Source organism: Photobacterium angustum, assembly GCF_002954615.1.
Taxonomy (GTDB): domain Bacteria; phylum Pseudomonadota; class Gammaproteobacteria; order Enterobacterales; family Vibrionaceae; genus Photobacterium; species Photobacterium angustum_A.
In genome coordinates this window covers 807,402-922,744 of record NZ_MSCJ01000003.1, presented here as the reverse complement: position 1 = coordinate 922,744, position 115,343 = coordinate 807,402, and the positions used below count along the sequence as shown (strand labels likewise).

Genomic DNA, 115,343 nt, shown 5'->3' with positions numbered 1-115,343 from the left:
TGACCAAGCTATTATTTTCAAAGATGGTAAATACTACGATCCAACACTTCAGGCAAACAGCGAAAGCTTCGAACCTTACCAATTTGCCGTATTAGCTGAATTCAAAGTATTTGATATGATGAAGCACGCTAAAACGAACAAAGATTTCCCGCCTGATGTTGATTTCTTATTTACAAAGAAAAAGCATTTTAAAAACGTAATTAAAGCGTAATTTTCATTAAAGAGCCGACTTCGCCGTCGGCTTTTTATTGTCTATTCATTCCAACTTGATCACATTGAGTTAACATTCATTCGCAGTACAATATATATAGAACTTTTCAGCGCGAAGGATTTGCACATGTATCTTGATCTATCCACACAGTCTCCCACTGATATCTACCATTTAATGACACAAGCCATTATCCCTCGTCCTATCGCATGGGTACTGACAGATTCTGGTGAGCACAACTACAATCTTGCCCCTTTTTCTTATTTCACCCCAGTTGCTAGTAACCCACCATTATTGATGTTTTCTGTGGGTAAAAAGCCGAGCGGTGAAATCAAAGACACCACACGTAACGTTATTACCAATAAAAAGATGGTGGTACATATTGCTAATATTGCGTTAGCAGAACAAGTTACTCAAACAGCCGCCACCTTAGAGCATGGCGAATCTGAGGTTGAACACACTCAATTAGAACTCACCTCTTTTGATGGCTTTGAACTACCAAGGTTAAAAGATTGCCCTATTGCTTTTGGTTGTAACTTATATGAAGTGAAAGAGATTGGGGAAACACCACAAAGCTTGATCTTCGCTGAAATTGAGCAGATCTATATTGATGACGAAATTATCGATAGTGAGCAAAAGCGCTTAGTAATTGAAGCATTAAAGGTAAATCCGTTATCACGCTTAGGCGGCAGTGAATACGCAGTATTGGAAAAGACATTTTCAGTCGCAAGACCGAAATAACATTACTTCCAGCTTTGAATCGATTTCTCTGATTTCAAAAAAAAGCCTAGTTCGAAAACTAGGCTTTCAGTAATACACTAATTATTACGTATTACTTGTAGAATGCTTCTACCGTACCTTTTAGTGTGATCAAGATTGGCTGACCACGGCGATCTAGTGCCTTAGGTGAAGGAATTTTTACCCAACCTTCGCTGATGCAGTACTCATCAACATCAAAACGCTCTTTGCCGTTAAGACGAATGCCGATGTCATAGTTGAAACACTCTGCCACGTGGTGAGGGCTACGAGGGTTACCTGAAAGACGATCTGGTAATGCTGGTTGTGATGTAGTATCTGTCATGATAATGATTCTATCGTTAATAAAAAACGTCGGTATTGTAGAGAATATAACGTTCACGCTCAATAGATAAAGAATCTATTTCTTTTTGAAGCCTTACCTATAACCCATAATGCCTAAATTTCATTAACACCTTAGAAATATTAACTATTTATTACACTCTTATATAAGGGAATATTCACACTCCCCCTATGTAATAAAAGCATACTCATTCATTAATTCTGAATTTCATCGCAACAATCCTCCACCAAATGCAATGCATTACTTATAATAATGAAAAATCCTTATTGGCATATAGAATAATTATATAAATGGAAAATGATGTAACAAAGGAATGATTTCTATATGAAAATAGCTAAAAAGATCACGATATACTTATCGATCTTATGCGCATGCTCCGTCATTATATCTGGTGTGTATATTGCGTGGAAAAGTGCAGAGATCAGCGAAGATGCCATTTATGATCGCGCTATCGAGCAGTTAATCTCTATCCGAGAAATCAAGAAATCTGAAATTAAAAATCATTTCAATACCACGGCAACATTACTTTCAACTTTAGCTTATGATCCAAGTATCCAAAATGCGATAAGAGATTTTGAGCAAGCTTATGCTTCTTATCCAGCCGATAAAATTAGCCTACAAAACAAACAACAATTGCAGCAATTTTATCAAACTCAATTTGAACCCAAATATAAAGACAAAAATAAAATCGCAAGCGTGGCAGAACTCTACCCACAACTCTCACCTACTGCTGCAGGGTTACAAGCGAGATATATTGCTAACAATCATTATCCGATGGGAGAAAAACACTTATTAGATAGCGACACGCTTAATAATAATTATGACAAAGCCCACGCTAGCTACCACCCTGTTCTACGCCATTATCTCGAATCATTTGGTTTTTACGATATATTCTTGATTGATAACAAGGGTGACATTGTTTATAGCGTGTTTAAAGAAGTCGATTTTGCCACTAATTTAGAACAAGGCCCATTTAAAACAAGTGGTATAGCTTCTGCTTATAACACAGCAAAAACGTTGAACGCAGGTGAGGTAACCTTAACAGACTTTAGCCCTTATACACCTTCATTTGAACAACCGGCATCATTTTTAGCTACCCCTATTTTCTCAGGTGACGAACAATTGGGGGTATTAGTTATTCAATTGCCTATCGACGCTATCAATAACATTATGACCTTTGATGGAAGATGGGATACTGCAGGTCTAGGTAATAGCGGTGAAACCTACTTAGTGGGAATGGATCTAACCTTACGTAGCCAATCACGTTTCTTTTTAGAAAATAAAGACGAATACATCAAAACCTTAGAAAGTAACGTAATACCCTCTTATATTATTGATAATATTGAGAAGAAAGACACAGCTATTGGTTATCAACTTATCAATACATCAAGTGTAACTTTAGCCAAAGAAGGGAAAACTGGTAGTCATGCTATTACTGATTATCGGAACGTTGAAGTACTATCTGCGTATACACCTATCACTTTGCTTAATCAACATTGGATCATTATTAGCGAAATAGACAAAGCAGAAGCCTTAACTGATGTTGCGCTACTTAAAACACATCTATACAAAACCGTTGCTTTTTGTACTCTAATCTTATTATTGCTAACCGCTATTATTTCCTACTTTATTGGTGAATCCATTGCCAAACCAATTAAAATTTTATCAAAAAATATTGTTTCAATAAGCAATAATAAAAACCTTTCAGCACGATTGAGTATTCGTAATAGCGGTAAAGAAGTGAGTGAATTATCAGCATCTTTCAATGCTTTTATCGCCACATTAGAGGCATCTTTTTCTCAATTTTCAGATTCAAGCAATGCCTTAAAGATTCAATCTAATACCATAGCGAATAATGCTATCACCATGAGTAAATCTGCTGAAAAACAAAACATAAACTGTGAAAGTATTTCCACTGCTGTTACTGAAATGACAGCATCAGTAAATGAAATTGCGCGCTTTTCTGATAACACTTCTCGTCATGTATTAGAAGCCAATGAAAAAAGTACCGAGTCTATTCAAAGTGCAGTTCAGCTAAAACATAATGTTGATAGCCTTGTTAGCCAAATGAATGAAGCGTTAGCCATTATTGACAGTCTAAAACATGAAAGTCGCGATATTTCAGATGTCCTTAATGTGATTAATGAAGTGGCAGAAAAAACTAATTTACTGGCATTAAATGCTGCAATAGAGGCAGCCCGAGCTGGTGAACATGGGCGTGGATTTGCCGTAGTAGCAGATGAAGTTCGCGTTCTTGCTTCGATGACGAAAGATTCAACAGAGAATATCAAACTGAAAATAGACCGCTTACAAAATGAATCAAACCAAATTGCCGCTAGTGTTCAGCAAGCACACCAACTCCTCGATCAGGGAGTGGTAAGTTGTGACGAGAACAATGCTCATCTCCACGACATTCATAACATGCTCAGTGAATTACAGAAAATGAGTCAAGAAATTGCTCAAGCGACGAATGAGCAAGCCAGTGTAACCAATGATATTAGTGAATCTATGGCAATTATTGCTGAGTCTTCACTATCTACAGCGGAAAAATCATCAGAAATAAAACAGATATCAACGGATCTTAAAGAGCAATCCGAACTAATGGATACCGTGATAAAACAATATTCATAAATATATTAAGCTCTTTAAAAGTCAGAGAGTTAGCTTTATTGCTGACTCTTTTTTATTGCACTTAAGCATTACCATTATTACGCATTCACGTTAATCCCCAATCTAGTGAACATAACTTTTTAACAAACCACTCAAATGCTTTCCCTTCCTGATCTTTATGCCATGCGATAAACAAATCTTGATCTTGTCTTGGAAGCTCATACTGTTTTTCAATAAGCTCACCACTTGCTATAAATGGTTTAGCTATATGACGAGGTAAATAGCCCACTCCTAATCCTTGTGCTTGAGCTGCTAATTTAGATTCTATTGAGTTAACACGTATCACCCTTTTACTATTGAATAAACCACTGTCTCTTACAGGCAAAATTTGAGAGGTATCCGCCGCAACTATCGCGGGGTATTCACTGAGTGTTTTAGCATCGAGCACACCATCATGATCAGCAAGTGGATGATCTGGCGAAACAACAAATACAAAAGAGAGACTTCCTATCTTATAGGTTTGAAACATACCTTTCGGTAATTCGCCCGTCACACCTATGGCAATATCAGCTCGGCGGCTATGTAAAGCATCCCATCCACCACCCAATACTTCTACACCTAAGCTAACATCGACTTTATTATCTAATTGATTGAAATCATGCAGGACATCAAAGAGGATTTGAGCGTCAATGACAGTATCTCTTGCAATTCTAATTTCATTTTCCCAACCACTTTCTAATTGCTGTACTGAATCCACTAAACGATTGGTCGCAAATAAAATTTCACGGCCATGTTCTAAAACAAGCTTACCTGCTGGTGTAAGTATCGCTCGCTGACGGGTGCGATCAAATAATGCCACTCCCATATCTTCTTCTAATTTTTTGATTGTATAGGTAAGTGCAGAAGGTACTTTGTACAAAGATTCTGCTGCTGCTGCAAAACTTCCCTTCTTATCGATAGCATCTAGTGCTCTTAACGCATCGATAGTAATGGCATTATTCACACTTTCTCCTTATTCAAAAAATTTGAATTAAAACTTCAAAAGCTTCCGATATTCTTCTCAAACTAACATACCTAAACTTATTTACAACGCTTAAAGCACGCATGTAAGCACGAGTAAAACAAGAGATAACATTGGCACTATTTGAGGGATAAATAATGAAGAACCTAATAAATACACTTTTTCATTCCGAAACTGGCTACGGCGCACTGGCCTTACGCATCCCTATCGGCATTATTTTTATGGCTTATGGCGGACAAAAACTGTTTGGTTGGTTCGGCGGTTACGGCCTTCAGACAACGGGTCAATGGATGGATTCAATCGGCCTAGCTCCTGGGTTTTTAATGGCACTTTTCGCTGGCAGTGCTGAATTTATAGGTGGTTTGTTCATTTTATTAGGCTTGTTCACTCGACCTGCTTCATTGGCATTAGCCTTCACCATGTTAGTTGCAATCTTCGTGGTGCACTTTGAACACGGTTTATTCATTGCCAACAATGGCTACGCATTCGGATTATCTTTATTGGCTGCCAGTGTGTCTCTATTTATATCAGGCGCAGGAAAAGCGTCACTTGACCAATTTATTTTACGAAAGTTAGCTTAATCACTTCTTAAGGCAATAACAGTATGATCACGGTAAGACACTCTGAGCAACGTGGGCTTGCAAACTTTGGTTGGTTAAATAGCAAGCATACTTTTTCGTTCGGTCATTATTATGACCCACAACATATGGGCTTCTCCGCACTACGAGTCATTAATGACGACATTGTCGCAGTTGGTGGCGGTTTTGACACTCACGGCCATAAAGACATGGAAATTATTAGCTATGTACTTGAAGGAGCAATAGAGCACAAAGACAGTGAAGGTAATGTGCACATTCTCTCTGCTGGTGAATTCCAGCTAATGTCAGCAGGATCTGGGATATATCACAGCGAATATAATGCGTCACCAACAGAACATTTAAAATTCTTACAAATCTGGGTTCAACCAAATAGCTTAGGCAATAAACCCAGTTACGCACAGAAAGACTTTGGTAAACCACAAGGGCTAACCACCATAGCTACACCAACGGGTGAAGACGGTACTTTACTTATCAAGCAAGACACCAAGCTACATCAATTAGTACTAAAACCAGATAGCAAATTAAGTATCGATATCGCAACAGGTCGTAAGATTTATCTGCATCAAATTAATGGCACACTTTCTGTTAATGATATTGAACTTAATGCTGGTGACGGGGCAAAAATCGACAATACACATACGATCAACTTCGCTAATAGAGGACAAGAAGAAGTGACTGCACTGTTGTTTGATTTGCCTTGAAATCTATTTACTGAAATCAACCTTCTAAAGATATCTATCCGTTAATAAAGGAAATGTCATGTCTACACTACTTGTACTTAAATCGAGCATTCTTGGTGAACACTCTCAATCTAACCAACTTATTGATGCCGCTATTAAAGATATAGAAAACATTATTGTCCGTGATCTGACAACTTCGCCCTTACCTATTCTTGATGGCGAAACAATAAAAGCGATTAATAGTGATGATGACTTAACAGGTGTTCAAAAAGAGATTCAGGCTCTATCTAACACGCTTGTTGAAGAACTAAAGCAAGCAGATACCCTACTCATTGGCGCACCTATGTATAACTTTATGGTGCCGACACAATTAAAAAACTGGTTTGATCTTCTGGCGCGATCAGGTGTGACCTTCTCATATACTGCACAAGGTCCTAAAGGGATGCTTGAAGATAAAAAAGTGATTATTGTTACCACCCGCGGCGGTATTCATAAAGATGGTGAAACAGATCACGTAACAGGTTACTTAACAACTTTACTTGGTTTCTTTGGCATCACGAGTGTTAAGTTTGTTTATGCGGAAGGATTAAACCTCGGTGATGATTTAGCAGCAAAGAGCCTTGAATTAGCCCGTTCTGAACTAACTGCGAGAATGTAAATCGCTCGATAACAAACTCGCAAACATCCCTTTATTTATGCCAGGAAAATACACGGTAAAATAAGCAGTTATGAGCAAATTATCACTCACCTTTTAAACCAGAACCATTATTAGTAACGACTAGTCATTCCCATTCGGTTCGACATGTCGTCATCCATACGACCACCTTTCCATCCACCTTTACCGAGTAAATTAAGAACATCACGAGCGTTATATTCATCGGCTAAAAAGAAATCGTAAGATATATCCATGCGAATTTGGTTTAATTCAGTATTATTTGTTAAATCAAGTGCATTAGGATCAGCAAACAAAGCAAATGCTATCTGTTGTTGACGTTTACAAAGTGACTTTATATTGGCTTCTACTTGTCCAATCGTAAAATAATCACGGCTTCCGTAACCTTTTAATAAGATAGGTGAAAGGATCTTAATAACTTTTTTTATTCTACGGCGTTGGATATATCGAAACATGATCCCTCAACTTACAATCTTATTTATGGATAATTCGCTATATCCAGATACATTAAAAGCATAATTAAAACCAAGTCAAACCCTGTGTTGGCTAGTTAGTCATTAATAACTAAAACTTACAATTTGTAACACCGCACCATATCGTAAGGACAATGCTAGGTGCTAAACAGTAAGAATATCGATGTTAGTAATATAAAAAAGCCCCCAAGTAAACTTGAGGGCTTTTTTTGTAGCAACACCAATTAATGTGCCACTTCAGGAACAGGGAAAATCTTATCGTAAATCAGGTTATAAACATAAGCATAGATTAAGTAGAAAAGAACCATACCGATATCCAGTATAAATGCTTCCCAGATCGACACCTTTAATACCCAAGCTAAAATAGGAATAGTGACAAATAATAATCCAGCTTCAAAACCTATACTATGTACTACTCGCTGTAACGATGTTTTCTTCAGGGTTTTATAGCGGCGTACCATCAGCTTATCAAACCAGTTATTGTAAACGTAGTTCCAGCCTGTAGCTAAAAATGAAAACGCAATGCCAACAGCTCCAACATGATCAGAATCATAGCCAAATTGACTCAACACACCAACTAACAGCACTAATCCAATAATTTCAAAACAAACAGCATGACGAATACGATCAAAACGTGTTCTCATCATAAACAACCTCAGTACAACTTTTCTTATATTTTATAGATACCTAAAAGGAATATATGAATTATAAGCATTATACTACGGCTAACAAACTAGATACTATCCGAAAAACGGATAGTTATGCGGTTATTTAATAAGTTCAGCAGCTTTACATTGCGCTTTTCCCATTAAATCTAGTCTATTAGAGACATGGTGTTTAGTCGCTTTTTGTAAGGCATTCTTCTCTGCTTGTAACTGTTCAACTTGTGCCCGTAGCTTATCAATAAGTTCTTGAGAGCCTTGCTGTTTTGATTCATTTTGCTCTAATAATTTAAACAACTCTGCGACTTCTTGGGCGTTTTCATCACTTTTGTGTGTAATTTCATCAATTGATTTTTGGTGTTGTTCTAGTTCACTGACAAGTTGTTTTACAAAAGAGCCCATCTCATCAGCCGATCCTGCTAAACGATTAAACATCAATAAAAATTCGCATACCTGTTCATTATGAGAAAAATTAGGGTACCGAATTTTATGATCTATTTCAGTCCAACCTTCTTCAAAAATCGTTCTAACTTGAACTTCAGTAAAAACAGTATGATTTAAAGGCTGCGAACCGAAAACATAATGTAATGAACGATATCCCGCAGGGTGGATCTTCACTTCAACATCACTGGGTAATTCAGTAAAGACCTTATCGTCACCATTACGAACATAATAAATTGGTGGCTCTGCATTTTTCCATTCTTGGCAGAGATAATCATGAACAGGTAAACAATCTTCCTTAAATAAATGCAGCGCACGTACACCAATTAAATCAGTCACAATACTGTCGTAATTGGTTTGGTTAATACCGACATATTTTTGTTTAAATGTGGGTGTATTCGCTTGGGTTTTACGAACAATTTTTTCCATTAAATGCTGCGGATCTTTTACCCGCCAGCGAACAGAATGCACATACTGACAACGTTGAATAATACGGGCGTACATTTCAGCCGTTTCTTTTAATTGTTCTATATTGGCTTCATGATGAAGACCAATTTGATGCAATGTCGGCCAATCAACTGAACTGGCTTGCCATTCTTTTTGGCTTATACGGTTCGCACTTAAAAAAGATGCTTCATTTAAATCTGCTACGCTCATTATTGCCTACTCTATTTTCGATAAATAAGCGTAATTCTACTCATTATGATTACGCTCAATTACCATAAAAATATGCCTGTGGCGTTTATTAAGCAATCTGTATTTTATTCGAAAAATGAAATCTTAAGAAACAAGCAATAAACCGAACATGTGCATACAGGCATTAAACAATAACTTGGCTATAAACAGATTTAATATGGCTATTGAAATGCTCTTCTACCGATTCTGCAGATGCAAAATGAAAAAAAGCATATTTGGAAACTTCAGAAAAGACGCAATAAGGTTGACGCTGTCCCATATCAACATAAAGCTCATTTTTTGTTTCGTTATAACCCACTTTACGAATTGAGTTAGACTCAACGGTGATCCAATTAATCATTCTAGTGACTCCATTCACTTACGACTTTATTACTGGCTTCAGTTTGCAGAAAGACTCGGCTTTTCGCTAGTAGTCGACAAACTAAATAAAGTAATTATTTTAAAATTCAGTGATGGATCACCCTGCACTATTGATGAATTTTATGATTAGAAAAACAAAAAGCCGACAAATGCCGACTTTTTGATAATTATTTAATTTACTATTAGCTTAAGGATATAAGTGCCGCTCACTCATCAACCCTTTCCATAAACTTACACAGGTAATTACCAGAATAAAGCTAAACGGTAACGCGGTTATCACAACCCCAGACTGCAATGCTTCTAACGCTTGAGAACCACCGACCCATAATAAAATGGCAGCAATAACACCTTCGATTGTTGCCCAGAAAATACGTTGTGGTACTGGCGCATCTAATTTACCACCAGCGGTAATACTGTCGATAACTAACGATGCGGAATCCGATGATGTCACGAAGAAAACTAAAATAAGTACAATCGAAATCACAGACAACAACAGGCTCATTGGCATCGCATCATATACATAGAATAAAGTTAGGGATAGATCTTGCAGACCATGTAATCCCAACTCTCCTACCTTTGTCGCTACCTGCTCTACTGCAATACCACCGAAGACAGAAAACCAAGTCATTGTTACTAATGTTGGAATAAAGAGAACGGCAAAAATAAACTGTCTTACTGTTCGTCCTTTTGATACTCGAGCGATAAAGATACCCACAAATGGCGCATATGAAATCCACCATGCCCAATAGAAGATAGTCCAACCATGTCGCCACGTATCATCAGTTCGACCAATAGGATTACTTAGTGCAAAAAAGTTCTTCGCATATGCCATAAATGTATCAGGTAGTGAATGTTTAACAACATCAAAACCCAAAATGGCAACTAAAACTAACAGTCCAAACGCAATAACAATATTGATATTACTTAAAAGTTTAACCCCGCCATCAATGCCTCGTATTACAGAAAAAATCGCGATTGATGTAACAAAGGCAATAATACCGAACTGTAACCCTAAGCCGCCGTGAGTACCAAATACATAATTAATACCACTTGCCGCTTGTTGTGCACCTAAACCTAAAGACGTCACCAAACCAAATAACGTTGAAACAACGGCTAGAATATCAACGGCATGGCCTAACCATCCCCATGCGCGATCACCAAAAATAGGGAACAACAAAGATCGAATTGATAACGGCAAGTTCTTATTATAAGCAAAAAAGGCTAACGCTAACGCTGATACTGCGTAAATAGACCATGCACTGATCCCCCAATGGAATACACTACCCGCCATCGCTAATTGCTTAGCTTCAGGTGTTAAAGCAACAACATTAAAAGGAGTTCCAAACCAGTCAGTGAAATAAGCTGTTGGCTCTGCAACACCAAAAAACATGATACCGCTGGCAATACCCGCAGCAAATAACATTGAACTCCATGACAATGTTGAATGTTCAGGTTTTGCCTCTTTACCACCGATACGAATTTTACCTAGTGGTGAAAGCATTAAGAATATACAAAAAACTGCGAAAGTATTAACAGCCCACATAAAGTAGCTATCAAACTGCTCCATAATGCCGTTTCGAGTATTATTTAATGCTGTTTTTGCTGTCGCAGGATCAACAACCAACATCACAGCAATAAATAGCAAAATTAATATCGCACTAATACCAAATACCGGTTTGTGAATATCAAAACCCCAGCGCTGAATATTATCTTGTCCAACTTGATAATCAGTCGTTTCTATACTGTATTTACTACTTACTTTATCCGTCGAAGTATTCAAAAAATCCTACCTTGTTATGTAAACTCAATAATATTATTTAGACCACTAAACAATATTTCGCCGCAACCATAACAACTGAGAGGATAAACAACAAACAATAACAGCAAAAATGGGTTATAAATTACATAAAACTGACAAATAGCAGTGCCTTATTGTTTTTTACACGAAGTATTTATTGAGCAAATAGATTATGGTGATTACTGTTTACAAGCACACTATTAATCGCATTCCATTCATTGTTAAATAAGCAATGGTTTACTGTGCTGTATATAAGGCTAATTGGATATACACCTATTAACGCCCAGAAATTAATACTGCTTTTCTACTCTGCATTAACTTGAAATAGCACAAACCAATACCCACTCCCCATATAGCCGAACTGATCCCTAACAAATGAATACCTGATAAAGTTATTAATAAAGTAAGTATCGCCGACTCTCGGTATTCATCGGTAGAAAATGCATTAAACAAGCAGCTAATTAAGGTGGTTAATAAAGCAAAACTAGCAAGAATATCAGCTAATCCATCAGGCAAAGATACGAAAATAGCGACAACAATCGATGCCCAAATACCCACTAACATATAAAACCCACCAGCACAGATAGCAGCTTTGTAGCGATCACTATGCTTACCATCAATATCGTCATTCATACAAATAGCGGCACTTATTGCAGCAAGGTTCAACGTGAAGATCCCACAAGGTGCAGCAATCATATTCACTAAACCAGTTCCTAAAAATACTGGCCGAACTGGCACTTTAAATTGAAAGTTTTGAAGCACTGCAAAACCTGCAATATTTTGCGACAACATAGTAATTAAATATAAAGGAATAGCGATATTAATGATCGGTTGAAAATGAAAGCTCGGAGTTAGCCAATAAAATGTTGGCATTGCCATATGGATTGAAGCGGTATTTAAAGTATTGGAATACAGCGCAATACCAACAGAAGCGAGTAACGTCAGCAACATCGAATATCGAGCCATAAACCGTTTCGTGATTATATACACGCTAAACAACACCAAAAACATGAATGGATGCGTTTCTATTTGCGTGAATCCACTTAGACAAATAGGCAATATGACGCCACACAATAAAGCTGAAGTTATTGGCGATGGGATACGTTGCAACGCCAAAGCAAGTGGACGAATTAACCCAGAAATAAAGGTCAATAAACCACAAACAATAAATGCGCCAATGACATCTGTCGTGCTGTACCCCTGCACCGCTGTGATCAGAAAAGCAGCGCCGGGAGTAGACCATGCAGTTAATACTGGTACTTTAAAATAAAAAGAATAAGCGATGGTGGTTATGCCCATAATTAGTCCCAGAGCAAACAACCAACTATTAACCTGCCACTGAGCTAACCCCATTTCTGTTAGGGCATGAATAACTAAAATAACAGACGAGGTGTAGCCGACTAAAACAGCAATTGTTCCAGCTGAAATATGACTTAAATTAAATCTCAGATCGTTCATTTTCTACTCCTTAGAATAATGCTATCATGTGCGCTATAGCGCACGATACAGGTGGATTTATTTGTACGTTATAGCGCACAGACGGAACCTTATCATTGTGCGTTATAGCGCACAACAGGAAAATTGATGAACGAAGAAATTTTTAAAGCCAGAATATCGAAACATTTAAAAGCATTGCGTGAGAAACAAAAACTTAGCCTAGATGCAACATCAAAATTAACAGGTGTATCCAAAGCCATGCTAGGACAAATAGAACGTAAAGAATCGAGCCCAACCGTGGCAACCTTGTGGAAGATATCTAGTGGTTTGAATTCATCATTCACTGCTTTTTTTAGTGATCAAAATGATACTGACGGACGGATCTTTCCAGCCGATATCGATATGCATGTGAAAACGTTAATCGCTTATGATCCTACAGTTAAATTTGAGATGTTCGAAATCACACTAACCCACTTTCATACGCAACATTCGTCACCACACAAGGTTGGAACGATTGAGCATTCTGTTGTTACTGAGGGAGAGTTAGGGGTGTATGTCGATGATAAATGGCACTATTTATCCAAAGGTGAAAGTATTCGATTTGAGGCAGATAAACCTCATGACTATCGCGCAGTGACAGAAACCGTTGTATTTCATAACATCGTTTCTTACTCAACAGTAATGCATGAAGACTAGGTTTATATTCATATAAAAAGAGAGTGAACAGTTGTTCACTCTCTTAAATACTTCATTACCCATTAATTGTCTTAACTAGCAACTTGTGAGTATTTATCACGTACGAGATCATGCATTTGTTTCACAGCCATTAAAGATAACCAAACCAACTCATAGGCTGCTTGCTCATTAGTGGGCTTACCTGAAGTCATTGGTATATTTGTTTCATCAAAATAGGGAAGTTCAATGACTTTTTCACCTTGAATGCTTGAAATCAAAGCGTCCATTGCTCGATTAATCGTCCCTTCCCAGTCCGTTAGACTATGTATTGTGGTTCCATTTCTTGCAAGAGGAATAAGTAAACACAAATAGTAAGACAGCAAACGATAATGGCTGAGCATCTCTTCATAGTATTGAGGATCACGGCGTGTGAAACGAGGCTCATTCTGCATCTCATTATAAATCAGCTCTAGCCCTCGTTCTTTCGATAACATATCCAAACGCTTTTTACCAAATTGAGTGGGCTCAATCTTATTACTTTCAGATTGAAGTTCCTCATAACACATCAAGAATAAGGTTTTAGATGCTTGAAGTGCTTTAATCGATTGAGCGTGGATCTCCTTTCCTCTCCATTGTGGCCAAAGTACGCTATAGCCCACTAACACTAAAGAGCACCCGATAAGATTATCTATCATTCGAGGAACAACAATATCAATGCCATTGTTAGCTACAACTTGGGGTACCAACACCATCATCGCAGTAGTACAACCTATTGTAACTGCATAATTTTTAATCATATTTAATATGGCAACTACTAATAGTATGGTTAGCAGTATATAAATTTGGAGAGCAGAGGGTCCACAGGAAATAAGCACAGTCGCAAATAATAACCCTGAACCTGTGCCTAGCCATCGTTGCCATATTTTACTTCTAGTCGATGAAAAGCTCGGTTGGATAACCACTATAATAGAAATAAATACCCACTCTGGATGCGCTAAACGAAATGAGTCCGCTATAACTGCACCCAAAGTGAAGATCAACGAGAAGCGTGCCACATGTCGCCATATTGGATTATTTTTCTTTGGCAAATGCCAGGCTAATTCAAAGGGTTGAATTTCTATCTTTCTTTCAAACGATGGTTGTTCAAGTTCAATTCGACGAGAGAGATATTTAATACTTGCCGCCCAGTAATGAAATCCCGTCTGATGATTTAACTCAGCTTGAACGGCCTCTATCAATTCATCTGCAATAGCAATACACGATTCTGTAGGAAGTGTAACTTGTGAATTTTGGAGTACTTTCGCTTTACACAATAACCTCTGTTGACAATTTTCACTCCATTTCATTAACAGATGACGCTTTTTTTCATCATGTTGAAACTGACTGATCAGATCTTTATTTCTAGTGTGGCAACTTATCAAGCCTTCAAAAATATCAGAAGCAAGAAATAACTCTTTTTTTAAGGAGTTTATATCGTTTTTTGATAATAAAAATGACTCTGATTGAACGGCTTGTTCAAACAATTCAATCAATTGATATTTGGTTTCTATTGCTTTTTTCTCGATACCTTCACCCAATAAAAACTGGGTTCTGTGCTTAAAAAAAACATTAAGCTGATCGTAAATAGCAATTAAACCCACTTTTAGCGCATAGTGTTTCCATAATGCAAACCAAGCCCAACTGAATAAAGCAAAACCTAATGAACCTAAAACCAGCATTAAATAGGAATATATGTCAGCTTTTGAATTATACAATGACAAGGCCATAGCAGTAGTCAATAAGCTAGAGACTCCTAACCGTCCCCAAAACGGACCATTAAGAGCACAACCTGCGGCTAATATCGATAACACCCCATAAGTAATCCACAATGGAATAGCATAAGATAGCATGAGGTAAGACACTAACAACGCACCTGTCCATACAACTGATGAGATCAAAAAACGCGTCCAACGTCTTGGCCCTGCAATATCTAACCCACTAATTAAAGTTGATGGTACACCCATCAATGCCATCACTGCATAATTAACTTCTCCAGAAATTAAAGCTATTAAAATAATTAATAATAATGCACTGAATACACGAAGGCTGAAGTTAATAGAAGGAGTAGACCAAGTTTTACGGACAAAGGAAGATAGCATTTTTACACCAATACATATCACTTACATGAATCGTTAACCTATCATGATTATCTCATTAAAACGATATCGCATATTTATACTTGTTTGCTTCTTTTAAAGAATAAGAAACTATATACCCAAGCAACCTCAAGATGCAGTGTTCAGCGAGACGACCTTAGTTCTAAGGCGCGGCAACGATTCGAAGATATAGTGGTTCTACATTGAGAATCGTTAACAAAATCTGAGAGCTAAGGGCGCTCGCCCTTTGGGAGCGTGTCACTGAGCCGACTTCTTGCGTCAGACAACTTGGAAAGAGCTCGCTATTCCGCTTCGTTGTCTTCCTTGAATCCAACTCAGTGACTTCGCTCTGAATCAGGCATCTTGAAGTCGCTTGGGTATACATATATTTTAAATAGCCCTACCTTTATTATGTTTTTATAAAGTATAGGGCTCTAGGTTTAACCACTCTATGTAGTTATTTTAATCGGGGATAATAACTTACAGTTAAGGTTATAACTTTCGACCCAAGCGTTTTTCGACTTGCTTTTTTTCCCACTCAGGACCGAAAATATTAAGGACTTCAAACGCACTAAGCGCATGGCTCACAATACCAATCCCCCAGCCCAATGCAGGCCATACTGCCCACCAATAACCAGGACTCGTAAAATAGTTAATCACGAACAGTGCACTTATGACTAATACGTACGTAGTTAGATTCGAATAAAATCCTTTAATACCTTTAACATAGTTAATCGCTTGTTTTTCGTCTTCTGTAATATTTATTTCTTTATTCATTGGCGGCTCCATTTGAAGATCTGATACTTGTATTTCAAACACAGCAGCTAAAGATTTGAGTGATTCTAGCCCCGCTTTTTGTCCTTGCTCAATACGTTGAATCGTACGAATACTTAATCCACTTAATTGAGAAAGTTGCTCCTGAGACCAACCACGTTGTAGTCGTAATTTTCGAATAATCATTACAAATCCTTTTTGCTACTTTCCGCCAAAGCCTAACGGTATCTTATCAAAAACATCACGTCACAAGCCTGACATAAACACGACAGCCTTTATTTATCAACAAGTTAAAATAATCACTAAAATAACATTTTCCATCTATGCCGCGAATTTGACGTTTTTGACACGCAACTAACCGTTATCAATAATACCTATTTTAAAGTCTTCATTAACAAGTTCACTCTCAAATACTCTGCTTTCATCACTCTTTCCAACTTTCGTGAAATAGCTCGTATTATTATGTAAAAGTGGAACACTCAAGTATTCACTTATATACGATGCCTAATAACACAAGAAAGTAGAAAACTTAAAAAGGAATCGTTATGAGATTGGCATGTATCCTCATGTTCACACTATTAATTTCAGGGTGTATTAACAGAGATGAAATTTACGCTAACCCACCTGCTAAATTAACAGAAAGCATTAATGCTATTCTTCCCGCAGCGACAGAATATGTAAAACAACAAGAGAAAATCGCGCAAGAAAAAGGTCAACCACTGAATAAGCAAGCATTAGCTATTGCCAAACGTATCGGTATTAAACACCCAGAAAAAGTGCATGTTTATTACAGCAACACACTTCCATTTCCTACAGATCCAACATTAGCACAATTAGCCAAAAAATCTGGTTATGCGGGGCCTAATATGGCGGGATACACCTATGGATATGGTATTTGGATCAAAAATAAAGAACGAGATAATCGTGAACTCTTAGCCCATGAACTTATTCATGTTCGTCAATTTGAACAACGCGGTGTACAAGAACAAATTCGGCAATACTTGATGCAAATTTATATCTACGGTTACAACAGCACGCCTTTGGAGATAGAGGCATACAGTGAAGCAAAAAATTATATTTAGTTTCAACTCCCACGTTCAAAGACAATATCAGGAAGCCAACCATTAGGCTTCCTATTCATCTTTATACAAATTAATGACTCAACACATCCACATTTTTGCTTTTTTCAGCGAGATACCGTTACTCTGTAACATACGGTAGAATAAACAAATTACAGAATGTAGACGTATAGAGATCAGCACAACATGAAACGTATTCCAACTAACATTATTACTGGCTTTTTAGGTGCTGGTAAAACAACTGCTATTCTTTCTCTTCTTGCTCGTAAACCTGAAAATGAAAAATGGGCAATTCTTATCAATGAGTTTGGCAATGTTGGCGTCGATGGCGCAATTCTCGAACAACAAGGCGCAATTATCAAAGAAGTTCCTGGTGGCTGCATGTGCTGCGTCGCTGGATTACCCATGTCTGTCGGTATTAATGCCCTACTGGCGCAAAAACCTGATCGCTTACTGTTAGAGCCAACAGGATTAGGTCACCCAAAAGAAGTGATTAAAAAATTAACGTCAGGTGTGTACGAAGATTACGTCGATTTACGTGCCACCATCACCCTTGTTGACCCTCGTCACTTTGCTGATAGTTTCTATACTGATAATGAAAACTTCCAAGATCAGCTTGCTCTTGCCGACGTTGTCGTTGCTAACAAGATCGACCAATGTGATGACTTCGATCTTTTCACTTTCCAATCAGCAATTGAACAAGCCGAACCTAAAAAAGCTTTAATCGGTGAAGTAGAACTCGGTAAGCTAGAACTTGAGTGGCTTGATATACCACGTATTGATCGTGCTGCACAACATAGCCATCACCATCATCACGATGATCACCACCATGATATCGCCCCAGAGCCAGAGATTGAGCTATTACCAGGGCAGCAATTCATTCGTAAAGAAAACCACGGTCAAGGATTCCACAGTTGTGGTTGGTTCTTTGCCGCCGATCAACATTTTGAATTTTCAAAGCTTTTCAGTCTATTTTCAAGCTTAAATGCGAACCGTGTAAAAGCTGTCGTGAATACTGAAAATGGTTGTTTTGCCTTTAATGTTGTAAATCAAGTGGTTTCCGTTAACGAACTATCACTCGAAGGTTTTGAATCCCGCATTGAAGTGATTGATAGTGAAATTTTACCGTGGGATGAGCTTGAACAAATTCTTCGCTCTATTATTTTGCCTTCAAATGAGAACAACTAACGTATTACAGTTAATCACTGATAACTCAGTATTTAATCGTTTCTTCCTATTTCACCAATAGAGGAAGAAATAACAAAAAACTGCTAGTTTATTAAATAGAGCTCATAAAAACACAAGGGAGCACACATGCTAAACCCTAGCACTGCTAAAGCAGTCATCGATCATGCGCTATTTTTAGGTGCCGATTTTGCCGAACTCTTTGTTGAACATCACCAATCTAACTCTGTACAGTTAATCTCAGGTGAGATCGATAAAATCAACTCAGGGATCGATTTTGGTATCGGTATTCGTCTATTTTTCGGTTTTAAAGTTCTGTACGGCTACACCAACAGTACAGACGAAGAAGAATTGAAACGCGTTACTAGCCTACTGGCAGCAAAAGATAAACGTGAACAAATTTTATCTGCTGGTAGTTTGAATTTAAACCGTTTTACCAATAAACACAGTTGCCAATTACCATTAAGCCAAGACACTAACATGACAGCAAAAATTGCGTTTTTACGCCAAGCAGATGAAGCTGCTCGTGCTGAAAATGAAAAGATCAGTCAATTCATCGGTAATATTGGTCAACGTGAACAACAGATTGAAATCTTCAACTCTGAAGGTTTACACATTGGTGATACTCGCCACTACACCCGTATTTCTGCTAATGCCGTCGCGCAAAATGGTAGCGAACAATCCACTGGCTATGAAGCACCGGGCGCATTCACAGGTTGGGAATTTAATAGCAAGGTCAATCCTGAGCAGTTAGGTCAAGATGTGGCTAAACAAGCGATGGTTAAACTGTTTGCTGATGCTTGTCCATCAGGCGAAATGCCAGTGATCATCGGTAATGGTTTCGGTGGAGTAATCTTCCACGAAGCATGTGGTCACTTGCTTGAAACCACCTCTGTTGCGAAAAAAGCCTCTGTTTTCTACGATAAAATGGGCGAAACCATTGCCAATTCAGTCGTGAACGCAGTGGATGATGGCACTATGGTAAACGAATGGGGCTCTATCAATATTGATGATGAAGGCATGGAAACCCAACGCACTCAGCTTATTAAAGACGGTAAACTTACTAGCTTTATGGTTGATCGCATGGGCGGCATGAAAACAGGCTTTGCTCGTACAGGCTCTGGTCGTCGTCAATCATATAAATTTGCGCCAACTTCACGTATGCGTAATACCTTTATCGAACCCGGCGATAGCAGTCTTGACGATATGCTAGCGGGTGTTGAGCGCGGTATTTACGCTAAGAAAATGGGTGGGGGTTCAGTTCAACCCGGTACAGGCGAGTTTAACTTTGCAGTGCAGGAAGCCTATCTTGTTGAAAACGGAAAAATCACTAAACCTTTAAAATCTGCAACTTTAATTAGTACGGGGCCTAAAGTATTAAAAGAAATCAGCATGGTTGGTAATGATTTTGCCCTTGCGGCAGGTATGTGTGGTTCTGTCAGTGGTTCAGTACCGACAACTGTGGGTCAAGCTGCATTGAAAGTTGATAATATTCTTGTGGGAGGTGGTAACTAATGGCTGATCAAAATAAATTACAGCAAGCCATCGACCATGTGCTTGAGCGTGTAACTCAAAAAGGCGCGAGTGCCGATGTGATTGCTAATCGCAGCAATAACTTCTCGCTTAAAGCCAATAATGGCGATCTCGATGAATACAAGGTAACGTCAGGACAAGTGATTGGCGTCCGCGTGGTAAAAGATCAGCGTATTGCCACCAGCTATTCTGAGTCATTAGATCCAACGAGCCTTGATCTAATGGTTGATAACGCGCTATTGAACGCCGAATATTCACAGCAAGATTCACATCAAACTATTAGCTGTATTGATAGCAAAATCAGCACAGATTTAAACGAGATTTACCAAAATGATGATGGCGATGTAGACCAAAAGATCGCTCTCGCCCTATCACTAGAGCAAGGTGTAGTAAGCAAGCCTGACGCTAAAAGTGCCCCATACAATGGCTTTGCTGAGTCAGATGCCCATGTGATTTTAGCGAATACTCAAGGTACACTTTGCCATCACAGTGAGCGTTCGACCTACTGTTACGCTTACAGCTTAATTGAAAAAGACGGCAAGCAAGCGATGCATGGCGGTATGTCATCAGGTCGTAAGTTCAGTGAGTTAGATGCTCACTTCTGTATTAACTATGGCTATGACATGGCAAAAGCCCTACTCGATGGTTCACCTATCGCTACCAAACAATACCCTGTCATTTTCACCCTAAGCTCACTTAGTAGCTTATTCGGTGCATTTGGAATGTGTACTTCTGGTCAAGCTGCAATGAAAGGCATTAACCCTTGGCGTGATGCGATTGGTAGCCAAGTGGCGAGTCCACTTATTACCATCACTGACAAAGCTTATATTGAAGGCGGTTTTTCTATTAAAGCCTTTGATAGCGAAGGTTTTGCCACTCGCGATACTGTTCTAGTAGGTGAAGGTCAACTAAATAGCTTACTGCACAATAGCCACACTGCGAGTTACTTCGGGATCGAAAACACCGCAAATGCATCACGCTCCGCAAAAGGTGGATTAGGTGTTGGCTCTCGTCACACAGTTATTTCAGTTGGCGCAAGTAGCGTTGATGATACAACAAGTGGTGAATATGTAGAGCTTGTTGAATTGCAAGGCGTTCATTCTGGCGCAGATGCTATCAGTGGTGATTTCTCATTTGGTGCAAGTGGTTTCTTATGCCGTGATGGTCAACGTATTCAAGCAGTACGTGGTATTACGGTAGCAGGTAACTTCTACCAAATGCTCAAAGAAATAGACGCGGTAAGTAATGTATTAGAATACGATTACAATCGAAGCTTCTATGCGCCAAAAATCCGTTTTGCTCGCCTAAATATTGCTGGTAAGTAAATAAACCGATAAAGCCTTGCGACTGTTTACTTGTCAAATAAGTTATTCAGACGCAAGGTTTTATTTTATCTAACAATAAATATTAGCCTTACCCCTAACCTATCAGCTTTGTAGTGCTTACTTATAGCGTAACTCTTAATGCTATTGACACTGATTACTTACTTAAGATCTTTTGGACTTCAAACATGTTAGATAGGTGTCCGCTACTTTAAGCCTTGGTTGCTAACAAAACCCCACAGGCAGCTAAAAAACCACCAGAGAACTTGTTAAGTAACTTCTTCACTTTCTTTCCCTCAAATACAAAACTTACCCTTGACGTAATACAAGCATAGATACTTAGTGCCCCACCGACAGATATCGTCGAAATCATAAAAATAATAATAACGTCTGACAGTGAAGTTGACTGTAGATCTATAAACGCGGGAAAGAACCCCATATAAAACAATATCGCTTTGGGGTTTGATAAAGTCATTAACATACCAACAGCCACACTTGAAGTTTTTATCCCTTTATCAGGAACTTGTGTTGATGTTATAGAAACATCAGAAGTCCATGTGACATAAGCCAACCAAAAGAGATAGGTAATTCCTACATATTTTATGACTATCGCAAACTCACCCATAACGTTTGCAACCACAGATAGACCCGACAAAGCTAGAAAGATAAAGATGTAATCAGCCAGTACCACTCCGAGCACAACTAATAAGCCTTGTTTCCAACCATAAGTAAGAGATCTCGATATAACAGCGAGCACACTTGGTCCCGGAATAGCGGCAGATAGAAGCATAGCAAGAAATAGTGCAATACCCGTTGCTATAGACATAAACCATCCTTTGATTTAACGCCTTACTAAATGGCGAGTAATAGTGGAAGTAACAATATCACTCAGCGTATTTTATGAACAACAACTTACCTATCTCGTATTGTATGGTAAACACCCTGCAACGATTGATGTTTATAGTCGTGCGTTGCCTCGCATTATGTATCCACTTGATAAATCGCCCTATACATTAACCAAAAAGATTTTAAACAACATTTTCGGGAACTGTGTGGTTTACGCGCCACGTATCCTTATCTTGATATAAGCACTGAACTGTGTTCAAAAAGTGAATCAGTATTCTCTATCTTGCTTCTTCATTGCGATGACAGTACTTTGAACATCATTAGTTACTTTATGAATATTTGACTAACTGAATGCACAAGAAATAGGATATACAGGTAGATTAAAATCATGTTCAATTTTAATAAATTTTCCTTAATGAGTAAGAGCAATCAAAATGTCTAATGTCGTTCAGTTCTCTGCATTCAGCGGTAATAAGAAAAATAGCGCGACTTCACCCACTACATCACCTAGCCCTAAAGCATTAAGGGAAGAAGCCGCACTAAAACAAGACAATTGCTGTTACTTTTGTGGCACTTGTAAAGATCCCAAAGAACTAAACTGGCTGAATAAGGTAGGCTTTAAACAAAAAACGCATGTTGTTTGCGGTACGTGTAGCTCTGAAGCTAAATCAAGATCAATGGATGAGCTACGAATCATTCTTGCGCTTAAAGCAATGGATTTTAGAACAATTAAACTCAAACAGTTTCTGGAATTAAGAGAGAAAGGCGTTCAAATCGACGGAGTTCGCGACTACAAATTCTACTTTGAAACCATTGATTGATGGTTCTCTAATGATGAAGCACAAATAAAACCTTGTCCTTACTATTTTATTTAAAATAAGTCTGTAATTAACAAGGTTTTTATTTTAGCTAATGTTTAGGCAATTAATTAGACACGTAATGCATCGCTTTTTACAACATCGATTAATTGGTTTCCGTGCTTATTAAACATTGCTTTTAGCATATATACCCCAATGCTTAAGGTCGGTAGCATAACCTTTTGATCAGCATTACTGAGTAACCTATTCACGATAATAAATAAGCTGATCTTTTCTTTGTTAACTATTTTTATTTATTCCATTTTTTGTTTTTTAGATATTGTAAATATCACGTTCATAATCAATTCAATTGATCTATGTTATTTGCACTTGTCAAAATGAGATAATAAAAATGAAGGATTATTTTAATACCCATTACCCTGATGTTGAGTACCTTCGCCGTAAAGCGAAATTCAACTTACCTAAGTTTGCCTTTGAATATGTCGATGGTGGCTGCAACATTGAAATGGGACTCAAACGTAATACTCATGATATTCGCCAAATTGAGCTAATCCCCTATTATCTTCGTGATTACAATTCGATTTCTTTAAAAACAACTCTGTTTGGCGAAACGTATGATGCGCCATTTGGTATCAGCCCTGTGGGTTTACAAGGTTTGATTTGGCCAAATGCGCCTGAAATATTGGCACAAGCCGCTTTTGAGCAAAATGTACCTTTTATTCTTAGTACTGTTTCAACCTCTCCGATTGAGAAGATTGCCGATATCACAGAAGGTAAAGCATGGTTCCAGCTCTATCACCCTGTTGATGACAAGATTACAGATGACTTACTTAAACGCTGTGAAGACGCTGGAATCAAAACATTAGTATTACTTTCTGATGTTCCTACTTTTGCTTATCGCCCTAAAGAAATTCGTAATGGTTTAGCTATGCCGCCTAAAATGACATGGCAAAACATTATCGAAATAATGTTGTCACCAAAGTGGGCATTAGCCACGTTGAAAAAAGGACAGCCTCAGTTCGAAACTTTATCTAAATATATGTCAGGCTCGATGGACATGCACCATCTCGCTTTATTCATGGATAAAACCTTTAATGGTCGCTTAAGTGAAGATAAAGTCGCACGTTTACGTGATAAGTGGAAAGGTAATCTGGTATTAAAAGGCTTATCAACGGTTGAAGATAGTCAAAAAGCCATTGCGCTTGGTTTAGATGGCATCATTATCTCAAACCATGGTGGCCGACAATTAGATTCAGGACCTTCTACTATCAGTAAGTCCATTGAAATAATGGATAAATGCAAAGGTCAAATTACGATTATGATGGACAGTGGTATTCGTGACGGGGCTGATATTGCTCGTACACTCTCAACAGGAATTGAGTTTGCCTTTCTTGGTCGTAGTTTTATGTATGGTGTAGGTGCCTTGGGTCATAACGGTGGTCACCACACTATTAATATGTTGAAAAAACAACTACAGCAAGTGATGGAACAATGTTGCTGTGAATCAGTCAGTAACCTTACTGATCATATTGCAAAACGTAATCCTTTTACGTTGGATTAGTACTCTGTCTGTACTCACTCATTGTGGGTACAGACAGTTTAAAAAACCAACAACGTTATAGCTAATCTTTGATTATTCAATAACTTCACTGTACATAAAACAGTAATATCATAATAAATACAAAAGGTTACTTATATATTTAAATTATACCTACAGGGTAAACTGCGTTAAGATAGAAAAAAATATAAGATCAAATTACCGTTATGAACCTTACAGCCATCTCTACTCTTCTTATTGAAAATAAGATTTTCGCCAATCCTCGTCGTATTGCTCTACTCAATGCCATCCACCAAACAGGTTCGATAAGCAAAGGAGCAAAACTTGCAGGTATTAGTTATAAAGCCGCTTTTGATGCCGTTAAGGATATGAATATTCTTGCTGGCTCTGCACTTGTAACAAGTGAAAAAGGGGGAAAAGGTGGCGGTGGTGCGGAGCTCACGCGATTTGGTTTACGTTTAGTGCAAATGTATGAACTGCTAAATCAAATTCAAGATATGGGCTTAAAAGCCTTAAATGATGAAAGCGCGCCATTAGATAGCTTGTTGGGTGTCATGTCTCGTTTTTCATTACAGACAAGTGCGAGAAATCAATTCTTTGGACACATTAGTTCTATCGAACATCATAGCCTGCATGATCGCGTTACAATTACGATTACCGATATGCATAATATCTATGCCACGATCACCCATGGCAGTACGGTAAAACTTCAATTGGAAAAAAACAAAGATGTCGTCGCTCTGATTAAAGGCCCAGCGATTACAGTTTGTAGTGAAGAAAATATGATCCACGGAAAGCGTGATCGCTTTGATAACCAATTATTAGGCACGATAACGTCGATTCAACAAGATATGAAATCAACCGAGGTTACCATCGCATTAAATAATGATATTACAGTCTGTGCATTAGTGGACAATCAAGATCTGATAGAAGAAAACCTCCGTGTCGGTATGTCTATCTATGCCCTCTTTAAGTCAAACCAAGTCACGATCGCAACAATGTGCTAACACGCTTATGGAATATCAACAAAGCCACTGTGATCATGCTTTATATTTAATTGTTCAGAAAATGACTGATACTCTTGGTATTGTTTATTCATCAAAGCAACCCCACCGCAAACCATTAATATAAGCGCTAAACGGCTTAACCAAATGTTTTCTTTTTGCATTGAATAAAACAATAAAATAACAGCGAGAAGCAATAGAACTACACTCTCAACACCTATATTGTGTATAAAAAAGGTGACCACTAAATCAATCCTAAAGGCATAAGTGGACGCAGTTTAATGCTTTTCAAGTGGAAAGCATTGAAAATATTAGCAAAACTCTAATTTTTTGCACAATCCTGACAATTCAGTGTAAAAATATAACCATTTCAACAATATTGATGTTTATTTGATCGTGATAATTGTTCAAAATTGAATCAGCTTTGTTTAAAGTCTATTTAGCAACTAACATACTGAGCGTAACTCGTTCCAAAAACATCTTGCAACAAGACAAAAGCCTCCCTCATCTAAATGAGACAGGGAGGCAAATTATGTATTGACTCTATATCACTAGCCCACCATCGACTTTCAATGTTTGACCAGTAATAAAGCTTGAATTATCACTCGCTAAAAATAGCACACCATTTGCAATATCTTGCGCCTGCCCCATACGTTTTAGCGGCGTTTTAGAAACCATATAATCGATAACTTTTTCAGGTAAATCGACTGTCATTGGCGTTTCAATAAAACCAGGCGCAACGCAATTAGCACGCACTTTAGCACCTTTACGTGCAAACTCTTTTGACCATGATTTTGTCATTGCAATCACGCCAGCTTTTGTCGCTGCATAGTTGGTTTGACCAATATTACCGTCGGTACCAACCACTGATGACATTGTGATAATAGAGCCCGAGCCTGAAGCCATCATTAACGGAGCAATGGCTTGTGTCATGTTAAACACGCCTTTCAAATTGACATCAATGACAAGATCCCAATCATTCTCCGACATATTTTCAATTAAGTTATCCCGTGTAATACCTGCGTTGTTCACTAATACATCAATGGTTCCATACTGTTGTGCGATTTTTGTGATCGCCTCTGATACATTAGCTCTATCGCATACATTTAATTCGAGTGCAGTTACATTAGGAAATTGTTGCTCTAAATCGGCCATGGCGCCAAAATTCATATCACATACAAATACATGCTTTGCGCCTTGGTTAGCAAAGGTTTCAACAATACAGCGACCAATACCTTGAGCACCACCAGTTACAAGGCAAACCTTATCCGTTAGCATTTTTACTACCCCTCTTAAAAAGACATTTTTACTCTATATACTTATTATTACGTCCAATACATAAGCTCTAATCTTTACGGCTTAATATAATAATAGGTAACCTGTCCTCAGCGTGCAGTTGCATTAAAGCAATTCACTCTTGCATATAATCAAATAACGTTCCACAAATAAGAAAAAGACAAAATTACCGTGAAGATTGCTTTAAATCATAAACTATAACGTTACTATTTACATTTGATACTCGTGAACGTTATTAACAATGCAAGGAATGCGAATGTTAGACAAAATTGTTTTTTTTCTTCATGTCGTACGTTGCAATTCAGTGACTGATGCTGCAAAGCAATATGGCATATCACCGTCTGCTGGTAGTCGCTGGCTCACAGAGCTAGAAGAAAGTATGGGAGTTAGCCTTGTTAAACGTACAACGCGAAAAATCACCCCGACACAAGCTGGTAGCTTACTGTTTAAACAATTTAGCCACATCAATAATCAAATAACCGATGCCATTAATGAAATACAAAATTTAGGCAATGATGATATTGGCACAATAAAAATTGCTAGTACCCCTCTGTTTGCTAAACATTTTTTAAGTAAAATTATTGGCGAATATATCAGTGACAATCCTACTATCAATTTTGTTGTGATAGAAACAGCGTTTGAAGTTGATAATGTACACGATGTCGATTTTGCCATTAGGGCAAATGCAACTTACCGCGGTTTTCAAAACAAAGACAGCTTGCTGGTTAAACGTTCTCTTTTCAGTGAACCTTTAAAAGCCTGTTGTTCGCCAAGTTATATCCAACGCTATGGAGAGCCAATAACCCCTCATGATCTAAAGAAGCATTTGTGCCTATTTGCAACAACATTAGTTGGTGGAAATAAATGGATCTTTGAACAAAATGGGGAATATAACTCCGTTCAAATACCTAGATCGGTAGAAGTAGACGACAGTGAGATTTTAAAAAATATCGCCCTAGCCGGTGGGGGGATTGCTTACCTGCCTTACAGTTTAATTAAAGAAGATCTTCAAAAAGGTCAGTTAGTAACGGTATTAAATAACTATATTAGCAGCGAATTTGAGCTTAGCTTGTATTATAAACCACGAAAATATATGCCAGTACGATGTGCTAATTTTAAAGACTACCTATTACAACGTGTTGAAGAAATTAACCTAGATCGTCAAAGCACTCAAACAGGTCGTAAAAAAAGCTAGAAGCCTTACAGCGTATGCTACATATTGATTTATCATCAAATGTATACACTCAGTAAGGCTTCAAGAAAATCAATTATTTATAACTGATTATCAATTCGTTAACACCTAAAGTATTTCAATTGTTCGCTTTGCTTTTCAGCAAGATCGGATAACTCTTCACTTGCAACCGTACACTGGCTTAAACCTGATGCATTTTGTCGAATGATATGATGGATATTCTCAATACTATTACTGATATCCATTGTGACTTGTAACTGCTCTTCAGAAGCCGTTGAAACATGGGTATTCATATCACTATTCATTGAAATAGCAGCGGTGATCCCTTCTAGCGCTTCATTTGCTTGAGAAGCAACTAACTTATTTCTTTCTAATGTATCAATAGCAGATTGCATACGCTCATTTGCAGAAGTAGATTGCTCTTGCAGACGCTCTATAATCTGCTGTGTCTCTTTTGTTGATGCTTGCGTTCTTGCTGCTAACTGACGCACTTCATCAGCTACCACAGCAAAACCACGACCACTTTCTCCTGCGCGTGCGGCTTCTATTGCAGCATTAAGTGCCAATAGATTTGTCTGTTCAGAGATGCCTTGTATCGAGTCGATAACTTGGCTAATTTGCGCCGATTGTACTTTTAACTGCGCAACAACATCGGCAGCTTCTACTAATGATTCAGCCATTTCTTCATTTGCTTGCTGGTTGTTTGAAAACAAATCAAGGCTCTTATTCGCTAACTCACTGGCACTTTTTGAATTTTCATCAGATTTTTGTGCCGCTTGAGTGACTTCTTGTGCCGTTGTTGTTAATTGATCGATTGCTGTCACAACTTGTTCAATCTCAATCACTTGGCTATTTGCGTGAGTCTCTGAATCTTTCATCACAATTGATAACTCAGTCGATGAGGCTGCGACATTACGACCAACATCATTTAATACCGCAACTGTTGAGCGCAATTTAACAATCATGCGATTTAGATTACGTGCTAATTCGCCCACTTCATTGGTGCCGTCCACTGCAATTTCATCTTGCAAGTTACCTTCCGCTATTTTCTGCATTGCTCGTTGCAAAATAGTAATTGGCTTAACAATCAGTGAGCCAATAACCAAGCAAATAACAATGGCAATTATCAATGTAATGATAAATTCATATCCAATCGCATTTATTGTTTGTCCATGTTCTTTCTTTTGCTGAGCAATATAAGCATCTGCGGTTAAATTTACACGCTTATCCAAAGCATCAATTGCTGAAATCATGTCATCACCTAATTGGCGATATTTAACAATATATTTTTGATATTCAGAGTCGCTAATTTGGCCCGAATGCCTAAGATCAAGCACCTCTAACATCGTGTCACGGCTAAAGCTAATATAGCTGATCATTAATGTTCGAAATGCTTCTAATTCTTGGTTGATTTCAGGTATTTTTTGCAGGTTTGCAATCGCTTTTTTATTACTTAACTCGCTACTATCAAGAGACTTTGATAGACGTGATAATAAATCTTTATCATAAAGTGCATAAATTGCACTTACTCTCATTGCATAACTATTACTAATTAAACTCGCCGTACTATCTTTAGCTTCAACGACCAATTGTGTTGTTGAATTCATTTTATCAACACTTTCTACAAGGTTATTACGCCCTAATATCAGTGCAATAAATAATAAAACAGCCATAAATATTACAGGAATAATTAGCTGCAGCTTTATTGATAGATCCTTTAGTAAAAACATTAACAACTATCTCCATGTTGTTTGTATTCGTTTTTTATTGAGCGCATCATAAACAGCATTAAATAAATATATCAATAACTTTATCAATATAATTATAAAAAATGATAAGTCATTTAAAATCAATGAAATTAATATGGTTAATTTTTATTTCTTAGTTATTCAATCTTATGCACGTTTATCTAGTCATTAATTTAATAAATATAAAAATAATGCTTTAAATAATTATATATTTTATTAAACAATGTGATACTTGATAATTATCAGCTATTAAATCTTCATTCACATTAAATACAGTATATTAGTCTAATCAAATCCAATTTTTTACTTCATGGTTAGAATATTAAATCATAATTAAAGAATAATTAACCAACATTAAATACCTAATAAAAATAAAACATACCAATAAAGCCTTCACTCTTTTTAAAAAGAGATTATGATTAACGAAGCAAATCGCACATATGACGATATTTAATACACTATGAACTTATATAACATACTCCTCCGTTACCCTACTTTACGGACTTTACTCAATTTTAGAACCAACATCGCTGCATTTAGCTTCATTACCTGCTCAGTACCTTTTTTCCTGATGGGCCATGTCACCATGGGGATTGCATTTTCACTGGGTAGTATTAGCTGTGGCTTTGCTGATACCTCCAGTGTGACAAAATATCGCATTCTTGATTTTTGTATCGCTATTCCTGTTTTCTTTCTTATTAGTTTAGGTACTGAAGCCGTTTTCCCGCATTCAGTGCTATTCGTTCTTAGCTTAACTATTGTCAGTTTTAGCTTGTTTATGTTGGCCGTTTTAAGCCCAAGGCTAGGTGCTATTGGTTTTGCCTCCATATTACTCGCTATATACGCTATGTTACTGCATTTAGATGGTCGACCTATTTGGCTTGTTCCTTTGTGGTTAACATGTGGCGCTTTGTGGTACATTTTTTGGCAAGCGTTAGCCATCTACTTTCTTCCGAATCAAGAATCCAAAGACATCTTGTCTGATCTATATCAAGCTATTGCTAAAAAGCTTATCACTCACGATCACGGCTTTATTTTTTCTTCCGACAAAAATGAGTTGTTTATTAAATCGGCGCAATTACGATCCCAAATTGCGGGCTTATCTCACACCTTAGAAGGTCGAATTCACCAGCAATTTACTGCTGGTGAAGATAGCGCAAAACTGCAAGATATTTATCGTTTTTTAAAAGTTGCTGAGCGTATTAACGAACAAACACGTTTACTTTATTTCATTCCTACTTCAAATCTACAACAAACATGTCCTGAATGGTTAGATAAGATTCACCAAGCAACGTTAAAAATAAGTCAATATTTAGAGCAAGTTACTGTCGATAATGTTCATCGTATAAACATTCCAAGTATCGACTTTGAAGAGTTACGCCAATATACAATACAAGAAAATATAAAAGAGGAAGCACTAGCTGCGCTTTCATATATTAATAAACTGGATATTATCTACTTAACACTTCAGCAGTTGAGCCAACAAACAAGCCAAACATTAAGCTCTAGCATTATTAAGCCTATTGTTGTGTCATGGAAATGGCGAGAGTTAGCCTCGAAGTTAACCAGTCAAATGACGTTAAAATCGAGTTATTTTCGACATGCACTTCGCGGAACATTAAGTTTAGCCACGGGGTTAATTATTGTTCGAACATTAAACTTAGACTTTGGCTTTTGGACTCTTATGACCAGTTTGTTGGTATTACGTCCGAACTTATCAATGACGTGGACACGATTACTTCAACGATTAACCGGTACAATTTGTGGTTTATTAGTTGTTGTTGGATTACTGCACTTCCAAGTATCGTCAAGCATCTTGCCGTTCATATTTTGTATCGCTGTAATACTTTTTTTCCATACCTCTGCACGTCATTACGGCTTTGCGGTATTCTGCGTGACTTTGTTTGTATTTGCAGGCTTCTCTCTTAACGGACAAGGCGATAATATTCTTTTACCTCGCCTAGACAGCACTGTTCTAGGTGTGTTCTTACCTTTATTTTTTGTATTTATCTTATCACCTGGTTGGAATAAGAAATTATTCCCTACTCAGTTAACGGCAACAACAACAGGCTATATTGATTATCTGGTCTCTTTAAAAATGTACGTAACAGATGAATCAGATAGCACGGCCACTCAGTTACAACGTCACTACCAAGGTTGCGTGGTTAACGATACCAACCTATTTGATCATTGGATGGGGTATTTAGGTGAACCGCATAGAAAGTCACAAACGGGTGAACACATTTTATTATGCAGTCGCAGCTCTAATATTATCTTGCGTATATTGACCCAACTGAATGAAAACAAACAGTCATTATCATTGGATTCTACCATCAATAGTGACCTAGATAGTGTGATTGCATCTCTAACAGAGCTAGATAAAACACTTAAGAAATCGCAAAACCACACAGAACTATTTAAACACATATCAAAACAAGAGAAATTGATTTATCAATCTTTCATCTATATTGAAAATGAAATATATAAACTTGATAACCATACTTTACTGCAGTTATTAGCAAAAGAAGTGGACTTATTTACATCCGCAATCAAAGTTAATAATATTTAACTCTAAAAAGCCCGATAAATATTATCGGGCTTTTTACTTCTTTCTCAAATTAGAGAAATCAGCTTATTTCTAATAATATTAAAAAAAATAATTACAAATTTTAACTTATTGTATATTAAAGAATTAATAATAGGTTTCAAGATAAAGTAAAATTGAAATAGTTAGAAACTATAACTACATTTAAATTACTCACTCATTTATATGTGTATTAATTTATGAAAAAAATTATACGTGCCGTTACTTTTGTAACTTTTGCTTCATTACCTTTACTCTCACACGCTGAAGATCAAAATATTCAAGCAACTATTGAAGTTATTGCCCCGTTAACGCTAGTACAAACGAGTGCATTGGACTTTGGTACTATTTTTTCTGATAGTACGACAAATGTCGTTGTCGCAACTACTGATGCAGGTGCCGCAGCATTCAACATTACTGGGCATGATGGTGATTCAGTTAATATTACTCATGATAATACTGCCACTATGACGCACAGTACAACCAGTGATACTATTTCTGTCACAGGTATTACGACAGATCTTACAACTGCACTATTAAGTACATCACCAACAGAAGTAAAAGTTGGCGGCACTGCAGATATAGTGAATGCGTCAAGTCCACTTGTTGTTGGTACCTACACAGGCACATTTAATGTATCGGTTGTTTACCAATAAAGTTTTTTTTTCCTTATTATTTTTCTGTTTTGATGTAACTGCTATTGAAATCATTGATAGAGAATTGGCTTTTATAACCGTTGTAAAGGCAAACTATCCTCAATTAATTAATCTAGGTGGTCATGATCTTAATAGCAGTAATTTCAAGTTTAAATTAAAAGGTAAAGAAAATGCTTACATTAGAGTAAATGCACGTGCTGAAAGTAAAAAGTATATTACTTTACAGAAAATAAATTACCGTCAAGGCTTTATAAGAAACAATATCACAAAAACAAATAGTAAAGGCCTAACAAAGACGCTTACTCTTGATGCTATCTTTCTCATTCACCCTAAAATTAGCGCTGATAAATTTGATATAAATGTGTTAATTGATACTGAGTATATTGATAATTAAGGGATTAAATGAAAGTTATATTTGTTTTTTTTCTCGTCATGTTTACCTTACCCTGTCTTGCCAATATGAAAGTGGCGCCATTAAGGGTGGTTACTTCTGAACCAAACATTACCCAAAAGTTTTTAGTGTCAAATACGGGCGATCAACCTATACGTATTCGTGTATCAGCAGACTACCTTTCAACACCAAATAACAGCTATTTAACCAGACACAAAGAGATTACCAAAGAAGCGGAAGATCTTACCCCTTATCTTCGTATATCCCCTCCGGTTCTTAGCCGTTTAATGCCTAACGAAAGACGCGTAGTTAGACTTCGTGTTAACGATGTCCCTAATGACTTTCCATCTGGTGAATATCGAACTCATCTGCACTTTAAACAAGAACTGATCAACCCTATCAAAGCTAACAATATGAACAATAATGATGGCTTAGCACTTAATTTAACCATGCTAGTCAATTCATCCGTTCCAATTTACTATCAAAAAAAGGGCTTAAACAAACCTACCGTTCCCGTTGTTCAGTGTAATGACGGTAAACTTAAAATCACTAACAACTCAAAATACCAGCTTAAAGTTGAACTTAAAAACACCAAAACATACAAAAAATATATTTTACTTCGTCAATCTGATCTTGCGCTTAATTATGATGGAAAAACAAACGTAACAATCAATGATGAACAAATTAAAACATGCTCATAAGTATCTGGTTTTCGTTTTATTCAGTTTTTCTATTTATGCTAGTGAACTTACTGAAGCATATATAGAACTACGTTCAAACAGCCACTACGACTCTTTTTTCAGGGTATTATTTGACGATGATACACCCTACATAAACATGAACTCTGTTATCCCTTTCCTATCTGGTTTACAGCAAACATGTGATACCTTTGTATGTAAATATCAAAGCCCCTCAACTTCTCAAGCAGCAATCGTGACAATTGATTTTCAACATCAATATTGTAAAGCGACTAACAACAACGAAAAAAAAGATATTCAAAGTAAGGTGATTGATAACGAATTGTGGCTATCGTGGCAAGCGATAGAAACATGTTTTAATGCCAGCGTATATTGGCATCCTAATCGCTATATTTTAAAAATTACCACTCATCATCGCTCTGCTGATGATCTTCAAAAAAATATTGAAGAAAGTCGTCTTGCTGCAATACAGCATGCAAAAGAAGTTAAAAACATCCAATCCCAACCTATTACAATACCTACAAAAACAACGGGAGTGCAGGGAAAACTTGGATTAAATATGTATTACAGTAAACATGCGCATCGCATAGAAGCAGATAGTGATTTTTTTTTCGTCACCATGATCAATTTATAGATTTATCACTAGATACAAGCGTTCATGACCCACTCACCTATTACAAATATCAATACAATCATATTTTTGGCAATTCCGACCTCACTTTAGGTGATATTACAATTTCAGAATCTACAACTAATTCACTCAATCATTTTCAACATGGATTTAGCCTCACCAATTATGAAGACAATGGTGACGGCGCTTTTTATGATGAAAGATACACCACGCCTGATGCTTATGTTGATGTTTATCTTAATGGTATTTATGTAAAAACAGTACAAGCAAACAATGCAGGTAGATACGTTGTAAATGGATTTAACGTATCTCCTAATGATATTATTTCACTCAAAGAGTTAATCGATGTTGGTCAAATAAACACAGAGTATATTCATATTGCGAGTATTTCTGAATCGATCATAAAACAAGGCGATTTTTCATATGCCACTCAAGGTGATGTCTTTAATGAACATAAATCAAGAGCACGTTTTAGTTATGGCTTAAAAGATAAAATGACCCTTGGTCTCAGCCTTTTTAATTCTGATACTCAAATGAATATAGTGACAGGATTTAGAGCTATTTTACGTCCTAACCTTGCTGTTAATATTGCATGGTTAACACAACAACGTAAGTTATCAGCAGAAGTTGATTTCAACCTGTCAGCTAATCACTATTTAAAACTTAATTATAATCAGCATGACTTATTATCAAATCGACCAAATAAAACGTTCAATCAGTTAGAATATCGCTATTTCAATCGCTACTTATCATTAAATTTACAATCCAAACAGACGAAGAAAAAGCTACATACCGATGTACAACTAAGAACTCAAATCACATCTTCTCTCTCTACTTATTTTAATGTTTCAGATAAACGTAAAAAAGACGAAAACTCTCAAGAGTATGAATTTAAGACAATCTATAATAGAAGTTTTTATGAAGCATTGACGGTAATGCTAAGGCAAAAACACAATACTACGCATCTCGATTATTACGCAAGCTATCGTTATTTCTGCGATAACTGTTTTTTCCCTTCTTTTTTAATAACAGAACAAACACAATACAAATTTAAAGTTCGGTATGATAAGAAATTATCAGCAGCAGCGTTAATGTCTGTTGAGTTAAACCCCAATATTAAACTTACAGCTGAAGTGAGCGATAATTCATTCTCGTTATCAAGTAAAATTCAATACAGCTTCAAAGCATACAAAGAGCAACGCTGGTATGCTAAATCTATCTCACCCAATGACTATGGCTATGCCGCTATCAAAGGTGTTGTGATTGATAGTAATGGGAAACCAATTCCTGATATAGGGCTCAGTGTATACCGTCATAAGACACAATCTGATGAAAATGGGCACTTTACCATTGAGGGTGTTAGCGTTAATGACAACATTCCTCTACATATCGATCCCACAACGCTTGATGTGAGTTATCAGCCGCAATTTAATCCATTATTAATGAATACAGAAGAAGGCGGGATAACGTTTGTAACTGTGCATCTAGATCAAATTGTCGGTATCGATGGCTATATTGTGAACTTTAATGGTGACCCAAATGCGAGCATTACTTTTTTAAACAATCGAAATCAAGTTGCTCGTAGTTATAAAATAGAAGGTGATGGTTTTTTCATTATAGAAGATCTAACTCCTGCTGAATATACCGTTACATATAAAACAAACACACAGCAAATATCAACGCCATGGATTATAGAAAATAATCAAACGTGGATAAGCAATATCGAAATTGACGTTGGATGTATTGACAAAAAAGAATTATGTGAGCTTGATATTAACTAAATAAAATAATTAACATTTAAATCAAACAATAACATCACTATGAAAATAACAATATAAAAGCCACATAATTGCAGCTTTTTATTTAATGAATTATATCTATAATCTTATAGTTCTATAAGAATAATAAATATTAATCTAGCGCTAATACTTTTCCATCAGAAGGAACTAAATTTAACATTATCTCTAAATTTTGAACTGCAGCTCCTGATGCGCCTTTACCTAAATTATCATATATTGCAGCTAATACCACATGATCAGTACCTTCAGGACTAAATACAGCCAAAGTTATATTATTTGTATTATTATGTATCTCTGGATCTAACCCTTCAATATTTAATGTTTCTGACTTGTTTAATACTTTGATAAAAGCTGAATCAGCATAATAACTTAATAATGTTTGACGTAATATATCGTCCGTTAGGCCTGTTTTATGAGCATTTAAATGTATCGGTATCTGTAAAACGATTCCTTGCCTATAACTACCATAAGCTGGCTGAAATATTGGTTTTTGGCCTAATCCAGAATACTCCTGCATTTCTTTAATATGCTTGTGTTCATGATGGAGTGCATAACGTCTTGAAGTACTCGAAATATAATCACTTCGTGTACTATCCTCAAAACGATTAATGGCATCGCGCCCACCGCCAGTATAGCCAGATACAGCATTAACTGAGTAGGGATAGTTACCATCTAATAGGCCGGTGCTAATGAGAGGATTCAACAACAGCACAGCTCCAGTTGGATAACAACCAGGATTAGAAACTCGCTGAGCACTAGAAATGTTTAAAGTCTGGTTCTTTGAAAGTTCGGGCAAACCATAAGTCCAACCTTCACTAACTCTATGAGCAGAACTCGCATCAAGAACTCTAACATTATGAGAATCAATCAACGATACAGATTCTTTCGCGGCCTCATCAGGTAAACACAAAATAACCACATCAGAACTATTTATTACTTCCTTACGAACTGATGCATCTTTTCTATATTTGTTATCAATCTCTATTATTTCTATATCAGTGCGATATTTTAATCTAGAATGTATTTGTAATCCTGTAGTACCAACTTGACCATCAATAAAAATTTTGTTCACATTAATTACCTTCCATGTAAATTATATATTTAAATAAGATAATGGTTATTTTTCATTTTTTAAATAATTAGAAAAAACACCTTTAATAGGATTTAAAATGTTCTTTTCGACACCTAACTCATTAAAATTTAAGTAAAAAGGTATTTTTACACTCTCACCAACAATATTCAACCCTTTATGCTTATTAATACATTCAAGAGCAAAATCTTTATCCATAATAGCATAATAACCTTTATCAGCAGCATACCTCAGTATATTATCGTAACAATCGTTATATCGAACTTTATCTGCTGAGCCAAGACTAAAGAAGTTCATCAAATTAGGTATATTAGGTCCTGCAATAGATAAATTTCCTCGTCCAATTTTAGTTTTATTAAAGCTTACGCATACAAATGTATTAGTACCAAGATATATTGATTTTATATTTTCATTATCAAACGAAAAAAATCCAATACACATATTTACATGACCAGATTTCAAAGCCATTAATATAGAATCATCTCCCATCCTTCTAATATTAATAGCATAATTTTCAATTTCACTTGATAATGTAAGTTTACATATATTTTCCGGGTTAAAACCATTGCTAACAACTAAGGTTTCTCTTTTATTTTCAATTGAAACTTTTGAAACAGAAGCTAATAAATTCTTTACCTCCTCTGAAATATTTAAAGCATGATCGTAAATAACCTCTCCTTGAGGTGATAACTCCATACCTTTATTACTACGCACAAAGACTTGAGCTCCTAAGCGTGATTCGAACTGCTTAATACGCTGACTTAAAGCAGCTGGTGTTGCATGCACAAGCTCAGCAGCTCTAGCTAATGAGCCTGATTTAGCGATAGCTATAAATGCATTAATTTGGTTCATTTGCATATTTCATTTACCACTTGAATTTTTTCCATAAAATAAAAGCTAATTCAATTATTATATATAAAAAAATTTATAATAAATAACAGTAATATATGTAGTTAGTTCACTATAATTAAAAATAACTGATAAATATCATTCTATATTTTATAAATATAAGATAAATGAAGATAATATTACCCTATTTCTTCCTAAATAATACTTCCTCAAATTTAAAAGAACGTAAATCTAATTGGTAGCAGTAAGGAACTGCCTTAAAACTTTGTGAGCCAAGTAATTGTAAAAGACTTGCACTTCCTGTTAATGAACTAGCCAGTAAACAAGAACTACTAATTGAAGATACTTTTTTTGTATTAAAATTTAAACAAGCGGAGGGTTGATAATCTAGATAGAGTTCAGAAGGTGTCAGGCCAATACCAAATTTTAGTAATTTCTCATCAGTAGTATCTGATGCTTTTAAATCAAAAAACTCTTCGAATGACATACCATCAGGTGAAAACACATGCAAAGAAGCCCCAAACCCTACAGGACCAGAAACAATTACAGGAATTCCTTTTTCTCGAGCTCGTTTATACATGAGTATTCTAGGTTCAATAACAAAATAATCCATAGCATCACAGACTAGATCAACGCCATCTAAAAAATCGTCAATATTTTCATAAGATATACCCTCAAAAGTTTGGGTCTTTATATTAGGATTTATATCGTTTAAACGTTCATTAAGAATAGATACTTTTTCTTGACCAATTGTACTTATCGTACAACCAAATTGCCGATTCATGTTTTCTGGCCCAAACGTATCAAAATCAGCAATATTAATAGCTCCAACTCCCATTCTTACAAGTGTCTCAGCATGAGTAAATCCAACACCACCTGCACCTGGAACAGCTATTTTTTTATTTTCTAAAACTTTAAGTTCATCTTCATTAATAATGCCAAGCATTCGGCTAAATAACAAAGAATGCTCATAGTTATTTGTATTATTCATTTGTCCCTCTCATATTAATAATTAAAATTGGTAGTTTTAACTGATTGTTTGTACTGGCTTCTCGTGATACCCATTAAATATGAGTCATAATAAATACCATTACGAATAACTTGTTCTTCTCTTTTACCCTCATGAACCATTCCGCTTTTTTTATAAATAGATATTGCTGAAATATTATCTTGATAAACTACTAACTCGATTCTTTCAAAATCAAGATAATCGAATCCAACTTGTAAAGCCCTTTGAAGTAAACCATAACCAATACCTTGAGATACGAATTCATCAGATACCCCCATGGCTAATGAAGAAACTCTACGCCAACGCCCATTAGGCCAATTTAGATAAATAAAGCCGATCGCCTTCCCTTCATTCTCTGCAATAATCCAATGTTTATTTGTAATATCATCAATCATACTTTTCACAATACTTTCACTCGTATACGGAATCGATGAAAGTCCATGTGTAACTCCTGGCATAGACATTATATCAGCTATAGTTTCAGCATCACGATTTCTGATCCCTCGATAAATGATCGTCTTATCTTTTTTATCTCCGTACATTAATTAAAACCTATTTAATAAAACTCAACGACGAGTAAATCACGTTTACCTACAATATTAGGTTTGACTTGTTCAATTGAAGAAGCAAAATGATATGTTTGATCATCAGAAAAAATAATACATTCGCCTTCTTTTTTAAGAGTATGAGAAAAAATAGGCTCACGATCTAAGTTAAATATAGTATTTCTACCTCCATTTATATTTTCTCTATCTATAAGTAATAATATGCTATATTTGACGCCATCTTTATGTATTCCTTCAGGAGAAGGTTTTCCTTCTTTACCTTGTTCAGCAATAATTCTATTTTGATAAAAATTCACATCCCAAGTTTTTTGATCTGTTAATAATGATAGTTCTTTACCCATTTTTTTAATAAGTTTATTAACCACTTTATTATAGAAAACTTCACTGGTTACAGGAGTAAACCACCTCTTTATTCCGCCATTTAAAGTATTTACATTTTCTGGTTGAAAATAATAATCATGTTCTTTTATCCATAATGAATTATCATCAAAATGATATCTAAATTTACAAAAGTTTCTTCTACGATATTGACCGCCATCGTTCATAAAATTATCAAGACCAAGTTTATTCCAAGAGTTCTTAAATAAATCCCAGTCAGATGTATTTAAAACATCCATATCCAATACTTTTTCTATGTCAGATACAACACAGAAATTTCTTTCAACCTCTTTCAATAAATTCAACTTATTATTCCTATTTATATAGCTGTAGACAATGATACTTTTCCAGTTGATAAGGCTTTACACATACATGCTAATCGATAATTTTTTTGAGACTTCCCTATAATGTCTAAAGTCATTTTTTCATATTCACATTTATTACTTAATATATTACTATCATCATTAATAAGTACTACGCATTGGCCACATACTCCCCTTTTACATCCGAATTGTACATCAGTGTCATCAACTTCATGTATGTACTGCTCTTCTGATAAAAAAATATCTGAGTAACTCATATAAACCTCCATTTGAGCTTTTATCATAAAAAAAAATAAACATTTATCAATCAACTTTTTCTTAATATGCATACAAAAAAATTTACGTTAAAAATAAATTAATCAATATTAAATTATTTCAAATTTACTTCTTGCTATTCAAAAATAAGATAGTAAAAAAACAAGGAGATATTATGAACACTATTGAAGCAATTGACTTAAAGAACATTTCCGGTGCATGCAATGTATCATTTACAATAAAAATATTAATTTATATCAGTATGATAGGATCTGGTGTATGGCTGTTTTTCCAAGGCGGTTGGCTATATTTTTTAGGTATTATCGTACTTGGCTTAGCATTTTCACATGGTGTTGAATTACAACACCAGGTACTACATGGCGGAGCTTTTACTAATGAGAAAATTAACCGTATTACCGGGTTCTTATTAGGTGCTCCGATGCTCGTATCTTACTCTAACTATCAAGCTAGTCATCTTATACATCATGAAAAAGTAGGTACAGAAGATGATATAGAGTTCTTTGAATTTAATACCTTGGATAAAGATAAAGGATTAATTCCTAAAATTTTATGTTTCTTTTTAATTTCTCATTATATTGATTTTTTTAATCGAACAATTAAATCAATTAAAAGAATGGACATAAACCCTCTATTTAATAAAAATACAAATAGAAAAATCAATAATGAGTATATTTATATGTTTCTCACTATAATAGCAGCATGTGCTATTCTAGCATATACAAATAATATTGAATATATATCAATATGGTTACTTCCACTTCTATTTATTGCCGCACCTATACATACGCTAGTTGAATTTCCAGAGCATTTTGGTTGTAATAATGAAAGTGAAAATATACTTGAAAACACACGTTCAATTAAAGCGAGTAGTTTTATGGTGTGGTATACAAATGGGAACAATTACCATGTTGAACATCATATGTTTCCATTAGTTCGTCCTGAAAAACTATCTATATTACATCGAAAAATGAAGAGTGAAATTAAACATACGAATCATTCATACTCAGAATTTTTCCTTGAGTCAATTTAAGGTAAAATTATGAATAATTTTTATAATGAAGGCCAAAAAAAACTACAGAATGAAAATGGCAGTGAATTAATAGCAAATCAACTTAGAGATACTCGTCTTCTCACTAACTTTAATGATGATACCAGTCAGATTATAAATAATTCACTTTTCTTTTTTATTGCAACAACAAGCATTGATGGAAAATTGGATTGTTCATATAAAGGAGGATGTTCAGGCTTTGTTAAAGTCATATCAGACAATCAATTAGCATTTGCAAATTATGATGGTAATGGTATGTATCGTACATTAGGAAATATTAATGAAAAAAATCAAGTTGCTTTACTATTTATTCAGTTTGAAGGTGATAAAAGACGTATTCGCATTAATGGAACTGCAAGAATATCAAAAAACATTGAAACACTGTCATATTTCCCTAATGCGGAAAGTGTCATCATTGTCGATGCTGAATTTATTTTTCCTAATTGCCCGCGGTATATACATACGATGCATTTTAAAGAAATCTCTATTTACAGCCCAATAAAAGATCAGATTGCTCCAGAACCATATTGGAAATCAAAACCTGATCTATCACCATATATAATAAGAAAGGAATCACCCGTGATAAAAGAAAATAGTATCGAAGATAAATTTAATGAACATAATATTCAAAAAGAACTGTATAACTATTACTGTGCTCAAATAGATGACCCAATGAATTTTAATAATATTATAGATGATATAGACACCCTATCTAATATAAGGAGAATTGAAAACAATTGGATGAATTGGGAAGAAGAAAATATAAGTTTAGAAATATTACCTTCTAACCCTATAGAGTTTAAAGACTGGTATACAATACAACTTATTAAATTAAATAGTAATATATCAGAATTTTTAGATTATCTAAAAAATGAAGCTTCACCTGAAGCTATTGCATATTATGTTTGCATGGAAGAGCTTGTTGATGGGAGCTTTGATGATGTTATGGCTCTTGCACAGATAGGCGTAGAAAATAATTCAAAACTTACAATAGCAGAAAATTATTGGGATGAAATGGGAAATGGAAATTTTTCAGAAATACATACTGAAATGTTTACCAACTCATCAAAATATTGTCGTAAACTCCTTGATAATTTTTCAATTTCTCTTCCTACTAAAATTCCAACAGCTTGCCTAATGAATGGTAATCTTGTTTCTTTTTGGTCACTAAGACGTAAATACGTCTTGCGTCTTTTTGGTGCCATTGGACTTATTGAAGGTTCAGCGCCATTAAGGTTTAGAGCAATCACACAAGGTATGGAACGTTGCGGTTACCCAGAATCAGCGATTGCTTATCACAGAGAACATATACATATAGACTCAATTCATGGTACAGAATGGCTTGAACATGTATTGCTGCCTTATACATCAAAAAGCGAGCGTATTTGCCAAGAAATCGCCAAAGGTGTTTTGATCCGTTTTAGAATCGCTGAAGAATATTATAAATGCCTTGAAGAAACTGTAAAAAAACACTTTTCTTCTAATACTGTAAATATTGAATAAGACTAATTTTATCTAGATGTCATTTAAAATAAAGCTGCTAATTTGCAGCTTTTCTTTACATTTAGCTATGAATAGATCTAATATCATGAAATGAGTGCTCTATTTTTTTGTATATTAAGCTTTTTTAAGAAAACTATTACCTTCTTCGTTATTTACTATGCCTCAATTATTTATTAATAAACTAATTTATCGTGCAAACATTTAAACCAACAAATTTGGTTAAGTAGTAACGAGGCATCCTAGCCTACTTATGGTAAACTTGTCATAATGTTTTAATGTAAGTGAGTAAAGTATTCATGTACTTAATCGTACCTCACTCTCTTGCAACAGATTTTAGTACCCCTGGTTGTACCCCAAGGGACACCTAGAAAAATAAAGAGTACATAAATAATGAGTAATAGCATTCAGTGGTTTCCAGGGCACATGCACAAAGCCCGCAAAGAAATTGAAGAGGCGATGCCGAAAGTTGATGTGATCATCGAAGTTTTAGATGCTCGTATCCCATTTAGTAGTGAAAACCCACTGATCAAATCGTTCCGTAATACCAATGACGGTAAGCCTGTTGTTAAAGTTTTGAACAAGCGTGATTTGGCCGATCCTGAGATGACACAACTTTGGATCGATCACCTTGAAAAAGAACAAGGTGTTAAAGCCATTGCAGTCACCACTGAAAACTTAAACGAAGTTAATCAGATCATGGAATTATGCCGTAAGCTTGCACCTCACCGTGAAGAAGCAGGTAAAAAAATTCGTACCATGATCATGGGTATTCCTAACGTTGGTAAGTCGACCATTATCAATGCACTAGCAGGCCGAACTGTTGCAATCACAGGAAACCAACCTGCTGTAACACGTCAACAGCAACGTATTAACCTAGATAACGGCGTACTGCTTTCTGATACACCGGGAATTCTATGGCCAAAAGTGGAAAATCCACACAGTGGTTTCCGCCTTGCTGCAACAGGTGCAATTAAAGATACCGCGATGGATTATATCGATGTTGGTTTCTTTACCATTGAATACCTGATCAAAGCATACCCAGATATGATTAAGGCACGTTATAACCTTGATGATGATCTGCCTGAATCTGAAATTGAGCTAATGGAAGAGATTGGGCGTAAACGTGGTTGTTTAAAAGGAGGTGGTCGTGTTGATCTGCACAAAGCCTCAGTTATTCTTATCAATGAATTGCGTAACGGTACACTGGGTCACATTACTTTAGAGCATCCAGATATGATCACTGAAGAGCTGATCAATGTGGCAGTAGAAGCTGAACGCAAAGCAGAACAAAAGATCAAAAAGAAAGAAGAACGACGTAAACGCTATCTAAAAAATAAACGTTAATCGACTTCAAAATATAACTAGCCACCTCACTCATAGTGCCATATCGCTATAGGAAGGTGGCTTTTTAGTATATGTAATCCAAACTCTTCATTAGAAACCAATTTTTTTTATATTATTTTGATGAAAATTAGCTACCGTTTACTATTTTTTTGGATACAGCAACAATTACAACACTAATGATTATTTGAATTACCCCCTACTCTACATCAGTAAACTCAGCTCTAATTCTTTAAAAACAAATATATTAATCAGATAAAGTGTGATTTTGTGCTCATTTTAATTATCACTACTCTAACGATTATTTTTTGGCATTATTCAATGTAATGAAACAACCCATTTCGCATTAGTTTTTCTCATTTTACTAATGTTAGGTTAGCGTCAATAATCGCCGCGTTTTCGAATAAAACACTTTTTTAAACAGCTCTGTCTTGTTATTTCCAGTGATCATTCCTTGGTTTCTGGTTTTTCGTTTTCTAAACGTATTACCTTAAATAAAGACAGATTAATTCAAACATTTCACTTGGAGACCAAGGTAGTGCAAGACATCACTACTTGTCGCAAAAGCGGCGGCATTTTTGTGCCTGTTGCTGGACTAACTGTATTCGCAATCGCATCAGGCTACCTTATGAGCTTGGTCCCGTTATCATTAACAAATTTTAAAATTGATAGCAGTTATGCGAGTTGGTTAGCAAGCATCTATTATATTGGTCTTCTTATCGGCTCGATGATGATCGAACCAATTATTGCGAAGATTGGTCACCGTGTGGCTTTTATTACTTTTTTAGGTTTGCTAGCAGCAACTGTTGCGGTTTTACCCATGTTTCCAAATAAGGAAGTATGGCTATTTGCACGCCTAATTGCCGGTATGGCTGTTGCGGGTATTTTTGTTGTTGTTGAATCATGGCTACTTATTGGTGATAACGCGAAAGAGCGAGCAAAACGTCTTGGTTTTTACATGACCTCGCTCTACGGTGGTACTACTGTTGGTCAATTAGCCGTAGGTATGTTTGGCGTTAAAGGCTTTATTCCTTTTATCGTTATTCTAGTACTGTTGTTAATTGCTATTTTACCGCCTTTGTTTGTAAAACAAGGCCAACCTAGCAGTGATTCACACCAAGTGTTATCAATAAAGCAAATTGCACGTTTGAGTAAGCCTGCGATTATTGGTTGTATGACTTCAGGTGTTGTAATGGGCAGCATCTACGGTTTAATGCCTTTAGCACTAAAGCAAAGCGCTCTAACAACAGATCAAGTAGGCGTGTTGATGGCTGCAACCATTCTTGGTGGTATGGTTATTCAACCTATCATTAGCAAACTTTCAATTAAAATGAGCAAAACGCTATTGCTTGCTTTAATGTCTTTGCTTGGTGTTTTTGCTATGGGTATTACTTACCTATCATCAGACTATGTTGTTCTGATCACTGCATTGGCGTTGTTAGGCATGTCTGCTTTTGCGCTTTACCCAATTGCAATTACATTAGCGTGTGACAACTTGGATTCTTCATATATTGTTGCTGCAACACAAGTTATGCTGTTTAGTTACAGCATTGGTTCAGCACTGGGTCCGATTGGTGCTAACAGCTTTATGGCAGAACAAAATGGAATAATGGATTTCTTCTTCATTGTTCTACTTGCAACGGCAATTTACATGCTAGTAGCAAGTTTACATCGTAAACCTCAAGTTCTGGCGAGTTAAAATAAAAGCGCGATACTATTAATGAGTATCGCGCTTTTAACTTTTAGGACAACTCTTGTTTAGCTAATGTTTTTCACTAAAGCCGCAGCGCCATAAACACCAGCGCTATCACCTAGCTCTGGTTTTACAATCAGGGTATTAAGCTCTGTATTAAACAAGTGCGGTAAAATTTGTGTTTCTATATCTTGATATAACGCATCAATATTACCGACACCGCCACCAATCACTATAACCTCAGGATCAATTACGTTAATAATTCGTGCTACCGCTAAACCAAAATACTCACGTAAACGCGTTATTGTTTTCACTGCTTCATGATTATTCTGTTTCGCTTGCTCGACGATCTCAGGCAAAGATAACGCTTGAGATGATAGCTCGTAATAATAACGTTCTAACCCTTTACCAGAAATAACCGTTTCTACACAACCTTGCTTACCGCAATAGCAATCTGCACCCTTTGGTTCAAGTACATTATGTCCCCACTCACCAGCAATACCATGGCAACCGTATAAACATTTGCCGTCCACCACTATGCCTGAGCCCACTCCCGTTCCCATAATGATACCAAACACAATTTGAGCTTCAGGCTTAATACGTTTTACGACCCCAAAATGAGTTTCGGCTAAAGCAAAGCAATTAGCATCGTTAGCAATAACTGCATGGACGCCGAGAGTTTCATTAAGATCTTTATCAAGAGGATGGCCGTTTAAGGCCGTGGTATTGCAGTTTTTCATTACGCCATGAACAGGATCAAGCGTGCCTGGTGTTCCAAACCCAACCGCATTAGGATAATGTCCGACTATGTTTGCGCACCGCTCAATCAGTATCTTTATTTGACCAAGTATATGTTGATAGCCTTTAATACTTTCTGTCTCGATACGTTCACGAACAATCGACTGATCAGTGTTACGATCTATCACAATACATTCGATTTTCGTACCACCTAAATCAACACCCCAGTAGTAACGATCCATCTGATTCTCCGACTAAAATTACAGAGAAAGTATAACTATATTTATCTTTGCTTCTCTGTACTTTGTCACTATTTAACAAATATTCTTGTTATACAGTTTGCGCTACTTCAATCATCTTTTTATGCTCTTAGTGTTAGAAAATCACTCATAATATTTCCTTTTAAGCTCAAGCCACATTTTGTTTCACTTTTTATCTTGCGGCAAATAATAACTCCCCTAAAGTGACAAACATTACTAACGTCTACGCAAATTTGCGTGAATCAGTGAATTACACGATGAGTAAATTCCGTCCTTATATCGATATACCACTATTGATATCGATTTTAATTCTTATCACGTTCAGCTCTTTGAGTGTATGGAGTGCAAGTAGCTTTAGTGAGCCAATCATAGAGCGTCACCTCATTCGTGCCGGAATTGCGATTGTCGCATTATTAGTGATGTCATCAATTTCACCTGCCGCTTATGAACGAAGTGCTCCATATTTGTTTTTTATTACTGTGCTTTTACTTGTTGGTGTATTTGTTCTTGGTGATAGTACCAATGGCTCACAACGCTGGTTAGCATTAGGACCAATACGTTTTCAACCGTCAGAGCTTGTAAAAATAGCAGTCCCAATTATGATGGCTTGGATCCTTGTCAGTGATGCGGGTCGACCAAGTATTAAAAAGATCATGATTTGTTTGATAGTAACCGCAATTCCAGCTGGATTGATTTTTATTCAGCCAGATCTAGATGGTGCTATCTTTACAGTAATGTACGCTCTATTTGTTCTGTATTTTGCGGGAATGTCATGGAAGTTAATTTCATCTGTGATAGCCATTATTGGTGTCAGTCTTCCATTAGCGTGGTATTTTGTGATGGAGACTTACCAGAAAAAACGTATTCTTCAATTTTTAAATCCTGAATCAGATCCATTAGGCTCTGGTTATCAGATCATACAATCCAAAATTGCAATTGGATCTGGCGGTATATCTGGCAAAGGTTGGATGGATGCAACACAAGGTCATCTTGGTTTCATTCCAGAAAGTCATACCGATTTTATATTCTCAACATTTGCAGAAGAATGGGGATACATTGGTAGCTTCACTATTTTAGCAATTTATACGTTTATGACTTTTAGAGTGCTATGGCTGGCGAATCAATCAGAATCAACGTTTGCACGATTAGTCAGTGGCTCGTTTGCTTTAAGTTTCTTTCTATATAGTTTTATTAACATAGGTATGGTAAGCGGTGTATTACCTGTAATGGGAAGTCCATTACCTTTCTTTAGCTATGGTGGTTCAGCGATTATTACTCAAGGTGCTATTTTCGGTATTATTATGGCACTTTGTTTAAGAAAGAAATCTATTTGCGCACCTAATCCGAATAGATAGAGTCAAAAAAAAGCGCCTTTCGGCGCTTTTTTATTTATAGGTTATTTTCCATTGCGCAGCAATCTGGACGCTCAGCAGCATCTTCTGTCGCAATCTTTAATGCTGGAGAGTAAATCTCTACACGACGATTTTCTGCTCGACCTTTAGCGGTATCGTTAGTAGCGATTGGATTTGCTTCACCCATCCCTTTCGCTGTAATTTGGCTAGCGTCAGCAACATACTGAGAAAGTAAATCAGCTACATTTTTCGCACGCTTTTCAGATAATTTCTGGTTATAAGCAGCACTACCTGTATTTGATGTATAACCAGTTACTTCAGCAGTTGCACTCGGGTAACGTGTTAAACGTTGAATCATTGGTTGAAGACGTTGCTTATCTTCTTCCGTTAAATGCTTACCATTAACACCATAAGCAATCGTAACCGTTGAAGGCTCTACTGTGACTGTTGCAGCTTGAACTGGCGGCGCAGTATCAACAACTGGTGCAACAACGGCAGGCGCTGCTCCCCAGCTATATACAAGGCTCAAGCCATAGAACTGTGTATCAAAGTTATAAGCTAAATTCGTGTCACGAGGCTTAGACTGAATATCGTGGTAAAGTTGGTATTCTAAACGGGTAGATAGATGGTTAGTCAATTTATACTCAACACCGACACCAGCAGTACCAAGTAAATGATCATCAAGATCTTTAATACCATAGCCATGGAAATCAGCCAGCATATAACTGCCACCTAACTTACCAAACACACCCCATTGATCATTCAGATTCCATGTCATTTTAGCTGCAAGATCAATAGCATGTTGCTTAATCTTATTGTTTTCAAACTTAGCTTCACCTAACCATGTATAACCCGTTTCAACCGCAAACCAAGGTGTAAAGTTGTAACCTGCAAATACACCAGCCGCGACATCATCTTTATTAAGATTAATGCCTGTTATATCTTGATAGTTCTGTTGAAAATTTGAATAGTGAGCACCACCTAGTCGTGCACCAACATAAAAAGGATTAACAGTAGCAGCAGATACAGCGGTTGATACAACTAATGCAAGCGGTAGTAATGCAATATATTTTTTAGACATGTGAAATTCTTATTATTGTTCAATTATTACTCAAACATACCCTTTAGGGATAAATGTTTTCCATCGAGAATAATATTCCATATTTATAATTTCAACTAGGTTATTCATAGATAAATTAGTTCATAAAGATAATTTTAATATTCTTTATTCAATACAAAGCAAATAAGGTTAATAAATAGTAATCGCAATACCTATTTCATTAGCAAGTTGTTGCAATTGTTCATCCGAATCTAACTTTATAGACCAATTAATACCGCTACCAACAGCACTAACAACATTAGCGCCAGAAATAAGTGTTAGCTCATCAACTTGTGCTTGGAGATTGATTCTGCAATCACCATCAATTCTTACAACAACTTCTCGTTGAGTCGCGATAATTCGACCTTGTTCAAAATGTATTATCATCGGATATTTATTTCTTCTTATTATTAATGACGGCCATTGTTAATCGGCTAGTACAAATTAGTCGCTGTCTTTCATCTTTTATTTTAATTTGCCAAACTTGTGTTGTTGCGCCTAAATGAAGAGCACTAGCACGACCCGTTACTATCCCCTCTCTTATTGCGCGAATATGATTTGCGTTAATATCTAAGCCTACGCAATACTTATCATGATCAACACACAAATTAGCGGCTAATGATCCTAATGTTTCAGCTAAAACAACTGAGGCTCCACCATGTAACATACCTAGTGGTTGGTGTGTTCTATGATCAACGGGCATAGTTGCCGAGAGTGATTCTTCGTCAAAAGCTGAATAGGTAATACCTAAATGTTTAATTAATGTATTTTCTGAGGTTTTATTAAGACTAGCTAAGCTAAACTCTCTTTTCCAAATAGCCATTTGACTCTCATATCAATAAACTACGATTAAAGTAGTAGTTTAACATTGATTCTAAATTTTATTACAGACATAAAAAAAGCGCCTTTCGGCGCTTTTTTATAACTCAAAAGAGTTAATTACTGAGCTACAGCTTCTGCAGCTTCAGCTTGGATTTCAAAACCAGGAGTAGTTACATCTACACGACGGTTCTGAGCACGACCTTCAGCAGTGTCGTTTGAAGCTACTGGATCTAGCTCACCACGGCCTTCGCCTTTAACGCGGCTTGCATCGATGTTGAAGTGCTTCATTAGGTATACTGCTACAGTCTTAGCACGCTCTTCAGATAGCTTCTGGTTGTAAGCTTCTGAACCACGGCTATCAGTGTGACCGATAACAACTAGTTCTGCGTTAGGGAAGTTAACTAGACGCTGAGCGATAGGCTCAAGACGTGCTTGGTCTTCAGCTGTTAGGCTGTCGCTGTCAAATGCGAAAGGCATTGTTACAGAGATTGGCTCAACTTGAACAGTTGCAGCTTCAACAACTTCTTCAACTACAGGTGCAACAACTGGTGCTGGAGCGCCCCAACCGTAAACTAAGCTAACACCGTAGTAGTTAGCATCCCAGTTGATCTTAGTATCTGTACCAGTCGGCTTAGATTCCATGTTGTGGTAGTACTGGTATTCAGCACGTGCAGATAGGTTATCAGTGAAGTGGTACTCAGCACCAAGACCTGCAGTTGCAATTAGGCTGTCATCACGATCAGTCTCGCCAAAACCTTTAGCACGAGTGAACTGCCATGCACCACCAACTTTAGTGTATAGATCTACTTTATCAGTAGCTTGGTAAGTGAACTTACCTACTAGATCAATAGCTTGTTGCTCAATTTTACCAAGATCGTGGTGCTCGTCGTACTTAGCAGTAACTTCACCTAACCAAGTGTAACCACCTTCAATTGCAAACCATGGAGTTACGTTGTAACCCATGAAAATACCTGCAGCGAAATCATCGCGATCAATACCGTCAGAACCGTTACCGTAAGTACCGTTTGTGTAATCTTTAGTATCAAAGTCAGCGTAATGAACGCCACCAGCACGAACGCCAGCGTAGAATGGGTTAACAGTTGCTGCGTTTACTGCACCAGAGATTAGAAGTGCAAGAGGTAAAATCGCAAAACGTGCTTTAGACATGTTTTTTATCCTTTATTTTATGAATGTTGCCACTACAGGTGCTTTTTTAGATGCTTAAACTCACAAATACAAACCTAGTTTTTGTTTTTGCGAATCACCTCAAAAAAACAGGGTTTAATTTACCAAACAAAAAAATAAAAAGCTATACTAAAATATTTTTTGTAACATTTTAAATTTTTAAATGTTTGTATTTAAAAGATTCATAAATATTACACATAAACAAACCGCTTGTATAAAAGTAAATCAATGTCACATTTTTATAACAAGAATATTCACATTCATAATTGTGTAATTTTATTTTTCAGATATTGACCAAGCTTATATATCTACTTTTTATTCATATTTATGCTTAATCAAACAAAACGCCTATTTTGTGAGCCAAAAAATACAAGTACTCCTATTCTAACTTTTGATCTAACTTTATATTTCTCTCGTAACTGTAACCTTGTAAAATACATTTGGCTTAACATGCTTAATTAAAGCCATACAAATATTAACGTTATAACTACTATTGAATTTCACATTTAAGCCTAATCATTATGAATATTTCAGAACACCGCTCATCAGAAGGCATTCGCCATTCAACTGTTGGTATTATTGGTGGAGGAGTCGCAGGTGCTACAATTGCACTTCGTCTTGCTGAACTTGGAATTTCAATAAATCTATTCGAAGAAGGGATAAGTCTCGTTAACGGTCCGCCTATCTGCCATCTTCATGCGGGCGGCAATTTATATCGTGAGATTTCCAATCAACAGTGTCTCAACCTATTAGAGCAATCGATTGATACGCTTAGAGTGTTCAAACATACTGCAAACATTCGCCCTACTGTTATCGCTGTGCCAATTGACGATAAGGGCTCGGCATTAGATTTAATACCTCGCCTAGATTTACTAAAAACCACTTATGAACAATTGGTAAAACGAGATAGTAAAAATAAAGTCCTAGGTGAACCTAGTGATTACTTCACTCTCTATTCGCAGCAAGATATAGAAAAGTTAAGGCAATTAGATAATCCAGCACACCCGATCACACCTGATGATTGGATGATCCCTGTTGCCAAATCTCTTCAATTAGATCAATTCAAATACCCGATCGTTATGGTACAAGAGTATGGTTTAAGTGTTTTTCGAATTGCAGCAACCGCATCCCTAGCACTGAAGCAGATGGATAACTGTCATGTATTACTTTCGAGTAAGGTGTGTGAGGTTAAATATGACCAAGTAACTCAGCGATGGTTAATCACTTATGAAACTCAGGATAATGATAAGCAGCAGTGTACTGTTGATTACTTAATCAATGCTTGTGGCTATCGCTCTGGCACAATCGATGATCTAGCACATATTCCACGACAGCGTATGGTTGAATTTAAAGCCGCTTATGTAACACGCTGGGAGAAATGTGAGGGGCACTGGCCAGAAGTGATTATTCATGGTGAGCGCGGTACGCCAAAAGGCATGGCTCAACTGACGCCTTACCCTAACGGTTACTTCCAATTACATGGAATGACAAAAGATATTACTCTATTTGAAAATGGGTTAGTAACTTCTGATCATTCCTCTGCTCAACCAAAACTTAATGACGCTTTTAAAGAAAAATTAAAACGTCAGTGGTCTGAAGAAGAAGTAATTGAGCGTACAGAAAAAGCGATCAAACATGTCGCACAATATGTTGATACATTTAAAAGTGCTGTTGTAGGCGGAAAACCATTATTTGGCGCTCAGCAAATCCCAGGGGCTGATGCAACGCTTCGTGCTGCAGATATATCGTTCTCTGGTGACAACTATGCTCGTTCTGAAATTGTAAAAGCATCATCAGCACTATCGGCAGCAGATGCTATTGTGAGTGAACTCACTAAAAAAGGAATCATCAATTCGCATAATGATGATGTAAGCACAAGAGAACAGCTTTTTTCCACAACCTTGCAGTTAGATAAACAAGATATCATTACGAATGCAGAACAAATTGCCGTTCAACGCGGTTTTCCTGCTTCACTAGCTCAACCTATAGGTTAATAGGTTAATAGGTTAATAGCTAAATTATAAAAAGCCGCAATGCCTCATTTTATAGTGTTACTTCACTGTAAAAGATCAACATTGCGGCTTTTTTGAGGCTATTCCTAGCACTAAGAAAGAACCTTGATAAAGGTTAACTCATTTACGCATTAATTTTCTTATTAAGCGCAGCTAAAGACTGTTTTAACTGACTTTCTTGTGTTTTTAACGTATTAAGCTTCTGCTGAAGTGCCTCATAATTATCACAGTCTTTTTGTGATACCCAATTCCAACTATTACCCGATTTAAACTCAGCACACGCTTTTTTTGCTTTTTTGATCTCAGGGCTAAGTGTCGCTATTTGTTTTTGAACTACAGCTAAATCATGCTGTGTCTTTGATTTTTGTTCAAACAACACATTTGAATTATCGATCACTTCTTTTTGTTGCTTAGTTTTAGTCTTTAGCGCTACCACTTCTTTATTGAGTTTCTTTTTTGTAACAACTAGTTTTTGAGTTGTCTCTTGCTGCTTTTTAATATCAACCAATTGCTGTGTTAATTGCTCAAGCTGAATCTTTTGTTGATCCAACTGCAAATTCAGTGCTTCTAGCTTTTGATTAGAACTCTCAACAAGTAACACTTTCTCATCTGTTAACTGTTTAACAGATAATTTTTCTTTATCTAATTGCTCAACTACTGACTGGTAGTCACTTTTTAACGTACTATATGCCTTCGTCACAGGCACATTATTGTAATGCTGTATACCTGCGCCTAATGCACAGCCAGTTAATAACCCAAGAAGTAACGACAATTTCCAGTTAAGTTTTGTAGTTTTTCCTGTAGTACTACTCGACATATTTTTCTCCTAAACGTACAAGCAACAGCACATTTTTAATTTTTGTTATTATCTAAATGCGTAATTTAACACTTAACATGTAATCAATTGTCATATTTATAGCAATGTTTTGAACAACTTCACTTCGTGAGGTTTAATTAAAGGCCTTATTTTTAAATCTAGATTGCTGTCTCAAAAATAATAATGTGTATCACAAATAATAGATCTTGATGTTAGCTACATTTTGATTGCCATAAGCACTAGTGTTTAAAGTAGGAAGCAAAATGTTTTACTCGATTTACACTGATGTATGTCTATATGGTGCGCACTATGATTACACCACTACTTTTTCTCACAGTCTCTGCCTTTTCAACGCCTCTGCTTGAAAATTCAGTTTATATCCAAAACAACTCTGCTTGTACGTTACGTATAAAAGAAGAACGGTATCAAGATAAGATTGTTTTGGCGTTATCCTCTAATTATCATAGTAATTTTGACATTAAAATATATCATTTCAATGATTTATCCGCACCATCTAGAGGTAAATTAACTCAAGAGCCCATCTTTAACAAAACTAAAGCAGATATAAAGTACTTAGTCGATCATAACCTCTTTAAACGTATTGATAGCAATAATGTCATCTACAGCACGACTATCGCTAATGATAATGTCAGTCCAAGATTATTTATCGATACTTTTCGCTCTCACGGCAACCGTTCACGTATTTATATAGAAGGACTTGAGCACCCCCTCTCTTTTGTAGCCGATCATAAACAAGCACAAGCTTTCTATAATTGTACGGATAGCTATACAAAAAAAGTTGATATGTTGGCTAACAAAACGACGTCATCTTCAGTATTTAACAACAACTAAATATACGTAATACACATTAAATTGTTAACACTTGTATCATCTCGAAGAAAGTTTAGAGTGACAGCACAATATTACAATATGAAACCATATTGATATTTTCCATTATCATAAGTGTCTAATACCTTATTATAACTGATTATAATTTGGAGGTTAGGCGATGATAAACATATTTACTGATGCTGAAATTTCCTCAAAAAAACATCTTAATTATATAAATAAACCTCTCTCACCTATCGCAGCATTGATCATTCTCACACTTTCCTTTTCTGCGCAATCAACGCCTGAATTAATGAAAGCTAAGACATTAGATTTACAGCACCTTAATGAAAATAACAGTGTTGCTGATAATGTAGAATTCCCTGTCAGTGAATACCTTGTTAGTGAGAAGCTTGATGGAATTAGAGCTTATTGGAATGGTATTCAACTTACGACAAAATCAGGAAAACAAATCCACGCTCCACATTGGTTTATAAAAAACCTACCCGCAATAGCGCTTGATGGAGAATTATGGCTACAACGTGGGAAATTCCAAGATCTAACTCAAATCGTCATGGATCGCGTCCCTAGTGAAGAGGCATGGCGTAGCGTCAAGTATATGGTATTTGATTTACCTGCATCAGATTTACCTTTTGAACAACGCTATAACACCTTAGTCAAACTTATCGAGACTCACAGTACAGTTCCAAACAATGTTCTTTATCTGGTTGAACATAAACGTATCAACGAAATCAGTATTCTTACGCAATGGCTTGATATAATCGTTAATAACCATGGTGAAGGTTTAATGCTTCAGCATATTGATAACTACTATGTCGCAGGAAGAACAAATAAGTTATTAAAACTCAAACAACACCAAGATGCAGAAGCGATTATCATTGCTTACGAAAAGGGAAATGGCAAATATCAGGGATTAATGGGATCTGTTTGGGTAAAAACAGCCAATGATAAAACCTTTAAGATAGGAACTGGCTTTACCGAACAACAACGCAAAAATCCTCCCCCAGTTGGCACCACAATTCAGTTTCGTTATAACGGCTACACCGATAGAGGTATTCCACGGTTTGCGCGTTTTAGCCGAGTAAGATTATCGCCAGACACGTAGCAACATAAAATCTCACAATAACCATGTCAAGTTAGCATGATTGACCGTCATAGCTAGATTGAAACTCTCTTTTCAAACAATTTCGCTGTATTGTTTTGTTTACTGTTATATCAACGATAAAGCTCAAGCAAGTTGCTGTCTATTCGTTACACTTAAATTATCCAGTTCAAGCCGTTATAACGAATCATCTCTTAGCAAAAGATAATAAAGAGGTGAGAAAACACAAGGAGCTTGGGATGAATATACAGACACAACCCATGCATCGTTATATTGATCACCGTGGTAATTTAATCGCCCCTCTTCCTGAATGGGCTAATGATACGTTACTACAGCAATTTTACCGGGATATGGTTTTAGTTCGTCACTATGATAAAAAAGCGATTGCCTTACAAAGAACAGGAAAGTTAGGTACTTACCCCTCCCACCTTGGCGCAGAAGCAATTGGTATCGCGATTGGCTCTGCTATGCAATCAACCGATGTGCTCGCACCTTATTACCGTGATATGCCCGCATTATGGGCGCGTGGTATAAGTATGTTGCAAAATTTGCAATACTGGGGCGGCGATGAATTAGGTAGTAGTTTCCCCTCAATATCCCCCGATATTCCACATAATGACGATATGCCATTTTGCGTGCCAATTTCAACACAATGCACTCATGCTGTTGGGATTGCTGCAGCAATGAAAATCAAAGGGTTACATAGGGTAACTGTTGCTACTTGTGGGGACGGCGCAACCTCAAAAGGTGATTTCTTAGAATCACTCAATTGCGCAGGTGTATGGAATATCCCCTTAGTATTTGTCATTAACAATAATCAGTGGGCGATCTCTGTACCACTTCATTTGCAATGTCATGCCGAACACTTAGTCGATAAAGCCAAAGGCGCAGGAATCAAAGGTATCATGGTTGATGGCAATGATATTGTTGCTATGTACGATGCCCTTCTACAAAGTTTAGATCAGGCACGAAAAGGTAAAGGTGCGACATTAATAGAAGCAGTAAGTTATCGACTTTGTGATCATACCACTGCTGACGACGCCTCTCGTTATCGTGAAGATGAAGAAGTCAAACAAGCATGGCAATTCGATCCTATTGTTCGATTAAAGACCTATTTAATCAATCAAAATTTATGGTCAGAAGATGAAGAGTCCCAATGGTTAGACATTTGCCATCAGCGTATTAATCAAGCCGTTGAACAATACCTTGCTCTCACTGTACAAGCGCCAGAATCAGCATTCGATTATCTTTACGAGAAAGCCGATCCCGATCTGCACTATCAACGCGACGCGCTTATCAATAAAGCGATGCGAATGGAGAAGCAAAATTCAGGAGGGAATAATGGCTGATATTACATTAATAGAAGCAGTTAACCTCGCCCTTCACTATGAAATGCAACACGATCCTAATGTCGTTATTTTGGGTGAAGACATTGGTGAAAACGGTGGCGTTTTTCGCGCAACACTCGGTTTAAAACAAACTTTTGGTTGTAAACGTGTTATTGATACACCACTCGCAGAATCGTTAATCGCCGGTGTCACTGTTGGTATGGCATCACAGGGGCTCCGCCCTATTGCTGAATTTCAATTTCAAGGCTTTATTTTTCCAGCAATGGAGCATCTAGTATGCCATGCAGCAAGACTAAGAAATCGTACTCGCGGCCGCTTAACCTGCCCTGCTGTTTTTAGAGCCCCTTTTGGTGGTGGTATACATGCGCCGGAGCATCATTCTGAAAGTATCGAAGCAATGTTTGCCCATATTCCGGGCTTAAAAGTTGTGATCCCCTCTTCACCACAACGTGCTTATGGATTATTGCTCGCCGCGATTCGTAGTAACGATCCGATCTTATTCTTTGAACCCAAACGGATTTACCGAACCGTTAAATCACATGTCGAAAATAACGGTCTCGCTTTACCGCTTGAGCAATGTTTTACGTTGAGAAAAGGAACAGATATTACTCTAGTTACTTGGGGCGCTTGTGTGGTCGAATCACTCCAAGCAGCAGAGACCTTATCTCATCATGGCATAGAACTTGAAGTTATTGACTTAGCCAGTATCAAACCTATCGATATGGCAACCATTACGGCATCACTCGAAAAAACAGGCCGCTTATTAGTGGTGCATGAGGCAGCAAAAACTTGCGGTGTTGGTGCAGAGATCATTACAAGAGTAGCTGAAAGCGCGATGTGCTTACTGAAAGCGCCGCCTAAACGTCTAACGGGCTTTGATACCATCATGCCTTATTATCGTAATGAAGATTATTTTATGATCCAACACGATGACATTGTAAATGCCGCTCGTGAACTCATGGAGGGTTGGCAATGAAAGCATTCACATTACCCGATCTTGGTGAAGGTCTGGCTGAATCAGAAATTGTGCAATGGCATATCAATATTGGCGATACCGTGAAAACCGATCAAGTGGTCGTCACTGTAGAGACAGCAAAAGCAACGGTTGATGTTCCTGCGCCTTATAGTGGAAAAATTGTGCATCGTTATGGAAACGAAGGCGATGTTATTAATATTGGTCAATGCTTGCTAGAAATCGATGAATTACTCGCGAATACTTCAAGCATACAGCCAGAGAAAATCAGTACAAGCTCTGCAAATCACACATCCCCTTCGACCACTGTTGTTGGAAACATCTCCCAGCTTGATAAACATGTTGATGTTGATCCTATCTGTGATGATGCAAATCAAACCGTTAATTTACATTCCATTGCTAATCAACATCATCCATTAATTGCGACCCCTTCAGCGCGGTTATTAGCACAGAAATTAGGTGTCAATATTAAAGAAATCACAGGCTCTGGAGCTAATCACTTAATTCTTGATAATGATGTCTATCTTGCTTACCAACAACAAATACCAGGGACTGAATTATTAAAAGGATCGCGCCGTAATATGGCAAAAAATATGACGCGAGCGCACCATGATGTCGCGTCAGTTACTCTTACTGAAGAAGCACATTTATATCATTGGCAAAAAAATGACGACATAACGGTCAATCTAGTTAAAGCTATTAATAACGCCTGTCATATAGAACCCGCGCTTAATGCATGGTTTGATGCGGAAACAATGACAAGGTGTTTACATAAAACCGTTAATATTGGTATTGCTGTGGATAGCAGCCATGGCCTATATGTTCCTGTGTTACATCATGCAGAACAATATCATCAGGAAGGAATCCGACGCTGGATTGATCGCACCGCTGCCAGTATTCGCAGCCGAAAAATAGATCGCCACCAGCTACAAAAAGCAACCATCACACTTTCTAACTACGGTGCTATTGCTGGCATTTATGCCACTCCCGTTGTGACACCGCCACAAGTTGCCATTATTGGTGCAGGACGGATCATGGATAAAGTGGTTATGGAAGGTGAACGAGTAAAAACCATAAAAGTACTGCCTCTTTCTATTACCTTTGATCATAGAGCATGTACGGGGGGAGAAGCCGCGCGATTTATTAAGGCACTAGTCAATAGCTTAGAAAGTCCCCCTTGTGACAACATTGAATCTTCATAACGTGATAACACTTGTTTGGAATACAGCCACTAACATATTGTTACATCAAACAGTAACAATATATTGCATAGCATAAACAACAGCTTATGATAGAGGTTATCCCTCATTTTGCGGTTATACATACACTATGCGCTATCCATTTTTTACAGCAAGTATTATCACACTTCTCTTTTCAAGTTCACTTATGGCAATGCCTGATGGTGATGCCACCAAAGGTGAAATAAAAACGCCAAGCTGCCGTTTTTGTCACGGCAGCAATGGCATTGCACCACGCCCAGATTACCCGAATCTAAAAGGCCAAAATGCAGAGTATTTATATAACTCAATGCAAGCATATTTAGATGACAGCCGTACTGGGGGGATGTCGTCAATGATGAAAGCCCAGCTTAAAAACTTATCAGATCAAGACATAGCCGATATCTCTGAATACTATTCACAGATGAAATAATCGCGCTCAAAATCAGTCGTCCTTCAATCTTAGTAGAACGACTGATTATTTATTAATCATACAAATCAAATGCCGTATTTTATAGCGGAAAAAACATCATAGACAGACTATCTTTGTGGTAAGTTGAGATAACAGCCTATAATGAGAAACTAAAAATGAAAATCTTCAGTAACTTTGAAAGTGGAAGTATTAACGTAGTTAAAGCTGATAGCAAAGACGACATTCAGTTAAGTATTCCTAACGATAATAACTCTGAACTTCATCAATGGTTCCACTTCCGTTTAGAAACAGAAGCTCAACAACCGCATAACTTTACAATCCTTGATCTGGCAAATTCAGCCTACCCTGAAGGCTGGAAAGGCTATGATGTTGTAGCTTCTTACGATCGTGAAGAATGGTTCCGCGTTCCAGCAGAGTTTGACGGTGACAAATTAACCTTCAGCGTGATCCCTGAAAATGAATCAATGTATTTTGCTTACTTTGCACCATACAGCTACGACCGCCACCAAGATCTTCTTCACCTAGCACAAAGTCACTACAACTGCCGTTTAGAAACATTAGGCCACACACTTGATAACCGAGATATGAGTCTATTGGTTATTGGTGATGAATCAACTGCCGAAAATAAAAAGAAAGTATGGGTGATTGCACGTCAGCACCCAGGTGAGACAATGGCAGAGTGGTTTGCTGAAGGTCTTGTTCAACGCTTACTGGATGAAACCGATACCGTTGGCCGTGCTTTACTTGAAAAAGCCGTTTTCTACATTGTGCCTAATATGAACCCAGATGGTAGTGCGCGTGGTCACCTTCGCCTAAATGCGATTGGTGTAAACCTTAACCGTGAATGGCAAACACCATCACTAGAAAACAGCCCAGAAGTTTTCTACGTGCGTGAAAAAATGTTTGAAACAGGTGTGGATCTCTTCCTTGATATTCATGGTGATGAAGCGATTCCTTATAACTTCGTTGCAGGTTCAGAAGGGATTCCATCTTATGATGCTCGCTTCGAAAATCTTGAAAATATGTTCAAGCAGGCACTGCTAACAATTACACCAGAGTTCCAAGTTGAGCATGGTTACGATAAAGATAAGCCAGGTGAAGCGAACCTAACTGTAGGCTCTAACTGGGTAGCAGAAGAATTTAAATGTCTTTCTTACACTATTGAAATGCCATTTAAAGATCACAATAACCAACCAGACAGCTTATACGGTTGGTCACCAGAGCGAAGTGTGGCATTTGGTAGCGACACACTTGCAGCGGTGTTAGTGGTAATGGATCACTTACGCTAATATCCCGTAAGTAGTAAATATATAAAGCGGTCATCATGGTGACCGCTTTATTACTTATTTTGCTAACATCGGATAAGTAAAGAAAATCAAATGCGTCAAATTAAACATAAAGTGTACTAATACAGCTACCCATAAACGCCCTGTCAGATAGAAAGCTAAGCCGTAACATAAACCGGCAAGACCTGCGAACACAACTAGCAACATGCCACCAGCAATATGTGCAAATCCAAAAAGTAAGCTAGCAACAACAAGCCCGATTACCCAACCGAAACGCTTCGATAAACCTTGTTGGATAAAACCGCGAAAAAGTGCTTCTTCTGCTACACAGGTAAACAACAAGTTGTTTAGTACAAATAACCACAACCAATGTGGTGTCGAAAAAGAAAACTTTAACGCTCCTAACCCCGCAGCAATAGGTAATAGCGATAAACATCCCATCACAACTAAAGCGAGCACTTTAAAATTGCAAGTTTTGTTACACCCTAACAATGCTGGATAAGCCAATAACAAACCAAAGAAAACCAACGGTTTATCTAAATTTAAATACATAGTAAACGGTGTGCTATCAAGGCTAGCGTACACCTTATCTAATACTTGTAGATTATCAAAACCGGGAATTGCGTGAGCAAAAAGCGCTAAAGACCAAATAAACATGAAGCTTAATCCAGCATAACGCCACTTCCCTTCTTGCTTAGCGGTGCAATACGCCACCAGAAAACCAATAGCAACACCACCGATAGCAATGATTGATAACCGTTCTTGAAATACCGCAGCAAGTAAAGCTAAAGTAACTAATACAGCAGTCAATAAAGTTTTACGATAAAATCCACTAATTACTGCACAAGCCAGTAAGCCCCATATCCAAACTGTTGGTTCCATTTATTTACTATTTCCATTCATAATAAGAGTTATTAACATCTAAATTATCAGAAAACATATCATACCCTGAAGAAATATTTGCTAACATCTTAATTCGAAAAGAAAATTAATGTTTTTTGATTTATTATTCGGTTATCTCATCCGTACCGTTCATCAAACGAGATCCACATTCAATGGCAAAAAATAAACCTATTGTACACCTACACTCATACGGCATTTTCACCACTTGGGATGCAGACTCAAAAAAGCTACCGAAGATCAAAGAGTTTACCTTAGACATTCCTGCTGAAATTGATATTGAATTTGGTTTTACCGTTAATATCAAGAAAGCCAAAGGCGAAAAGGTTCATTACTGCATTTACCATCCCAACATCACTAATGACGACGGTGAAGTCTTAGAACCATTCGATGGTTATGTTTATGTTCGTAATAATGATTGGGATTTTTACCTTGGTGATACAATTTGGGCTCCTGTCAGTAATAAAGTTGGCCCATGGCGTATGACATTAGAAATGAATAACAGCATAATTGCGGATAAAACCTTCAATGTTTTCAATCATGATGAAGGACAATTCTGGAAACGTCGCGGCTGCTAACCATTTTTGAAAGTATTACGTTTCATTATTGGAATCTAACCTTACTTCCTAATAATCTTTTTTGAAACAAACTTGTCACATAGTCACTTTAACTTAGTCAGCAAATAACTAAGCCCCTAAAGGATACACATGACTAAGTCACTTCTTGCACTTTCATTAATTTTAAGTTCTGCGGCAGTATCTACATCGGCTATGGCTGCAGAACACATCGCCGTATCAGGTTCAACTTCTGTTACAGAGGTAATGGAAGTTTTAGGTGAAACCTACCATAAGAGCCACCCTGACGTATTTATTGACATCAACGGTACTGGTTCAACTGCAGGCATCAAATCTTCAATCGAAGGTGTAAATGATCTAGGTATGGCTTCACGTAACCTATCAGCAGAAGAGAAAAAAGCAGGATTGGTTGAAACTGAAATAGCTCGTGACGGTATTGCTGTTGTTGTTAACCCAAAAAACCCGGTTAACAACCTAACAAAATCGCAAATCGAGCAATTATTTAAAGGTGATGTTACCCAATGGTCTCAAGTTGGTGGTAATAGTGACCCAGTAGTTGTGACAACACGTGAAAATGGTTCTGGTACTCGAGGTGCGTTTGAAGAGTTAATGGAACTAACCACAAAAATTAACGGCGTTAAAGTATCGACTATCAGCCAACGCGCACAAGTTGCGAGTGGTAATGGTATTGAAAAAACAGTCGTTGCGAATAACAAAGATGCGATAGGTTTTGTGTCATTAGGTTCTATTGATAACTCGTTAAAAGCAGTTGAGGTAGACGGCCATAAAGCTTCTGTTGCAGATGTACTGAATAAGACTTACCCACTTTCACGTCCTTTCTTGGTGCTAAACCAACCGGGTAAACTAAAACCTGCTGCTAAAGAGTTCCTAGCTTGGATCATGTCGCCAGAAGGGCAAAAAATCATTAAAGATAAAGGTTATATTGCTATGTCTTAATATATCTAAAAAAATCCACACTCCTTCTGTGGTAATGAATGAACTTTCCTCCCAGAGTACGTCAGTACTTTGGGTTGAAATGTCCTCCATGCTGTATTTTCTTTCCTACCCTCTCCTATTCTTATCCTGATCCACAGACACTCAGCAGTTCATTAAAAAGTTTGCGAAACCAGTGAACACAAGCGTTCGCAGCTATATTAATAAGGATTCTTACTTTTATAAAAAATATACTCATAAATACATTATCGCTATCAAGAACAGATAAGTATTTAAGTTCAGACGGCCTTTGAACTATTCAATGCACTCGCAGTCTAAAAGTATCCGTAGATTAAGTATGTCACACCTTTAATTATCTTTGTGACAGAACCAAATATACGAATGTTTTATTTTTTAAATAAATAACAATAAGGATAGAAAATGAAAACCAAAATAGTATTAATTTGCTCTTTATTTTTTGCAAGCGTGATGGCTTTTGCAGGAACAATCAATCCATTCACTATAACGTCCCAACATGAACAACAGCATAAAGATTACCAAAGTTATAGCGGTGATGTCGTAATGCAAGTTAATAGCGGTACAGTAATTAACTTTGTCGGTGACTCAGAGCATGACGAACCGAATGGAATGGTTTATAAAGGGAATGTTGAAGCAAGCTTTCCTGTATCAAACATGAGTAAACAAACAGTTCTAGTGAGCACAGACAAGCTAACGGTAATACAAGAACATGATCATAGTATAAAACTAAAGGCAGATAATCTTACTGTGAAATATATAAACAAACCTGCTAATTAAGACTAAATCAATTAATTTTTTTACTTTTAAAAGACTGCTATTTAGGTTGACACTTATCAATTTTTAACTAATAGGTGTTAACCACAAAAGACGTTCATTTAAGGAAAAAGTTATTTTTACGTACACCTTTGTGTAAACGCAATATAATAATGTCACTTTTTAACAATATAGTAATGTCACATATTGGTATCGTTGGTGGTGCTTTCCACCTAGTATCTAGCTCTGCGCCGTATTATTTTCAATACGCTCAAAAGACCAAGTTGATTGTATACTACACAAAATTCAATTCTAGCCAGATAGGGCGAAAATAAGACAGCTTCACTTAAAAATAAAAAGAGAGAAAAGTTAACAATGAATATCGCTCAACTCCCCACACCAGCTTTGATCGTTGACTTCGACAAAATGACAAACAATATACACGAGATGCAACAACGTATTGATGCTCTACAGTTAAATCTCAGACCGCACACTAAAGCACATAAAAGCCCCACTATAGCGAAAATGCAGATTGATGCAGGAGCACAAGGAATATGTACTGCGAAACTTGGGGAAGCCGAAGTTATGGCTGCCGGGGGGATTAACGATATTCTAATAACAACCCCTATAGCCGGAAAAAATAAGATTCAACGTTTAGTCAAACTTTATCAGCAATATCCCGACTATCGCTTTATTCAGGTAATTGATCATAAGCAGCACATTATCGATATCTCAGAAGCAGCAACAGATGCGGGAATTTGTATTGAATTAATGATTGAAGTAGAAAGTGGTCAACAACGTTGTGGCGTAGAGATCGGTGATGATTTAATTTCATTAATAGAAACAATTAATTGTTCTGATGGTGTAAGTTATGTTGGGTTGCAGGCATACAGTGGTCACTTGCAGCATATAAAAGGTTATCAAGAGCGAAATACTCAAGCAAGAACAGTCGTTGAAGATCTCTTTAATTACATTAATAACGTATTAACACCTAAAGGGCTGGCACCGGAGATTGTGAGTGGTGGTGGAACGGGCACATATGAAGCCTATCAAGGGCTAGGGTTTAGTGAAATTCAAGCAGGCTCTTACTTGTTTATGGATACCACTTATCAAGATATTGGTGATGAAAATGATCAGTATCAAAATAACCAATTTGATGTCACTCTAAAAGTATTAAGTACTGTTATTAGCCACCCTACTCCACAGCGAGCGATCATTGATGCAGGTATGAAATGTCTTTCTATTGATCTTGGCATGCCTAAAGTAGAAAGTGACGACATGCTTAGTTACAAATCGGGAGGAGATGAACATGGTATTATTCACCTCATTAATAACCATGCACCACTACAAATAGGCCAACAACTCATATTGCTTCCAAGCCATTGCGATACAACGTTAAACAATTTCAACACCTTGTATGCCGTAAGAGGAAGTGAAGTCATAGATCAATTCCCAATTATTGGCCGTGGTCGTTCTGATTAAACCTCTATTTAAACATCATAAAACGCAGCGTTTCACTAACGCTGCGTTATGAGCAGAAAAAGTAGCGCTAAATTATGCTATTAACGTAAATGTCCTTTACTGTACCTTTATTATCTGAAAACGATTTTACGCTCCCCCTCAATCTATGAAGTCATTATCGAAGTTACCAATTGAAATAGGATACTCACAGCTCCACCAATATTTTTAGGGAACATTTACATATCCATTAGGGTTTCCCTTTATATCCAGTACTTTTCCAGACTTTTAACGAAAAGCTCACCCAAACCTTGTCATGTTTCTGCTAGTGTAAAAAACACAATTCGATTAAAATCAAAAACAGTATATCGATAAATTAATGATTTAGTTATCAAGGATAAAAGGAAGAATAAATGGGTCTTTTTAATGCACTGCTAGGCAACGCTGGTGAAATGAGTATCGCTGACGCGACTGAGGAGCTATCAACGATCCTTGGTCCGAATGAGAATATAGAACTCGCATACAAACTTGTTCGCGATATGATCATTTTAACAGACTACCGCCTGATCCTTATTGATAAGCAAGGTATCACGGGTAAAAAAGTAGAATACCGCTCTATTGCTTACAAATCGATCACCATGTATGCCGTAGAAACAAAAGGCCACTTCGATTTAGATGCAGAATTAAAATTGTGGATTTCTGGTCAACATGAACCAATGACTCTTGAGTTCAATGGCAAAACCAACGTCTACGCAATGCAAGGATTACTCGCGGCAAAAGTCGCAGGTAAATAACAGAATGTAAGCAATAAAGCCTGCACTAATCAAAATAGGTGCAGGCTTTACTATTAATCAATTGATTATCGTGACACGCTAACTAAGGCATCTGCCAAGTGGTCAATATGCTTCTCTTGTAAGCCAGCAATATTAATTCGCCCATCTCCTACCGCATAAATACCATATTGCTCACGTAGGGTTAAAATCTGCTCAGGTGTTAAGCCTGTTACAGAGAACATACCTTTATGCTGTTCAATAAAATCAAACTGATCACTACCACGTTGACGTATTGCTTGCGTTAGCCCTTGGCGTAACGTCAATATACGGCTATGCATGGTATCCAATTCATCTTTCCAGATATTTGTCAGTTGCTGATCATTTAAAATATCAGCAACTAATGCCGCGCCATGATCTGGTGGCATGGTATAACTTGAACGCGCTAAAGTAAGAATACGTCCTTTCGCTTTTTGTGCTTCTTGCTGACTATTACTAATAATAATCGCAGCACCCGTTCGTTCACGGTACAAACCAAAGTTCTTTGAACACGAAGTCGCGACAACCATCTCTTCTGTGTTGTCAGCCATATACTTAAGCCCAGCACCGTCTTGTTCTAAGCCATCGCCAAAACCAAGGTATGCCATATCAACAAAAGGCATAAAACCATTTTTATTTGCCAATGTTGTAATCGCTTGCCAATCAGCAAATGTAATATCAGCACCTGTCGGGTTATGGCAGCAACCATGTAATAGCACAACATCTTTAGGGCCAGCTTTAGCAAGCTCACTGAGCATGGCCTCACTATTTACTTGCTTAGTTTCAGGGTCGAAATACGGATAGAATTTCACCTTTAAACCTGCCGCTTCCATCACAGGTTTATGGTTAACATAACTCGGGTTGGTTAACCAAACAGTTGTATCAGGTTGAGCAATTTGAATAAGATCAGCAAGCATACGTAGCGCACCGCTCGCGCCAGGTGTTTGTACTGCTGCTGCACGAGAATGTGCCGATGTTTCTGAGAGTAAAAGATCCATCATCGACTGATTAAATACTTCACTACCCGCTAAACCCACGTATGATTTTGTTGTTTGAGTTTTAATTAAGCGTTTCTCAGCAAGTTGAATGGCTTGCATGATCGGTGTTTCACCAAGGCTATTGCGATAAACGCCGATGCCTAAATCTATTTTGTTGTCACGCGGATCTTCTCGATATGCAATCGATAGGGAAAGAATAGGATCTAATTGGGCTGGAGAGAGCGATTTAAACATCTAATTAATTCCATTTATATAACAATGAAATTAAGTTATCACTTCATTTAATTAACGTCATTAGAAATAATGAAATCAAACATTAATTAATTGATTAAGTTAAGCATCATAACTTAATCAATTATCGTGTCTGTTCACTTACTTTAACATTTGGCTAGTTAAGTAACGCTTTCAGTGAAGGGGCTTTTTCAAGTATCTGGTACAAACGTTCACCATGCTCTTTTAATAACTGACAAGAGAGTTCAACATTACGCGATAACACCGCTTTCATCAGCGCTTCATGCTCACCATTGTCATGATATTGCTTCTCTGGTGATAGGTTCGCGTTCAGTAAGAAGTGTCGATAACGTTCTTGCTGATCATAAACATTTGAGATCATATCGAGTATAAACTCAGAGCCTTCACACGCAACAAGCGATAGATGAAACTCTTTGTGGCGCAATTCCCATTCATCATAATCAAACAATGCTGATTCAGGATCTAACCGATTAAGCTTGTGAAAGGCCGTTAAAACCTGTAGTTCCCATGCTTCATCCCCCTTTTTAATCGCATCTTTTAACGCAACATGACCTAGGGCCAAACGTGCCTTTAAAATTCCACGTAATTCATCGAGTGAAACATCGGCAACCCAAAAGCCTTTCTGAGGCTCCATCTTGACATATTTCTGCCAAGATAATTGCACCATTGCCTCTCTTAAAGGAGTACCGCCAACTTGATAGCGTTCTTTTAATTCACTGAGTACCAGTTTCTGACCAGCTTCAAACTCACCACATAAGATATCATGCCTAATCTGGCACATTACTCTATCGCTTATGGTTGCAAAATTATCTTTAGTCATACCAACCATCTAATCTTAATCATAAATAACACAATACAAATTCGGAATAATCCTATCACTTACATCTTACCGAATATTAAACATATCCACATTACGAAACATGGGATCCCCCCTGTTTTCGATGAAAACTTAATACAGTAATAGTGAATAACGATTCAAGTTTTATTCTATTCAAAAAATAATGCCAGAATACTTTATCATTAAATAAGATAAGGGGTTCTTACTGACGTTTACTTTTTTTGCCGTAAAAATAGAATCTCACAATGCTGACTGTATTTTTAACCTTATAAATTAACAAGTTAACAAATTAACATTCGCACTAATAAATTCGGACATAGCATATTAAAAAGTTAAAAACACACATAAACGCGCTAGACGACCTATTTATTACCATAATGTTTAGAAATAACGGCTCTTCTTCATTTTATGTGCGGTGTAGCGGTATTGATTCAAACAGCACAATATAATCTTGCTCATAAATATCTAATTTCTCTTTTAAAACGATGACTTACCGAGCATATTCAATTATTAGCATCTTTATTATTAATATACTTATGTTTAATTGGCACCCACAGCATAGTGTCTTTAGTTTTGCGCTTATTTTTTGGTCACTTCTGCCTCTGTTAAGTTTACATATTATCATTAAGCACTATGAATATTTTCATAACAAAACGCTCATCACTGTCCAATCATATTCTGCATGGTTGTTATTCTTTACATGGATTTCTATATCTTTTCTATCTATTACAATGCCTTATGCTTTTCATCTAATTAGCGCATCGCACGAATACTATATTTCCCTCTACATTTTTTCTCCTGTTGTAATGTTATTCATGGCGGCAATAACAGCTCTGTTCGCCAGCCTATTAACATGGATTGTTAATCATTTCTCCCATTAAAAACCAAAAATAGCCACTAGGTGCATCGCTGCATATTATATTTATTCATTATACAATTATTCCTAATTCGTAAATTGCTTAAAAATGCAAATTAAACTATCGGAATTTGGAACTAAATTCGCTTCACAAAATTACATTTGGTCACTACCATAAAAATCGATTTTTGAACGCGGTAATTAAAAATATCGATATTTAATATAATTTATAGAATTAGATGTTTTTATCTCATTACTGCTTAACTGATAGATTTTGAGGTCTACAATGGCTAGCTCCACCAACGCTTCTCCCGCTAAAATTGGCGTATTCAGTTTCGTCATGATTACCGCTGCGGTTGTTATGAGTGTTCGTACACTCCCTATGACAGCGCAGCCAGGAATGATGACGATCTTCTTAACATTAGCTGCTGCAATCTGTTTTATGATTCCAACAGCACTTGTCTCCGCTGAACTTGCAACGGCATTCCCTGAAGATGGTGGTATCTTCATCTGGGTTCGCGAAGCATTTGGTGAACGTATGGGATTTGTTGCAGTCTGGATGCAATGGATTCAAATGGTTTTTGGCATGACATCCATTTTGATGATTGTCGGTGCAATTTTTGCCTACGCCTTTGACCCTGCGTTAGCACAAAATAAAATGTACATTCTTGCTGTTATATTAGTGGTTTACTGGGCATGTACATTGGGTAATATGCGTGGTGTTAAAACACTCGGTTGGGTATCCACTCTATGTGTAATTTTAGGTGTGTTCTTACCTTTCTTTGTACTTGTAGCCTGCGCTATCGCTTACCTAGTCGGTGGTCATCCAATTGTTACTGACCTTTCATTAACAACTGCAAACCTTATTCCTGATTTATCAAATAAGGGTACTTGGGCACTATTCATTGGCTTCGTATTCGTTGTTATGGGTATGGAAGTATCAGCATCTAACGTTTCTCACGTTAAAAACGCTGAACGTAACTACCCTATCGCAGTGTTCTTAGTTGCATTATTTGTGGTTATCGTTTCTGTTGTAGGTTCTTTTGCAATCTTCATCGGTATTCCAACTAAGCACATTTCAATGACAGCAGGTCTTATTCAGGCATTCCAGACTTACTTTGATATGTGGGGTCTAGACTGGTTAACACCTATCATGGCTGTATGTATGGCTATCGGTCTTGCAGGTCAAGTTAACTCTTGGGTTTTAGGTCCAGTTCGTGGTCTTCAAGCAACAGCAAACGCTGGCGCACTACCTAAGGTACTTCAAAAGACAAATAAAGAAGGTGTACCTGTTAACCTTATTTACTTACAAGCTATCCTAATCTCAATCGTGGGTGTGCTTATTTGTGTAATGCCTAACGTAGATTCCTTCTACTTTATGCTTCTAGGTCTAACATCTCTTGTTTATATCGTTGCTTACTTACTTATGTTCTCTGCTGCGATTTACCTACGCTACAAGCGTCCAGACGCACAACGTAGCTTTACAGTTCCTGGCGGTAACATTGGTATGTGGATCTGTTCAGGTCTAGGTATTGCAACATGTCTACTTGCAGGTTATTTCGGCTTCAAAGCACCATCAAGTTATGACGGTACTGCAAACAGTTACTTTAACTTCCAGTTCTTTGGTTTAGTTATCATGATTATTATTCCACTTGTTGTTTACGCTTGGGGTAAATATTCAAACCGAGCTAAAGCAGATAATGCAACGCCAGTAACTCACGCAAACTAAGTCTTATTTTTCAGCAAACAAAAAGACTAAACAAATAAACAGGAGAAGTAGTGGTTCCCTATTCTACTTCTGCTTCTCCTGATGGTTGCACTTTTATTTACAGCCCAGTTTTAAACCATTATTTGTTAAAACTAATTTAATTTTCTTTCTGACATTTTCTTCTCTGAAGAGAAAAAATATAAACAGAAATAGTATTTCAATATTAAAGATAAAATAGGTTTTATTATGAGCGAAAAAATGAATGTGGATGCACTGTTCCTTGGTCCAAAATCAGAAAACCAAGTATTCTTCAAAGAAATGATGGATTACGCAATTAGTGAACACATGCACTGGCGCTCAGACTTCCACCCAGAAGATGCACCTATGCTTAACCCTGTAATGCAACACCAACCAGATTTCCGCGATACACTTTATCGTACAGAAGGTATCTTACAGGGGCTATCTGCACGCCTTAAAACTAAATCAGTACCTTGGTTTTCTCCTCGCTATTTAGGCCACATGAACGCAGATACACTAATGGTATCAAACCTTGCATACGTGATGACCATGCTTTACAACCCAAACAACTGTGCACATGAAGCCTCTCCTGTGACTACAGAACTTGAGTTAGAAGCAGGTCATGACCTATGCCGCATGTTTGGTTACGATGTGAATAAATCATGGGCGCACATTACTTCTGGCGGTACTGTTGCTAACTACGAAGGTGTTTGGGTTGCTCGTAACCTTAAAACAATGCCTCTAGCTATCGCTGCATGTGATAAGTCAAAAGACCTTGTAGAAGGCATGACTGAGCATCAACTTTTAAACATGAAATCTAAAGATATTTTAGATCTTACTGATGAGTTGAAAAAACGTGGCATTTTTGAAGAAGTTCGTGCATTAACAGCACGTGGCGTAGGTGTTGATGCGGGTAAACTTGGTAAATTCCTTGTTCCACGTTCTAAGCACTATTCATGGATGAAAGCAATGGACGTACTTGGCCTAGGTCAAGAGCACATTGTTCCACTAGACGTTGATGGTAACTACCGTACAGACGTTGAAAAAATGCGTGAAGTAACCTTCAAATTAATGGAAGAAGGAACACCTATCTTAGGTATGGTATCTGTTGTTGGTACTACCGAGGAAGGTTCTATCGATGCCGTTCATGAAGTAATGAAACTTCGTAAAGAGTGTGAAGAGAAATACGGTTCATCTTTCTACGTTCACGTTGATGCGGCTTACGGTGGCTATGTACGTTCTATGTTCCTTGATGATAACAATGAATTCATGGAATATGACGCACTAATCGAACGTTATCGTAACGATGACATCATCCCTGAAGGTGTTATCTGGCCAAAACGTGAAGTGTATGATGCATTCCACGCTATGTCAGAAGCTGACTCTATCACTGTCGATCCACATAAAGTGGGCTTCATCCAGTACGCAGCTGGCGCAGTAGCAATGAAAGACAAGCGTATTGTTGACTTGATTTCATACCATGCCGCTTACGTATTCGAAGAAGCGGGTGACGAGAACGAAGCTGATAAGCAAGTTGTTCTAGGTTCATCAATCATGGAAGGTTCAAAAGCAGGTGCAACTGCCGCTGCTGTATGGGCTGCACATCGTCTAGTACCACTAAATGTAAGTGGTTACGGTCATGTGATTGGTCGTGGTATCGTAACTGCAGACTGGTTTGCGAAGAAACTTGCAACGGCTGAACCATTTGTTGTTGACGGTCGTCGCTTTGAGGTTCGCCCTCTAATGCACCCTGACTTCCACATGGTTGACTTTACCTTCAAAGAAATCGGCAACGATAGCCTTGAAGCACACAACCACCTAAACCAACGTATTTACGAACTATGCTCTTACGCAACAGGTCGTACTTACACTAAAGACTTCCTTACTTCTTCAACTTCTCTATCAGAAGAAGAATACGGTCAAACTCCTCGTCTATACGCTGAAAGCCGTGGCTTTAGTGAAGACGAATGGAATACTGTAGGTTCTGTTTACATTCTTCGTTCAGCGGTAATGACTCACTTCCTACGTGATGAAATCCGTTTCAATAATTACTGGAATAACCTTCGTGATGTATTCACAAGTCTTCTAAGTGAAATTATTGATGAAGAAAATAAACAAAAATTAGCACATACCGCTGCTTAAAAAGGAAAATAAACGCCAGTCTTTAAAGGCTGGCGTTCTTCTATATACGATGAAAGATATTAATATATCGATTAATTATCGCCGTCTTTTTGTTATTGATGGCTAGTTAATTACGTCCTAATAACAATATTTATTAGGTATTTTTTCAGGGTACACGTCATGAATAAAAAAGCTATTGGTGCGACACTGCTTATTTCTGGCACAATGCTTGGCGCAGGAATGCTTGCACTCCCTCTCATTTCTGCAGGCTTAGGTATTTATAATGCAATAATCTTATTAACCGTTTTATGGGCGGTAATGACTTATACCGGATTAATGTTATTAGAAGTATGCCTTAATTACCCAACCGGTACAGGGTTTGAAGCGATTGCTTATGACCTGTTTGGTAAACCTGGTAAATGGGTAATACATCTATCATTATTATTGCTACTTTACGCATTATCTTGTGCCTATATTGCTGGTGCATCTTCTATTTACAAAAGTGATTTAACCGATTATTTCCATATTTCGGTGCCCTCTCATATCATTGCGATTATATTTACTTTAGTCATTGCAACCATTGTATTTATTAGTACCAAAGCTGTTGATATGGCTAACCGCGTTTTATTTAGTACTAACATTGTTATCTTTTTTACTCTTGTTATTACAATTATTCCATTCATCCATGGACAATTTTTAGTTAATATCAACGATTCATCAAAATATGCCTTTGCTGCTATTCCTGTTTTCATTACTGCCTTTGGTTTTCATGGCAGTGTTCCAAGCATGGTTAAATATATTGGCCGTGAAAATCCTAAAACATTACGGAATATATTTATTGCTGGCGGTTTAATTCCCCTCGTTGTTTACATTGTTTGGGAAATAACCATGCTCGGCTCGTTACCTCGATTTGGTAACCATAGTTTTCAATATATTGCACAGCATGGATCAAATGTTGGGGTTATGCTTCAACAAATGCAGATATTCATTCAAGAAAAGAGCATAATTTATCTAATTGGTGCTTTCTCATCCATCGCAATGTTCACTTCTTATCTATGTGTTTCATTGGGACTATTTGATTCATTGGCAAGTACCTTTAAACATGGTAATAATACCAAAGATAGATTAATTACTGCTGTACTATGCTACTTGCCACCATTGGTTTTCACTCTTGTGTACCCGAATGGCTTTGTCCCAGCTTTAGGTGCTGCAGCAATTTTCTTGACTATATTAGCGATTCTGTTTCCTGTTCTTGCCCTTAGAAAACTTCGTGGTAAACAACATCAAATTGAATATAATGTCGCAACAAATAATATCGCATTATTTGTTGTGGGGTTAATTGGCCTACAAGTCATAATAAACCAGATACTGACATTGAATAATGCCGTACCTATTTTTAATTAAACGTAAATAAAATGATTACTGGAGAACACATGAATCATTTGAATTTAATTCAAGAGCTTAAAGATCGCGGTCTGATCGCTCAAATTACGGATGAAGAAGCTTTAAGCGAACGTTTAGCAAAAGGTCCGATTACATTATATTGCGGCTTTGATCCAACGGCTGATAGTTTACACCTAGGTCATCTGGTTCCTCTACTTTGCCTTAAGCGCTTCCAAGAAGCGGGTCATAATCCAGTAGCTTTGGTTGGCGGCGCTACTGGTATGATTGGAGATCCAAGCTTCAAAGCGACTGAGCGTTCACTTAACACTTTAGATACAGTTGCAGGTTGGGTGACAAAAATCCAACGCCAAGTTTCTCCATTCTTGGATTTTGACAATGCAACAAACCCTGCCCGTATGGTAAATAACCATGACTGGTTCGGTAATATGGATGTTCTAACATTCTTACGTGATATTGGTAAACACTTCTCTGTAAACCAAATGATCAGCAAAGAATCTGTTAAACAACGAATTAACCGTGATGAAGTAGGTATCTCTTTTACTGAGTTCGCATACAGCTTGCTACAGTCTTACGACTTCGCAAGTATGAACAAAGAAATGGGTATGGAACTACAAATCGGTGGTTCTGATCAATGGGGTAACATCACAGCGGGTATCGACCTTACTCGCCGTATGAACCAACAGCAAGTGTTCGGTATGACAGTACCGCTAATCACGAAATCTGACGGTACTAAATTTGGTAAAACTGAAGGTGGTGCGGTTTGGTTAGATCCTTCGAAAACAAGCCCATACAAGTTCTACCAATTCTGGATGAACACTGCAGATGCTGACGTATATCGTTTCCTACGATTTTTCACTTTCCTTTCTGAAGAAGAAATTCAACAGATTGAAGAAGCAGATCGTAACAGCGGTAAAGCACCTGAAGCACAACGTATTCTTGCAGAGCAAGCAACGCGTTTAGTTCACGGTCAAGAGCAATTAGAAGCAGCACAGAACATCACTCGCTGCCTATTTGAAAACGATTTAGCGCACTTATCTGAATCTGATTTTGCTCAACTAGCGCAAGATGGTATGCCAAGTGCTGAAGCTGAAAATGGCGATGATTTACAACAAGTGCTAGTTAAATCTGGTCTTGCAAGTTCTCGTGGTCAAGCTAAAACACATATCAGCTCAAATGCAATCATGGTTAATGGCGAGAAAGTAAGCGAACCATTCTATGAGTTTACAGACGCTGACAAACTATTCGGTCGCTACACTCTGATCCGCCGTGGTAAAAAGAACTACAGCCTGATCGTTTGGGGCTAATGAGTATTAAGTTAGCTGATAACATCAGCTAACTTATCGATTTATGCCAAATAAGCGTTATGTAGATTCACAATCGGTTCGCTCCCGCATTCATGTGAAGCTATGTCTTATTTGGCATTTTCATTTCTATAACCCAGTTCAAACTTCTCTCGCTTCACTTACTCCCCCATTTTTTATCTCTACTTTTATTGATTTAGCCCCTCACCATCTCGCCATTATTCCTATTAGAGTACTGTGTATTCCTCCTATTTAGTGGTTAGAAGCAATATGACAACAATTAATCAAGAACGCCTTATTTCTCATTTTATTGATCTCATCAAAATCGATAGCGAATCAAAAAACGAAAAAGCGATTTCACAAGCCTTAGCAGAACAACTCGGACAGTTAGGTTTCAGCGTTTCTAAATTACCTGTGCCTGAAAACATTTCTAATGGTTTTAACCTTTATGCAAAGCTTGATGGTGAACTTGAAGATAGTATTGTTTTAAGCTGCCACATGGACACCGTAACTCCAGGGAAAAGTATTGAACCGATTATTGAAGATGGGGTTATTCGTTCAAAAGGCGACACTATTCTTGGTGGTGATGATAAATCGGGTATTGCAGCCATCCTCGAAGCGGTGCGTACCATCAAAGACAACAACAAAGCCCATAAGACAATAGAGCTGGCTTTTACTGTTCATGAAGAAGGTGGATTACAAGGTTCCAAGCATTTTGATATGTCATATATCACTGCAGATAAAGCTATTGTGCTTGATTCAGGCGGTGCTATTGGTGCGATTGTAACGAGTGCTCCCGGCCAGCAAAGCCTAAAAGTGGCTATTAAAGGTAAACCCGCTCACGCAGGACTTGCACCTGAAGAAGGTATTAATGCACTAACAGTCGCATCTGATGCTGTAATGAATATGAAATTAGCGCGTATAGATCATGAAACAACCGCTAACATTGGCATTGTCTCTGGTGGTCAAGCAACGAATATCGTGATGCCTGAATTGTATCTTGCCGCTGAAGCGCGTTCACTTAACGATGATAAGCTTGCTACTCAAGTTCAGCATATGGTTGATGTATTCAACACAACAGCAGAAAAGCATAAAGCGCTAATAGATATTCAATCTACACGCTCTTATAACGCCTACTCTATTGCTGATAACGACCCTCATGTTATTGATATCATGGCTAGTTTTAAAGAAATGGGATTAGCACCATTTACCAAATCTACTGGTGGTGGTAGTGATGCAAATATCTTTAATGAGAAAGGACTAAAAACCGTTAATCTATCAACAGGTATGAGTAAAGTGCATACTACGGAAGAATTTATTACCGTCGAAGATATGACCAATATTACTGAGTTTTTATATCGTTATTTAACCAATAAATAGCCTTATCGAAGTTTAGTTACACAGAAATAGGCCTTAAAAATATTTTGAGGCTTATTTTTTTCGACAGCAAAGTAAATTTAATGTCAATTATCTGCGAGCATACATTCTCATTCAGTATTTATTCAAGGTTGTTGTGTAAGGATTCATCAAGTTTGGATTAGATGTGACCTAGGGTGAAGAAAATGAAATCAACAAAAAATAATGCCATTGACAAAGAACTCTTCATTACCGCATTGAATGAGTGCTACCGCCGCTTGAATGAAACAGGCTTGACTGTAAAAGATCTTTCAAAAGAAGGTTTTACACTATTATTCCAATCAGCTTATAAAGCCGTAACTACTCGATGAGAAATAAGCAAGACGTAACGCAACGTCTTGCCATAATCATTCAGTTTAAATGCCTATTTAACCACGATAGTAACGTTGTGGGACAAATGGCATTTTCTCGATCGTCATAGGCAACTTCTTACCTCGAACCTCAGCGTATACCGTTTCACCAAGCTTATTAGCTTCTGTTGCAATATACCCCATTGCGACAGGAATACCTTTTGTTGGGCCAAATGTTCCACTTGTTACAGTACCGATTTCATTGTCTTCAGCATCAAACAACTTAGTCCCTTCTCGTACAGGCGCTTTTGATTGCCCTACTAACCCAACACGTTTTCTTGAAACTTGTTTAGTTTGTAATTGCTCTAAAATAATATCAGCGCCGGGGAAACCACCTTCACGTACACCACCAGCACGACGACTTGGCGTAATTGCCCACATTAAGCTTGCTTCAAACGGTGTTGTTGTAGGGTCAAGATCGTGCCCATATAAACATAATCCGCACTCTAAACGTAGTGAATCTCTCGCACCAAGACCAATCCATTCCACTTCATTAAACGCCAGTAAAGCACGTGCTAATTCTTCGGCCTTATCATTAGGCACAGAGATTTCATAACCATCTTCACCCGTATACCCTGAACGGCTGACGTAACATTCAACGCCCAATAACGTCACTTTAGCCGCATCCATAAACACCATATCGCTAACCGTAGGGTTTAATTCAGCGAGTACCATCGCAGCTTTAGGACCTTGTAAGGCAAGTAGTGCGCGATCTTCAATCACTTCTAATTCAACACCATCTGTTAAATTAGCTTTTAAATGGGCAATATCTTGTTCTTTACAGGCAGCATTCACGACAAGGAAAAGATGATCACCAAAATTTGTCACCATTAGATCATCTTGAATACCGCCATTTTCATTGGTAAATACGGCATAACGCTGTTTACCTTCAGGTAAATCAACAATATCAACAGGTACTAAGGTTTCTAATAATGCAGCGGCATGTTGCCCTTTTAAGCGTACTTGCCCCATGTGTGATACATCGAACAACCCAGCAGAATCACGACAATGTATATGCTCTTTTTTTACTCCTAAGCCATATTGCACAGGCATATCATAGCCAGCAAATGGCACCATTTTCGCTCCCATTTCAATGTGTAAGCCATGTAATGGGGTCTGCTTAAGTTGTTGAGACATAGTTGCACTCCGTTATCTAGTTGGTGTCCATATAAATGGTAACGTAATTGTAAAACTGGTTGGTGCTATAAACCGATCGATGACATTAAGATGCCGTCACCCAAAGAATTAATGCATCTTCTTCACTAACAGATGTCAGCATGTGACCCATTGTCGCGTCGTAATAGGCTGAATCCCCTTCGACTAAATGGATCGGCTCATAAAATTCAGAAAAAAAAGTGATTTCGCCTTTTAGTACCAATAAGAACTCCTCGCCGTCATGGCGGATCCACTCGCTATAATCCTCAAAAGATCGTGCGCGCACATGTGATTTAAACGGCATCATCTTTTTATTAGTTAATTGTGTGGCAAGCAGTTCATGTTCATAGGTTGAAGTAGGATGAGGGCGACCTTCACCATAGCGTGTAATATCACGTCTGCCCGAGGCTGTGATGGTTTTAGGTGGTTCAAAAAGTTGGGGAATATCGATAGCCAATCCCGTAGCAAGTTTCTGCATCGCCTGAAACGTAGGTGATATTTGCTCGTTTTCAATCTTTGACAAGGTTGAACGTGCAAGCCCTGTACGTTTACTGGCTTCTTCAAGGGTTAGACCTAAAGAAACACGAATTTCTTTTAGCCTCTCACCTAACTTTAAAGGCGCAATATGCTCTGCGGCTTGAGTTTTTTCGATTCGCATCGATGGATAAACATCGTGGATATATTCATCTGTCATATCACTTCCTTCTTTAACTCAACCCCCATAACCCTCGACCTTCATCATAGTTTCTTATAGGAAACTTAATAAAACTCACATCACAAAGTCATGATCTTTTTTAAAAAAATGTTACCTATGAGGCATACATTATCGTTAAATCCATTTATAAATAGGTAATATTATGGATTTAGTGATGAAAATCAGCGCTTATTAACTAAATTTAAACTTAGTATAACCATGTTAGCAACAAATCAACATGACAAATAGCAAACGTTTGCGTAGAATCACACATTAGATATTGAAAACGTGTTCCACTATAAGAAACTTTTATCAAATAACCATATAACCGGTGGGTTAAGGAGTACAAACATGGAATCAACATTAAAGTTTACCAGTAGCCACGAATGGATCCGTGATAACGGTGATGGAACAGTGACGGTTGGTATTTCTGATCATGCGCAAGGTTTATTAGGCGATGTGGTATTTGTTGATTTACCTGAAGTTGGTGACACAACAGATGCTGGTGATGCCTTCTCTTTAGTGGAATCAGTAAAAGCCGCTTCCGACATTTACGCCCCTATCACAGGTGAAATTGTTGCGATTAATGAAGATTTAGAAGACAGCCCTGAACTGGTTAATGAAGAACCTTATGAAGGCGGTTGGATTGCAACCATCAAGCTTAACGATTCTGATGAATTGGCAACATTAATTGATGCTGAAACCTATCTTGCTTCAATTGAAGAAGACTAAATTATAAAAACAAAGATCGGGTACAACACTCGATCTTTGTTGCTTTGCCATTTACAGCATTACCGATGAATATCCCTAAAGCCAGACAATGGTAATTAGGACAACGTTCAGGAAAGAACCATGACCAATACTACTTTTCTACAAGCTCTCAGTGACGATAACGATTTTTCACATCGCCATAATGGCCCTAATGCACTCGAACAACAGCGAATGTTAGAAACTATAGGTGTCGGTAGTATTGACCAGCTTATAGCACAAACCGTTCCCGCTTCCATTCGTTTAACAGAGCCGATGACATTACCACAGGCACAAAGTGAAGCGGCTATGCTGGCAGAACTTAAGCAGATCGCTGGCAAAAATATCATCAATAAAAGTTATATTGGTCAGGGTTATTACAACACGTTTACCCCAAATGTTATTCTTCGTAATGTATTAGAAAACCCAGGTTGGTATACCGCTTACACCCCTTACCAACCAGAAATCTCTCAAGGCCGTTTAGAATCTCTGCTTAACTATCAGCAAATGATCATGGATCTAACCGCTATGGAGTTGGCTAATGCATCACTGCTTGATGAAGCCACTGCCGCAGCGGAAGCGATGACGCTATGTAAGCGCGCGGGTAAAAACAAAAGCAATGCGTTTTTCATCTCTACCGATCTTCACCCTCAAACTATTGATGTTGTTACTACACGTGCAAAATACGTTGGCTTTGAAATCATCACAGGCAGTGCAGAAGATCTCGAGAAACACGATGTATTCGGTGCTTTACTGCAATACCCTGCCAGCAACGGTGAATTACAAGATCTTACTGATATCATTGACGCGGCACATGATAAGAAAACATTAGTCGCGGTGGCATCTGATCTATTAGCATTGACTGTACTAAAAGCACCGGGTGAAATGGGCGCAGATGTGGTTATTGGTAGTGCGCAACGCTTTGGTGTACCTATGGGCTTTGGTGGTCCACATGCTGGTTTTATGGCAACCAAAGATAAACACAAACGTACTATGCCGGGTCGTGTAATTGGCGTATCTAAAGATGCCAAAGGCAATCAAGCCCTACGCATGGCAATGCAAACCCGTGAGCAACACATCCGCCGTGAAAAAGCGACTTCTAACATTTGTACAGCGCAAGCACTGCTTGCCAACATGGCAGCCTTTTACGCCCTGTACCATGGTCCTGAAGGCTTAAAGAAAATTGGTCGTCGCGTTCACCACTTTACAGCCGTTTTAGCTGCCGGTTTACGTAATAATGGTTTTGAACTAGAAAACCAACACTTCTTCGATACGCTAACAATCAAAACAAGCAATAAAACCAACGCGTTATATCAAAAAGCGCTTGATGCAGGTATTAACCTTCGTAAATACAGCGATAAGTTGGGTATCAGTATTGATGAAACCACCCTCGCTGAAGATATCGAGCAGCTACTTGGTTTATTTACCAATCAAGATCTTAAAGTGTCGATGTTCAGTGAAGATATTGCCGCGGATGAGTTCGCAGCTATTCCACCAGCGTGTCGCCGAAGCAGTGCATACCTAACCCACTCTGTGTTTAGCCGCTACCATAGCGAAACACAAATGATGCGTTACATGAAGCAGCTAGAAAACAAAGACTACTCATTAACTCACGGCATGATCCCATTGGGTAGCTGTACCATGAAGCTTAATGCAGTAGCAGAAATGCTCCCTGTCACTTGGCCTGAGATTGGGCAACTGCACCCATTTGCGCCACAAACACAAACATTAGGTTATCAAGAATTAGCTAAAAACTTATCTGAAATGCTGTGTTCAATTACAGGTTATGATGCGTTCTCGCTACAACCAAACTCTGGTGCACAAGGTGAATATGCTGGCCTAATCGCTATTCAGCGTTACCATGAAGCCAATGGCGATAGTCACCGTAATGTTTGTTTGATCCCAAGCTCTGCGCACGGTACTAACCCAGCGTCTGCGGCAATGGTTTCGATGAAAGTAGTTGTGGTTGGCTGTGATGAGTTAGGTAATATCGATATTGATGATCTAAAAGCCAAAATCGAAAAACACCGTGATGCGCTGTCATGTATCATGATCACCTACCCGTCTACCCATGGCGTGTATGAAGAAGCTGTACAAGAAGTGTGTGATCTTGTTCATGAGGCTGGCGGTCAGGTTTACCTTGATGGTGCCAACATGAACGCGCAAGTTGGTTTAACTAGCCCAGGCTTTATTGGTTCAGATGTTTCTCACTTAAACCTACACAAAACCTTCTGTATTCCTCACGGCGGCGGCGGCCCAGGTATGGGACCTATTGGTGTTAAATCGCACCTTACACCGTTCTTACCGGGACATGTTGAAGATACAAATAGCGATGAACTGCAATATGCCGTATCTGCGGCAGCATTAGGTTCAGCGTCTATTTTGCCTATCTCTTACGCTTACATTGCGATGATGGGAGAACAAGGTTTAACCCAAGCCACTGAACTTGCCATTTTAAATGCAAACTACGTGATGGAACGCCTTCGCCCACACTACCCTGTTTTATACCGTGGTACTGAAGGTCGTATTGCACACGAATGTATTATTGATTTACGTCCAATCAAAGATGCCTCTGGCATTTCAGAAGAAGACATCGCGAAACGATTAATGGATTATGGCTTCCATGCCCCAACCATGTCGTTCCCTGTAGCTGGTACATTAATGATTGAACCAACTGAATCTGAAGACATTGCAGAGCTTGATCGCTTCTGTGACGCGATGATTGCGATTAAAGAAGAAATCAACCTTGTTCAATCTGGTGAGTGGCCATTAGACGATAATCCACTGGTTAACGCACCACACAGCCAAGTCGATATGATGGAATCAGAGTGGAACCACGCTTATAGCCGTGAAGTCGCTTGTTTCCCATCAGCACACACCAAAACAGCGAAATACTGGCCGAGTGTTAACCGTGTTGATAACGTATTTGGCGATCGTAATCTTGTGTGCTCTTGCCCGAGTATTGAAAACTATATTGAAGACTAGAGCTTATTGAACACTGTTAACCAAGTTAGTTTCTAACTTGAATAGCAAAAGGTGTACCATTTGGTTCGCCTTTTGTTTTTTGGAGCAGTGAAATAGCTACTTTTTGAGATGATGTTAAACCATTTCTACAATTAATTTTTTTGTTATTCGATAAGCCTTTCAATAACCAGAGGGCACTGGTTCTTGATCAAGTGTTCTTGCGTTATAGCCAGTGTATTCTTCTCAATGATCGTTAAATGCTCTCGTATTGATACGCTGACATTTCTGCTCTTGAGCCTCTCAAGCTGCTCTAGTTGTTTCCAAAATGCATCTAGCTTATTAATACTTTGAAATAACTCCAGATTAACAGCAGGAACAACCCAATAGTGTTTAGCATTACTTAGCTGCTCAACCATATCCAAGCCTGCTGGATCGTAATCATAAAAAAAGCCTACTTCAACGGCATTGTTGTCAAAGTATTCAATTAGAGCCCGCAGGCATTTTTGGTTTTTTCCGTGACCACGGTAAACGAGCACAGTGGATTGCCATTCATCTGGCAAAGAGAGTACAGCTTCTTTCCATCGAACCATTAGCTCGCCATTTTCGATAATAAGTACTCGGCTAAAACGCGGGAAATCTAGATCATCCAACTCTACAGAAGCTACATACCTAGCTTCTTTTGGTACATCTGGCTGGTTCTTTAAGGGGATATTCACATTACCAGCCAAGCTAATGAGCTGCTGAAATACACCTCCTTTTGCCGACTTCTCGCTAATACCAGGGCGTGCAGTATCCATCCGAGAGTTGCTGCTACTCTGTTGAAAGGTCAGCAGGTTTTGTCCCAATATTGAAGAAAAATACTTTTCTATTTCCCTTAAATCTGAACGGGATAAAAGAATTGAATTGCCACTAACTGCCCCGACTTCTACGAGCCTGCAAGCTTCAGTATTAGACTTGTTGGCAGGTATCCTCTCCCTCGAATTAACCACAATCTTCTTAGCAGCATTAATTAGCGATAGAGATAGCGTCATTAAGCCCCTCCAATGGTTTCAAAAACAATATCGCTAATAATCACATTACCGTCATAGGGTAATACGACCTCTCTTTCTTCCTTAATTTGGACGATGCTCTTCAAACCAACTTTTTGCGCACTAATGTATCCATCGACCAGTAAAAGCCAGTCCTCTAGTTCAATATCAAGATCAAACAGCGTATAGCTTTGCGCAGCAGATAGAGGGAGAATATTAGGATTTGTTTTTATTGCCTCAAACATTAGCTCTAGTGCTTCATCTACCTCGTTTAGTTCAAACTCTTCTTTATCTTCACGGACATCCGTAACTTCGATACTGTCTAAATATGAAGCTTTGCCTTTTTTCCTCTCACAACTAGCAAGAGCCCTTACAGCCAAATCAATTAAGTCATCAGCTTGAATATCACTGTTAGTATTTCCGTAGGCTCGTACTTCTGTTTCCGATACCTGAGACAAACAATCAGGCAAGCATTCAATGGAATCTATGGATGGCGAAAAGGTTTTGTCATCTTGGAACTTAGCTGCAAAAACATCAATAATGCGATTAAGCTTGGAAGATTTCTTATCTCGCTGAAGCTTTGCCAACATTTCGACCATTTTTTTGTTTGATACATTTAAGTCCCTTAATGCGATATCTATTTTAGATTTAAGTAACTTCAAAAGAATTCGCTCAAGCTGAGTGTCAGTTTGTACCCACTCTCTAAGCTTTTTAACACTTAAATGCTCAAAGATACTATTGATTCTACTGATCTCACGTTTACATCGACCGATTTGACGAATTTTGTCATCAACATCAGTGACCATGCTAAATTCATCTGCAACGATTCTATGAAAAGTAGACACGGTTTCAACCAAGGCGTCATTTATCTCGACTGTTATCTCTCGAATTTCATCTAAGTAGTATTGTTTTTTATCATCATTGAAGTCCTTAACTCGTCGGTAACTGCCAACGGCATAATCCAAGTTTTCAATCTGATTAGAAAACTCACCATGACGTTCTCTGAATCTATAACGACTCGTTACCCTATCCAGTAAACGTTTAACAGACGAATGAATTTGGACGCCATGATCATCATCTAAGTGATAGGCCAACTGATGTTTTGTAAGCGCTGCAATTGCAGCTTTATTGCTTTCACTATGATGAAGTACTCCAGCTTGCTCATAGCAAGCCTCATCTACTACCTCCGTATGGGTACTTAGCGCTCGTACAGCTTCTTTTGACTCCACTTGTCGAGACATCTAAATTAACCCCATTTGAGTATCTAATTCATTTTCACCATAAGCTTCACTTTCCAACATCCCTTCATTAATAGCGATAAACTCCAAAGTCTCATAAAGCAATGACCATTTCGCTGTAGCGATAAAGAGAGAACCAGTTGATGATGGAGATACAAAGTATCCTTCTTGGACAAGATAATCTAAGATCGACCTCAGCTTCGTTTTACTCTCTTTGCTTTTATGGGCTCTTTTAAGCTTGTGTGCAATATGATCAAGCTGATTTTGAAGTGAGTTACTTTCCTCTATTGCTGCGAGCAACTCTGACTCCGAAAGCTTGCCACCAGCCATTATGGGTCTGGAGTCTGAGTCAATATTTCGGGCTAGTTTGAGCCAAGCGATTATCCCTTCCATCGTCTGCGAAAAAACTTCAAAGTCTTTGAGAACTTCGTTTTTCTTTCGAGTGTTATCGATGCTCTCGTATCCACAGTAAAAACCTAACCCGTCTTGTGTTTCGACTGTTGTCATGCTTATTCGAGACAGGTATTGGTTCATGTCACTTCGATTTCTCGTATCGGATAAATATGTGTATTCAATAGGAGATGCATATTCACAGATCACTTTTTTACTCATGAGTAATCGAAAAGCCGATTCAAACTTATTCATTCAACCACCTCCGTAGACTGATTTTGTTTCGACTCAGAAAGCAATGGATTGACTCTACTTCTACGTCCACCAATAAATGATTTAACCCCCACATTCTTCACTATGTGATTTTTAGTCGCGAAGTACTTGTAAGTAGCTGGATGCAGATCTGGCTGAGCTGTGAACAAGCAAATACCTTTTTGATCCATCATGTCGAATAAAATAGCCAGGTTAGAAATAGAAATTTTCCCTAATTCGTCGAGCGGCCAGTGAATGGCAACGTCTTCATCCTGACACAAGAATCGAGTCATCCCACAGAAAACAACGATAATAGCCAGTTTGGAAATCCCTTCGGAGCCGACCTTTTCTAAATCTTCATCATTTCGAACCACTGCTGGGCGTCCATTTTCAACAATCGTTATCTCCATCTCAACCAAAGACTCTAGGTTTTTAGATATCTGAGCCTCTTTAAATGAAGCCAGCAATTGCTTAAAAGAAACAAGAAACGCTTTGGAAGGTAAACCTCTTGAGGTTTCGCCTGACCATCTATCTAATTCGACACTAAAAAGATTAAGGTCTTTCCAAAGATCAAAAGTATGGATCTTACTTGATAGTTTGATATAGATGCTATCGATAGCAGGGAAAGGATTGCCCGTTTCAATCGACTTATCCAGAATAGTTGAAACTGAATCAACCTTACTATTTACCTGTTTTAGCGTTTGGTGATAATTAGATATTTGAGTAGATATAGAACGAAATGTCTCAATTTTAACGTCCCTAACATCTGGAATCACATTAAGGACAAGCTCTTCAAGGTCTCCCAAGCAAGCAAGGGAAAATTGAGGACTATCGTAGTTGATAGCATAGTCATAATTTTCTGAAAGCTTCGTCATGGTTGCAGAGCGCATCTGTTCCCACATCATCTTTATTTCATTGTTGTTATCCAACGCTAGGATTGTGTTACTGACATCTTTTACTTTATTAACTATTTCTTTCTTCAACGTATTAATTGCAGTGATTTTATCTGTCACTAGACTCACTGCATGCTCAACAGAATGAAACTCCAAATCTACAGAGGCATCTTCTAAGCTAGCTAAATCTGATTCATCGACCGCTTTTTCCAGATTATTGGTACAAGTTGTAAGTTGCCCTATAGCCACCTTGACTTTACTGAGCTCTTCTTCATCCAACTTAATTGAAAACGATATTTCATCAATTCTTCTATTTATCGACTTCTCATAATCGATTCTCTTCGCTTCATCTTCCATAATCTTTCGCTCTAAAACCAAAATTTCAGAATTATAGCTATCAATGTATTTCCATTCTGATTCTAGCCAAGTGCCATAATCGTGAATTAAAGCTTGAAATGTTTTTATTTCCTCACATTTGCGTTCGAGAGATTCCCACTTCGATTTGGCTCTTTCGATACTGACTGGATCAACCCCTTTACTGATCAAGGCTTGGTTGAACGCTAACTTGTAGTCACTAACTCTGTCTGAAGTTATCGTTTCTTTATTTTTGATAAGCTCATCAATAGCGCTTTTTTTCGCGTCCTCTTCTGACAAGTGATAATCGAAGTTAGCTTTCACCTGAACACGATCATGTTGATGGCGCTTCTCTTCATTTTCAAATCTTTCTTTCAGCTCAGACTTGATTAAAAAAAGTTCAGACTCTAGTACACTTTTCTGTTTCTTAACTTCAGATGCACGACTTTCAGCATCATTTTCAAACAGGACTGTTTTTTGCTCTTTAAGGAGGTTGAGTTTGCTCAGTTCTTCCACAAAGACTTTTGTTCTTGTACTTTGAATTTTCATTTCTTTGTGAAGCTTATCTGCTTCTTGCTCATCACTTTTAGCTCTACTCTTCGCTTTGCCTTGCCGAACTTCTACTTCTTGCTCCTTGATTTTTAAAGTCTCTAGTCGCTCTGAAAGCTTCTCTTCACTGAGACAAAAATCAGGAAGTGCGATTGAATCCAGCTCTAAATGGAGACCAAAAATCGACTCAGTAGCTTCTGGATTAAAAAATGGTTTCAAGTTCTTCACATTTAATAAACTAGGAGTGATTACTTTGCCTATATTGCCATGCCAATCAGGCACTTTTTGATCTAAGTACTCGTTGAGCGATCCTTTTGCTGGCAATAATGCACGACTCACAGAAGCTATTTCATCTGAAATTTCTTTTAATTCACTAGTACAAGTGTGATAAGTAGAAAGACTGCTCTCGTGATTTTTTTCTGCCTGACGTAGCTGCTCATTCAAATGAATTACTGCATTGTGAGAAGCATTAAGTTTTTCACGCTTACTCTCAAGATCACTTTCCAGCCTACGTAATTCGCCTTTTTGTTCTGGTGTGAACTCTAAAGATTGCCCTTCTAGAATGGCAAGTCGGATTAGTTTTTGTCTTATCTTTTCAGATTGCTCATCAAACTCATCTTGGAACTTTTTCTTTTGAAGGTTAAAGTCACTCTGCATCGCCTCTAAACGGTCGCTCTTTTGCTCGTGTATCTCTTCCTTAGTTTTAAGTATCCTATTGATTTCTTGTTGCTTACGGGAGCGGAATTCAGCACATTCGAGTTCCAGTTTTTGTACTTGACTGTTAAACGCACTTTCTTCTGTTTCTACATTTTCCAGTAAGTTGTCGTAATGTTTCTTTGCAGATTCCGCTTCCTTCAGCAAGTCACTCAAACTATTGTAAAGCGTGATTTTCCCTAAAATATCATCTTCGTTCTCGTACTTGTCACGCTTATTGTAAATAGCATCAACTATTTTGGATTTCCTTTCAAACTCAGTCCGATCGATGCTTAACTCAGTGTCGAGCTTTTGAAGTCTATCTTTCCTCTCATTGACCAACGAGCCGCATAGCTTCTTCTGTGAGCTAATATTGTCTGACAACTGAATGTCATTTAATGCCAATTGACGCAGATGAGAAGCGATTTGAGCTCGATAAGAGTTTAATTGCTTAATGTACTCATCAAGGCTGTCTTTACTTGCAACTGCTTCATCGAACTTGCTCTTTTTAGTATCTAGTTGAACAAATACATCTAGGCTATTTGCTAGGTTGATATACTCTTTCTTATATGGAACATCGTCCATCGATGTATTATTCAAAAAACAATCCACAATCATCGTCTTGAAACGACTCAACATTTTCTTATGACGCATCATTGTCGCCGTCAAAATGTCGATATGATTCATATTATGGCTCGCAGAACACAACGAATACTCATGAGCGATTGCAACTAAGTTTTTACCCGCACGACTTCTTTTAGCTAAACGGTTTTTATTATTTAAAATAACTGCGCGGTAATCGACACTAGTTTCAATTTGCGAACTTACTAACATTGACTGAGACACAAGGTTTTTAAGCCATGTACGAGTTTCACTTCCCTGCTTAATTAGCTCATCGTACAAATGCTGAGAAAACAACTGTTCAGCACTTCCGGTCAAAAATCGATAAGCGACACTAGAGCCATTTCGATACATTACAGAACACTTTTTCTCACCAAGTTTTTCATATTCAAACACGATGACAGATTTTGGAGTAGGCAAATAGTAATCAACAAAGGAAACTTTATCCGCTTGTCTATCCACCAGCTTACTCGGATCGGCTCCATAAAACGCTGGAAGTAAACTTAACAAAGTGGATTTACCAGCTCCATTATCACCCGTATTGTTGCTATGCCCGATAGCCTTGACCTTGAATAGTTTCCCAGGGATAAATGAGTGAAAAAGTACGATCTCTAGTAGTTTTGAGCTTTTTGTTTCAGATTTATTCATTTTTTTCATCACAGTGCGGTAGAGATATTCTCAACCCCTCGGTTAGTGAATGATCTACAACAAACTTACTGACTCGGCTGCCACTAAGTAAGTCCATTATTAGAGCTTCCAACTACCACCAGAGTTCACAGGCTGCGTTTAAGATAGAAATGCCTCAACACCCAAAAGAACCAAGTGTGTCGTGTCTACTAGCGGTCAAAGAATCAACTAGTATCATATTACATTGGAATCAAATGATTCGTTAGAGTAAATTAGTACAGTTCATTTTGATAAGGGCAATCATTGTGCGTTGTGTCGAATCTCCGCAAACCAAACGACTAAGGCTTATTGATTTCTATCTCAGCTTCTTTGGGAAAGTGAATCGCTCCGACCTTATTCAGCACGGTGATATTGCCGTTGCTACAGCAAGCCGTTCTTTTAACGCTTACAAAGAACGTTTTTCTGAAAACACGGTTTTCAACGAAAGCCTGCGAGCATATATAAGGTCAGCATCGTTTAGCCCAGCCTTTGAGCATGACCCAGAAGCTGCTCTGAGGTTAATCGCATGGGGCCAAGAGTTGAACTCAATTCCCGTAACAACTTATGGTGTAAGCAGCTTCGCAACAGTTTTGGATTCACTATCAATTGATATCGTCTCTCAAGTCACAAGGTCGATCCTGAACAAACAAAGTATCTCTGTCCTATACAGTTCCTCAACTAGCACCGAGAATAGAACCCTGACTCCTCATTCTCTATTTAAAGGACTTGGAGCTTGGCACATTCGTGCTTGGGACAGTAAAAGACGTAAATTCCTGTGCTTTAGAATCAGTCGAATTCTTAAGGCTGAGCAAACCGACAGCTTATACGACAAGACTATAGAGGACGATGCTCTTTGGAACCGTGATGTCGTCCTAAGTGTTGCACCGCACTCTAAGCATGAAAATAGAAATGACTTAGCCATTGATCTTGGGATGGAGGGACAATACGTGCGAAACATTACAACCAACGAAGCGTTAGCAGGTTTCGTATTAAATGATCTTAATGTTGACTGCACTCCTGATGCTTCTTTGCCGCCGCATGCCTTCAACTTGCAGTTAATGAATAGGCACGAACTGGAGAATGTTGACTCTATTCGGGCTCTAGTGCCTGGATTTATCAATACTTAATTTAACTTAGAAAAATCTCAATGTAAGGCATTAACGAAATGAAATTGCTGCCTCATATTTCCAAGCTAGTAAAACTAAGAATTCGAAACCATGTTAATACGATATGGATGAGTATTTGATCTAACAAATTTAGGGCAATTATGAGTTAGCAGAGAAACTAGCTCAGAGATGAAACATGACTTTTACTACAAAAAACAAATGCTCTGAAGTGCTCGGAAATTGCCAACCTAGTTGTCAAATTACCTTATCCACTTCAGATTCAAAGATTAACAATATCAATTTCTAGAGAGTTTTCTTTTTTTTGCACTAGTTCTTAATCTTGTCATCTTCCCAAAATTCAAATCGCGAAGAATCAAAAACATCGACTCGTTCAACTAGAAAATCGCTGTCCGCTTCATCCATATTTTCCAAATAAGACAACCAATCTTTTTTACTTATAACCGCTTGTTCATCAAAGTGTGCTGTATAACTTGTTAATCTTTCTAAAAGGTCTTTTACTGACGGCCTTTTTCTACTCATAGCTTACTTCTCTATTCAAAAATAACATTCGATAATTTATAGCATAATGAATCGCTATAAATTAGCTCTACAACAAAGTATTGCAGAGGAATTATTAACCATAATATTAAAAGTATCCAAATCACTTTTATTATAAAAATTGAGATTTACATACTCGTTTTTATTATTATTTAAACCAAAACTTAGAAGCAAAAATACGCATTTACGCGCTGGGAATTTTTAGTTATAGTCATTTAATTCAGTAAGATAATATTATAATTCAATTACAGGACTGTGAAAAACATGAACAAGTCAAAGGCTACATTGGCGCTTATTATCGCAGCTATTGGTGGTTGCGCAGGAGCCTACTATGTTACCTCCCAAAAAGTAGCTACCGCTTATGAAAAGGCTACGAACTTTCTACCTACAGAGTTTGATGGCATAACAATAATATCTAAAAAGACTGATTTTGGTATGCTTGGCGGTGAAGCTTTTACCAAGTACCGCATTAATATGAATCAGTTCCTTGGTGATGATGCTGGATTTCATGACGAACCATTATTTTTAATAGCTAGCACAGAAGTGAACTCCACCAACCCGCTAAAAGTAACAACAGATACATCTTTTGCAGTCTCTGGTGAAGCAGGGCAAGAGATTTCTGATGAATTGCTTAATTCAGGTATAAAATTCACTCATGATGGCAAACCATACTCTATCACTAATGAACATAATCAGTTTATATTGCCAATGGTGTTAAAATCGGAGAATGAAGACATCATCGTTAAAACGGCAGACATGTCGAAAAGCGGTGAATTCTATATGGCCCCAATTATTTTTAAATACACCTTAAAAAACAATCATGAATCAGTAGATATTTCACTGAAATATCTTGATTTCTTTAGCCGAAAAGACAAAGTCACCCTTTCTGATCTAAGTATTGTTTCTAACGACAACATAAACCCAGAAAGTACAAGTAGTGCTGATCGTTATCTCAATGGAAAAAGCTCAATAACATTAGGCAAGTTAGTAATTATTGATCGCAATGACGGTGTAACTTTTAAGAATGCCTCTCTAAACACAAACTACCAAGTAAATCACGATCTTCTAAATTTAGATACTGCACTTAAAGTTGGAGAAGCTAAATTCCCTAAGAATATGCAGAGAGATGGCATCCCTCACGCCAATAACCTGCAAATTAAAGCTATATTGGATGGCATTGATTACAGATCTTGGAATTCAATTACCGAGAAGCTTAGTGATCCTGCCACCATTAATCAAAACCAAAGCTTTGATCGTTGGTTTGAAAACCTATACGTAAACTTAGGAGACACAAACATTAAAGAGCTAAGCTTAAGTAGCGATCTGGCTCAGGGTAATGTTGAAGGTAAACTAAGTGCTAAACTTGATGATTCTGTTTCAAGAATAAAAATGAAAGAACTTGATCGTGTTATGCAAAATAGCCTAATCCTTGATTTCAGAGGCTCACTACCAATAACGCTCGCAACAGAGATATTCAGCAAGTATGACTTGCAAAACCTAATTAACAAAAATGCACTAACTCGTAAAGGCGAACGACTTGAAAGCCACATAAAATATGAAGATGGCATGCCACAATTTATGAGTAATCAGGGTTAATATAAAAAACAATATAAGCCGCCAAATTAGGCGGCTTATATTTTAACTTCATAATCACTCATACCAACTGTCCACCAGCAAAGTAGTTTTAAGGTTATAAAGTAAGGATAATCCGATTCTCGATTTTTCAGTATCCCTCTTCATGATATTCGCAATATTTACTTATATACGGTAGCTTAGACTTGTCCAACACTTCGGACAGGTGTCGGCTGCGCGGCATATATTCTTATCTGTTATATGCGTGCTAATTGAGGTACTTTTGCCAATGTTGCTGCCCTTCCAAAACTACTCTGTAATCTTCGTAGTCCAATGATCTATAGAGCTTTTTAGCTGTAACATTATCATCACCGACCTCTAATGTAATTTTGAGGTAATCATTATCACGACAATACTGTTCAATACCATTCAGTTGTGCCTTACCAACACCTTTACCACGAAAGTTGTCCGACACCATAAAATCATGGATATTCATCACTCTTTGCGCACGATAAGTTGAGAACGATTCAAAGCAAACCGCAAAAGCAGCAGGCTTATTGTCGACAAAACTGATAAATCCGTGAAAATAAGGCAACATAAATAGCTGAGCAATTATTGAGCGATCGTGTTCAACTGAAAATCCAGATAGATACTCTCTGAACAGAGTCTCGAATATACCTTTGTCCTCAATGCTTTCTGTTTCGATACGCCTGATTGTGATTTCCATATTCATTTCCACCAAAGCAAATAACAGTATGTTAATAAGTACTCTTAATTTTATACAAAAATATACTCATAAAATACCTTCATCATATTCAATATAATCTCTATATATTATGAGGTTGATGGCGTTTTTTACATCTAACGCTTTATGAGAGGATGAGGCAGATAAATAAGCTAGCCACAATAGCTAACTCATGTTCAACAGAATCATTTTCGGAAAAAAAATGAGTACATCATGAATAACGGCAGGTATAAAAAGTCACTTAACGTTGTGGCCAGTATTTATTGTGTCGAACATGAGTATTAGTAGTAACGCACAGTATGTTCCCTGGCAAAAAATAATGAGAGCAGTGAACAAAAGCTAACTGTTTTTTGTCAATTAATCAAAACCTTGTTAAAAACCATAGTCTAGTTCAACTTTTGAAATACGAACCTTAAATGACTCATACCATAACTTACGACCGGTTTTTTGAGCCTCTTGATGCTCAGTATTAGCTTTCCAGTTTTTAATAGACTCCAAATCAGCCCAGTAAGAAACTGTAATACCTACATATTCTCTTGCTGATTCTACACCTAAATACCCTTGTTGCTGTTCAGCAAGCTCAATCATCCTATTTGCAGTTTCTTCATAGCCATTATCGTCCTCAGTACGAACTGAAGTAAAAATAACAGCATAGTAAGGTGGCTTTGGAGTATTAGCTAAAAGTGTCATTAAAAGTCCTGATCATATAACATTGATTTATTTGTTATGAATTGTTCTTCGCATTACGTAAACTTGTAAAATAATGAACAATAACAGAGAGATAGGAAGTAAAACAAAACCGAAGAAGCGGTTGAAACGCTGCAATTCTAAATAATCATTTTTACTGCGATAGGTAAAAATCACCTCATCATTTATGGAGATTTTCGCAACCATGTTTGATAGTACTCCGTACCCCCAATAAGGACATTGAGTGATTGTTATATTTTCACCACTCCAATGTCCTCTATCAGGCTCACTACCGACCCAGTAGCCCAAACCACCTTCAAGTTCAATGCTTTTTGGTTTTTCTCCTTCAAGCACCTTAAATGTGGTTCTTGATTTACTCCGTCTAACCTCAACTAAGTTGAACTGATTGCTGTAGCAATCATCTATTTTGATGTATGAAGAGAATAATAAATGAGGGTCTGAAATACCTGATGCTGACACAGCAATTGATAGTATTAGTATTAGACTTGAAATTGCCCAAGATAGCGTTTTTTTCTCTTTTGGAACCTTGTGCAGTAAAACTCCAATTACTCCCGCAAGCACAAGAGATACAATTATCATTACCATCATCACGACCAATTCATAACAGTGTATTAATAAGCATTCTTACTTTCGCGCAAAAATATACTCACAAAATACCTTTATCATACTCGATATAATCTTTATATATCATGAAGTTGATAGCATTTTTTTACATTTAATGCTTTATGTGAGGATGTGAAAAGTAAGAAATATATTTAACCAGTCTTATTTACACAACATTAAATTGATTAATTTTCAATTAGTTATAACTTTACTTCCGTTTTTAACAAAAGATATTTCTTATTAAAAATAGAACTCATGCGATAAAATCACCACGGGTTATTAAACTGTTTATATACACAGTAAATAAAACTAATCAAAAATCACGTTAATACGATATGAATGATTTTTTGTCCTAAACTATATCGGGACATTTCTGAGCTAGCTATGAAAGCTAGCTCGGTGTTGGATATAAATTATTTAGACTAATCAACTAAGTAGAATTGATTGTTCACTAGTCGTTTCTCGTCATATCTGGCATCTGACCCAACATGCCAGACTCCCCAAAATGGAACGTTTCAAGCTGGGCTCGCGGCGTTGAACTGGGCTTGATAGAACTTGTATGCAGGGCATCATCTTTCGTGCTGGCGGCATAGAGCTGACCTGAGAATGGGATACTTGTGTCGTAATTTTCAAACCAAATCCCCATCGCTTCCGTTAACTCTTTATCTGATTTATCTACATGTGCCAAAAATGCACTATGGTTGGCAAAAAGTCTTAAGTCATGGACTAAGTTAGGGGTATTTTCGTCTGGAAATGCTGCGGCCATCAAGATACCTGGGATTTTTTCATACCATAAATTACATACTGTCTGAAAAGAAGTCCCCAACTCTTTCATCTGGTTAGGTTTAACATAGCGCATTGTAAATCCAAATAATGCAGGGCCCGCTTCTCCCCCACCATCTGCTTTAATAAAACCAGCCATGCATTTCTTAAAATCGTAACGCACACCTTGAATATTCTGAGTCTTATCAAGCGTGTCCTTATCCCAACCGCCATACACAATCAATGTATCAGGATCTTCTGTTGTACTTTTATAAGTGGCCCATAACGGCTCACTCTCACTTGGTCGCCCCCAATCGTTAGCGAAAGCATCTGCACTCTTAACCCAGATAACATGCCAGTAAACTAATGGGTCTTCTTTATCTGGAAATGCAAAGAGAGCCTTAACGTCTGGATTACTCTCGTAGACAGACTTGGAAAACGCTTGATACTGGATCTTAAACTCTTCTAACATATCATCTTTGATACGACGCTTACCGTAAATGATGACTGGCGTTGTTTCAGTTGCCCCTGTAGGCACTTTTTCTTCACTAAGTACCAGCGATGCCGAATTATCTACCTTTTCATTCTTTGATAATGTCATCTTTACTCCCAGTAAAATTTGCCCTATTTAGATCAACTCAGAAAGTTTTAATATTCACAAATCAAATTAATATATTAGGCATTAGAAAACTACCCAACCAAGTGAATCTCTGAGCTCTTAATTCTTCATTTGAGAGAGCCTCTTGCGCAGCTCTTTTTGTAACGCATTAACAGCATAGGGCTTCATCGAGTTCCACTGGCTACACTCTTGCCGAGTTCTGCCGCATCCTCTGCACCAGCCTTTTTGGCTAGAGAAATCACACAAATCGATACACGGACTTTTGCGTTTCTTCATAGTCTAATCCTTCAGCTTGTTGCTGAGTTAAGCGTGTTAGAGATCGAGCAACACTTGATCGATACTCGCTTCCAATGTCCTAAGTCTATTAAACTCTTCATAAATTCGCTGTTCGAGGTTTTTAAAGTTCAATTGCAGGGTGCGCTGGCATACGCCGTAGCTAGACTCGGAAATTTTGTACCCCTTCCAGCTATTAATTCGTTCTCGTTCAAGCTGTTTAAATTGGCGAATAAATTCAGATTGCGCAGGACAATCTTCTTCGGCATGCATGCATACGAGAAACGCCTTTTGCTTGATTTGAGGCGCTTCAATATAGGTCTCAAAGTGGACACCACCTTGTCGATAATTAAACCAATTTTCCTTGTAGAGTTGGAGATAGTTGCCGCGGTTGTATATCTCCCAGTCGTCATCGAACCAACTCGCATTTCTCAGCATGTTTTCAAGGTTTCGAAAAACACCTTTTATATCTTTCATTTTCATCTCACTTTACAAGTGGAAGCTGCTACTCAACTTGTAATTATCAATGTTTTATATCAGTAACTCGTTTTCAAGCAATATACCCACCGTAATATATTTTTCTACCATAAGATTAGTATGGTTTTAGACTTAATATGGGGCGAATAAATCACGATTGGACAATGATGAGTTAGCAAATATGCTGGCTTTTTGTTGGAAAAAAGTGTCTCAAGTGGACTTGGTGAATGTCTATAAATGGCACAGAATTAGCGCTTTTAGCAACGAAATCTCTACTACACTCTGCCACTGATAGTGATAGAATATGCACATCAGAATTACCGGGAAACTCTATGTTTATTCATCACGTTAACGACATCGACTGGCTGGTGATTACAGCTTTTGAAGAATTCAAAACTATGTTTATCGAAGAAGCCGGTAAGATACCTTATTGCTTCTCTACCACCAGCGAATTGAGCCTGATTGATCAAGCCAAGCGTACTTATGGATATTTGCCTTCACTTAGCGGTGTTATCACCGATACAGGTACGTTTCAAAGCAAAGATAACGAAGAAGGTTTGAACCCACAACTTGCCTGCCTAGTTGAAGGACGCGGTCGTGTGTTTATCTATCACGGTGGCTTTGTGGCTTTTGTAGATGACGAGCAAACCTTTATTACTCGTATAGACTAAAAATCAATCAGTAAGTACTAATCGGAAAATTGGTATCCCTCCCCATTCATCCGTCAGCATTTCATTTATTAACAGGCAGCGTATAAATATTGCCTGATTAAATACAGCAAAGGCTAAGTGTATTTCACTTAGCCTTTTTCATACGCTAAATAAGCGTTTTATTCTACGAAACTAAAACCTTCTTTCGAATTAGCTACTTTGCCCATTCAATGCCAGTGTCATACGTTGATGAGTGCGGTAATTTGGGATCGAAATAAATTGATTCTGAATCGGTTTAGCACGAGGGTTATCGTAACCGTATATATCAGGGCGCATCGCTAACTGACCATTCGGTGTTACCCAAGCAGTTAAGTAAGCCACATCAAGATTCACATGCGTATTTAAGCCAATCTCGCGGTGATTGTTGGTATTAATCATATCGTCGACAGAAGGCAAATTCGGCATATTTTGATAAGACAAAATAAGTGTCGCCATTTTACGTGGTTGTTGTACACGCATACAGCCAGAGCTTAAGTCGCGATGACGACGTTTAAACAATGGGTACTCTGATTGAGATTCATCGTGCATATACACAGAGAATGAATCAGGCATCAAAAATGCGACCCGACCTAACGCATTTTCAGGGCCAGGATCTTGACGAAACTCATGAGTAAATGTTTTTGGGTTTACCGTTGCCCAGTCAATTGAACTTGGTGGCACAACAGAGCGATCACTCCAGCTATTAATCACATCCATACGATTATTCGCTAAGAAATTAGGGTTTGCTTTAGCCGATGGGATCGTATTCTGCACTTTAATGGTTTCAGGCACATACCAGTAAGGGTTAATCACTACCGTATTAATGTATGACTGGAACAAATTGGTTGGGCGTTTTGGCATCCCATCAATAATTTTCGATTCAAAGACTGGCTTTTGATTATCGTATAGCGTCATTTTGTAATCAGGAATGTTCACAATAATTTGCGGGCCATCCCCTTCTAATTGGGCAAAACGCTCACGTTGTAAGTTTAATGCAGCAAGACGTACCAAACTGGTATATGGGCGTGTTAATTGACTCACAACGTCAGGCCCTATAATACCGTCCGCTTTCAAGCCATAGTTTCCTTCAAAAGCTTTAATTGCTTGGTTTATCACACCACTATTTGTAATTTTTGCTTGAGCAACAATTTGTTGATACTGAGGCTGAGTTAAATACCCCAAATTCCAAAGCACTGTTGCAACTTTGTCACCATAAGGGATCGCCTCACCGATGGTAATAACCTTACCAAAGTGAACGTCACTTGAATCCAGTGGATTAGCTGGCAAGCTTAATAAATGGTTAATCACCCCCATTGTTGGAACAAACTGCGAAGAAGGAATAAGAGAATTGATTTTTTGAACCGTTAATGGGAAATATTGCTGAGCCATTGTTAACGACAAAGACGTTAATTTTACTGGCTGCGAATTGTATAGCGGTCGAGGATCTTGCATTAACTGGTGCACATAATCCACGTAAACCAAATAGGTATCCGTTAATAGTAAATCAAAGCCACGCTCATCTCGCCTTGTCTCTAATTTCTTCAACTCTTGTATACGCTGCTTCATACCGGGCAATGTGTTGGAATCTGCCAACGCTTGTAATTGCGGCATGATCGCACTAACAAGGGCTGGGTTTAACCAATACGGCATAAAGTTATTATCAGCGTATAGCGCATCTAGAATGTTGTTGTTGCACACTTTTACTGTTGATTGCGGACATAAAGACGCAGTGCTATTTACTTTAACACCATCTAACACATGCCAATCTAGATCTGGCCTCGCCACATTATTAGCGGCGAAAGCCGAGCCACAAGTCAATAAAGCCGAAACCGCCATTATCGAACCAATGAATGTACTTATTTTTTTTCGACTAAATTTCATCCAACATTCCTTAACTAAAACTAGGGAGGTAAATATTTACTTCCTTAGCATTTGAATCATTCATCATTAGAAATGACAAAAATTTCAAAGTAACTAATAGTGAGTAATTTATGCTAAAAAGCGATAAGTGGAAATAACACTTTCGGAATATTAAATTTTAAGCTGAACTTTGTTCGATTACGGTTGATAAAAAATGATGCAATAAAGATCATTTATTGTTTGTTTTGTTAAAATAAATTTCTCATCAGTGGTAATGAATTATTATTAATAAATAGTGAATAAATAAAAACGAAAGAAATTGAACGATATTCGGTAATTTAAAACTAAAAGCAAACCAATAATAACAGTGAACTAATTATTTTTTGTGCATATGAATGCCGATAATTATTCTAGCTCATTTTTGCCCCTTTATCAGTCAGAGTAAAAGCTCATTCATATCTTATTTAACGTGATTTTTGATTAGTTTTATTTTTTGTTTATTTGAACCGCTTAAATAAACAGCAAATATCTAGTTTATATCATCGTCAAAAGTCAAAATTCGCACGGAATTCACATGGCTGAGCTTAATCATTATCAGTTACTATTTCTTTTTTTATCCAAATTTTCAGCAAGCCCCTTTTATATACAGGTACTTTGTAACATATATTAGCAAACTCTAGGTTTAAATGTTAATTAACTGACAACGTTTTCAACTATGTGGTTAGCTACACGCGATCAATATACTTTTTACCAAGCAAATGCATTAATCCGATAATGATTGTATTAGGTATAATCATTATCTCACCCGCACTATAATGTTCAATTAAGTTAAAATAATTATATTTCGAAAATAGTTTATTGGCTCCATACATTAGAGGTATAGAGATAAGAATTATTAAGTTATATTTAATGAGGTTTATTATTCTTTCTTTTTTCATATATTATTTTTAATCATATTTAGTGTGATGAATAACACAAATTCCAAAGGAACAAGTTGTTCTCTATGTTGTGCCTCTATTTTCATCATATGTAGAAAATTCAGTAATATAAAGTAGCTAAACTTACTTCGAGTTATGATTTTCATTTATCATGAGTGGCATCTGGCATAGCAACTTCCACCTATAGCTCCAGAGTAAGCTCTCATACCAGATGAACTTAATTCTCTATTAGTATTTATTTTTGTTAAAGGTGGGCGTGGTTTACCTTTATTTTCAATAATATTCGCTGTTATATAATTCCCAACAAAATAGCTGACAACGAAAGAAAGTGATCCAGTTGCTAAACAAACGCTAGTTCCTAAAGCTGTTCCAACAATTGTTGGGATATACTTAGGTTCACCACCTGCTAAATTGGTACCAACAGCTCCAGCAATGCTTTGGCCTAAATTCTTTAAAGAGTGTTTTTTCCTAACTATAGGCGTACATTCCAAGTAAACAAAGCCATCAATATAGGAAAGATACAAATCACTAAAACTGTTTGTTTTAAATTGATCCGGAACCGTTAATTGCTCTACGGGATAGATTAAAGAGAAGTATCTTAACACATTAATCCTTATTGATAATAACCGTAATGATAATCAATACCATATAGGAATTTTCATCTGGCGATATAATTGAATGTCATAGTTGCTATGAGCTCAATGATTATGACGCCGTTATTGAAGTTGCCTCTGAAGATGGGAATAAACTTGTTCTGCGTATGCTGAAATAGAAATCAAAAAAGCTATAGATAAGTTTACCCATAACACGCCAATTACCACAACGAATAAACTCTAATTACGTAAAAAGTGTTTTTTGAGGAGATTATCCATAGATTTTCTAATATCTATCATCTTTGAAAGGATAAATTACTTAACAAGCTTTTGTCCAAGAATTAGTTAAGTCTGTTAGTTCGCATAAATAGTTTTACTGTTAAATGACCGTCCATCGAGGCGGTCTTTTCGTATCTGACCGATACACTGTAGTATGCAATGGTAAAAAGGCCATATGCCCTGAATGTATAAAATTAAGTGATAATCGTCTTATTTTAAATACATAAATATTTATTAAAGAGTGGTATCGAATATTGTTTAGAAATTGAAAATCAGCATGCTTTACTAGAAATGGGTAAAGGAACTGATATGGCTGAAATTTGTGACAAAGATAAAACAGTTTTTGAGGTTATGTATCCTGAAGAACAATTGATAATTCAAGATCAATTTATAGTAACAAGTTTTGCTGATATGCATCTTACGTATAGTAACGATTTTATTTATTTAGAAAATGCGCCAAAAAAAAGACGCAAAAGAAATGCTATTGTTTCTAATGCAGCAAGATCCATTGGAGGTACTATAGTCGGTTCAGGATTGGCTGGGGATAAACCTGAAATTGCACCTGAAATTATAGGTGGTGCGTTTGGTGCGGCTGCCGGTCCTTTTGTAGGTACTGCTGTTGGTAGTTACATAACAACGGATATCAAAAGAAGAGGTAATATTAGTCGTTCCACAACTAGAATAAATACTAGTAGAGGGCTTAGCTCAGCTGGTGCTAGAGCCTATTCACGCATTAATAGCGCAAGAAGTAAAAGTTGCTATGCTGGTTGCCACTCTTAAATATAGATATTATATGTCAAAGAAAAAGTTAACTATCAAATCGTTGCTCTTGGATACCTTATTACCCATATTTATAACAGGATTAATAGTTTCATATCAGCTTTGGTTTAATTTTAAGAGGTTATGATGAAGTCTAGACAATGTCCAAAGTGTCGAAAAAATGTTGTATTCAGATGGTTTTTCTTTAGTTCTCATTGGACGAAGTATCGTTGTATCGAATGTGGTTCCTTGATGAAATGGAGTAGTAGGCGAGCTTATCTAGGAGCTATCTCCGGTGGTTTCGCTGGCCCATTTGTTATATCTACACAAACCCTCATTCCGTCTATATTTCTTAGAATCTCTATTGTCATAATTTTCGCAATAGTTTTAGCCTTTTCTGTGAATAAGTAGATCGAGTACATCGACGAAACTGAATTATAACAGATAAGGATATGTGTCGCGAAGCCGACACATATCCGAATTGTTGGACAAGCCTAAGCCATCTTATATAAGTAAATATTGGAAATATCATGAATGGTTAGGTTGATCTTCTTATCTCTACCATACTTTTCCTAATGCCTACCAGCTCTAATAGAGCAAATTGCCTAACTCGTTTTTGTCCACGAATGAGTTTGCTATTCAGCAAGCTCATAATTGCCCCAAAATCATTCAGAGCTAATACTCTATAATTTTTAGAGGCCTGCATTTCCCCTACCAAAAGTTAGGCAAAAGACACATAACAAGTGATGTTATTCTGATTCATAAAACAACGAATCAGAATACGAGCTAAAGGTTTGCTGTTCGGTACTTTCTTGGTGTCTGATTAAACAATTTCTTAAATGCCTGTACATAAGCGGAATCGGAAGAATATCCCGACTCGATAGCAATTTCTTGAATACTCATTTTCGAACTTAACAATTGCAAAGATAAAACTAGCCTTATGTTTTGTCGCCATTGTGCAAAAGATTGAGAAAACTCTTTCGAGCATAATCGGGACAATGTGCGCTCAGATGCACCGACTTTTGTTGCCCATTCTTTTAATGTAAACGGCAAATCAGGCTGTTTTTGAAGGTGTGCGAAAATAGAGAAAAGACGCTTATCGGTAGGAATAAGCAGTGGTATTTCATAACTTTCTGCAACTTCGATTTGATCTCTCAACACCATCAGTAAATGCGTGATATTGGACTCAGATTGATAGTGTGTGTTGCTTTCAAACAGAAGTAGTATCAACTCTTTGATGAAAGAGTTTACCTGACAGGATTTAGGTTCGCTTCCATACCGAAGATTTTTGCCTGGGTTGAGGTAAATCGCCAAAAATTGTGTATCTGTAATCGCAACGGATTTATGAACTGTATTTGCGGGTATATAGAGCATGCCATTATGAGGCACTATCCCGCTTTTATCACCAATGTCTGATTGTAACAATCCCTGGCGTGGGAACACTATTTGATGCCATGGATGTGAGTGGAAATCATCAATATAGCCAGAGGACATTTGGGTCGTTCTAGTTATGAATTGTTTATCAGGAAAGTTTCTGATTATCTCATTGGCTTGCATGGTTGGCGACTTATCTACATTAGGTGTCTGTTAGTATAAAATGCGCCACTTAGATTTGGTATAACATTGTCAGCCTATTATTCAGTAAAGGGCTAAAGATGCGTATCCATTTCATTATTCATGAAAATTTTGAGGCTCCTGGAGCTTATGAAGCTTGGGCGAAGAAACACCGTCATACCATTACATACTCGCGAGTATATCTAGGTGAGCCTCTCCCCCAAGATATTGAAGACATTGATTTTCTGATTGTTATGGGGGGCCCACAAGATCCTGCGACTACTATCGAACAATGTTCTCACTTCGATACCAAAGGTGAACAGGCAGCCATTGCAAAAGCGATTAATGCAGGCAAAGTTGTACTTGGTATTTGTTTGGGATCCCAACTTATTGGTGAAGCGTTAGGTGCTCATTATGAACATAGCCCTGAACCTGAAATTGGTAAGTTCCCTATCACGCTGACCAAAGACGGTATTACCCATCCACTGTTTGACCATTTTGACACCGTTTTGGAAGTAGGCCATTGGCATAACGATATGCCTGGGCTGATACCAGATGCTGAAATCATTGCGTATAGTAAAGGCTGTCCTAGACAAATTGTTGCTTATAGCAATTTGGTGTTTGGTTTTCAGTGTCATATGGAATTGACTAAAGAAGTCGTAGCGCTGCTCATCGAAAATACTGATCTCAGTGAGGTAGAAGACTTTCGTTTTGTTGAGAATCCCGAAGTATTACTAAGTCATAACTATGATGAGATGAACCAAAAGCTACACGAATTTTTGGATAAACTAGCGAAATCGTATCAAGCATAAAGTTAAGCTTCTGGTTGCGTTTGATTTTATCAGCGGCTCATTGAACTGTTTTTTTGATAGATTGTTATTGAGGAAACTTATGGATATTGATTTTCAAACATACATACCAATATAGGCGATTACTCTCGGCGCTATGAGTACGAGTCCCAGCTTTATTTTTGTTGCCAGACGAGCGATTTCACTTTCAAGGCGGCATGGGATTTTTAGCGCGTAAAGTATGGGGACGGGAGCTTTAATTCTATAGGTTGCTGCCTTACTTGGATTACAAACGATTTTTAGCCTGATGCCGGTAAGCTACTTAATATTTAAAATTGCAGGAGGATGTTACCTTCTGTTTTTGGCATTTGGAATTGTGAGATCAGTTCGAGTTCCGTTACAGACTATAGATGTCACTAGATGCCAAGACATACCCGTACTTCGTTCATACTTATTAGGTTTAGGAACCCAACTCAGCAACCCTAAAACAGCCATCGTATTTGCCAGCGTAGTTACAACACTCCTTCCACAAAACATACCTACGTGTTTCTATATTGCGGTACCAATCTGCACATTTTTGAGTAATGCAGGATGGTATCTAATCGTTGCATTGGTCTTATCCGTTTCACGTCCTCGTCAAGCGTACTTAAAATTTAAAAAATTTATTGATTATCTGTCTGGGTCAGTGATGGGAGGTTTAGGGTTGAAGTTAATCATCAGTCGCTAACAAATGTCACTGATGAGCACTTTGCTATACTTAAAGTAATGCATGAAATACTAATTTAGCAAAGTCACTGGCAAATTTTTGTCCAACAATGAGCTACCACTACTAGCTAGTTCATAACTGCCCCTTTATTGGTTAGATCTTTTACTCATTAATATCGTGTAAACGTGATTTTGGATTAGTTTTATTTTCTGTATATATCAACAGTTATAATAAAACGTGGCGATTTTATCGCTTGAGTTCCGTTTTTAATAAGAAATATTTCTCGTTAAAAAACAGAGAAAAATCCATAACAAATTGATAATTAAGAAATTTAACATTTCGGTTTGTATTTAATAGGACTGATTAAATACATTTCTTACTTTTCACACTCTCTTTTAAATCGGTAAATGTAAGAAAGTGCTATCAAGTTCATAATATGCAACGATTATATCGAGTATGGTAAAGGTATTTCGTGAGTATATTTTTGCGCGAAAGTAAGAATGCTTATTAATATACTGTTTGGCCCTCGTTGGAGAACATTGGATGAAATGGAGATACTTAGGTTCTATCGAGAAAGCGAAGCAATCAGGTTGCAGCGGTGTGTATCTGATTGTTCATAATGGAAAGTTTAATCGAGTTGTTTATGTGGGCGTAAGTATTAACGTAGGTCGAAGAATTCGTGAGCATTATGATGGTTATCTTCGAGGTAATCGAACTATATGTAATATTCAAGAAAACCAAGATATTTATAGTTTACTTTCTGCTCATAAAATAAGAAATCATATTAAGGAGTACCAAGCTTTAGCCAAAAATATGAAAATATGGGGTTCAACTACATTATATAAAGAATCAGTAATCAATTTATTGGCAGAGAATCAGGTCTTTGATAGTCAATGGGAAGATTTTGTACGTAATAAGTATATCCCAAATCTATCCGTTTTAGCTTTGCCAATGTCTAATTATTCTTACGAGGATGCAACTAGAATTGAAAGTGTTATTCAAAATAGACTTATAAAGGCTTTTGATTTAAGAGGTTTTTTTAATGTTAAAAATATCAGTCTTCTTGGGAAAATTGAGCACCCGAAATTAACAAAACTTGATTTTGATATTGAAGCTCCGCCAAGATTAGATGCTGCCTCTCAATTGTTATTATCAAACTTAAATACAGCCCCATTTGATCAAGTGGCACAAGAGATCATATTTTCTCAGCTTGAAAATGAAATCAAAGAAAGAGAGCTAACTCGAAAATTAGCTCAAGATAAAAGAAAAAATAGGTCTTCTAAGTATAAAAAATACCGAACACCTTGGACTATCGAAGATTTAGAGAAGTTAAGAGTTATGGTCGTAGATTTTGAATTAAGTCCGTTAGAAATGTCTCAGTATTTGGATAGGCCAGCAGGGACTATATCTAAGCGTATTGATATTAATGATAGGTTATCGAATAAAATGTGGCGGAAAAGTTTAAATTTACTGTAAGAGCCTAACAAATGCATCAACACGAATTACTACATTTGGCAGTCTAGATTTCTTTGGGTTTACCGTGTTAAGTGGTAAATTTAGGCTTAATCTGTATGGCAGCAAACGTGTTATGCAGGCGTTAGCATTAATGAGGGACTATGGAGCTATTTAATCAATTTGTTATAATCATGGGAGGAACGAGTGTCGTTCTTGCTGCGTTGTTTGGTTTGGTAGGCAAACTCTGGTTATCCGTAGTAATAGAGAAATATAAAGGCTCAATTAAGTAAAATTACTTACGTCTCACAAGTGCAATTTGATCATGAGTATCAGATATATAGTAAGGTTTGGAGTTCACTCGTAGAACTTAAAGTTGCTACGGAGAAGTTACGACCTTTTATGGACTATATCGACCCCAACCAAACGGAAGATGCTCGTAAGTTCGAGCGACTAAAAGCATTTGTTAAACCTTACAGCGAGTTTTCAATTATGCTCGAAACTCATAAACCATTTTATGCTGAAACCGTTTATGAGGCGCTAAAAGAAGTAAAAGTTAAATGTCACCATGAGAGTGTTGGCTTTGAGGTAGGCAGACGTCATGAGCCTGGTTATTACCAAGACGCAATTCAAAATAGTGAGCAGATATCCTCAGCCATAGATAAAGCGTGCAATCAGATTAGGTCTCGCCTTCAAGAAGTCACGGTAATCTAATTACAGCTAACAGATAAGGATATATGTCGCGTAGCCGACACCTATCCGAAGTGTTGGACAAGCCCAAGCCACCTTATATAAGTAAATATTGAAAATATCATGAAGGATGATATTGAACAGTCGAATATAACATTACCCTTATTTTTCCTAATACCTACTAGCCTAAATAAACAAACTCTCTACCTCGTTTTTGTCCAAAAACGAGTTAGCTATTACGCTAACTCATTGTGATAACCAAGCGACTTGCCATTACACTAACTTAAAAGAGAATATATCTAGTAAATACTAAGAAAAATACCAACAACCTCCCCCTCCAATCTTACAATTACCTGACATACCCCCACAAATATAGCCACTTTTGTCATAACCCTGTAAAAAGTAAGTCATTCACGCTGCAAATGATTGCTTTTAATTCATTCACAACCTAACATCTTCTGCAATATTCATTCATATTATGAAAAAAGGGGTTTACATGAAGAAGTTATGTTTAGCAGCAATGGTAGCTACAGTACTTGTTGGTTGTAATGCAGGTGACGAAGTTGTAGAACACGGCGGTATCGACATCAATAATTTATCTCAAACCCAAAAACAAGAATACGCAGAGTTAACTGCCAATGCATTAGCAGTCATCGCACAAGCGGCTGATAATTGTTCAAATGGAATAGCTGTTGGCGAGACAAAACAATGTGACCTTGGCGCTAGCAATACAACGGCCAACATTATTGTAGCAAAAGGCCAAATTGACATTGAACAACAGGAAAATCAAACCGTTATTGTTCATACAACAAAAGCAATGGAGTTTACCTCTCCAAATGCAGTAACTAACGGTGAAGTCATTTCACTTAATTTCAGTGAAAACCTTGATAAAGATTACAACATGACCCTTAAAACGCTACCTGGCGGAAATAGCGTTACCTTTAAGGGAATGCTCATTAATACCGCTGACAGCGATGCAAAATATTGGTCTACTGAATCAACAACTGGGCTAGAACTTAAATACAATGAGAATTTCAAGCTTCCGTCCCTGAACAACGGTAATGCCGTAATTACTGGTAAAGATAACCAGAAATTTAATTGGTCTGCAGATAGTAATGGCAATATTACTGCTCAATAGAGTTACGCCTAGCATTCATTTATCCAGCACTATAACCTAGTGCTGGTTTTTATATTCAACCAATTGCTTATTAAGCAATAAATTCTTTCCAGCTACGATAGCAGAAATAAGTACTAACCTTTACTTTTCTACTCCCAGTTAACATCATTTAATATCTGAGTTCTTCTGTTAGACAAGTGTCATGAAAATCATTTGAAAACAACCATTACTGTCATCTCTTTGTCAAAACCAACCCATTAGCACTGCGAATGATTGCTTTCAATTTATTAACAACCTACCATCGCTCGCAGTATTTATTCATATATTGAAAAAGGTCTTGCATGAAGAAGTTATGTTTAGCAGCAATGGTTGCAGCAACATTATTGGGTTGTAATGTTGGTGATGAAGTTGTTGAGCACAGCGGGATTGACATTGATAATTTGAGCCAAGCTGACTTACAGAACTATGCAAACATAACTGCAGATGCCTTAACTGTTGTTGCAAAAGCAGCAAAGGACTGTGCTGAAAACCTACCCGTTGGTAATTCTAATGAATGTTATATTCCTGAAATTCAGGGGAATATTGATATTGCAGTTGCAAAAGGTCGTATCAAGGTAGAAAAACAAACTGACAGGGTTGTTATTCATACTGTTGAAGCGATGCAGTTTACTACCCACAACGCGATTACAGATGGTGAAATAATTTCATTAACCCTGAATGAAAAAACAGATGATGATTACATCATGACGATGAATAATAGTAATCAAATCACATTTAAAGGCATGTTAGTTAATACTGCGGATAATGATGCTACATACTGGTCTACTGAATCTACATCACCGCTGACTTACCGATACAATATCAATGAAGTTCACCCGTATATCACAAATGGTAGCGCGATTATTTCAGGTAAAGATAACCAACACTTTACTTGGTCTGCCGATGCAAATGGCTATATTTCAGTTACTCGATAAATGAGTTATCGTCCAGCACATCACTCTAAATTAGCGTGTACTGGACGATTAATAGAACATGTTTAATTACGATAATAAATCACGTTCTATTTTAAATTAGCTGCAACGCTTGTTTGATTAACGTCACCCCTTCTGGGGTAAACGATAGAATAAACGCCGCGCAGTTAAGTATGATCATGATCCACAATATGGCTTTAAATGGCTGTTTTTGAGATTTATGACGCAATATTTTTTGTGCCCACAACGCACCAGGCCATCCCCCTACTAACGCTAATACATGCAAGCTTGCTTCTTTGGTTCGCCATTTATCTAACTTAGCAGCGCGTTTATCATGTGCATACACCGCAAACGTCACAACGCTTAATACTAAATATCCAATCAGTACTTGATAAGGGGTATTAAAAAGCGCTACAGATATCGTAACAAAAGCCAAAAAGATAACACTAAACCACTGTGCTTTTGAAAAAGGCGCAGTGTATTTGTCTAAACCTGAATGTGCTTTGGTAAATGTCACCATTGTTGCTGACATGCGCCCTTTTTTATCTTTACCTATACGAAATGTCACTACCTCATTAATACGAGGACGACACTGTTTATCCGGCAAGGCAGAGACATGAAAAAAAACATCTTGCTCGCCGTTATCTGGTGCAATAAATCCAAAACCTTTTTGCTGATTCCAGCTAATAATTTTTCCCTGTTGGGCCATGTATTTTCCTAGCTTAAAAAATGTCGTCTATCGCGACGATAGACGTTGTTTTAAATGTTGATGGGCTGAATCAGAGATATCGCTACCCCATGCTTGGCGTGATAATTTATCGGCCGCCACTAACGTTGAGCCAGAACCAAAAAACGGATCGGCAATAACATCACCTTCAACACTACTTTGCTCTATTAATATCTCTAATAGTGGGACGGGTTTTTCTGTCGGATAACCACGATAAACACGTTTACATTCCAATACATCTGGAATCGATAAGTTATTCAGTTTTCGCTTACCTTTTTCGAAAAACAAAATAAATTCATAACGTGCTCGATAATGGTATCCCATCCCTATCGCGACTTTATCCCACACTATAGGTTTCCAAAACTTAAAACCAACCTGCTCAGCAATCGGTTTAATGTGAAACATCGTTTCTTGATCGCAGAACAAATAGAAGTGACTGTTTTGTTTTAAAACGCGGTAGGCTTGCGTCAATAAACTTTCAAATCGTTCATTGGGGAAAATATCAAACCATTGGTTACTCGACCCTTTACTTTGTTTTAGTCGCGTTGTTGTTCCCACTGAGCGGTGTTTTTCAAGCGATTCATAAGGTGGATCGGTGATCATCAAGTCAATACTTTGATCGGGCAAAGCTGTTAACCACTCTATCGCATCTTTTTGGAAAATTTGCATCAAAAAACCTAGTCTAATATGTGGGAGAAGAAACACGCAAAATATTGCCCGTCATCATACGTCAAATAACAAAAATCTCATAAAAATGTGATCTAGAATTAAATTTATGCATATTCTTAGAGGTAACATCGTCTGATTCCAATATGGAATAATTGAATCACCATGGATAAGGAACAGTAATGAGTAAACGCGCTTTGGTTGTTGAAGGTGGGGCAATGCGTGGCATTTTTGCCACTGGTGTATTAGATGCATTTATTGAACGTAGTTACAACCCATTTGATTTTACTATCGGCGTATCAGCAGGCTCTGTGGTACTCATGGGGTATCTCTGTGAAAGTTATCAACGTAACTATAAAGTTATTACTGAATACGCACGCAGTAAGGAGTTTATTAATTACAGACGTTTCGTTAAAGGTGGCAACTTAATTGATATTGATTGGTTATGGAACACCAGTATTACTCATCTTCCTTTAGAGTTACACAAATATGAGAGCCGCAATGTGCCGCTATATGCCACAACAACTGTGGTCGATACCGGTGAGCCTAACTACGTTGAAGTTACACGTAACAACTTAAATGAAGTGATGACAGCAACCTGCGCCCTACCAATCATTTATCGTCAATTTCCACTCGTTAATGGTATTGAAATGAGCGATGGCGGTATTGCTGATCCTATCCCTGTGATCGAGGCTTACAATAAAGGCGCACGTGATATCACAGTTATTTTATCTCATGCTCAAGGCTTGTTTGCTAGAAATCGACAAGTGCCATGGTTAACACGTCGTTTATTCCGTACTAATCCTGTGTTTGGGCAAGAATTTTTAACCAAAGAGTCTCGCTATAACAAGGCATTGTATTTTATTCATAACCCACCAAAGGATTGTAAAATCACCGCTATCGCGCCAGATAAAACATTTGTGATCAAAAGATTAACCAAAGATATCATTAAATTAGATCAAGGCTATCAACAAGGTAGAGAAGCAGGACTAAGACTCGTCAATAATGATCTTCAATTTAAGTCATGATCTTTAATGCGTGCGCTTTAATCACTTTTTTACTACAAAAAATATAACTATTACGTATACTGCCCGATTCAATTTACACCACGGTTAGTTTTAGATGATTATTTTTACCACCAATGTTGGCGATATTACGATTGAGCTGAACAAGCAAAAAGCGCCTGTCACGGTTAAGAACTTCTTAAAATATTGCCAAGACGGTTTTTACAACGGCACTATTTTTCACCGTGTGATCAAAGGCTTTATGATCCAAGGTGGTGGTTACACTGTGAAAATGAAAGAAAAACCAACACGCGCCCCCATTGTTAATGAAGCAAACCGTGGTCTGAAAAATGTGATTGGTACTATCGCAATGGCAAGAACAGATGCCCCACATTCAGCAACAGCTGAGTTTTTTATTAATGTTGCTGACAATGATTTTCTTGATCACACAGCAACAACGAATGTGGGCTGGGGATACACTGTTTTTGGCCAAGTCACGGCAGGAATGGATGTAGTAAACAAAATTTCAAAAGTAAAAACATTATCTGTTCGCGATCATGAAGATGTACCTCGTGATCCGATTGTGATTGAAAAAGTCACTATCGTTGAATAATAAAAAGCCCGTATACGTTTTCACTCAATACGCTCTAGTAGAGTATTCACGTAATACGGGCTTTATCGTTAGCTTTAAAGGCTTAGATATCGCTATAAACCTAATGTGAGTTTTCTTGCTTCTCGCCTAGCTTGCGGCGTTAATATACCAATATTCGATATAAGAAAATGATCAACGAAAGGGAAATCGGTTTCACTGTAATTTCGCAATACTAACCCTATCGCTTGCTGCACCTCATAATCACTATCATCGGCTAATAACAGTACTGTCTCGCACAGTAAGTCGACATTGGTTTGCTGTTTGTGATGACAATGTGCCAGTAATGATGCTCGTCTCAACCATTTATTCTCAGACTCTCGCCATTCAATCAGTTTTGATTCAAATTCGCGATGCGCTAAAACGACAGGACTGATTAACTGCTCAACTAAGCGATCAGCAATATCCAGCCCATCAACGGTTTCCAACATCTCTTCATAAGCATGAAAAGCATGTTCATTTCTAAATGCATGGTAATACTCACCAGCATCAAGCGCTAAATAGCGCTCTTCACGATAGACACCTGACCATAGCCAAAGCAGTAAGCGACGATAATTTTCCGCATTATCAATCTTTGTATGTGCTCTAGCAGCTTTAAAAATTTCACTTCGTTGCTCGGCATTTACCCCATAGCAAGGCTGCTTTACCTGGAGTGTTTGTTGCATATTGGCAGCAAGCGCTTTATCTGCAACTTTGGCTAAGTGCTGCTGTATATAAATAACCATAGGTATAACAAGTGACATTGGGGGGATCTTTCCTTTTCACTGTGTAATGAAGCTTATCTACACTACACATTATGGCCAATTGGCTGACTTTTTTTATAATATAAACGAACCAAATGGAACGCTGTTCGCTTTAATGTTTCATATTCCCTTTCAAATCACAATCAATTTATAAGACAACTTTCATCCGTAGGCGATAAGAAAATGTTTTATTATTTTAGGCTATCAATAGAAAGCTAGTTTTCAGCATAATCTTCCATTTTTTTGTTTACAGATTAATTAAACAGCGCACAAAACTAAAAAGTGTAAACCTCAAATAACACTTCTATATTTTTTACGGAAATTAACTAATTCTTTACAATTAATGATTTTCAACCCCACCAATGCGTGATAAAAATGTTAATTATGTAAACACAATCAGCTTAAATAACTTTTTATTTTACGATTTATGGTCAAAGATTTGCATATATCTGATAGTAAAAAGGATATTTAAGACTAAATATTTATAACAATTATGACTCACAACAATCAT

At 37.4% G+C, this 115,343-nt stretch carries 106 protein-coding genes and 1 pseudogene (1 of these 107 only partly in view); 59 read left to right on the top strand and 48 right to left on the bottom strand.

Going from position 1 to position 115,343, the window contains the following annotated elements; translation table 11 throughout:
* Both BTO08_RS18885 and BTO08_RS18880 read left to right on the top strand, forming a co-directional pair.
* On the top strand, positions 1–211 hold the final stretch of the coding sequence (locus tag BTO08_RS18885) for a hypothetical protein (RefSeq protein WP_105062138.1). It extends 221 nt beyond the left edge of the window; 211 of the gene's 432 nt are visible here — the last part of the coding sequence; its start codon lies off the left edge, out of view; the stop codon is at positions 209–211.
* 126 nt (positions 212–337) lie between these two features.
* Entirely contained in the window at positions 338–949 is a 612-nt protein-coding gene (locus BTO08_RS18880; protein ID WP_105062137.1) for a flavin reductase family protein, read from the top strand.
* A gap of 91 nt (positions 950–1,040) precedes the next feature.
* Here BTO08_RS18880 and BTO08_RS18875 read toward each other — a convergent pair whose 3' ends face one another.
* A complete protein-coding gene (locus BTO08_RS18875; protein ID WP_045082022.1) occupies positions 1,041–1,289 on the bottom strand; it encodes a DUF3297 family protein in 249 nt (82 codons plus the stop codon).
* A 342-nt stretch (positions 1,290–1,631) separates the two neighbouring features.
* Here BTO08_RS18875 and BTO08_RS18870 point away from each other — a divergent pair, with 342 nt between their 5' ends.
* Positions 1,632–3,938 (top strand): methyl-accepting chemotaxis protein, encoded by a 2,307-nt coding sequence (locus tag BTO08_RS18870; protein WP_105062136.1) that lies wholly within the window; start codon positions 1,632–1,634, stop codon positions 3,936–3,938.
* An 85-nt stretch (positions 3,939–4,023) separates the two neighbouring features.
* Here the strand turns inward: BTO08_RS18870 and BTO08_RS18865 are convergent, their stop codons facing one another.
* Entirely contained in the window at positions 4,024–4,920 is an 897-nt protein-coding gene (locus BTO08_RS18865) for a LysR substrate-binding domain-containing protein (RefSeq protein WP_105062135.1), read from the bottom strand.
* A 155-nt stretch (positions 4,921–5,075) separates the two neighbouring features.
* Here BTO08_RS18865 and BTO08_RS18860 point away from each other — a divergent pair, with 155 nt between their 5' ends.
* From BTO08_RS18860 to BTO08_RS18850, 3 genes are read left to right on the top strand one after another with little or no spacing between them, the layout of a single operon-like run.
* Positions 5,076–5,519, top strand: a complete 444-nt coding sequence (locus BTO08_RS18860; protein ID WP_105062134.1) for a DoxX family protein — start codon at positions 5,076–5,078, stop codon at positions 5,517–5,519.
* 23 nt (positions 5,520–5,542) lie between these two features.
* The gene (locus tag BTO08_RS18855) at positions 5,543–6,238 is read left to right on the top strand and encodes a pirin family protein (protein ID WP_105062133.1); all 696 of its coding nucleotides are present in this window, start codon (positions 5,543–5,545) and stop codon (positions 6,236–6,238) included.
* A 58-nt stretch (positions 6,239–6,296) separates the two neighbouring features.
* Positions 6,297–6,875 carry an FMN-dependent NADH-azoreductase gene (locus BTO08_RS18850; RefSeq protein WP_105062132.1) on the top strand — a complete coding sequence of 193 codons (579 nt, stop codon included), beginning with the start codon at positions 6,297–6,299 and terminating at the stop codon, positions 6,873–6,875.
* 110 nt (positions 6,876–6,985) lie between these two features.
* Here the strand turns inward: BTO08_RS18850 and BTO08_RS18845 are convergent, their stop codons facing one another.
* From BTO08_RS18845 to BTO08_RS18820, 6 genes are all read right to left on the bottom strand, one after another.
* Positions 6,986–7,345 (bottom strand): DUF6559 family protein, encoded by a 360-nt coding sequence (locus BTO08_RS18845; RefSeq protein WP_105062131.1) that lies wholly within the window; start codon positions 7,343–7,345, stop codon positions 6,986–6,988.
* Positions 7,346–7,587: 242 nt separating this feature from the next.
* Positions 7,588–8,007 carry a PACE efflux transporter gene (locus tag BTO08_RS18840; protein WP_105062130.1) on the bottom strand — a complete coding sequence of 140 codons (420 nt, stop codon included), beginning with the start codon at positions 8,005–8,007 and terminating at the stop codon, positions 7,588–7,590.
* A gap of 123 nt (positions 8,008–8,130) precedes the next feature.
* Positions 8,131–9,123 carry a RelA/SpoT domain-containing protein gene (locus BTO08_RS18835; RefSeq protein WP_105062129.1) on the bottom strand — a complete coding sequence of 331 codons (993 nt, stop codon included), beginning with the start codon at positions 9,121–9,123 and terminating at the stop codon, positions 8,131–8,133.
* Between the two features lie 163 nt (positions 9,124–9,286).
* Positions 9,287–9,502 carry a KTSC domain-containing protein gene (locus BTO08_RS18830; RefSeq protein ID WP_105062128.1) on the bottom strand — a complete coding sequence of 72 codons (216 nt, stop codon included), beginning with the start codon at positions 9,500–9,502 and terminating at the stop codon, positions 9,287–9,289.
* A 207-nt stretch (positions 9,503–9,709) separates the two neighbouring features.
* Positions 9,710–11,302, bottom strand: coding sequence for a BCCT family transporter (locus tag BTO08_RS18825; protein ID WP_105062127.1), 1,593 nt, complete (start codon positions 11,300–11,302; stop codon positions 9,710–9,712).
* A gap of 294 nt (positions 11,303–11,596) precedes the next feature.
* A complete protein-coding gene (locus BTO08_RS18820; protein WP_105062126.1) occupies positions 11,597–12,778 on the bottom strand; it encodes a benzoate/H(+) symporter BenE family transporter in 1,182 nt (393 codons plus the stop codon).
* A 126-nt stretch (positions 12,779–12,904) separates the two neighbouring features.
* Between BTO08_RS18820 and BTO08_RS18815 the strand changes: the two genes are divergently transcribed.
* A complete protein-coding gene (locus BTO08_RS18815) occupies positions 12,905–13,453 on the top strand; it encodes a helix-turn-helix domain-containing protein (RefSeq protein WP_105062125.1) in 549 nt (182 codons plus the stop codon).
* A gap of 71 nt (positions 13,454–13,524) precedes the next feature.
* On the opposite strand, the gene BTO08_RS18810 is transcribed toward BTO08_RS18815, so the two are convergent.
* Positions 13,525–15,570 (bottom strand): FUSC family protein, encoded by a 2,046-nt coding sequence (locus BTO08_RS18810; RefSeq protein ID WP_105062124.1) that lies wholly within the window; start codon positions 15,568–15,570, stop codon positions 13,525–13,527.
* Between the two features lie 489 nt (positions 15,571–16,059).
* Positions 16,060–16,527: a 2TM domain-containing protein gene (locus BTO08_RS18800; protein ID WP_105062122.1), complete on the bottom strand. Its 468-nt coding sequence runs from the start codon at positions 16,525–16,527 to the stop codon at positions 16,060–16,062.
* Positions 16,528–16,886: 359 nt separating this feature from the next.
* Between BTO08_RS18800 and BTO08_RS18795 the strand changes: the two genes are divergently transcribed.
* The 4 genes from BTO08_RS18795 (at position 16,887) to BTO08_RS18780 (ending at position 21,463) form a co-directional block, all read left to right on the top strand.
* Positions 16,887–17,423: a DUF4157 domain-containing protein gene (locus tag BTO08_RS18795; protein ID WP_242446304.1), complete on the top strand. Its 537-nt coding sequence runs from the start codon at positions 16,887–16,889 to the stop codon at positions 17,421–17,423.
* 183 nt (positions 17,424–17,606) lie between these two features.
* A complete protein-coding gene (locus BTO08_RS18790) occupies positions 17,607–18,608 on the top strand; it encodes a CobW family GTP-binding protein (RefSeq protein ID WP_105062120.1) in 1,002 nt (333 codons plus the stop codon).
* Positions 18,609–18,734: 126 nt separating this feature from the next.
* A complete protein-coding gene (locus BTO08_RS18785; protein WP_105062119.1) occupies positions 18,735–20,120 on the top strand; it encodes a TldD/PmbA family protein in 1,386 nt (461 codons plus the stop codon).
* Positions 20,120–21,463 (top strand): TldD/PmbA family protein, encoded by a 1,344-nt coding sequence (locus BTO08_RS18780; protein WP_105062118.1) that lies wholly within the window; start codon positions 20,120–20,122, stop codon positions 21,461–21,463. The genes BTO08_RS18785 and BTO08_RS18780 overlap by 1 nt, the downstream gene beginning before the upstream one ends.
* A gap of 208 nt (positions 21,464–21,671) precedes the next feature.
* Here BTO08_RS18780 and BTO08_RS18775 read toward each other — a convergent pair whose 3' ends face one another.
* Positions 21,672–22,286 carry a LysE family translocator gene (locus BTO08_RS18775; RefSeq protein WP_105062117.1) on the bottom strand — a complete coding sequence of 205 codons (615 nt, stop codon included), beginning with the start codon at positions 22,284–22,286 and terminating at the stop codon, positions 21,672–21,674.
* A gap of 454 nt (positions 22,287–22,740) precedes the next feature.
* On the opposite strand from BTO08_RS18775, the gene BTO08_RS18765 reads away from it, so the two are divergent.
* The 3 genes from BTO08_RS18765 to BTO08_RS18755 all read left to right on the top strand — a co-directional run bounded on the left by BTO08_RS18765 (position 22,741) and on the right by BTO08_RS18755 (position 25,689).
* Complete coding sequence (locus tag BTO08_RS18765; protein WP_005365441.1) at positions 22,741–23,127, top strand: hypothetical protein; 387 nt, start codon at positions 22,741–22,743, stop codon at positions 23,125–23,127.
* 388 nt (positions 23,128–23,515) lie between these two features.
* Positions 23,516–24,685 (top strand): alpha-hydroxy acid oxidase, encoded by a 1,170-nt coding sequence (locus BTO08_RS18760; protein WP_105062115.1) that lies wholly within the window; start codon positions 23,516–23,518, stop codon positions 24,683–24,685.
* Positions 24,686–24,888: 203 nt separating this feature from the next.
* Positions 24,889–25,689 carry a TOBE domain-containing protein gene (locus tag BTO08_RS18755; protein ID WP_105062114.1) on the top strand — a complete coding sequence of 267 codons (801 nt, stop codon included), beginning with the start codon at positions 24,889–24,891 and terminating at the stop codon, positions 25,687–25,689.
* A 5-nt stretch (positions 25,690–25,694) separates the two neighbouring features.
* Here the strand turns inward: BTO08_RS18755 and BTO08_RS18750 are convergent, their stop codons facing one another.
* On the bottom strand, positions 25,695–25,850 hold the full coding sequence (locus tag BTO08_RS18750; protein ID WP_242446303.1) for a hypothetical protein: 156 nt from the start codon (positions 25,848–25,850) through the stop codon (positions 25,695–25,697).
* A 379-nt stretch (positions 25,851–26,229) separates the two neighbouring features.
* Positions 26,230–26,964: a beta-ketoacyl-ACP reductase gene (locus BTO08_RS18745; protein ID WP_105062112.1), complete on the bottom strand. Its 735-nt coding sequence runs from the start codon at positions 26,962–26,964 to the stop codon at positions 26,230–26,232.
* 274 nt (positions 26,965–27,238) lie between these two features.
* Here BTO08_RS18745 and BTO08_RS18740 point away from each other — a divergent pair, with 274 nt between their 5' ends.
* Positions 27,239–28,177, top strand: a complete 939-nt coding sequence (locus BTO08_RS18740) for a LysR family transcriptional regulator (RefSeq protein ID WP_105062111.1) — start codon at positions 27,239–27,241, stop codon at positions 28,175–28,177.
* 98 nt (positions 28,178–28,275) lie between these two features.
* Here the strand turns inward: BTO08_RS18740 and BTO08_RS18735 are convergent, their stop codons facing one another.
* The gene (locus BTO08_RS18735) at positions 28,276–29,904 is read right to left on the bottom strand and encodes a methyl-accepting chemotaxis protein (RefSeq protein WP_105062110.1); all 1,629 of its coding nucleotides are present in this window, start codon (positions 29,902–29,904) and stop codon (positions 28,276–28,278) included.
* Positions 29,905–30,382: 478 nt separating this feature from the next.
* Between BTO08_RS18735 and BTO08_RS18730 the strand changes: the two genes are divergently transcribed.
* The 6 genes from BTO08_RS18730 to BTO08_RS18705 all read left to right on the top strand — a co-directional run bounded on the left by BTO08_RS18730 (position 30,383) and on the right by BTO08_RS18705 (position 36,663).
* The gene (locus BTO08_RS18730; protein ID WP_242446302.1) at positions 30,383–32,491 is read left to right on the top strand and encodes an FUSC family membrane protein; all 2,109 of its coding nucleotides are present in this window, start codon (positions 30,383–30,385) and stop codon (positions 32,489–32,491) included.
* 215 nt (positions 32,492–32,706) lie between these two features.
* Positions 32,707–33,162, top strand: a complete 456-nt coding sequence (locus tag BTO08_RS18725; RefSeq protein WP_105062108.1) for a DUF4402 domain-containing protein — start codon at positions 32,707–32,709, stop codon at positions 33,160–33,162.
* On the top strand, positions 33,095–33,556 hold the full coding sequence (locus tag BTO08_RS18720) for a hypothetical protein (protein ID WP_198038506.1): 462 nt from the start codon (positions 33,095–33,097) through the stop codon (positions 33,554–33,556). Before BTO08_RS18725 ends, BTO08_RS18720 begins: the two co-directional genes overlap by 68 nt.
* Before the next feature lie 8 nt (positions 33,557–33,564).
* A complete protein-coding gene (locus BTO08_RS18715; RefSeq protein WP_146108448.1) occupies positions 33,565–34,254 on the top strand; it encodes a fimbrial biogenesis chaperone in 690 nt (229 codons plus the stop codon).
* Positions 34,226–34,885: a hypothetical protein gene (locus tag BTO08_RS18710; protein ID WP_146108447.1), complete on the top strand. Its 660-nt coding sequence runs from the start codon at positions 34,226–34,228 to the stop codon at positions 34,883–34,885. The genes BTO08_RS18715 and BTO08_RS18710 overlap by 29 nt, the downstream gene beginning before the upstream one ends.
* A 539-nt stretch (positions 34,886–35,424) precedes the next feature.
* Positions 35,425–36,663, top strand: coding sequence for a carboxypeptidase-like regulatory domain-containing protein (locus tag BTO08_RS18705; RefSeq protein ID WP_146108446.1), 1,239 nt, complete (start codon positions 35,425–35,427; stop codon positions 36,661–36,663).
* Positions 36,664–36,793: 130 nt separating this feature from the next.
* Here the strand turns inward: BTO08_RS18705 and argC are convergent, their stop codons facing one another.
* From argC to BTO08_RS18675, 6 genes are all read right to left on the bottom strand, one after another.
* Complete coding sequence (gene argC, locus BTO08_RS18700; protein WP_105062103.1) at positions 36,794–37,753, bottom strand: N-acetyl-gamma-glutamyl-phosphate reductase; 960 nt, start codon at positions 37,751–37,753, stop codon at positions 36,794–36,796.
* A gap of 45 nt (positions 37,754–37,798) precedes the next feature.
* Complete coding sequence (locus BTO08_RS18695) at positions 37,799–38,629, bottom strand: LysR family transcriptional regulator (RefSeq protein ID WP_105062102.1); 831 nt, start codon at positions 38,627–38,629, stop codon at positions 37,799–37,801.
* 175 nt (positions 38,630–38,804) lie between these two features.
* On the bottom strand, positions 38,805–39,611 hold the full coding sequence (locus tag BTO08_RS18690) for a ThiF family adenylyltransferase (RefSeq protein ID WP_198038505.1): 807 nt from the start codon (positions 39,609–39,611) through the stop codon (positions 38,805–38,807).
* Positions 39,612–39,625: 14 nt separating this feature from the next.
* Positions 39,626–40,171, bottom strand: a complete 546-nt coding sequence (locus BTO08_RS18685; RefSeq protein WP_105062101.1) for a GNAT family N-acetyltransferase — start codon at positions 40,169–40,171, stop codon at positions 39,626–39,628.
* 14 nt (positions 40,172–40,185) lie between these two features.
* On the bottom strand, positions 40,186–40,878 hold the full coding sequence (locus BTO08_RS18680; RefSeq protein WP_105062100.1) for a 2OG-Fe dioxygenase family protein: 693 nt from the start codon (positions 40,876–40,878) through the stop codon (positions 40,186–40,188).
* A gap of 14 nt (positions 40,879–40,892) precedes the next feature.
* Positions 40,893–41,153 (bottom strand): 2Fe-2S iron-sulfur cluster-binding protein, encoded by a 261-nt coding sequence (locus BTO08_RS18675; RefSeq protein ID WP_198038504.1) that lies wholly within the window; start codon positions 41,151–41,153, stop codon positions 40,893–40,895.
* Positions 41,154–41,326: 173 nt separating this feature from the next.
* On the opposite strand from BTO08_RS18675, the gene BTO08_RS18670 reads away from it, so the two are divergent.
* The 4 genes from BTO08_RS18670 (at position 41,327) to BTO08_RS18655 (ending at position 46,763) form a co-directional block, all read left to right on the top strand.
* A complete protein-coding gene (locus BTO08_RS18670) occupies positions 41,327–42,202 on the top strand; it encodes a fatty acid desaturase family protein (RefSeq protein ID WP_105062098.1) in 876 nt (291 codons plus the stop codon).
* 9 nt (positions 42,203–42,211) lie between these two features.
* Positions 42,212–43,723, top strand: coding sequence for an iron-containing redox enzyme family protein (locus tag BTO08_RS18665; RefSeq protein ID WP_105062097.1), 1,512 nt, complete (start codon positions 42,212–42,214; stop codon positions 43,721–43,723).
* 387 nt (positions 43,724–44,110) lie between these two features.
* Complete coding sequence (ylqF, locus tag BTO08_RS18660; protein ID WP_105062096.1) at positions 44,111–45,067, top strand: ribosome biogenesis GTPase YlqF; 957 nt, start codon at positions 44,111–44,113, stop codon at positions 45,065–45,067.
* 535 nt (positions 45,068–45,602) lie between these two features.
* Positions 45,603–46,763 carry an MFS transporter gene (locus tag BTO08_RS18655; RefSeq protein ID WP_105062095.1) on the top strand — a complete coding sequence of 387 codons (1,161 nt, stop codon included), beginning with the start codon at positions 45,603–45,605 and terminating at the stop codon, positions 46,761–46,763.
* A gap of 59 nt (positions 46,764–46,822) precedes the next feature.
* On the opposite strand, the gene BTO08_RS18650 is transcribed toward BTO08_RS18655, so the two are convergent.
* Positions 46,823–47,737 carry an ROK family protein gene (locus BTO08_RS18650; RefSeq protein ID WP_105062094.1) on the bottom strand — a complete coding sequence of 305 codons (915 nt, stop codon included), beginning with the start codon at positions 47,735–47,737 and terminating at the stop codon, positions 46,823–46,825.
* 275 nt (positions 47,738–48,012) lie between these two features.
* Here BTO08_RS18650 and rodA point away from each other — a divergent pair, with 275 nt between their 5' ends.
* Positions 48,013–49,110: a rod shape-determining protein RodA gene (gene rodA, locus BTO08_RS18645; RefSeq protein ID WP_105062093.1), complete on the top strand. Its 1,098-nt coding sequence runs from the start codon at positions 48,013–48,015 to the stop codon at positions 49,108–49,110.
* A gap of 34 nt (positions 49,111–49,144) precedes the next feature.
* Here rodA and BTO08_RS18640 read toward each other — a convergent pair whose 3' ends face one another.
* The 4 genes from BTO08_RS18640 to BTO08_RS18625 all read right to left on the bottom strand — a co-directional run bounded on the left by BTO08_RS18640 (position 49,145) and on the right by BTO08_RS18625 (position 52,195).
* Positions 49,145–50,188, bottom strand: a complete 1,044-nt coding sequence (locus BTO08_RS18640; RefSeq protein WP_105062092.1) for an outer membrane beta-barrel protein — start codon at positions 50,186–50,188, stop codon at positions 49,145–49,147.
* A 168-nt stretch (positions 50,189–50,356) separates the two neighbouring features.
* A complete protein-coding gene (locus BTO08_RS18635; protein WP_105062091.1) occupies positions 50,357–50,593 on the bottom strand; it encodes a DUF3389 domain-containing protein in 237 nt (78 codons plus the stop codon).
* Positions 50,594–50,600: 7 nt separating this feature from the next.
* Positions 50,601–51,029 carry a hotdog fold thioesterase gene (locus BTO08_RS18630; RefSeq protein ID WP_105062090.1) on the bottom strand — a complete coding sequence of 143 codons (429 nt, stop codon included), beginning with the start codon at positions 51,027–51,029 and terminating at the stop codon, positions 50,601–50,603.
* A gap of 116 nt (positions 51,030–51,145) precedes the next feature.
* Complete coding sequence (locus tag BTO08_RS18625) at positions 51,146–52,195, bottom strand: OmpA family protein (protein WP_105062089.1); 1,050 nt, start codon at positions 52,193–52,195, stop codon at positions 51,146–51,148.
* A gap of 539 nt (positions 52,196–52,734) precedes the next feature.
* Here BTO08_RS18625 and BTO08_RS18620 point away from each other — a divergent pair.
* Complete coding sequence (locus BTO08_RS18620; RefSeq protein ID WP_105062088.1) at positions 52,735–54,207, top strand: FAD-dependent oxidoreductase; 1,473 nt, start codon at positions 52,735–52,737, stop codon at positions 54,205–54,207.
* Between the two features lie 142 nt (positions 54,208–54,349).
* Here the strand turns inward: BTO08_RS18620 and BTO08_RS18615 are convergent, their stop codons facing one another.
* Complete coding sequence (locus tag BTO08_RS18615; protein WP_105062087.1) at positions 54,350–55,042, bottom strand: hypothetical protein; 693 nt, start codon at positions 55,040–55,042, stop codon at positions 54,350–54,352.
* A gap of 309 nt (positions 55,043–55,351) precedes the next feature.
* On the opposite strand from BTO08_RS18615, the gene BTO08_RS18610 reads away from it, so the two are divergent.
* The 7 genes from BTO08_RS18610 (at position 55,352) to BTO08_RS18580 (ending at position 62,254) form a co-directional block, all read left to right on the top strand.
* Positions 55,352–55,894, top strand: coding sequence for a hypothetical protein (locus BTO08_RS18610; protein ID WP_105062086.1), 543 nt, complete (start codon positions 55,352–55,354; stop codon positions 55,892–55,894).
* 157 nt (positions 55,895–56,051) lie between these two features.
* Positions 56,052–56,996, top strand: coding sequence for a DNA ligase (locus tag BTO08_RS18605; RefSeq protein WP_105062085.1), 945 nt, complete (start codon positions 56,052–56,054; stop codon positions 56,994–56,996).
* A 236-nt stretch (positions 56,997–57,232) separates the two neighbouring features.
* On the top strand, positions 57,233–58,342 hold the full coding sequence (gene pdhA, locus BTO08_RS18600) for a pyruvate dehydrogenase (acetyl-transferring) E1 component subunit alpha (protein ID WP_105062084.1): 1,110 nt from the start codon (positions 57,233–57,235) through the stop codon (positions 58,340–58,342).
* Positions 58,335–59,318, top strand: coding sequence for an alpha-ketoacid dehydrogenase subunit beta (locus tag BTO08_RS18595; RefSeq protein ID WP_105062083.1), 984 nt, complete (start codon positions 58,335–58,337; stop codon positions 59,316–59,318). Before pdhA ends, BTO08_RS18595 begins: the two co-directional genes overlap by 8 nt.
* Positions 59,315–60,517, top strand: a complete 1,203-nt coding sequence (locus BTO08_RS18590; RefSeq protein WP_105062082.1) for a dihydrolipoamide acetyltransferase family protein — start codon at positions 59,315–59,317, stop codon at positions 60,515–60,517. The genes BTO08_RS18595 and BTO08_RS18590 overlap by 4 nt, the downstream gene beginning before the upstream one ends.
* A gap of 127 nt (positions 60,518–60,644) precedes the next feature.
* Positions 60,645–60,965: a c-type cytochrome gene (locus BTO08_RS18585; protein ID WP_105062081.1), complete on the top strand. Its 321-nt coding sequence runs from the start codon at positions 60,645–60,647 to the stop codon at positions 60,963–60,965.
* A 155-nt stretch (positions 60,966–61,120) separates the two neighbouring features.
* Positions 61,121–62,254, top strand: a complete 1,134-nt coding sequence (locus BTO08_RS18580) for a M14 family metallopeptidase (RefSeq protein ID WP_105062080.1) — start codon at positions 61,121–61,123, stop codon at positions 62,252–62,254.
* Positions 62,255–62,308: 54 nt separating this feature from the next.
* Here BTO08_RS18580 and BTO08_RS18575 read toward each other — a convergent pair whose 3' ends face one another.
* Positions 62,309–63,133 (bottom strand): CPBP family intramembrane glutamic endopeptidase, encoded by an 825-nt coding sequence (locus tag BTO08_RS18575; RefSeq protein ID WP_105062079.1) that lies wholly within the window; start codon positions 63,131–63,133, stop codon positions 62,309–62,311.
* A 173-nt stretch (positions 63,134–63,306) separates the two neighbouring features.
* Between BTO08_RS18575 and BTO08_RS18570 the strand changes: the two genes are divergently transcribed.
* The 5 genes from BTO08_RS18570 to BTO08_RS18550 all read left to right on the top strand — a co-directional run bounded on the left by BTO08_RS18570 (position 63,307) and on the right by BTO08_RS18550 (position 67,703).
* Positions 63,307–63,729, top strand: a complete 423-nt coding sequence (locus BTO08_RS18570) for a DUF3859 domain-containing protein (protein ID WP_105062078.1) — start codon at positions 63,307–63,309, stop codon at positions 63,727–63,729.
* A gap of 129 nt (positions 63,730–63,858) precedes the next feature.
* Positions 63,859–64,683: a phosphate ABC transporter substrate-binding protein gene (locus tag BTO08_RS18565; RefSeq protein WP_105062077.1), complete on the top strand. Its 825-nt coding sequence runs from the start codon at positions 63,859–63,861 to the stop codon at positions 64,681–64,683.
* Positions 64,684–65,100: 417 nt separating this feature from the next.
* Positions 65,101–65,475: a hypothetical protein gene (locus tag BTO08_RS18560; protein ID WP_105062076.1), complete on the top strand. Its 375-nt coding sequence runs from the start codon at positions 65,101–65,103 to the stop codon at positions 65,473–65,475.
* A gap of 351 nt (positions 65,476–65,826) precedes the next feature.
* Positions 65,827–66,933: a DSD1 family PLP-dependent enzyme gene (locus BTO08_RS18555; protein ID WP_105062075.1), complete on the top strand. Its 1,107-nt coding sequence runs from the start codon at positions 65,827–65,829 to the stop codon at positions 66,931–66,933.
* 389 nt (positions 66,934–67,322) lie between these two features.
* Positions 67,323–67,703, top strand: coding sequence for a PH domain-containing protein (locus BTO08_RS18550; RefSeq protein WP_105062074.1), 381 nt, complete (start codon positions 67,323–67,325; stop codon positions 67,701–67,703).
* A gap of 65 nt (positions 67,704–67,768) precedes the next feature.
* Here the strand turns inward: BTO08_RS18550 and BTO08_RS18545 are convergent, their stop codons facing one another.
* Both BTO08_RS18545 and BTO08_RS18540 read right to left on the bottom strand, forming a co-directional pair.
* Positions 67,769–68,950, bottom strand: coding sequence for an aromatic amino acid transaminase (locus tag BTO08_RS18545; protein WP_105062073.1), 1,182 nt, complete (start codon positions 68,948–68,950; stop codon positions 67,769–67,771).
* A 154-nt stretch (positions 68,951–69,104) separates the two neighbouring features.
* Entirely contained in the window at positions 69,105–69,797 is a 693-nt protein-coding gene (locus BTO08_RS18540) for a GntR family transcriptional regulator (RefSeq protein ID WP_105062072.1), read from the bottom strand.
* Positions 69,798–70,948: 1,151 nt separating this feature from the next.
* Between BTO08_RS18540 and BTO08_RS18535 the strand changes: the two genes are divergently transcribed.
* The 6 genes from BTO08_RS18535 to BTO08_RS22395 all read left to right on the top strand — a co-directional run bounded on the left by BTO08_RS18535 (position 70,949) and on the right by BTO08_RS22395 (position 78,941).
* Positions 70,949–72,391 (top strand): APC family permease, encoded by a 1,443-nt coding sequence (locus BTO08_RS18535; RefSeq protein ID WP_005365602.1) that lies wholly within the window; start codon positions 70,949–70,951, stop codon positions 72,389–72,391.
* A gap of 225 nt (positions 72,392–72,616) precedes the next feature.
* Positions 72,617–74,530: a pyridoxal phosphate-dependent decarboxylase family protein gene (locus BTO08_RS18530; protein ID WP_105062071.1), complete on the top strand. Its 1,914-nt coding sequence runs from the start codon at positions 72,617–72,619 to the stop codon at positions 74,528–74,530.
* Between the two features lie 159 nt (positions 74,531–74,689).
* A complete protein-coding gene (locus tag BTO08_RS18525; protein ID WP_105062070.1) occupies positions 74,690–75,913 on the top strand; it encodes an amino acid permease in 1,224 nt (407 codons plus the stop codon).
* Positions 75,914–75,942: 29 nt separating this feature from the next.
* Entirely contained in the window at positions 75,943–77,217 is a 1,275-nt protein-coding gene (gene tyrS, locus BTO08_RS18520) for a tyrosine--tRNA ligase (RefSeq protein ID WP_045081981.1), read from the top strand.
* 267 nt (positions 77,218–77,484) lie between these two features.
* A complete protein-coding gene (locus tag BTO08_RS18515) occupies positions 77,485–78,594 on the top strand; it encodes a M20/M25/M40 family metallo-hydrolase (RefSeq protein ID WP_105062069.1) in 1,110 nt (369 codons plus the stop codon).
* Between the two features lie 182 nt (positions 78,595–78,776).
* On the top strand, positions 78,777–78,941 hold the full coding sequence (locus BTO08_RS22395) for a hypothetical protein (protein WP_006643848.1): 165 nt from the start codon (positions 78,777–78,779) through the stop codon (positions 78,939–78,941).
* Between the two features lie 57 nt (positions 78,942–78,998).
* Here the strand turns inward: BTO08_RS22395 and gcvT are convergent, their stop codons facing one another.
* Both gcvT and BTO08_RS18505 read right to left on the bottom strand, forming a co-directional pair.
* Positions 78,999–80,117 carry a glycine cleavage system aminomethyltransferase GcvT gene (gcvT, locus tag BTO08_RS18510; RefSeq protein WP_105062068.1) on the bottom strand — a complete coding sequence of 373 codons (1,119 nt, stop codon included), beginning with the start codon at positions 80,115–80,117 and terminating at the stop codon, positions 78,999–79,001.
* An 85-nt stretch (positions 80,118–80,202) separates the two neighbouring features.
* A complete protein-coding gene (locus tag BTO08_RS18505) occupies positions 80,203–80,829 on the bottom strand; it encodes a helix-turn-helix domain-containing protein (protein ID WP_105062067.1) in 627 nt (208 codons plus the stop codon).
* A 351-nt stretch (positions 80,830–81,180) separates the two neighbouring features.
* Between BTO08_RS18505 and gcvH the strand changes: the two genes are divergently transcribed.
* A complete protein-coding gene (gene gcvH / locus BTO08_RS18500) occupies positions 81,181–81,561 on the top strand; it encodes a glycine cleavage system protein GcvH (protein ID WP_005365621.1) in 381 nt (126 codons plus the stop codon).
* A 120-nt stretch (positions 81,562–81,681) separates the two neighbouring features.
* Positions 81,682–84,561 (top strand): aminomethyl-transferring glycine dehydrogenase, encoded by a 2,880-nt coding sequence (gcvP, locus tag BTO08_RS18495; RefSeq protein WP_105062066.1) that lies wholly within the window; start codon positions 81,682–81,684, stop codon positions 84,559–84,561.
* A gap of 143 nt (positions 84,562–84,704) precedes the next feature.
* Here gcvP and BTO08_RS18490 read toward each other — a convergent pair whose 3' ends face one another.
* Genes BTO08_RS18490 through BTO08_RS18475 form a run of 4 tightly spaced genes read right to left on the bottom strand, consistent with a single transcriptional unit; the run spans position 84,705 to position 91,206 of the window.
* The gene (locus BTO08_RS18490; RefSeq protein WP_105062065.1) at positions 84,705–85,571 is read right to left on the bottom strand and encodes a DUF7281 domain-containing protein; all 867 of its coding nucleotides are present in this window, start codon (positions 85,569–85,571) and stop codon (positions 84,705–84,707) included.
* Positions 85,571–86,809, bottom strand: a complete 1,239-nt coding sequence (locus BTO08_RS18485) for a hypothetical protein (RefSeq protein ID WP_105062064.1) — start codon at positions 86,807–86,809, stop codon at positions 85,571–85,573. The genes BTO08_RS18490 and BTO08_RS18485 overlap by 1 nt, the downstream gene beginning before the upstream one ends.
* Complete coding sequence (locus tag BTO08_RS18480) at positions 86,810–87,451, bottom strand: hypothetical protein (protein WP_105062063.1); 642 nt, start codon at positions 87,449–87,451, stop codon at positions 86,810–86,812.
* Complete coding sequence (locus BTO08_RS18475) at positions 87,448–91,206, bottom strand: ATP-binding protein (RefSeq protein WP_198038503.1); 3,759 nt, start codon at positions 91,204–91,206, stop codon at positions 87,448–87,450. The genes BTO08_RS18480 and BTO08_RS18475 overlap by 4 nt, the downstream gene beginning before the upstream one ends.
* 284 nt (positions 91,207–91,490) lie before the next feature.
* Between BTO08_RS18475 and BTO08_RS18470 the strand changes: the two genes are divergently transcribed.
* Positions 91,491–92,351: a WYL domain-containing protein gene (locus BTO08_RS18470; RefSeq protein ID WP_105062061.1), complete on the top strand. Its 861-nt coding sequence runs from the start codon at positions 91,491–91,493 to the stop codon at positions 92,349–92,351.
* Between the two features lie 306 nt (positions 92,352–92,657).
* Here BTO08_RS18470 and BTO08_RS18465 read toward each other — a convergent pair whose 3' ends face one another.
* Complete coding sequence (locus BTO08_RS18465) at positions 92,658–92,870, bottom strand: hypothetical protein (RefSeq protein WP_242446301.1); 213 nt, start codon at positions 92,868–92,870, stop codon at positions 92,658–92,660.
* A 282-nt stretch (positions 92,871–93,152) separates the two neighbouring features.
* Here BTO08_RS18465 and BTO08_RS18460 point away from each other — a divergent pair, with 282 nt between their 5' ends.
* Complete coding sequence (locus BTO08_RS18460) at positions 93,153–94,484, top strand: DUF945 family protein (RefSeq protein ID WP_105062060.1); 1,332 nt, start codon at positions 93,153–93,155, stop codon at positions 94,482–94,484.
* 244 nt (positions 94,485–94,728) lie between these two features.
* Here BTO08_RS18460 and BTO08_RS18455 read toward each other — a convergent pair whose 3' ends face one another.
* From BTO08_RS18455 to BTO08_RS18430, 6 genes are all read right to left on the bottom strand, one after another.
* Positions 94,729–95,187, bottom strand: coding sequence for a GNAT family N-acetyltransferase (locus BTO08_RS18455; RefSeq protein WP_198038502.1), 459 nt, complete (start codon positions 95,185–95,187; stop codon positions 94,729–94,731).
* A 390-nt stretch (positions 95,188–95,577) separates the two neighbouring features.
* Positions 95,578–95,895, bottom strand: a complete 318-nt coding sequence (locus BTO08_RS18450) for an antibiotic biosynthesis monooxygenase family protein (RefSeq protein ID WP_105062058.1) — start codon at positions 95,893–95,895, stop codon at positions 95,578–95,580.
* Positions 95,896–95,922: 27 nt separating this feature from the next.
* The gene (locus BTO08_RS18445; protein WP_146108445.1) at positions 95,923–96,504 is read right to left on the bottom strand and encodes a hypothetical protein; all 582 of its coding nucleotides are present in this window, start codon (positions 96,502–96,504) and stop codon (positions 95,923–95,925) included.
* Between the two features lie 463 nt (positions 96,505–96,967).
* Positions 96,968–97,879, bottom strand: coding sequence for a hypothetical protein (locus tag BTO08_RS18440; protein WP_105062056.1), 912 nt, complete (start codon positions 97,877–97,879; stop codon positions 96,968–96,970).
* A 117-nt stretch (positions 97,880–97,996) separates the two neighbouring features.
* Positions 97,997–98,173: a DUF1289 domain-containing protein gene (locus BTO08_RS18435; RefSeq protein ID WP_045084243.1), complete on the bottom strand. Its 177-nt coding sequence runs from the start codon at positions 98,171–98,173 to the stop codon at positions 97,997–97,999.
* A gap of 36 nt (positions 98,174–98,209) precedes the next feature.
* On the bottom strand, positions 98,210–98,647 hold the full coding sequence (locus BTO08_RS18430) for a hypothetical protein (protein ID WP_105062055.1): 438 nt from the start codon (positions 98,645–98,647) through the stop codon (positions 98,210–98,212).
* Positions 98,648–98,979: 332 nt separating this feature from the next.
* Here BTO08_RS18430 and BTO08_RS18425 point away from each other — a divergent pair, with 332 nt between their 5' ends.
* On the top strand, positions 98,980–99,318 hold the full coding sequence (locus tag BTO08_RS18425; RefSeq protein WP_105062054.1) for a cytosolic protein: 339 nt from the start codon (positions 98,980–98,982) through the stop codon (positions 99,316–99,318).
* A 189-nt stretch (positions 99,319–99,507) separates the two neighbouring features.
* Here the strand turns inward: BTO08_RS18425 and BTO08_RS18420 are convergent, their stop codons facing one another.
* Both BTO08_RS18420 and BTO08_RS18410 read right to left on the bottom strand, forming a co-directional pair.
* The gene (locus BTO08_RS18420) at positions 99,508–101,217 is read right to left on the bottom strand and encodes a L,D-transpeptidase family protein (protein ID WP_105062053.1); all 1,710 of its coding nucleotides are present in this window, start codon (positions 101,215–101,217) and stop codon (positions 99,508–99,510) included.
* Positions 101,218–102,283: 1,066 nt separating this feature from the next.
* On the bottom strand, positions 102,284–102,739 hold the full coding sequence (locus tag BTO08_RS18410) for a hypothetical protein (RefSeq protein ID WP_105062051.1): 456 nt from the start codon (positions 102,737–102,739) through the stop codon (positions 102,284–102,286).
* 576 nt (positions 102,740–103,315) lie between these two features.
* On the opposite strand from BTO08_RS18410, the gene BTO08_RS18405 reads away from it, so the two are divergent.
* Positions 103,316–103,786 (top strand): hypothetical protein, encoded by a 471-nt coding sequence (locus BTO08_RS18405; protein ID WP_242446300.1) that lies wholly within the window; start codon positions 103,316–103,318, stop codon positions 103,784–103,786.
* A 765-nt stretch (positions 103,787–104,551) separates the two neighbouring features.
* Here the strand turns inward: BTO08_RS18405 and BTO08_RS18400 are convergent.
* Positions 104,552–105,322 carry an AraC family transcriptional regulator gene (locus tag BTO08_RS18400; protein ID WP_105062050.1) on the bottom strand — a complete coding sequence of 257 codons (771 nt, stop codon included), beginning with the start codon at positions 105,320–105,322 and terminating at the stop codon, positions 104,552–104,554.
* A 98-nt stretch (positions 105,323–105,420) separates the two neighbouring features.
* On the opposite strand from BTO08_RS18400, the gene BTO08_RS18395 reads away from it, so the two are divergent.
* The 6 genes and pseudogenes from BTO08_RS18395 (at position 105,421) to BTO08_RS18370 (ending at position 111,046) form a co-directional block, all read left to right on the top strand.
* A complete protein-coding gene (locus BTO08_RS18395) occupies positions 105,421–106,131 on the top strand; it encodes a type 1 glutamine amidotransferase (RefSeq protein WP_105062049.1) in 711 nt (236 codons plus the stop codon).
* Positions 106,132–106,390: 259 nt separating this feature from the next.
* Positions 106,391–106,834, top strand: a pseudogene (locus BTO08_RS18390) (LysE family translocator); the annotation flags it as partial.
* Positions 106,835–107,356: 522 nt separating this feature from the next.
* Entirely contained in the window at positions 107,357–108,289 is a 933-nt protein-coding gene (locus BTO08_RS18385; protein WP_105062048.1) for a hypothetical protein, read from the top strand.
* 378 nt (positions 108,290–108,667) lie between these two features.
* The gene (locus BTO08_RS18380) at positions 108,668–108,979 is read left to right on the top strand and encodes a hypothetical protein (protein ID WP_146108444.1); all 312 of its coding nucleotides are present in this window, start codon (positions 108,668–108,670) and stop codon (positions 108,977–108,979) included.
* A gap of 472 nt (positions 108,980–109,451) precedes the next feature.
* Positions 109,452–110,093, top strand: a complete 642-nt coding sequence (locus BTO08_RS18375) for a hypothetical protein (RefSeq protein WP_105062046.1) — start codon at positions 109,452–109,454, stop codon at positions 110,091–110,093.
* 320 nt (positions 110,094–110,413) lie between these two features.
* Positions 110,414–111,046: a hypothetical protein gene (locus BTO08_RS18370; RefSeq protein WP_105062045.1), complete on the top strand. Its 633-nt coding sequence runs from the start codon at positions 110,414–110,416 to the stop codon at positions 111,044–111,046.
* A 91-nt stretch (positions 111,047–111,137) separates the two neighbouring features.
* Here the strand turns inward: BTO08_RS18370 and BTO08_RS18365 are convergent, their stop codons facing one another.
* Both BTO08_RS18365 and BTO08_RS18360 read right to left on the bottom strand, forming a co-directional pair.
* A complete protein-coding gene (locus tag BTO08_RS18365) occupies positions 111,138–111,752 on the bottom strand; it encodes a DUF1294 domain-containing protein (protein WP_105062044.1) in 615 nt (204 codons plus the stop codon).
* A 27-nt stretch (positions 111,753–111,779) separates the two neighbouring features.
* Positions 111,780–112,439, bottom strand: a complete 660-nt coding sequence (locus BTO08_RS18360; RefSeq protein WP_105062043.1) for a DNA-methyltransferase — start codon at positions 112,437–112,439, stop codon at positions 111,780–111,782.
* A gap of 179 nt (positions 112,440–112,618) precedes the next feature.
* Between BTO08_RS18360 and BTO08_RS18355 the strand changes: the two genes are divergently transcribed.
* Together BTO08_RS18355 and BTO08_RS18350 are read left to right on the top strand one after the other, a co-directional pair.
* Positions 112,619–113,464: a patatin-like phospholipase family protein gene (locus tag BTO08_RS18355; RefSeq protein WP_105062042.1), complete on the top strand. Its 846-nt coding sequence runs from the start codon at positions 112,619–112,621 to the stop codon at positions 113,462–113,464.
* Positions 113,465–113,558: 94 nt separating this feature from the next.
* A complete protein-coding gene (locus tag BTO08_RS18350; protein ID WP_005365742.1) occupies positions 113,559–114,053 on the top strand; it encodes a peptidylprolyl isomerase in 495 nt (164 codons plus the stop codon).
* A 92-nt stretch (positions 114,054–114,145) separates the two neighbouring features.
* On the opposite strand, the gene BTO08_RS18345 is transcribed toward BTO08_RS18350, so the two are convergent.
* Entirely contained in the window at positions 114,146–114,832 is a 687-nt protein-coding gene (locus BTO08_RS18345; RefSeq protein WP_105062041.1) for a DNA alkylation repair protein, read from the bottom strand.
* Positions 114,833–115,343: the final 511 nt, after the last annotated feature.

Excerpts from the sequence above, each read along its gene's own strand:
- BTO08_RS18505 (WP_105062067.1), bottom strand. The coding sequence starts at position 80,829 with ATGACAGATGAATATATCCACGATGTTTATCCATCGATGCGAATCGAA.
- BTO08_RS18465 (WP_242446301.1), bottom strand. The coding sequence starts at position 92,870 with ATGAGTAGAAAAAGGCCGTCAGTAAAAGACCTTTTAGAAAGATTAACA.
- BTO08_RS18765 (WP_005365441.1), top strand. The coding sequence starts at position 22,741 with ATGTCTAATGTCGTTCAGTTCTCTGCATTCAGCGGTAATAAGAAAAAT.
- BTO08_RS18575 (WP_105062079.1), bottom strand. The coding sequence starts at position 63,133 with ATGGAACCAACAGTTTGGATATGGGGCTTACTGGCTTGTGCAGTAATT.
- BTO08_RS18820 (WP_105062126.1), bottom strand. The coding sequence starts at position 12,778 with ATGAACGATCTGAGATTTAATTTAAGTCATATTTCAGCTGGAACAATT.
- BTO08_RS18750 (WP_242446303.1), bottom strand. The coding sequence starts at position 25,850 with ATGCAAAAAGAAAACATTTGGTTAAGCCGTTTAGCGCTTATATTAATG.
- BTO08_RS18810 (WP_105062124.1), bottom strand. The coding sequence starts at position 15,570 with ATGCTATCTTCCTTTGTCCGTAAAACTTGGTCTACTCCTTCTATTAAC.
- BTO08_RS18695 (WP_105062102.1), bottom strand. The coding sequence starts at position 38,629 with ATGCAAATGAACCAAATTAATGCATTTATAGCTATCGCTAAATCAGGC.
- gcvT (WP_105062068.1), bottom strand. The coding sequence starts at position 80,117 with ATGTCTCAACAACTTAAGCAGACCCCATTACATGGCTTACACATTGAA.
- BTO08_RS18790 (WP_105062120.1), top strand. The coding sequence starts at position 17,607 with ATGAAACGTATTCCAACTAACATTATTACTGGCTTTTTAGGTGCTGGT.
- BTO08_RS18610 (WP_105062086.1), top strand. The coding sequence starts at position 55,352 with ATGATTACACCACTACTTTTTCTCACAGTCTCTGCCTTTTCAACGCCT.
- BTO08_RS18625 (WP_105062089.1), bottom strand. The coding sequence starts at position 52,195 with ATGTCTAAAGCACGTTTTGCGATTTTACCTCTTGCACTTCTAATCTCT.
- BTO08_RS18475 (WP_198038503.1), bottom strand. The coding sequence starts at position 91,206 with ATGAATAAATCTGAAACAAAAAGCTCAAAACTACTAGAGATCGTACTT.
- BTO08_RS22395 (WP_006643848.1), top strand. The coding sequence starts at position 78,777 with ATGAAATCAACAAAAAATAATGCCATTGACAAAGAACTCTTCATTACC.
- BTO08_RS18350 (WP_005365742.1), top strand. The coding sequence starts at position 113,559 with ATGATTATTTTTACCACCAATGTTGGCGATATTACGATTGAGCTGAAC.
- BTO08_RS18830 (WP_105062128.1), bottom strand. The coding sequence starts at position 9,502 with ATGATTAATTGGATCACCGTTGAGTCTAACTCAATTCGTAAAGTGGGT.
- BTO08_RS18370 (WP_105062045.1), top strand. The coding sequence starts at position 110,414 with ATGAAGAAGTTATGTTTAGCAGCAATGGTTGCAGCAACATTATTGGGT.
- BTO08_RS18425 (WP_105062054.1), top strand. The coding sequence starts at position 98,980 with ATGTTTATTCATCACGTTAACGACATCGACTGGCTGGTGATTACAGCT.
- rodA (WP_105062093.1), top strand. The coding sequence starts at position 48,013 with ATGAGTAAATTCCGTCCTTATATCGATATACCACTATTGATATCGATT.
- BTO08_RS18785 (WP_105062119.1), top strand. The coding sequence starts at position 18,735 with ATGCTAAACCCTAGCACTGCTAAAGCAGTCATCGATCATGCGCTATTT.
- BTO08_RS18570 (WP_105062078.1), top strand. The coding sequence starts at position 63,307 with ATGGCAAAAAATAAACCTATTGTACACCTACACTCATACGGCATTTTC.
- BTO08_RS18545 (WP_105062073.1), bottom strand. The coding sequence starts at position 68,950 with ATGTTTAAATCGCTCTCTCCAGCCCAATTAGATCCTATTCTTTCCCTA.
- BTO08_RS18800 (WP_105062122.1), bottom strand. The coding sequence starts at position 16,527 with ATGATTATTCGAAAATTACGACTACAACGTGGTTGGTCTCAGGAGCAA.
- BTO08_RS18715 (WP_146108448.1), top strand. The coding sequence starts at position 33,565 with ATGAAAGTTATATTTGTTTTTTTTCTCGTCATGTTTACCTTACCCTGT.
- tyrS (WP_045081981.1), top strand. The coding sequence starts at position 75,943 with ATGAATCATTTGAATTTAATTCAAGAGCTTAAAGATCGCGGTCTGATC.
- BTO08_RS18815 (WP_105062125.1), top strand. The coding sequence starts at position 12,905 with ATGAACGAAGAAATTTTTAAAGCCAGAATATCGAAACATTTAAAAGCA.
- BTO08_RS18760 (WP_105062115.1), top strand. The coding sequence starts at position 23,516 with ATGAAGGATTATTTTAATACCCATTACCCTGATGTTGAGTACCTTCGC.
- BTO08_RS18845 (WP_105062131.1), bottom strand. The coding sequence starts at position 7,345 with ATGTTTCGATATATCCAACGCCGTAGAATAAAAAAAGTTATTAAGATC.
- BTO08_RS18540 (WP_105062072.1), bottom strand. The coding sequence starts at position 69,797 with ATGGTTGGTATGACTAAAGATAATTTTGCAACCATAAGCGATAGAGTA.
- BTO08_RS18635 (WP_105062091.1), bottom strand. The coding sequence starts at position 50,593 with ATGATAATACATTTTGAACAAGGTCGAATTATCGCGACTCAACGAGAA.
- BTO08_RS18375 (WP_105062046.1), top strand. The coding sequence starts at position 109,452 with ATGAAGAAGTTATGTTTAGCAGCAATGGTAGCTACAGTACTTGTTGGT.
- BTO08_RS18555 (WP_105062075.1), top strand. The coding sequence starts at position 65,827 with ATGAATATCGCTCAACTCCCCACACCAGCTTTGATCGTTGACTTCGAC.
- BTO08_RS18775 (WP_105062117.1), bottom strand. The coding sequence starts at position 22,286 with ATGTCTATAGCAACGGGTATTGCACTATTTCTTGCTATGCTTCTATCT.
- BTO08_RS18710 (WP_146108447.1), top strand. The coding sequence starts at position 34,226 with ATGATGAACAAATTAAAACATGCTCATAAGTATCTGGTTTTCGTTTTA.
- BTO08_RS18620 (WP_105062088.1), top strand. The coding sequence starts at position 52,735 with ATGAATATTTCAGAACACCGCTCATCAGAAGGCATTCGCCATTCAACT.
- BTO08_RS18720 (WP_198038506.1), top strand. The coding sequence starts at position 33,095 with ATGCGTCAAGTCCACTTGTTGTTGGTACCTACACAGGCACATTTAATG.
- BTO08_RS18740 (WP_105062111.1), top strand. The coding sequence starts at position 27,239 with ATGTTAGACAAAATTGTTTTTTTTCTTCATGTCGTACGTTGCAATTCA.
- pdhA (WP_105062084.1), top strand. The coding sequence starts at position 57,233 with ATGAATATACAGACACAACCCATGCATCGTTATATTGATCACCGTGGT.
- BTO08_RS18430 (WP_105062055.1), bottom strand. The coding sequence starts at position 98,647 with ATGAAAGATATAAAAGGTGTTTTTCGAAACCTTGAAAACATGCTGAGA.
- gcvH (WP_005365621.1), top strand. The coding sequence starts at position 81,181 with ATGGAATCAACATTAAAGTTTACCAGTAGCCACGAATGGATCCGTGAT.
- BTO08_RS18345 (WP_105062041.1), bottom strand. The coding sequence starts at position 114,832 with ATGTCACTTGTTATACCTATGGTTATTTATATACAGCAGCACTTAGCC.
- BTO08_RS18630 (WP_105062090.1), bottom strand. The coding sequence starts at position 51,029 with ATGGCTATTTGGAAAAGAGAGTTTAGCTTAGCTAGTCTTAATAAAACC.
- BTO08_RS18840 (WP_105062130.1), bottom strand. The coding sequence starts at position 8,007 with ATGAGAACACGTTTTGATCGTATTCGTCATGCTGTTTGTTTTGAAATT.
- BTO08_RS18530 (WP_105062071.1), top strand. The coding sequence starts at position 72,617 with ATGAGCGAAAAAATGAATGTGGATGCACTGTTCCTTGGTCCAAAATCA.
- BTO08_RS18875 (WP_045082022.1), bottom strand. The coding sequence starts at position 1,289 with ATGACAGATACTACATCACAACCAGCATTACCAGATCGTCTTTCAGGT.
- BTO08_RS18365 (WP_105062044.1), bottom strand. The coding sequence starts at position 111,752 with ATGGCCCAACAGGGAAAAATTATTAGCTGGAATCAGCAAAAAGGTTTT.
- BTO08_RS18835 (WP_105062129.1), bottom strand. The coding sequence starts at position 9,123 with ATGAGCGTAGCAGATTTAAATGAAGCATCTTTTTTAAGTGCGAACCGT.
- BTO08_RS18380 (WP_146108444.1), top strand. The coding sequence starts at position 108,668 with ATGGACTATATCGACCCCAACCAAACGGAAGATGCTCGTAAGTTCGAG.
- BTO08_RS18585 (WP_105062081.1), top strand. The coding sequence starts at position 60,645 with ATGCGCTATCCATTTTTTACAGCAAGTATTATCACACTTCTCTTTTCA.
- BTO08_RS18675 (WP_198038504.1), bottom strand. The coding sequence starts at position 41,153 with ATGAGTTACTCAGATATTTTTTTATCAGAAGAGCAGTACATACATGAA.
- BTO08_RS18455 (WP_198038502.1), bottom strand. The coding sequence starts at position 95,187 with ATGGAAATCACAATCAGGCGTATCGAAACAGAAAGCATTGAGGACAAA.
- BTO08_RS18650 (WP_105062094.1), bottom strand. The coding sequence starts at position 47,737 with ATGGATCGTTACTACTGGGGTGTTGATTTAGGTGGTACGAAAATCGAA.
- BTO08_RS18400 (WP_105062050.1), bottom strand. The coding sequence starts at position 105,322 with ATGCAAGCCAATGAGATAATCAGAAACTTTCCTGATAAACAATTCATA.
- BTO08_RS18480 (WP_105062063.1), bottom strand. The coding sequence starts at position 87,451 with ATGAATAAGTTTGAATCGGCTTTTCGATTACTCATGAGTAAAAAAGTG.
- BTO08_RS18855 (WP_105062133.1), top strand. The coding sequence starts at position 5,543 with ATGATCACGGTAAGACACTCTGAGCAACGTGGGCTTGCAAACTTTGGT.
- BTO08_RS18850 (WP_105062132.1), top strand. The coding sequence starts at position 6,297 with ATGTCTACACTACTTGTACTTAAATCGAGCATTCTTGGTGAACACTCT.
- BTO08_RS18725 (WP_105062108.1), top strand. The coding sequence starts at position 32,707 with ATGAAAAAAATTATACGTGCCGTTACTTTTGTAACTTTTGCTTCATTA.
- BTO08_RS18490 (WP_105062065.1), bottom strand. The coding sequence starts at position 85,571 with ATGACGCTATCTCTATCGCTAATTAATGCTGCTAAGAAGATTGTGGTT.
- gcvP (WP_105062066.1), top strand. The coding sequence starts at position 81,682 with ATGACCAATACTACTTTTCTACAAGCTCTCAGTGACGATAACGATTTT.
- BTO08_RS18420 (WP_105062053.1), bottom strand. The coding sequence starts at position 101,217 with ATGAAATTTAGTCGAAAAAAAATAAGTACATTCATTGGTTCGATAATG.
- BTO08_RS18615 (WP_105062087.1), bottom strand. The coding sequence starts at position 55,042 with ATGTCGAGTAGTACTACAGGAAAAACTACAAAACTTAACTGGAAATTG.
- BTO08_RS18665 (WP_105062097.1), top strand. The coding sequence starts at position 42,212 with ATGAATAATTTTTATAATGAAGGCCAAAAAAAACTACAGAATGAAAAT.
- BTO08_RS18485 (WP_105062064.1), bottom strand. The coding sequence starts at position 86,809 with ATGTCTCGACAAGTGGAGTCAAAAGAAGCTGTACGAGCGCTAAGTACC.
- BTO08_RS18735 (WP_105062110.1), bottom strand. The coding sequence starts at position 29,904 with ATGTTTTTACTAAAGGATCTATCAATAAAGCTGCAGCTAATTATTCCT.
- BTO08_RS18565 (WP_105062077.1), top strand. The coding sequence starts at position 63,859 with ATGACTAAGTCACTTCTTGCACTTTCATTAATTTTAAGTTCTGCGGCA.
- BTO08_RS18395 (WP_105062049.1), top strand. The coding sequence starts at position 105,421 with ATGCGTATCCATTTCATTATTCATGAAAATTTTGAGGCTCCTGGAGCT.
- BTO08_RS18595 (WP_105062083.1), top strand. The coding sequence starts at position 58,335 with ATGGCTGATATTACATTAATAGAAGCAGTTAACCTCGCCCTTCACTAT.
- BTO08_RS18755 (WP_105062114.1), top strand. The coding sequence starts at position 24,889 with ATGAACCTTACAGCCATCTCTACTCTTCTTATTGAAAATAAGATTTTC.
- BTO08_RS18880 (WP_105062137.1), top strand. The coding sequence starts at position 338 with ATGTATCTTGATCTATCCACACAGTCTCCCACTGATATCTACCATTTA.
- BTO08_RS18745 (WP_105062112.1), bottom strand. The coding sequence starts at position 26,964 with ATGCTAACGGATAAGGTTTGCCTTGTAACTGGTGGTGCTCAAGGTATT.
- BTO08_RS18550 (WP_105062074.1), top strand. The coding sequence starts at position 67,323 with ATGGGTCTTTTTAATGCACTGCTAGGCAACGCTGGTGAAATGAGTATC.
- BTO08_RS18515 (WP_105062069.1), top strand. The coding sequence starts at position 77,485 with ATGACAACAATTAATCAAGAACGCCTTATTTCTCATTTTATTGATCTC.
- BTO08_RS18440 (WP_105062056.1), bottom strand. The coding sequence starts at position 97,879 with ATGACATTATCAAAGAATGAAAAGGTAGATAATTCGGCATCGCTGGTA.
- BTO08_RS18690 (WP_198038505.1), bottom strand. The coding sequence starts at position 39,611 with ATGAATAATACAAATAACTATGAGCATTCTTTGTTATTTAGCCGAATG.
- BTO08_RS18360 (WP_105062043.1), bottom strand. The coding sequence starts at position 112,439 with ATGCAAATTTTCCAAAAAGATGCGATAGAGTGGTTAACAGCTTTGCCC.
- BTO08_RS18355 (WP_105062042.1), top strand. The coding sequence starts at position 112,619 with ATGAGTAAACGCGCTTTGGTTGTTGAAGGTGGGGCAATGCGTGGCATT.
- BTO08_RS18780 (WP_105062118.1), top strand. The coding sequence starts at position 20,120 with ATGGCTGATCAAAATAAATTACAGCAAGCCATCGACCATGTGCTTGAG.
- BTO08_RS18405 (WP_242446300.1), top strand. The coding sequence starts at position 103,316 with ATGGCTGAAATTTGTGACAAAGATAAAACAGTTTTTGAGGTTATGTAT.
- BTO08_RS18590 (WP_105062082.1), top strand. The coding sequence starts at position 59,315 with ATGAAAGCATTCACATTACCCGATCTTGGTGAAGGTCTGGCTGAATCA.
- BTO08_RS18860 (WP_105062134.1), top strand. The coding sequence starts at position 5,076 with ATGAAGAACCTAATAAATACACTTTTTCATTCCGAAACTGGCTACGGC.
- BTO08_RS18730 (WP_242446302.1), top strand. The coding sequence starts at position 30,383 with ATGAACTTATATAACATACTCCTCCGTTACCCTACTTTACGGACTTTA.
- BTO08_RS18640 (WP_105062092.1), bottom strand. The coding sequence starts at position 50,188 with ATGTCTAAAAAATATATTGCATTACTACCGCTTGCATTAGTTGTATCA.
- BTO08_RS18560 (WP_105062076.1), top strand. The coding sequence starts at position 65,101 with ATGAAAACCAAAATAGTATTAATTTGCTCTTTATTTTTTGCAAGCGTG.
- BTO08_RS18535 (WP_005365602.1), top strand. The coding sequence starts at position 70,949 with ATGGCTAGCTCCACCAACGCTTCTCCCGCTAAAATTGGCGTATTCAGT.
- BTO08_RS18525 (WP_105062070.1), top strand. The coding sequence starts at position 74,690 with ATGAATAAAAAAGCTATTGGTGCGACACTGCTTATTTCTGGCACAATG.
- BTO08_RS18870 (WP_105062136.1), top strand. The coding sequence starts at position 1,632 with ATGAAAATAGCTAAAAAGATCACGATATACTTATCGATCTTATGCGCA.
- BTO08_RS18795 (WP_242446304.1), top strand. The coding sequence starts at position 16,887 with ATGAGATTGGCATGTATCCTCATGTTCACACTATTAATTTCAGGGTGT.
- BTO08_RS18670 (WP_105062098.1), top strand. The coding sequence starts at position 41,327 with ATGAACACTATTGAAGCAATTGACTTAAAGAACATTTCCGGTGCATGC.
- BTO08_RS18685 (WP_105062101.1), bottom strand. The coding sequence starts at position 40,171 with ATGTACGGAGATAAAAAAGATAAGACGATCATTTATCGAGGGATCAGA.
- BTO08_RS18580 (WP_105062080.1), top strand. The coding sequence starts at position 61,121 with ATGAAAATCTTCAGTAACTTTGAAAGTGGAAGTATTAACGTAGTTAAA.
- BTO08_RS18460 (WP_105062060.1), top strand. The coding sequence starts at position 93,153 with ATGAACAAGTCAAAGGCTACATTGGCGCTTATTATCGCAGCTATTGGT.
- BTO08_RS18435 (WP_045084243.1), bottom strand. The coding sequence starts at position 98,173 with ATGAAGAAACGCAAAAGTCCGTGTATCGATTTGTGTGATTTCTCTAGC.
- BTO08_RS18450 (WP_105062058.1), bottom strand. The coding sequence starts at position 95,895 with ATGACACTTTTAGCTAATACTCCAAAGCCACCTTACTATGCTGTTATT.
- BTO08_RS18385 (WP_105062048.1), top strand. The coding sequence starts at position 107,357 with ATGAAATGGAGATACTTAGGTTCTATCGAGAAAGCGAAGCAATCAGGT.
- BTO08_RS18605 (WP_105062085.1), top strand. The coding sequence starts at position 56,052 with ATGATAAACATATTTACTGATGCTGAAATTTCCTCAAAAAAACATCTT.